The sequence below is a fragment of the Streptomyces shenzhenensis genome, assembly GCF_021462265.1.
Classification (GTDB): Bacteria; Actinomycetota; Actinomycetes; order Streptomycetales; family Streptomycetaceae; genus Streptomyces; species Streptomyces shenzhenensis.
Genome location: NZ_JAJONF010000005.1, coordinates 172,158 through 286,411, shown reverse-complemented (window position 1 = coordinate 286,411; position 114,254 = coordinate 172,158). Strand labels below are relative to the sequence as shown.

The window sequence follows — 114,254 nt, the reverse complement described above, 5'->3', positions numbered from 1 at the left end:
CGGCGCGGTGGGCGCCTGGGTGTCGCCGGTCGCCGGTCCGTAGACCTCCAGCTCGGACGCCTGCCCGGCGGGCCAGCCGTCGTTGGCGGTGAACAGCGCCCGCACGTACCGCGTCGTGGTCGTGTCGAAGGCGATGGTCGTCGACTGGTCGTCGGCGCTGTCGAAGGTGTACGCCTTCGGAGCCGTCAGGTCGGTGAAGTTCCGGTTGTCGGTGGAGCCCTGGATCTTGAGTGTCTGGCTGCGGCTCGGCCAGCCGCTGGGCAGCCGCAGCGTCACCTGGTTCACCTGGAGGGACGAGCCGAGGTCGACCTGGAGCCACTGCGGGAAGGAGTTGTTGGTGCTCTCCCAGTAGGTGCCCCGGTTGCCGTCACCGGCGTTGGCCGCGCCGTAGACGTCGGCGTGCCCGCTCTCGCTGAAGGGTCTGCCCAGGGCGAGGTTGGGGGTCGAGGCGGCGGTGGTGAGGACCTGCATCTCGGCGAGCTGGGCGGTGCGGGCGGCCGAGTTGGCGCTGAAGTCGGCGCGGACGTACCGGGCGAGGGTCGCGGGGACGGCGACCTTCACGGTGTTGTCGTTGCCGGGGCTGAAGACGTACTGCGCCGACGACTTGAGCGTGGCGAAGCTCTTGCCGTCGGCACTGCCCTGGAGCGCGAGGGTCTGTTTGCGGGTCTGCCAGTGCTCGGGCAGGCGCAGCACGACCTCACGGACGCGCTTGGTCCGTCCGAGGTCTGTCTGGACCCACTGGGCCGACTTGTTCGCGGCCTGCCAGTAGGTGTCGGTGTCACCGTCGGTGACGTTCGATGCCGCGTGGGCGGTGCGGGCACTGCCTGCCGTGGTCGCGGTGTCCGCGGCGGCGTTGGGGCCACCGGCCGCGTGGGCGCCGACGGCGGGCAGGCCCAGAACCATCACGGCGGAGGCGAGCACAGCGGTCGCCGCGCGGCGTCTCGGGGATCTCGGCTTGTGTCGAGGAGTCATGCGGGTCACTTCCTGCGGAGGCTCGCGCGCCGAGGGGGCGGCGAGGGCGGCTCGTTCCTGGCGGAGTGGTGCAGAAAGGTGCGGTGCGATGTGAAATGAAGACGGTGCGGCGATGCGCAGAATATTGCATTGTTTCATCGAAATATTGCAGAGCCCTGTGAGCCCGTCTACTGACAGGACAGCACAAGTTTCACCAGAAGAGCCCATGCCTCAGCGGCAGGTGTGCCGTTCACACCACTCGAAGGCCCCTCACGGGGCGCGCACGACTCGGACCCGCGCATGTCACACAGGCTGCGCTTGCGTCCCACACCGCAAGCGAGCGCAATATACGCAAATTCTTGCTCTTATCTGCGCACGCCTTGCGCATTCTGGTGCAGGAAAGGCGCCAGGTACGACGAACGCCCCCCTGGAATCCGCCTGGTGGGCTGGGGGGCGTTCGGTTTACTGCCGGTCGGATCGGGGTCAGCCGCGCGGGCGCTCGAAGGTCAGGAGCAGGCCCTCGACGGCTCCGGGGCCGATGCGGCCCTTGACGTCGGCGGAGGTGATGGCCTTGAGGGCCCAGCCGTCCTCGGCGTGCTTGTTGAGGACCTTCTCCAGCTTGTCGCTGTCCAGCGCGTCGCCGATCAGCGACTCCCGGAAGGTGACGACCTTGTACTCGTACGCGTAGGCACTGCTCATGACTGCGAGGTCCTCCTGCCGGCAAAGCCGGTTCGGGGTGGGATTGGCCAGGGTCAGACAATCATCCCCGCCGGCCGTGGCGCACCGCGGGCCTGGGTTTTCTCGTTCATGGGCGGTCCACCCGGAAGTGGTAGCAGCCGTATTCGACGGCGCGCACGTGTACTTGGGCGGTCTCGGGGTCGGCGAAGGCCTCGGCCAGCGCGTGGGCGAAGGCCGCCTGGGCGTCCTCGGGAAGCTCCAGCATGCGACCGCCCGTGATGTGCCCTCGGCTGTCGTAGCGGCGCAGGACGCGCAGGGCGCCGGGGCGGGCCCAAGGACAGCCGCCGAGGTTCCCGCCGGCCGGGCCGCCGCACTCCTCGGCGTGGATGAAGACGGGGCCCTGTTCGTCGTAGGCCCCGGGGTCGGCGCCGGTCCGCGCCGCCCAGCGGCGCAGCGGGGCGTAGGAGATCAGGGCGATCCGCTCTCCCGCGGTGCTGGACCGCAGGCAGCAGCGCAGTGGCGCGTCGCCTTCGTCGTCCGTGTACGGGCGCGGCGGATCTCCGGCGTCGTCGCGGACCCGGAGTTCCTTGAGGGCCGTGGAGGAGATGGGAAGGGGGGAGAAGGAAGCGGTCATGCCGTTCAGCGTGGCGTGGGGGCGGCCCGGGTCGCCGGCGGGAATCGGACGCGATCACCGCTGAGCCGTCGCGGTGAGGCGTCGTAGTGCGGCCTGGGCGGGTGGCCCCCAGGTGGGCTTGCCTCCGGGGCGGCCGTGCACGCCGGCGTCCGCGATGTGGAGGCAGGCCAAGGCGCGCAGCACCGCCCAGCCACGGGCTCGCCGCAGGGTCGCGGCGTCCGGGCCCGGCCGGTACTCCTCGTGGAAGAGAGCGGCGGCGCCGTCCGGCAAGAGGATCCAGGCGGCGGCGAGATCGAAGGCCGGGTCGCCGGCGAAGAGGTCGCCGAAGTCGATCACACCGCAGAAGGTGCCGTTCGCGGTGAGGATGTTGGCCGGGTGCAGGTCGCCGTGGAGCCAGAGGCGGGGGCCTGCCCAGTCCGGCGCGGCGGCGGCGTCTTCCCAGACCGCGCGGACGGCGTCCGGGTCGCGGATCAGCCCCAGCTCGGTGGCCGAGGCGAGCCCCTCAGCGAAGGATTCGGCGGTGCCGGCCAGCGGGCCGCCGCGCTGCCGGCCCGTCGGTGCCTCGTCGGGGGCGGGGCGGTGCAGAGCGGTCAGGAAGGCGGCCAGTGCGACGGCCGACTCGGCGGGGCGCGTCGCGGGGGCCCGGTCGGCCCGCTCGCCCGGGACCCAGGTGGTGACGAGCCAGGGCCGCGGGAAACGTCGGCAGGGCTCGCCGATGCGCTGCGGGACAGGGACCCGCAGGGGAAGACGCGGGGCGAGGAGGGGCAGCCAGGCGTGTTCCTTGCGCAGCAGGGCGTCCGCGGACCGGGTCGCCCAGGGCAGCCGGACGGCGAGGTCGTCGCCGAGCCGCCAGACCTGGTTGTCCCAGCCGAGCGCTCCGAGCTTCAGGGGACGGTCCGCCAGGTCGGGGTGCTGCTCGCGCAGCAGCTGCCGGATCAGGTCCTCGGTGATGTCCGTCTCGTCGGCTGTCATGAAGCTGAGCCCCTGTTCTTCGTGAGTGGATCGCGGCGGCGCGGGGCCGCGGCTGCGGCAGGTGCCGGGGGAAACGGCGTTCGGAGCCGGAACGTCGACTCGCCCGCACGCTTCGTCGTGGCAGTCTGTCCCGTCGTGCCGGGGCGCGGCGAAAGCCGGTCGTCAGGTCGGCCTTGGCGCGGGCGGCGGCCGGGGGTTCGGTGGGCCGGATCCGGGTCGGTTGCCCTGCCGATGCGAACGCGACCGCGTAGAGCCGAGCGAGGCCGAGACAGTCCAGGGCCCAGGCGGCCGGGAGCGGGCGGAAGGCCGGCGCCCTTCCGAGGCCGGCCGGCGATCATCATGTGCCGCCGTCGCCCCCTGCGGTCCTCCCGGACGCCGGCACGTACGGAGAACAGCGGGCTCGGCAGAAGCCCGGCGGCCGTGAGCCGGCCCGTCCGCGGGGCAGCCGCGTCCAGGGCCGGGACCGCGAGCAGGGGCAGCGCGAGCTGCGTGATCTGGTCGCCGAAGAGCGGGACGGTCCGGCCCTTACAAGGGGCTCCCGTCGACACCGAGGTCGGTTCGTGTTGTTTAGATCACTTTTACCCCTTCGATGAGCAGGGTATTTGTGTTACTCATGAGATGTGCGGTCGAGGGTTGTCGTGCCTGACCGCACGGACTCGGGAAGATCTGCCGGTACGCGCCCGGAGTCAGCGAGCTGTGTGAGCTTCATGAACCCCACACCCGCCTCTGCTTCGCCGTTCGACATGGTCAGCGGCGCCCTGGGTGATTACATCCCGAAGGGCGCAGCGCCGGCGGCGGTCACGGGTGCTCCCGGGGCGGAGGAGGCCGGGAGCGGGGAACAGATCCTCGGGGTGGTCAGTCTCGACCGGGACCTGAGGATCCGCGGCTCCAATCTGGACGCCGCTCCGTTCGCGGGGGTGAGTGCGACGCCGGGGGCCGCCTTCACTGATCTGCTGCCGCCCGGGGACGTGGCGACGGTCACGCAGCGGCTGCGGCGGGTCCTTGAGACACGCGAGGCGCATGTCGCCCGGGTCCAGCGCCTTCGGCGGGACGACGGGACGGAGCTGGTGGTCTCGATGAGCATCCTGCCGGCCGCGCCGCCGCAGGACGGTCTGACGGTGTCCCTGATCGCCATGGCCAAGCGACTGCACCTGTACGCCTCCGCCGCCGCGATCGGTACGTCCCTGGACATCGGGGAGACGGCGCAGTCCCTGGCCCAGTCCCTGCTGGCCTGGGGGGACGTGGCCGCCGTCAACCTGGACTACGCCGTGTGGACGGGCGAGGCGGTCACCGAGCAGGCGCAGGAGCGCATCCGGTTGCGGCGGGCGGCCCTGGTGCCGGACCGGGCCTGGCCAGAGGGCTATCTGACCCCCGGGGACAACCTTCCCCGGGAAGCGAGCCGCCTGCTGGCCGGTGCGGTGATGCGCGACGACGTTCCGCGGGCCGTCGTCCTTCCGGACCGGGAGGCGATCGAACGGGCACTCGGCGATCCCCGCCTGGTGCGCGCCTTGGTGCCGGGCAACCGGCCGGTGAGCGTCGCCTGCATCCCGCTGGTGGTGGAAGGTCCCGAAGGCGCGCCGAGGCCCATCGTGCTGGGGGTGACGGAGGTCTGGCGGCGGCCGGAGTACCTCTTCCGCGACGGCGAGCTGCTCGACCTGCAAGAACTCGTGGCCAAGACCGCCCGGCACGTCGACCTGGCCCGCCAGCATCAGCGTGAGCACGCCCAGGTCCTGGCACTGCAGCGGCGGCTGCTGCCGCGGGCCGGCAGCGACACCATCGAGATCGCCAGTGTCTACGAGCCCACCACCCCGGACAGTGCGGGCGTCGGCGGCGACTGGGTGAACAGCTTTCCGCTGCCGAGTGACCGTACCGCGCTGGTCGTCGGCGACGTCGTGGGGCACGGCCTGGGGGCCGCGGCGGCGATGGGCCAGCTGAGCATGGAGGCGCGGGCACTGCTGTCGGCGGGGATGGGCCCCGGGGAGGTGCTGGAGCGGCTGGACGAGACGGTCACCCTCCTGGACGACACGGACGCGGGCCTGGCGGCCGGATACAGCGCGCTGGGCTCGACGTGCTGCATCGCGGTCTACGACCCTGTCGACCACCGGGTGGTGATCTCCAACGCCGGCCATCTGCCCCCGCTCCTCGTCCGTCCCGACGGGTCCGCGGAGACCGTGGCGACGCAGCCGCACCCGGCCCTGGGCGCCGAGTTCGTCGTACGGGAGCCGTTCGAGGTGCAGGAGTTCACCGCGCCGCCCGGTTCGCTTCTCGTCCTCTACACCGACGGCCTGGTGGAGGATCCGGGGGCCTCCATCGACGACGGCATCGGCCGGCTGACGGAGGTCGTGCGCGAGGTGCATCCCTGGGACGATCTCCAACAGGCCGCGCGTCGCGTGGTCGCCAGGCTGGCCCCGAAGGAGCCGCTGCGCGACGACGTCACCCTGCTGCTCGCCCGGCTGGCCGGCCGCCGCAGCCGGTCCACCGCCACCTGGCAGCTGCCCGCCCGTGACGACACCGCCGCCCGCGCCCGCGCTCTGGCCGCTCCTCTCCTGCGCCGTTGGCACACCGGCGAGCAGGCCGGGGACAACGCACTGCTGGTGATCAGCGAACTGGTCACCAACGCCGTCCGGTTCGGCACCGGGCCCGTCACGGTACGGCTGGTGCGCACCGGGAGCCGCCTGACCTGCGAGGTCGGTGACACGGGCAACGGCCGGCCGCGCCTGCGCCGCGGCGACCCGCTCGACAGCGCCGGGCGAGGACTGTACGTCGTCCACAAGCTGACCACCCGCTGGGGAGTGCGGTGGACCCAGACCGGCAAGGCCGTCTGGGCGGAGCTGGAGGGGTAGCGCCGGTGCCGCGATGAGCGTGCCGGGCTTCGGCTACAACCACTCCCCCTCGACGGCCGTGGCCGTCAGGCCGGGGGCGGCCGCGTACAGCACCGTACGGCTGCCCGACTTCTGGCCCGCGTCGTGCGCGCGGCGCAGGATGTCGAGCACGGCGGCGCCGCCGCGGTTGCCCGTGGTGTAGCTGTCGCGGCTGTAGGCCAGCAGCCCCTCCGGCCAGCCGGCGGGCATCGTCTGCTCCATGTACTCCAGCACCCGTGTGCCGCCGGGGTGCGCGAGCAGCAGGTCGGGATGCCAGGGGTGCCCGTCGTCCTGGTGGCGCAGCCGCAGCCACTCCCACATCGCGGCCACCGTCTCCTGTACCGCGCGCGGTCCCCGGCGGTCCATGACGAAATGTGTGCCGTCGTCGCGGGTGTCCAGCCGGTGCAGGTCCATGGTGCCGGGCAGGGTGTGGTGCCAGGCCGCGTCCAGTCGCAGGACGGACTCCGGCCTGGGGCGGCCTGTGACCACCACGGCGACGGCGGTGTCCGCGAACAGCAGCCGGACGATGAGCGATTCCAGCGTGTCGTCGGCGGGCTGGTAGGTGGTGCTCAGCGCCTCCGATATCACGACCAGCACCACCCGGCCTGGGTCCGCGGCGACCAGCTCGGCCGCCAGCGCCAGCGATCGGGTGCCGGCGATGCACGCCCACTGGGTGGCCGGCAGCAGCAGTACGTCGCTGCGCAGCGAAAGGCGGTTGAACAGGGAGAGGTCCAGCCCCGGCAGGGCCGGGGTGGTGGAGTGACTGGTGATCAGGCAGTCGACGTCGGCGGTGTCCAGCCGGGCGTTTCGAAGGGCTTCGCGGGCCGCGTCTTCCCCGTACGTCTGCACGGCCGCCCAGGCGGGCGCGGTGCGCTCCTGGATGGTCTGCGGCGCCGGTATCGCCTCCAGGGCGGCGATCGCGCGTTTCACCTCGTGGTCGGTGAACCCGGTGCGGGCCAGGGCCGCACGGGCCGGGCCGGCGCCCAGAGTTCGCAGGCCCGTGCCGCTGCCGGGTGCGGCTGCCGTCTCCAGCGGCAGCATCCAGCCGCGGGAGTGGATGCCCGTACTGGCCGCGATGCCGTCGATCCGCGGCAGCCACGGCGCCTGTGGCTGCCGGCTTCTCACCTCCGCCAGGATCTCGCCGGTCTTCACGGCGTGTTCACCTTGCACGACGGCTGGGGGAGACAGATAGGCACCCATAGCGCGGATCTTTCGCAGAAAGCCGATAAATGATGTGAAGTGTCCGAAACCTGCCGGTTTTTACGGAGCGGGGTCAAGACGGTGTCATCGCAATGTACTTCGCATTCGCGCGTTCTTGGGCGTCTCATGTGCCCGCGGAACCATGCCGGTTCTGTTCGACGGTGCCGGGGCGGGGATTGCGGGAGCGCCCAGCCATTTCGTTACTTCCGCAAGTTACCCGGACCGGGGGGCAGTTGGGCTTCGCACCGGTCCAGTCGCCGGCCGAGACCGATGGCACCCATGAAGTGCGTCACAGTTCCGCTCCGTCACGGCCGGGCCAACGGGCGGGCGGCCCAGGGCTCCTGAGGTGTGCGACGGCGCACTTTTCGAAGCGGGCGCGCTACCCCGCGCTCCGCCCATGCTTCATCACCCGCTGTCGGAGATCCCGACGTCAGCCCGACGCGCCGCGGACCGCTCCCGCCCACCGCGGCCGCACCTCTGGCGGACAGCGCCCCCGCCGGAGACCATGGCGCCCTGATCACCCGACCGTGACGCACGAGACGGCGTCCTGGACGACCGGCGCAGACGGTTTCCCCGACCTCCCGGCCGCACGGTGTGCGGTCGCCCGAACCACTCTCCCCGCTCGCGGCCCGCCACGACCGGCCCCGGTCCCCACCGAGGAGTTGCCGAAATGTCCTTTGACATCCCTGATTTACCCTCGGAGCGGTCTTCGTACGAACGCCGGTCCCCGACCTGGTCGACCGGTCCGGAGCCGGACGGCACCCGTCCGGCGGGCCCTCGCTCCGGCGCCCACCGCACCTTGCGCCTGCTGCGGCGGGCGTATCGCTGGCACCGGCGGGTGGCGACCATCACCGCGCTCGGCTACTTCGCCGCCTTCCTCGCCCTGACCGTCAAAGCCCCTTCGCTGATGGCCCGCCCGGGCCCCGGCGGGCTGCCCACCGGGCTGCTTCTGGCGCTCGCCCAGATCCCCGTCACCTGGCTGGCGGTCCTCCTCTACGAAGCCGCCGCACACCGCTTCGTGGATCCCCTGGCGCGCCGCGCCCGCCGTCACCTGCGTGCGCCCGCGCCGGACCGGGAGCAGTCGCCGTGACCGGGTTCGGCGGCTCCGCCCAGTCCTGGTCCCTGGTCGCGTTCTGCGCGGTCGTCGCCCTCACCCTGCTGCTGTGCGTGCTCACCGGCCCGGAGGCCGACGACCTCGCCGAGTTCTACACCGGCTACCGGTCCCTGTCGCCGTTGCGCAACGGCCTGGCCGTCGCCGGCGACTACATCTCCGCCGCCACCGTCCTCACCATCGGAGGGATCATCGCCCTGTGCGGTTTCGACGGTATCGTCCTGGCCCTCAGCGCCCTGTTGTCCCTGCTGTTGCTGATGTTCCTGCTGGCCGAACCCCTCCACAACACCGGCCGTTACACCATGGGCGACGCGCTGGCCCGCCGCCACCCGGCCCGGTCGGTACGCGTCACCGCCTGCCTGGTCACCCTCGCCGCGCTCGTCCCGATGATGGTCGTCCAGCTCGCCGGGGTCGGTGAACTCCTGGCGTACGTCCTCGGGTTCAACGACGCCGGCATGAAGAACGGGTGCGTGGCCGGGGCGGGTGTCCTCATGATCAGTTATGCGGCGCTTGGCGGCATGCCCGGCACCGCCCTGGTCCAGATCATCAAGACCGTGGCGCTGCTCGGCTCCGGGCTGGTCGTGAGCGTGCTGATCCTGCGCGCGTTCGACTGGCAGCCGCAGGCGCTGTTCCACGCGGCGGCCCGGCAGAGCGGGGCCGACGACGCCTATCTGACCTGGGGGCTGCAGTACTCCAGCAGCCCGCATCCCGCCCTGGACATGGCCAGCACCCAGTGCGCCATCGTGCTGGGCGGCGCCTGCCTGCCCCACGTCACCATGCGGATGTACACGGCGGGCACGCCGCGCCAGGTCCGCCGTGCGATGTCCTGGGCGGTCTCCTCGGTGACCCTGTTCGTCCTGATGCTCACCCTGATCTGCACCGGAGCGACCGCGCTGGTCGGGCACGACCGCATCACCGCCGCCGACGCGCACGGCACGACCGCCTACCTGCTGGGCGCCCGCGCCGCGTTCGGAGCCGGCCTGTCCCGGCCGGAGAGCCTGCTCTTCGCCACCGTCACCACCGCTGTCTTTCTCACCCTCCTCGCCTCCGTCGCGAGCATGACGCTGGCCTGCGCCAACACCCTCGCCCACGACCTGACGGCGTCCCGGCCGGTTCCCTGGGCGCCGGCCCGGGAACTCGCCCTCGCCCGCTGCGGTGCGCTCGCCGTGGGCATCCCCACCATCCTTCTGGCCGTCCTCGCCCAGCACCGCAGCCTCCAGCCGCTGGCGACGGTCTCCTTCACCCTCGGCGCCTCCGCCATCGCCCCCGCGCTCCTCTACACCCTCTTCTGGCGCCGCTACACGCGCACGGCGCTGCTGGCCACCCTCATCGTGGGCACGCTGAGCGTGCTCGCCCTGGCCCCCGGCACCACCCTGGTCTCCGGGACACCGCTGTCCGCCTTTCCGGACGCCGACTTCGACTGGTTCCCCTACAACACGCCGGCGCTCGTCTCCGTGCCCGCGGGTTTTCTCGCCGGCTGGCTGACCACCGTCCTGGCCGGCCGGCGGGCCGCCGACCGCGAACGCAGCCGCTACGCGTCCCACGAGCACCACCTGCTGACCGGCCCGCCCCCGCGCCGCTCGCCCTAGACGATGCCCCGCACGGACCCTGTGCCGGCTCATTTCCCGGCTTGGTCTGAACCAAAATAAGGAAACAAATATTGACGCGGTCGAACAGCGTGCGTAGGTTCCGGGCCGAGCCGGTCAAGAGCCGTGCCGCCGCGCCCCGGTGCGGCCGGCGCCCACTCCAGCTTCGAAGGGACGTCCATGCGTGGTTCCTGGTCAGTATGGAATGTCATGAACTCACCAAGAACATGGCTACGGAGGTCCCGGGTGGTGGCCGTGTCGGCCTGCCTCGGTCTCGCTCTCGGGCTGCTGCTCGGGTTCCCGGCCGCCTCGCAGGCCGCCGGCTCGCTGCCGTGCGACATCTACGCGGCGGCCGGCACCCCGTGCGTGGCCGCGCACAGCGTCACCCGCGCGCTGCTCTCCTCGTACGACGGTCCGCTCTACCGGGTGACCCGCGTCGCGGACGGGGCGAGCGCCGACATCGGGCCGCTGACGCAGGGCGGGTACGCCGACGCGGCGGCCCAGGACACCTTCTGCGCGGGCGGCGGCGGCTGCCGGATCACGAAGATCTACGACCAGAGCGGCCGGCACAACGACCTCGTCCCCGGGCCGGCCGGCACCTCCGGGATGGGTGCCGACCGGGGCGCCGACGCGTCCGAGATCGCCGTCACCGCGGGCGGGCACAAGGTGTACGGGCTGTGGATCTCGCCCGGAGTGGGCTACCGCTACACCGGTGTGGCCTCGGGTGTCGCCGTCGGCGGTCAGCCCGAGGGGGCCTACATGGTGGCCAGCGGCACCCATGTCGGGTCCGCCTGCTGCTTCGACTACGGCAACGCCGAGAGCACGCCGGCCGACACCGGCAACGGGCACATGGACGCCGTGTCGATCGCTACCACCTGCTATTTCGCGCCGTGCACCGGGAGCGGCCCGTGGGTGGAGGCCGACCTGGAGAACGGCATGTTCCAGGGCGACAACGGCTCCAACACGGCGAACCGGGGCAACGGCAGCACCTTCGTCACCGCCGTGCTGAAGAACAACGGGCAGACCCGGTACGCGCTCAAGGGCGGTGACTCCCGGTCCGGCGGGCTGACCACCTGGTGGGACGGGGCGCTGCCGACCCGGGGCGGCTATCAGCCCATGCAGCAGGAGGGCGGCATCATCCTGGGCATCGGCGGCGACAACAGCAACTGGAACCGGGGCACCTTCTTCGAGGGCGTCATGGTCTCCGGCTACCCCACCGACGCCGCCGAGAACGCCGTCCAGGCGAACATCGTCTCCGTCGGCTACAGCGGCGAGACGGACGTGCCGAACGGTCCGCAGGGGACGGTCACCGGACCGGGCGGCAAGTGCGTGGACGTCGCCGCGGACGACACCGGCACCAACGGCGCCGCCGTACAGCTGTGGGACTGCCAGACGTACGCCGAGGACCAGCACTGGACGCACAACCCGGACGGCTCGCTGTCCACCCTCGGGCGATGCCTCGACATCGAGGGCAACGGCACGGCGAACGGCGCCAAGGTCGAGCTGTGGGACTGCAACGGGGTCGGCGGCCAGAAATGGGTCCAGCAGGCCGACGGCTCCCTCCTCAACCCCCAGTCCGGACGCTGCCTCGACTCCCCCAGCGGCGCCACCGCCAACGGCACCCGCCTGCAGATCTGGGACTGCAACGGTTCCGGCGCGCAGAAGTTCTCGGTGAACGGCGGCGGGCCGGTCAGGGGCCCGGGCGGCACATGTGTGGACGTGGCCGCCGACGACACCGGCACCGACGGCGCCGCCGTACAGCTGTGGGGCTGCCAGTCGTACGCGATCGACCAGCACTGGTACCACGGCTCGGACAACTCCCTTTCCACACTGGGGCGTTGTCTGGACATCGAGGGCAACGGCACGGCGAACGGCGCCAAGGTCGAGCTGTGGGACTGCAACGGGGTCGGCGGCCAGAAATGGGTCCAGCAGGCCGACGGCTCCCTCCTCAACCCCCAGTCCGGACGCTGCCTCGACTCCCCCAGCGGCGCCACCGCCAACGGCACCCGCCTGCAGATCTGGGACTGCAACGGTTCCGGCGCGCAGACCTTCGGCCTGACCTGAGCCGAACGCCGGACCCGGCGCGCCCTGCCGGCGGCGGGGCGCGCCGCGGCGGGTGCGCGGTTCGTGGACCAGCCGATGGCGGTGCGCAGGGCCGCGTGCCGTGGCGGCCAGGCGGGCGCCGGTGCGCGTGAGCCGGTCAGGGCCGTTGCGCGTGGCCGGTGGCGGCCTCGCACCGGGTCACTCGCCGTCGGGGGCGCGTGGGCCCTCCATGCGGGAGAGCCAGGTGGTGAGGAGGGTTTCGAGCGACTCGGCCTCGGCGGGTGTCAGCAGGTCCAGCAGGTTGCGTTCGTTGCGCATGTGGTCGGTGAAGGCCAGGTCGATGAGTTCGCGCCCGGGTGTGGTGAGGGCGACGATCCGGCCGCGCTGGTCGTCGTGGGAGCGGCGGCGGGTGACGAGTCCGGCCCGCTCCAGGCGGTCGATCCGCTTCGTCATCGCGCCGGTGGTCACCATGGTGTGGGCGGCGAGCTCGCCGGGCGCGCGCTCATAGGGCTCCCCCGCCCGGCGCAGGGCGCACAGGACGTCGAACTCCCCCTCGCTCAGGCCGTGGTGGCCGTACACGAGACAGAGCTCCTCGGTGAGCCGGCCGGCCAGGCGGTGCAGCCGGCCGATCACCCCCTGCGGCGTGACGTCGACGTCGGGGCGCTCGCGGCGCCAGTCGGCCTGGATCCGGGCCACGTGGTCGATGGGTTCACCGTGCTTCATGCACCCATGATAGCTTCCCAGGAAGCTATATTAGCTTCCATGGAAGCTAATATACGATGGGTGGCGATCACCGCGGTGGCGCCGGTGGCCTGGGGTGCCAACTACTACGTGACACACGAGTTCCTGCCGGCCGACCGCCCGCTCTACGGGGCCGCCCTGCGGGCGCTGCCGGCCGGCCTCGTCCTGCTGGCCCTGCGCAGGCGACGGCCGCACGGTGCCTGGTGGTGGCGGTCCGCGGTGCTCGGGCTGCTCAACATGAGCGTGTTCTTCGTCCTCGTCTACGCGGCCTCCCAGCTGCTTGCGACGAGCGTCGCCTCGACCGTCATGGCCGTGTCGCCGCTGACCATGATGCTCATGGCCTGGCCCCTGGTGTCCGAGCGGCCCCGGCCGGCCCAACTGGCCTGCGCGGTGCTCGGGCTGGGCGGGGTCTGCCTCATGCTGCTCACGGGGGTGCGGGGCACGAGTGTGCCGGGCGTCCTGGCGTCGGCCGCCGCCATGCTGGTGTCGGCCTTCGGGCACGTCCTGACCAAACGGTGGAACGAGGGTGCCGACGTGCTCGCCTCGACCGCCTGGCAGCTCACGGCGGGAGGCATCTTCCTGCTTCCGGTCGCCGCGCTGGTGGAGGGCCCGCCACCGGTGCTCGGCGCACCGGCGCTCCTCGCGTTCGGCTACGTGTCCCTCGTCGCCACCGCGCTGGCCTTCGCCGCCTGGTTCACCGGGCTGCGGCACCTGTCCGCGGGGACGGTCGGGCTGATAGGCCTGCTCAACCCGGTCACGGGCGTCCTGCTCGGCACCGCGGTCGCCGGAGAGGTGCTGACCGTTCAGCAGGTGTGCGGACTTGTCCTGGTCCTGGCCGGAGTCGTGCTGGGCCGGCCCAGGCGGGAGGGCGCGCGGACTCCCCCGGAGGAGAGCCGGCGCCCGTCCCGCCGCGGGTCACAGCGCGGTGGTCGTCTGCTCTCCTGACGCGCTGCCCGTGAGCCACTGGTCCCAGCCCAGGTTGAAGTCGGCGTAGCCGTTGTCGGCCGGGGCCTTGCCACGGGGAGAGCCGGTGATGGTGACGGGGTCGCCCTGCTTCACCTGGCCGTAGAACCACTTGGCGTCCGACAGCGACAGGTGGACGCAGCCGTGCGAACCGCGGGCACTGCCGCTGCCCGGGTTGGGGTCGCCGGTCGAGTAGTGCACGTAGGTGCCCGACTGGGTGAGGTGGATGTCCCAGGGCAGCGTCAGGTCGTAGAAGTTGGGGCTGCCCTTGTCGCAGCTGATGCCGACGCTGCAGGAGGTCATGTGGACCTTCTCCTGCTTGTCGATGACGGCCATCGTGCCGTCCCAGGTCGGGTACTGGGCGCTGCCCGCGTTGATCGACAGGGTGCGCACCGTCTGGCCGTTACGGGTGACCTTCATGGTGTGACCGGTCACCGAGACGTCGGCACGCACATCGTCGCCGATGGTGAAGGTGTGCGTGTATCCGTGCACGCCGTAGCGTCCGTTGCCGTTGCTGACGCCGTTCATGTCGGCGTCGACGCGCACCTTCGTGCCGGAGGGCCAGTAGGTCTTCGGCCGCCAGTCGGCACGGCGGTCGCCCATCCAGTGCCAGGCGCCGACCACCGGCTGCGAGGTGCTGACCTTCATGTGCTTCTCGACCGTGGCCCGGGCCTTCGCCGCCACCGGGTTCGTGAAAATGACCGAGATCGGCATGGCCACGCCGACCGTGGTGCCCGTCTGCGGGGTGATCGTGTCCAGCAGCATCGGCGGCCCCAAGGGCTTCGTGGGGCTGGGCGAGGCGCTCGCGCTCGGCTTCCCCGACGCCTTGGCGTCGCCCCCGCTCGCCTTGTCGCTGCCGCCGCCCCCGCAGGCGGTCACACCCACCAGCATTGCGACCGTACCGACTGCGATGCCTATGCCGCCCTTGCGCCGTCCCACGCCCTGCCCCACTCATCTCGCTCCGCGGCCTTCGACAGGCCCCACTGTCCGTCAGACAGCTACAGCACGGGTTTCCGTTCCCTCCGGGACGTAAAACTTGGATCAAGACACACTTCTCGGCAGCGGACGGGAACCGCCGGACTTGGCCGGCACCGCACGGTGAGCCCGGCGGCCCGGTCGAGGCAGCGGGGGCGGCGAGGCCGGCGGGGGCTCGATCCAGAACCGCGCGGCGGCGGCACGCCCTCAGTGTGTTTACCGGGATCGCGGGCCCGTTGGCCGCTTTCCGCTGACCGGGACGGCGGGCCCGGCAGGTGGGTGAGAGCAGGAACAGGGCCGACCCGACCCGCCCGCCGGCGGGTGGGGGTGGGTGACAGGGCCGGTCTGCGGTGACGGCGTTCGTCGTGGCGGGCGACGGCTGCCCAGACGCCTCGCCGGCAGACGTCTGGGTGCCTGGCGGCTAGTGCTGTGGCCGGGAAGGTTTGCCGGAAAGCTCGCGGCGTCCGGTGCGGTGCATCGCAAGGCGGAGCATCGCCCGCGTACTGGATGTACTCGGGTGATGCGACAACGCGGCGAGGTGCCGTGCCGGGCGTCGCGAGCCGGTGAACCTTTCCGGTCGCAGCACTAGGACTGGGCGGCCGGTTCCAGGGCCTCCACCGCGGCGGCGGCCGCGGACGAGTCCTGGCCGTAGAAGATGTCGATGTCGACCTCCTCGCCGCCCATCGTCAGCGTGTCCCAGGCGCCGCTGAGGACGAGCATGCGCAGGGTGGCGGGCTCCAGGGTGCGCAGGCGGTCCAGGATCGCCTCGTCGTCCGGCATGCCCGGCAGGCGGGGCTCCAGGCGGGCACGGATGGCCTGCATGCGCTCCAGCAGCGTCCGGGTGTCCGCCTCGCGGTCGGGCTCTTCGGGGATCCCGTCGATGCCGTGGCCGATGATGTCCTTGATCGCCCAGGTGGCACCCTGGTCGTCGGTGGTGACCATCGCCTTCCACGCCCGGCTCTTGTGCCGGTACTGCAGCATCGACATCGCCGCCTCGTGCCGGAGGAAGTCCGCGTCCCGGAACGACCGTCCGTTCCATGCCCCGTTGAGGGAACGCGCCAGCGAGATGGCGGAGGCGAGGCCGCTGTTGAGACCACGGCCCGGCCAGAAGTGGATCGCGTTGGCGGCGTCGCCGAGCAGGAACCCGTACGTGCCCGGCGAGGTGGTGGTGGGAGGCAGCAACTCGGCGGAGAACCGCGGGCGTTGCACCATGTCCAGGCGGAAGCTCGTGACCGCCGTCAGGTCGTCCGACTCGACGCCGAACAGCAGCAGTCCCTCGCGCACCCGGCGCCACAGGGCCGACCCCTTGACCAGGGCGGGCAGGAAGAGCGTGCCGTGCGTCGAGCACTGGAAGTCCCCGTACTCGTCACGGTCCATCAGGCACGGCCGGGAGGCGATGCACTCCTCGAAGACGCGGCGGACCGGGTCCAGGCCGATCACCTCGGCCGCCTCGGCGTCGGTCAGCCGCATGTTGAGGAAGCCCTCGCCGCGCAGCGAGTTGAGCAGGAAGCGGTTCTGGGCGACCGTCAGCAGGACCGCCATGGGGTCGGTCAGGCGGGACTTCACGCGCAGGCCGAGGACGACGTCCTGCAGGTGGCGGCCGTCGAGGGAGTAGATCGACTCGTCGGCCTTGCCGAACCGGGCGGCGAAGTGGTCCCGGGTCCGTGACCGGCCGCCGTCGCAGATGGCGAGGACGTGCTGGGTGGCGAGCTCGTCCTGCTGCTTCGCCGCGTCGAACCGGGCGGGTATCAGGCGTATCCGGTCCCGCTTCTCGTTCGCCAGCTCCAGCAGGCGGTCCTCGATGTAGGCGATGCGCATGTTGCGCGGGCTGTGGTCGCCGACCGAGTCCGGGCCGGAGGGCCACATCTCCGTGTAGTGCTCCGCGTCGAAGAGGCGCGCCTGTACCTCCTCGGGCCACGCGAGGTACTGGCGGCTCTGCACGGTCACGACCTGCTGGCGCCGTACGTTGCCCTCGTCCTGCCCCTTCCAGACGACGGTGCGGCCCCGCTTGCGCCATCTGCCGTCGTAGACGGTGATCTGTACCTGGGGGCCGAGGAAGTGCTCGAGGAGCAGGGCGAGGGACAGCCCGACGGGCCCGCCGCCGGCGACGGTGACCCGCAGGACGGGCCCCTTCCCACCGTCCTGCGCACCGTGCGTGACGGACCGGGGCAGGGAGAGCGCCATCAGCGTCTCCATGGCGTCGGCCACCTCGAAGCGGAACTCCTCGTCGCCCAGGGTGATCTCGTCGCCCGGCTGCAGCAGCCGGGACTCCACCTCTTCCCCGTTGACCAGAGTGCCGTTGCTGCTCTCCAGGTCGCGCAGTACGTAACCCTTGTCCTCGTCGAAGAGGATCTCCGCATGGAAACGGGAGACGCTCAGGCTCGAGATGACGACGGTGTTCTCCGAGTTGCGCCCAAAGGTGACGCGGGTGTCCAGGACCGGGATGCGCTCCCCCGCCAGCAGACCTTCGAGTCCGACCAGCACCGGTGCCACGGTACTTCCTTCCAGGAATGGTTGACCCCAACGCGCTGCGGCACCACCGGACGCCGCCGCGCACGTCCACGCCGGGCGGCAGTCAACCGGCGTAACCGCGACACGCTTGACATGTTGCCGAACCGTGGGATCGATCGGGTGTGACGGCGCCACGGTTCTCCTGACGGCGTCCGGCTTTTCCCACCAATCGCCCCCATCCGGGAGCCTATACTTGCGAATCCAAGTATTTCCAGTGGGCGCCACGCCGCGATCTCTCGTCGGCGCACGGAGAGTTCGCCGGTCCCGGCCGCGCCGGTGACGAAGCCTGCCGTCCTGGCAGAACCGGAACGCGGCGCGGGCCGGGCGGTCGCCGCCCGGCCCGCGTCTCCCGCTGGTCGCGCGCTCAGCCGGCCTGGCCGTCCGAGCGCTTGCGGTGCAGGCTGAAGCTCTCGAAGACCGACAGTTCGCCGTTCGGCTTGTTCACGTTGTAGTACGTCACGTGCATCCGGGTGGTGTCACCGGCGTGCCGGCCGGGGTCGACGGTGAAGGCGGCGAAGCCGTAGGGGTGTTCGACGTCCCGGACGCCCACCCACACCGCCTTCTCCTGTACGTAGGTGGAGGTGCGCTTGCCGTTCGGCCCGGCGGTCGCGGACACGGCGGTGATCACCTTGCCCGTGCCGTCCTTGAAGAACTTCTGGTTCGTGGTGCCCGAGACACCGCCGCCGCCGAGGACCATGTGCACGGTGCCCAGGTCGGCGTCGATGTCGTCGGTGGCCTGGGAGACCGGGTTCGGCGTCAGCGTCTCGCTGCCGCCCACGACGCCGCGAACGGCCAGCGAGCGCTCGTAGTTGTGCTCGTGACCGCACAGCACCAGGTCGACGCCGTACCGGTCGAACAGCGGGCCGTACTTCTCGCGCAGGCCCAGGTCCGCGCCGTTGGCGTCCGAGGAGCTGACCATGACCTGGTGCATGGCCACGACCACCCAGTCGATGTCCCGCGAGGAGCGCGCCGCCTTGAGTTCCTTCTCCAGGAAGGCGAGCTGACGGCCGCCCGAGTAGCCGCTGATGTAGACGTCGCCGCCGTCCTGCAGGCAGTTGTCGTCGTTCTGCAGCACGACGACCCGCACCGAACCGGCCGTGAACGCGTACCACAGGCCGGCGAGTTCGGCGTCGGTCTCGGTGGAGGGGAGGGAGAAGTACGCCTGGTAGGCACCGAGCCCGAGCGGGCCGTTGGCCTTCTCGATCTCGTGGTTGCCGGCCGCCGGCATCCAGGGACGGAAGCGCGCCGAACGGGCGTTGTTGGTGAAGAAGTTGTTCCAGGTGCGCACCCGGTCGACGTCCAGGTTGGCGTAGCAGAGGTCGCCGTTGAGAAGGTGGAACAGCGGGGCGACCTGTTCGATGCCGGTGACGATGTCCTTCGTCGCGGGCGTGGAGTTGGCGTCCAGGCCGACGGTGCCGTCGGCCGCCCATGTCAGGCATGGGGCCGGCACGGCCGGCACCTGCCCGTGCCTTTACCGGCCGCCGCCCCGCCCTTGACCTGCCGGGCCCCGGCCGACACCCCGGCGGCGGGGTGCCTGCCGGGGCCCGGCCGCCTTGTACCATGCGGGTCCGACCCTGGAGGACATGGATGCGCGCCGGTGACCACGCCGACTCCCTCGACCGGGCGACGAAGGAGTTCATCGCGGCGCGTCCGCAGCTCTTCGGTATCGCCTACCGCGTGATCGGCAGCGCGGTGGAGGCCGAGGACGTCGTCCAGGAGGCGTGGGTACGGTGGCAGAACACCGACCGTGCCGGTGTCCAGGAGCCGGCCGCCTTCCTGGCCACGGTGACCGTCCGGCTGGCGATCAACTTCACCCGGTCGGCCCGGGTGCGCCGGGAGTCGTACGTGGGCCCCTGGCTGCCCGAGCCGGTGGACACGAGCGCCGATCCGCAGCTGGGGGCCGAGCGCGCGGAGGCGCTCGACCTGGCGGTGCTCTTCCTGCTGGAGAAGCTGAACCCGGTGGAGCGGGCCGCGTACGTGCTGCGGGAGGCGTTCGACTACACGTACCGGCGGATCGCGGACATCGTGGAGACCAGCGAGGCCAATGCCCGTCAGCTGGTGAGCCGGGCCCGCAAGCGGCTGGCGGCGGAGCGCAGGGAGCCGGTCGGTTCCGCCGAGCACCGGCGCTTTCTCGAGGTGTTCCTCGCCGCGGCGCAGCAGGGTGATCTGGCGGTGCTGGAGGAGGTCCTGACCGAGGGCGTGGTCAGCTACTCCGACGGTGGCGGGGTGCGCGGGGCGTCGAGGATCCCGGTGTCCGGGCTGCCGCACGTCTCCCGGTACCTCGTCGCCTTCGCCCCGCGCTTCTGGCCGCGGGCCCAGGTGCGCTGGGTCGAGGCCAACGGCAGGCCGGCCGTCCTGGTGTCGGCCGCGGGCTCGGGAGACCCGGTGGCCCTGCTGTCCGCCGACGTGTCGGCGCGCGGCATCGAGCGCCTTCTGTGGGTGATGAACCCCGCCAAGCTGGCTCCCTACGTGGCGTCGCTGGAGGGGTGACGCGCCCGTTCCCCTGGTCTGCCGGACCGCGTGTCACACGCGAGGAGGCTGCCCGGTCTCTTCTGATGGAAGCACCAGAAGAGAACCAGAGAGGAATTCCGTCATGAAGGTCGTAGTGATCGGTGGCACCGGGCTCATCGGCTCGAAGGTGGTCCGAGGGCTCGGTGAGCACGGGCACGAAGCGGTCGCCGCCGCGCCGAGCACCGGCGTCGACACCCTCACCGGCGAGGGCCTGGCCGAGGCCCTGGCGGGCGCCTCGGTCGTGGTCGACGTGTCCAACTCCCCCTCGTTCGACGACCAGGCGGTCATGGACTTCTTCCGTGCCTCCACGGCCAATCTCCTCAAGGCGGAGGCCGAGGCCGGTGTGGGACACCATGTGGCGCTGTCCGTGGTGGGCACCGACCGGCTCCAGGGCAGTGGGTACTTCCGGGCCAAGCAGGCCCAGGAGGAGCTGATCAAGGCGTCGGGCGTGCCCTACTCCATCGTCCACGCGACCCAGTTCTTCGAGTTCGCGAAGGGGCTCGCCGACGGGGTCACCGAGGGTGACACGGTGCGCCTGCCCGCCGGCCGGATCCAGCCCATGGTCTCCGACGACGTGGCCGCGGCCGTGGGCCGCACGGCGGTCGGCGCCCCGGTGCACGGGGTGGTGGAGGTCGGTGGCCCGGAGGTGTTCGAGCTGGAGGAGTTCATCCGCATGGGCCTGGCCGCCCAGAACGACCCCCGCAAGATCGTCACGGACCCGCAGGCCACCTACTGGGGTGCCGAGCTCCAGCAGGACACCCTGCTGCCGGGCCCGGACGCGCACCTCGGCGAGGTCAGGTTCGCCGACTGGCTCGCCCGGCAGAAGTAGCGCCTGAACCGGGACCGGCGGCAGGACGGAGAAGGGGCCGGACGCGGACGCCGGCCCCTTCTCCGTGTTCCGTCGGCCTGCGGCTGTCTCGGCCTGCCGCAGGCGTCGGCCCACCGCTTCCTTCGGCCTACGACGCGCCGACCAGCACCACGGTGACGCACACCGCCATCGCCGCGGTGATCAGGAGCATCCCGGTCAGCGTCCCGCGCAGCCAGTGCCGGAAGCGGGCGCGGTGCCGCTGTTCCACCGCGCTGACGCTGGCGGCGATGTGCTCGGTCACCAGGTGGGCCACATACGTCTGTTCCTGGAGATACCAGCGCTCGATGTCCGACCTCTGCTCCCGGGTCAGCCCCGGCTCCCGTGCGACGAAGTCCGAGACGCGCCGGCGTGCCGCTCGTAGGTGGGCCTGCTGGTACAGAAAGTCCTGGATGTCGGTCAGGCCGCGGGCGGCCTCCTCGCTCGTGTCCATGGTGTGCTCCACAGGTGAGGCGGCGGCTGTCCGGCCAGTCGCTGTGGTGCTCGGGCGCGGTGTACGCGCATCAGCGCCGGGAGGGAGAGCAGCGCGCACGAACGTATCGAGCCGGGACTGGTCGGGGCCGGCGGTCTCGCGAACGCCGTGGTGAGAGCAGGAGCAAACGGTGTGAAAGACCAGCGTGGCAACTTCCGCACGCGGCCGCAAGGGGTGGGCACCGCATCGGCGGCGAACCCCGAGGCGGAGGGGTTTTCTCCGCTCAGGACGTCCGGGGGCTTCCAGCGGGAGAACGACGCCGGGAAGTTGATCCAGGCGGGCCGGGCGGCCGCCCGCGACACGCGGCGCTGCGGAGCATCCCGACGGCGCCCCCGACCATCGCGTGGGCGTTGACCTGGCCGGACCTGAAGCCCCCGCGCCCGCACGGGGTACGGCAACGGTTCCTGGTCGTTCCATGGGGCCGGACGCGGAGCCGGCGCGACGTGCACCGCCGGCTGGGCCAGTTCGGCACCAAGGGGGTCGGGCAGGTCCCGGTCGGAGCGCCGGGGCGGTCAGGCTGCCGGGGCGGTCAGGACGGCCTTGGCCGCCAGCCGGAGATTCCTGATCATCGGATTCGGGTCGCCCTTGCGGCTGACCAGGACGACCGGGCTGGGAGGAGCGCCCTCGATCGGGACGGTCACCAGGTCGGGACGCAGCGAGCTACGCCGATCGCCGACCGGTAGCACGGCGATCGCCCTGCCACTGGCGACGAGTTCGAGCTTGTCCTCGTAGCTCTCGATCGGCGGCACGCCGGCCCCGAGGATCCGGTAGGAAGTCCAGTCCGCGGTCTGGAACGCGCACGGCGCCGCTTCCTCGCCGGCCAGTTCTTCCACGGCCACCGAGGCGCGGCCGGCCAGGGAATGGCCGCGCGGGACCACGAGCATGCGGGGCTCCTCGTACAGCGGGGTGGTGAGCACGCCGTCGGCGGCGAGCGGCAGCGGAGCCCGCGCGATCAGGACGTCGACGCGCCTGTCGGACAGCGCCCCGACGTCGCGGCAGCTCAGGTACCGGGTGGCGATCTCGGCGTCCGGGTGACGGTGGCGCAGTTCGCGTACGGCGGCGGTGATCACCAGGTCTTCGACGTAGCCGATGGTGATTCGTTCGGTCCCGGCTTGAGCGCGCACGGCCAGCTCGGCCTGGCGGGCGGCCCGCAGCAGGGCTTGGGCCCGGGGGAGGAACACCTGGCCGGCCGGAGTGAGCCGGGTGCCCCGGGGTACGCGGTCCAGCAGTCGTACGCCGAGGTACTTCTCGAGCCGTTGGATCTGACGGCTCAGCGCCGGCTGGGCCACGTGCAGGTCGGCGGCGGCCCGGCCGAAGTTCTGGTGCGCCGCCACCACGGTGAAGTAGCGCACCAGCCGCAGGTCCAGGTCCTCTCCGGGGTCGTTCACCCTTCCAGCGTACGTGTCATGCCGTTTCGGAATGACCAGGTTGCCGAACCGGTCTTGGACGGTCATGCCGTGCTGGGCCTTGACTGAAGGAGCAACGTTTCCGCAGGAAGGCGACAGGCGTGATGAAGGCGATCCAGTTCCACGAGGCGGGCGGGCCGGAAGTTCTGCGGTACGAGGAGGTACCGGTTCCCGAGATCGGCCCGGGCGAGGTGCTCGTCCGGGTGCACGCGGCCGGCGTCAACCCGCCGGACTGGTACCTGCGTGAGGGGATGAAGGTCATGCCTGCCGAGATGAGGCCGGCGCTGGAGTTCCCCTTGATCCCCGGGACGGACATGTCGGGCGTGGTCCAGGCGGTCGCTCCGGACGTGCCGGGGTTCGCCGTCGGTGACGAGGTCTTCGGCATGCTGCGGTTCCCCGGGTTCGACGGCCGGACGTACGCCGAGTACGTGTCCGCACCGGCTTCGGACCTGGCACCCAAGCCGACCGGAATCGACCATGTGCAGGCGGCCGGGGCGCCGATGGCCGTGCTCACGGCCTGGCAGTACCTGGTTGATCTCGGCCACGACGTGCCGTCTCCTTTCACCGGCCAGGTGCACCAGCCGGTGCCCATCACGCCGGGGACGACCGTGCTGGTCAACGGGGCGGCCGGTGGGGTGGGCCACTTCGCGGTGCAGCTGGCGAAATGGAAGGGGGCACATGTGATCGCGGTGGCCTCGGGCCGGCACGAGCAGTTCCTGCGCAAGCTCGGCGCCGACGAGTTCATCGACTACACCAGGACGCGCGCCGCGGACGTGGTCAGCGGCGTCGACCTGGTGATCGACACCGTCGGCGGCCCGGACAGCTCACGCTTCCTGACGGTGCTCAAGCGCGGCGGCACCATGCTTCCGGTGTTCTTCGCCCAGTACGACCCGCAAGAGACGGCGCGTCTGGGTATCAGGGTCTCGAACATTCAGGTACGTTCCAACGGCCCCCAGCTCGCCGAGATCGGGCGCCTGTTCGACGAGGGCAAGCTCCAGGTCGGGGTGGACAGCACCTACCCGCTGTCCGAGGCGGGCAGCGCTCACACGCGAGCCGCGCAGGGCCACATCCAGGGCAAGATCGTGCTCACGGTGGCCTCGTGATCGCCGAGCTCACCCTGACGCTGGACAACGCCTTTTGGCGCGGGACTGGGCACTGTGTCCGGCTGATCATCGCGGATACCGACGGGGCCGACGGCGGACAGCACAGCCCTCTGCAGGGAGATGGTCAGCCGGCCGACGTCTTGCCGACCGGCCGCGGGGTCGGCTGAGACCACCGGGAGCGGCGCCGGACCTGCCCGCCCTCAGCTCGGACGGCGGGGTCAGGACCGAGGCCAGGTCTCTGGAAGATTGTGACCGCCGTCAGCCACGAGGACGGCACCGGTGACGAACGAAGCAGACTCGTGCGCCAGGAACGACACGCAGGCGGCGATCTCCTCCGGCGTCCCGCTGCGCCCGAGGGGACCTGCCGCCGCGGCCTTCGCCTCGAAGGCCAGTTGCGAGCCGGTCGCCACATAGCCGGGTGCCACGACGTTCACCGTGATGCCGCACCCCGCCACCTCCAGGGCGAGCGCCTGGGACAGCCCGACCAGGCCCGCCTTCGCCGCGGTGTAAGTGGCCTGCCCGGGCATCGCGTTGACCGTCCCGGTGGTGGAACCGATGGAGACGATGCGGCCGTATCCGGCCGTCCGCATCGGCGGCACGACCGCTCGGGACATCAGGAAGGCCGTCGTGAGATTACGGGCCAGCGCCGCGTTCCAGTCGGCCAGCGACAGAGCGGCCACCTCCTCCTCGGCGTCCCACCCCGAAGTCACCGACGTCATACCGGCGTTGTTCACCAGAACGTCCAGGCGGCCCCATCGTCGCAGCGCCGCCTGGACCAGGGTGTCCGCGCCTTCTTCGACGGTCAGGTCGGCCACCACACCGATGGCGTCCGCGCCGATCTCCGCCGCACGCTGGTGGATCCGCTCAGAGGTCGCGCCCAGCACCACCCGGCAGCCCTCTGCCGCCAGTCCCCTGGCAACAGCCATGCCGATTCCGTCGGGGGCGCCGGCGCCCGTGACAATCGCCACCCGATCACGAAAGCGAGTCATTGCTGCAACCCCTGTGCGCGCTTGCCCGACTGCCGGTACGTCCCTCGCGGCCGGGTCGGATCCGGGCGCGCGATCAAGACCCCACTCTGCCCTGGACTCACTGCCCGGGCAAGGGCAGAACGATGAAATTCGTGTTGTCGAAGAACATTGACCACTGATTCCGCGCCTCTACGGGTGCCCCTATGCCGAGATCGGCATTACGGCCTCGGGACTGGTGGGCTCGCATGTTGAGGTGTCGCGTATTCCTCGTCGAGGCCGTGCCTGGTGTCACCGTGTGTGGTCGCCGAAGGCGTATCGGCTCCAGAGTCCTCATCGACGATCAGGCGCTGGCAGAACGCGCGGCTGCTCGCGCGGAGCGGCATCTCCACCCGATGCTCCTGGCCCGCTCCCGCCACGCCTCCGCCCCCTACCCGGAGCGGTACGCCCACCCCGGCGTCGGCGCGGTCGCCCGGCACGTCGCCCAGCGCGACCCCGCCGCCCGGCGGAAGCGCTGACGCCTCAAGATCATCACATTGCCGGGCATGTCTGTGCCCGTCACAGCGTCATCCACCGGACGGGTGCAGGGCTCGACGCGCCGCGAGTCGCACTGACACAGATCGTCAACTGATTGATTCTCACGGGTCTGGCCGCTGTCCCGGTCCTGCGTAAGGGTTCCAAGAAGGCGGCAGTGCGGCATGTGCGCACTCGATCTGTTGCCGCGCCGATGTTCAGGCACGTCCACGAGAGAAGGAAGTACACCCCCTATGCGCGCCCTTGTGGTCGATCACAGTGACGCCGGACCCATCCGGTTCGCCGATGTCGATGAGCCCGTACCGTCCGCCGGTGAGGCGTTGGTGGAGATACGGCACATCGGTCTCAACTTCGGAGAGCTGAATTACGTGCACCAGTGGCCAGCCGGCGCTGTGCACGGTCACGACGCGGCCGGCGTCGTGGTGCGCGCCGCGTCCGACGGCTTGGGGCCGCCCGCAGGTACGCGCGTTGCCGTGGGGATGGCTCCCCACGCGTGGGCGGAGCGGGTGGCAGTCAGCCCCGCCTCGCTCGGCACCGTCCCCGAGGGCGTGGACCTGGCCGACGCCGCCGCGCTGGGGATCGCCGGAGTCACCGCATTCCGGGTGCTGCGCAAGCGTTCCCTGCTGGCGCGCAACGTTCTGGTCACCGGCGCCAGCGGGGGCGTGGGGCACTTCGCCGTCCAGCTGGCGGCGCTGGCGGGCGCCCGGGTGACGGCACTCGTCGGTTCGCCGGAGCGGGCCGCCGGACTCCGTGAACTCGGCGCCGACAGGGTCCTGACCGACCTGGCCGAGACCGGGAACCGGTTCGACCTCGTCCTGGACACGGTCGGCGGGCCGCTGGTGGCCCAGGCGTGGAGTTCCCTCGCCGAGGGCGGCACCCTCCACCTGGTCGGTTACTCCTCGGGGCAGGACACCACGTTCCCGTCAGGGGCCTTGTTCGGCTTCGGTGAGCCCCGCAGCATCGCCACCTACGGCGACAGGAGCGGCACTGCACGTGGTGTCCCGCGGCACTGTGTGGCTCCATGTCACGGGCGAGAAACCTCTTCGCTGTCCAGGCGTTTCCGGTCCGCCCTCGGACAGACGCCGGGTGCGTACGTGACGCAGTGGCGCATCGACCTGGCGTCCGTCCGGCTCCGCGATACCGATGAGTCGGTCGAGTCGATCTCCGGCGCGGTCGGATACGGCTCTCCGCACGCTTTCAGCCGTGCCTTCAGACGTGTCCGAGGCACGGCCCCGGGCGAGTATCGTTCTCTACTTCGCAAGTGATCCGGCCTCGGGACTGATGGGTTCGCATGTTGAGGTGTCGCGTATTCCTCGGTGAGGCCGGTCTTGACGTCACCGTGTGTGGTCGCCGGGGGGCGTATCGGGCCCAGGTGCCTCCGGCTTCGGTGACCAGTCGGGTGGCGGTCTTGTCGTGGTAACCGAGGGCCTTCGCGATGACGGGGGCCGGGGCCTGGAGGACGAGTTGTCGGATCGCGGAGGTCCTGCCGCGCTGCGGCGGGACGCCGATCTTCCGCAGGTGGACTTGGAGGCTGACCGGGTTCATCGGCTGGCCGGGCTGGCGGCCGGGGAAGAGCCACTGTGAGCTTCTGCTGCTGGCGTAGGGCAGGTGCCGGCAAGAGCGGATGTAGGCCCGCATGAGGTCAGCGACGGGCTCCGGCAGCGGGGACGGCGGATCTCCCAGCCGGACGGCGATGGTGGCCCCGTCGTCGAGGACGTCGTCGACCGTGAGGCGAACGATGCAGGCGACGGGTTGCGCGTAGAGGAGAACGAGCGCAGCGGCGACCCGGGTCCGCAGGGGCAGAGAGTCATCATTGAGGGCCCGCCGGAGAATGGCGAGTCGGCGATGCTGGTGCAGCGGCGCTTGGTCCTGGTTGACGACCTGGGGTGGCAGGGTGAGGCGGGGCATCCGGCTCGTCTTCATGCACCATCGCAGGAACGTCTGGGCCGGGCGCCGGGTGGCCGGCTTCTCCGTGTGCCAGGCGTCGAGGTCGGCCTGCTGGCAGTGTTCGACGGTGCGGCCTCGGACAGCGAGCCAGGTGAGGAAGGCACGGGTCTGGGTGATCTCCTGTTTCGCCTGGTTGGCCTGGGAGCATCCCAACTGTCCGTTCTCCGCCTTGCTCCGTAGGCGCCGCATCTGGTGCCAGAGGGCGAAGTGCTGAAGATGCCGCCGGTGTTCGGGGTCCTCGACGGTGGCGAGCCGTTCGGTCGGCCAACGCTGATAGAGCATGAGCTGCCGGTCGACGCGCGGAAGGACGCCGCTGTCCATCAGCAGGTCACGCAGGTGGACGACGGTTCGCCAGGGTGTTTCCTGGTGCAGCCCAGTCGTGGGTGAGCGGGACGGTGCCGGTGGCCAGGTCCCGCACGAGGCGGACGACGTTGGGGTTGCGGAGCCAGATCAGGCCAGCAGGTCCGGCAGATCGGACCGTCCGACCACTCGGCGGACTTCGCCGCCCGCCGGCCGCAGCGTGCGCAGGTCCGGACGTGCCACCGTTCGTACTCCTCCGGCGTCACTGCTCATCCCTCGGGTGTCAGGCGGACCCGTGTGGGCCGCCGGCGGCCAGATTGATCGGCGCCTCCTCGCCAGCGGCGCGTCGGGCTGGGAGGTTCTGGGCCGAGGTGGCGATCAGGTCGGCGGGCGTGCAGTCGAGGATGTCGCAGAGGGTGGCCAGCACTGGCAGGGACAGCCGTTCCGGGGTGCCGGAGACCAGGCGGTGACCTGGGAGGAGGACAGCGTGATGCCGCGTTCGTTCAGGTGCGGCACGAGTTCGGCGACGGTGAACATGCCACGGGCGGCCATCAGTTCGCGCAGGCGCCATCGGTAGCTGATCTGGCGTGGCATCAGGAGGTCCTTCCCGGCCGCAGAGCGGCCTCGATGGTGGCGTCCAGGACGCGACGCAGGGAGCGGGTGCGGAAGTCGGAGGAGACGCAGGTGTAGATCGCGTAGGTCGAAGCGTGGTCATGGCCGACCTGCTGCTGGACGAACAGCGGGTCGTGGCCGTCCTCGACCAGGTGGGTGATGCAGGACCTACGCAGCGAGTGGAACTCCAGCGCGGGGTCCAGGCCGACGGCGTCCCGGTAGGCGGCGAAGCGGGAGTCCAGCCGCTGGACACCGAGCCGAGGGCCTCGCTCGGACGGCCAGAGAGCCCGACTGGTCGAATGCCGCATCCCGGGCCGCACCTCGCTGATCCATTCATCGATCGTGCCGGGTGTCCAGTGCCAGACGGTCAGCACGCTGCGACGCTTGGGCGGCGAGTCCTTCTTGGCCTTGCCGTAGCGGACCAGCAGAGTGCCGTACTCGCCGAACTCCCGGCCCTCCGGATTGCGGCCGAAGTCGGTGAGATCCAGCATCCGGGTCTCGTTGCGACGCAGGCCGTAGGCGTACGCGGTCTTGAACAAGGCGGTGTCCCGGAAGGCCGGCAGCCAACCCATGCGGCCCTTGCCGCGAACCCGCAGGACCTCCTCGTCAGCGTGGTCGAAGAACGCTTCCAGCTCGGGTCTGGTGAATTCTCGGCGTTCCGGCTCGCCCTCGGCCTCGTCGGCGTGCGTCGCGGCGTTCCAGTCGTAGACCACCTGGACGGGGTGGGTGCCGAAGTACCGCAGGCACTCGTCGCTCCAGCCGTAGGCGGGGTTGGTCAGAAAGTCGCAGAACTGCCTTACCGAGCCCTGGTAGTTGCGCAGGGTGGAGCGGACGCAGCTGTGCACCGCCCGCAGATCGGCCGACCATTCGTCGACGTGCTGTGGCGTCCACTGCCGCGGCATCGCATCGGCGTGCCGAGTGAAGGCCCGGACCGTGCGTTCCTGGTCACCGACGTATCCCGGCGAGAGGTTCCGGGTGAGCTGCTGGTTGCGCCAGCCCTTGATCATCGCCTCGAAGACCTGCTCGTCCGGCCGCAGCAATGGCAAACCGTCGATCAGGTGCAGCCGAGCAGACCCTGGAACGAGACCGTCCCCACCCATCCGCCATCACTCTCCGTCTGTCGCATCTGACGCGAGAATTTCGCATCAGATGCGACTCGGGGGAGTCTTCGCAGTTCAATCGCTCGATGGAGTGAGATCCGCAGACGTCCGCCGACAAGACCGCTACCGTTCCGCCGAGGTCAATGCTCCCCGGTGGGCCGCTTCTGCGCGGGCCCTGGACTCGCCTCCAGGACGGGTGTCGCGTATTCGCTTCCGATGCAATTGGCGTCGGTAGGAACATCGGTACAGCCGTCGGCGCCGAGAACGATCACGGTTCGGTCGGTGCGAGTGCTGACCTTTTCTGACGGCCTCGCTACGGGGGTTTCGGACCCGAGGGCGCTGACGCGGTTCTCGTACCCGCGGCGGGCCTTGGCGCTGGGCCCGGGATTGCCGAGGGGGCGTCGAGGGGCCGGGAGTGACCGAAGGCAGTCCCGAACGAGATCAGCGAGGGGCTCGGGCAGGGGCGGGGGCGGGTCTCCGCGCCGGAGGTGGCCCTGCCGGCCGTCGTCCAGGACGTCACAAGCCGGGGTTCGCGGTGCAGCCGGCAACGGTCCGTTGCACGGGCGGGTTCCTCGACGATCCGCTCGGTGGGGAGCCGCCGGAGCTGGTGGAGTACCTGGCCGGGCAACCGGACATCGATGATCCGTCTACGCGGTGTCCGGGCCCTACGGCCCCCTGTTGCCGGTGGACCGTTTCACCCTCACCCTCACCCGCCAGCGGGGGGGCGGTCCTCCGGCTTGACTTCGAGCGCGCTCCAAATCCTAGTGTCGAACGCGTTCGTCAGCCCTCGAGGTACCGCCCGGTCCGCCGGGCAGGAGGAGTATCCGCGCATGATCACCCGAACCACGCTCGGCTCGCCCGGTCTCACCGTCAGCGCGATGGGCCTGGGGTGCATGGGGATGAGCGAGAGCTACGGCGCCGCCGACTGGGACGGCGGCCTGGCCACCATCGGCCGGGCCCTGGAGCTGGGCGTCACGTTCCTGGACACCGCCGACGCCTACGGCACCGGGCACAACGAGGTGCTGGTGGGCCGGGCCATCCACGGCCGCCGGGACCAGGTGCAGCTGGCCACCAAGTTCGGCATCGACCGCAGCGCCGGTGACCGGGCACGCCGCATCCGCGGTGCCCGGGAGTACGTGCTGCGCGCCTGCGACGCTTCGCTGCTGCGGCTGGGCGTCGAGGTGATCGACCTGTACTACGCCCACCGCCCGCCCCAGGACGTGGAGATCGAGGAGACCGTCGGGGCGATGGCCGAGCTGGTCGAGGCGGGCAAGGTCCGCCATCTGGGTCTGTCCGAGGTCGACGGCGAGCTGCTGCGCCGGGCGCACGCGGTGCACCCGATCACCGCGGTGCAGAGCGAGTACTCGTTGTGGACCCGCGACGTCGAGGCGGTCACCCCGGTGATGGCCGAGCTGGGGGTCGGGTTGGTGCCGTACTCGCCGCTGGGGCGGGGGTTCCTGACCGGCGCCCTGGACCGCTCCACGCTGGGCGAGAAGGACTTCCGGCGCACCAACCCCCGCTTCGCCGGCGAGGCGGGCGAGGCCAACGAGAGAATCGCGCAGACCGTGCGCGAGGTGGCCGACCGGCTGGATGCCACCCCGGCCCAGGTGGCGCTGGCGTGGGTGTACGCCCAGGCTGAGCGGCTCGGGGTGGCGGTGGCGACCATTCCGGGCACCCGCAGCCCGGCCCGGCTGGAGCAGAACGCGGCCGCGCTGGAGCTCACCCTGGACGCCGAGGCGCTGGCCGCGCTGGACCCGCTGAGCGACCAGGTGACGGGCGAGCGCTACCTCCCCGCGTTCACCGTGGAGATCCCTCGGTGACCTCGCCGATCACGACCAGCCGGGGTCGGGCCAGCGGTGCCCCGTGCGCCGTCGTGGATACGCAGGGCGAGGCGGTCGCGGTGAAGGGTGCCGTGCACCGTTTGCCGACATGGTGCGTGGTCAGCCGCATCCGCGGTGTGCAAAGCACCTGCGGCGTAGCATCCTGACAAGTCGACGGTAGGCGATGAGCAGGAGCAGTTACAGGGCCAGGCGTGGTCTTCGCACCGGAGCGATGCTGTGGCGGGTCGAGGCCGACCCCGGTGACTTGCGTGTCTTGCCCGACGGAGCCATGGACCTGATGTGGTCCGAAGACCGCTTCCTGTTCGCCGGTGCCGACACCACCGTGATGATCTCCTCGTCAGAGAGCGGCGGGGTGACCTGGGGCGGCCCCCGCGACGGTCAGGCTACCGGCCAGGGGGCGTCGGGCGGGTCGTCCGGGAGGAAGCGGCCGATGTGGCGCACCGTGCGCATCTGAGCGCGAGGCCACGCGGCCTCCTGATACAGCGTCAGGTAACCGGATTCCGCGGCGCGGTGGCCGCGGGGCCGTCGTTCCTCGCTCCGAAAACCGCGTCGGCGAGCAGATCGATGACCTGCTCGGGTTGCGTGCCTTCGGGATCGGCGAGCCAGGCGAGCGCCAGGCCGTCGAATGTCACGGCCACGAACTGGGCGAGGGCGGCGGCCCGTCGGGGCTCGACGTCCGCGAGCATCGGGGCGAGGGTGCGCGCCGCGAGTTCGCGGTAACTGCCGTACTGCTGCCGGGCCAGCTCACGCATCGACGGGTTGCGCAACGCGAGCGCGGTGAGCTCGTAGTAGCCGAGTTGGGTGCCCGGGTCGTCGCCGGACACCTCGGCCCACGCGGCCCGCAGACCCGCCCGCAGGTCCTCGACCGTCACGCCGCCGCCCGGCCGGTCGCTGGTGGCGACCGTCTTCTCGAGGCGCTCGACGATGGAACGGACCACGTCCTGGAGGAGTTCGTTCTTGTCGGCGAACCAGTAGTGGACGGCACCCTGCGGGACGCCGGCCTCCTCGGCGATCTTGCGGGTCGTGGCGCCTGCGACGCCCTCCCTGCCGATGACCCGGACGGCCGCCGCGACGAGTTCCTCGCTCGTGGCGCGTTGCGCGCGACGACGCCTGCTCGGCGACTCCGTGGATCCGGCGGGTTCGTCACTCATGGGCCTCAGTTTCGCACAAGCGTCTCGCTTTGGTCACGTGACCAACATATCTGGTCACGTGACCAAATCCCGCGTACGCTCACGGCCCACCAACCCAAACGAGAGCAGTAGGAGGAGGAACCGTGGGCACCGATCAACCAGACGACCGCTCCGGGAAGGCCGCACACGAGCCCCGAGCGGGTTCGGGCCGAGCGCGTCGCGTGCTGTCCACCCGCCGGGTGGTCTTCCTTGTCATCGCCGCGGCGGCCCCCATGGCGGCGATCGCGGGCAACGCGCCCCTCGCACTCGTGCGCGGCAACGGCATCTCGCTGCCCGCCGCGTACATCCTGGCGGCCGCGGTCCTGTTGTGCTTCGCGGCCGGTTACTCGGCGATGAGCAAGCGCGTCGTCAACGACGGCGCGTTCTACGTCTTCGTCGCCCGCGGACTCGGCAAGCCGGCCGGTACCGCGACCGCGTACGTCGCGGCGCTGGGCTACCTGTCGCTCTCCGTCGGGATGGCCGCGGTGTTCGGGTACTTCACCTCGCTGGTCTTCGCCCAGTCCGGAGTGGACGTCCCGTGGGGGGTGTTCACCGCGGCCGGGGTGGTCGTCGTAGCGGCGTTCGGGCACCGCAGCGCGGACGTCTCGGCACGGTTCCTCGGCTTCCTCATGGGCCTGGAGTTCGCGGTCCTCATCGTTCTCGACGTCCTCGTCGTCGGGCACAAGGGCATCGCCGCGTTCCCGGCCGAGTCGTTCTCGGCCGGCCAGCTGTTCGGCGGCTCGATCGGCATCGCGCTCATGTTCGCCTTCACGAGCTTCGTGGGCTTCGAGTCGGCGGCACTGTACGGCGAGGAGACCAGGGATCCGGCCCGCAGCATCCCGCGCGCGCTCTACATATCGGTGATCTCGATCGCCGTCTTCTACGTGCTCACCGCATGGGTCGTGATCGGCGGCGCCGGCGGCACCGCGGCGCCCGAGCGGGCCCGCAAGGACCTCGGGAACCTCGTCTTCACACTCGCCGAGCAGTACGGCGGCACCGCGCTGCTCGACGCCACGGCCGTGCTGCTGTGCACCAGTGTCCTCGCGTCCTGGATCGCGTTGCACAACGCCGCGAGCCGATACCTGTTCGCACTCGGCTGGGAGCAGGTCGCGCCACGTGCGCTCGGCCGCTACCACCCGGTGCACCGGAGCCCGCACATCGGCAGCGCCGTCGTCACCACGGTCACGGTCGCCGTCGTCGGCGCGCTGGGCCTGGCGGGCGCGAACCCCTACGAGACCATCGCCGCCGCGGTCGTCGGCATGGGCACGCTCTCGATCGTCCTCGTGCAGGCGTTCACGGCGCTGGCGGTCATGGTGTTCTTCCACGGCCGCGGCGACCGGCGGCTGTTCTCGGGGGTCGTCGCGCCCGTCGTCGGCACGCTCGGGCTGGGGACGGCGTTCGCCCTGGCCGCCACCAACTACGCCACCCTGACCGGCACGGACAACGTGCTCATCAACCTCGTACCGGTACTCATCGTTGCCACGGCCCTCACCGGTGTCCTCGCCGCGCTGCGGCTACGGACCCGCAGGCCGCTCGCCTACACCCAGCTGGCCGGCACCAGGAACCGTCACCGCCCGGACGCGCGCGCACCGCACGAGCGACCGGCGTACACCCGGCGCTACTGCGTGGTCGGCGCCGGACCGTCAGGGATGATCATGGCCCGTAACCTGCTGCGTGAGGGAGTCCCCTTCGACTGGTACGAGCGCAACCCGGACTTCGGCGGGATCTGGGACCCCGACCACGCAGGCAGCCCGATGTACGACAGCTGTCACTTCATCAGCTCCAAGTACACCAGCGGCTTCTACGGCGCGCCCATGCCGTCACATCTTCCGGACTACCCGGGCTGGCGGGAGATCCGCGACTACATCAGGGACTTCGGCCGGCAGTACGACCTCTACCGGCACGTCCGCTTCGGCACGGAGGTGACGTCCGCCGAGCCGATGGCCGGTGACCGGTGGCGGGTCACGTTGTCCGACGGCACGGTCCACGAGTACGACGGACTCGTCGTCTGTCCCGGCGTCACCTGGCACCCCAACGAGATCTCGCTGCCCGGCCGGGAGGTCTTCCGCGGCACGGTCCGGCACTCGGTCACCTTCCGGGACGGCCTGGAGTTCCGCGGCAAGCGGGTGCTCGTCGTCGGCGCCGGCAACTCCGGGGTGGACATCGCCTGCGACGCCGCCCGGCACGCGGACACGGCGTACCTGTCGGTCCGGCGCGGTTACCGGTTCGTGCCCAAGCACGTCGCCGGAGTGCCGACCGACGCCCTGCTCAGCGGGAAGCTCGACCCTCCGAAGGGCCTCGTGCTCTCCAGCGACGTCAATGCCCTGCTCGACACGCTCGTCGGCGACCTGACCCGCCTCGGGCTGCCGGCGCCGGACCACGACGCGCTGAGCAGCCACCCGATCATGAACACCCAGGTGCTGCACTATCTGGCGCACGGCGACCTCGTCGCGAGGCCCGACGTGGCACGGCTCACGGAGACCGGGGTGGTGTTCGCCGACGGCAGTGCGGCCGAGGTCGACGAGATCGTTCTCGCGACGGGCTACGAGTACCGGATGCCCTTCCTCGACCCCGGGCTGCTGGAGTGGAAGCACGGCCACCCGCAGCTGTACCTCAACGTCTTCTCGCGCGAACTGGATTCCCTGTACGTCCTCGGGTTCGTCGAGTTCGCGGACGCCGCCTACAAACGGTTCGAGGAGATGGCGCAGCTCATCATGATCGACATCAACGCCCGCGAGACGGGCGTCCGCAAGGACGAGCTGACCCAGCTCAAGCGCACCGACACCCCGGACCTGCGCGGTGGCGTCAAGTACCTCGACAGCCCGCGCCACACCAACTATGTCGAGCGCTCGACGTACATGGCCTACCTCGCACAGCTCCGCGACCGGTTCGGCTGGCACGACGTCGACGACCACACATTCGACGCCCTGCGCGCCGGCGCCCCCTCCGCCCTCTCCTCGACATCCGCGTCCGAACCGCCCAAGGAGCCCAGCCATGCCTGACCGTCTCTCCCTCGCCCTCGTCACCGGCGCCGCCGGCGGGATCGGCGAAGCGGTCTGCGGCCGGCTCGCCGCCCAGGGCCGCACCCCCCTGTGCGTCGAGCGCGACGGGACACTCGCGCAGAAGGCGGCCCTCGCCGCCGGAGCGGATGCCGTCCCCGTCGCCTGCGACCTGTCCGACCGGGACGCCGTCGCCGTGCTCAGCGCGCGGATCGAGGAGGAATGGGCCGACCGTCTGGACCTGGTCTTCCTCAACGCGGGCGTGATCGTCCCGGGAGACGTCGTCGACTCCACGGCGGCCGGGCTCCGGCTGCAGCTCGACGTCATGCTCGGATCCGTCATGGAAATCGCGGCGGCCGCGGCACGCGCCATGAAGGCGCGCGGCCGGGGGCACATCGTCGCCACGGTGTCGATGGGCGGCATCCTCTCGCTCCCCGGGTCGGCGGCGTACTCGGCGGCCAAAGCGGGGCTGCGTGCCTACCTCGCCGCGCTGAACGCCGAGTTGCGCGGCACCGGCGTCGCGGTCAGCGGCATCTACCCGAGCGCCGTCGACACCCCGATGCTGCTCCACGAGGCGACACACGACGGCAGCCTGCTCAACTTCCTGGGGAAGGTGAGCACGGCCGACGACGTCGCGGATGTCTTCGATCGTGCGCTGCGCAAGCGCCGGCTGGAGCACTTCCTGCCGTACGGCGATTCGATCACGTGCCGGATCCTCGAGTCGTTCCCGTGGATGGTGCCGCGGATACTCGGGCCGGCGGAAGCGATCGGACGGCGCGGACGCGCGAAGTACCTGGTCCGTAAGGGGATCCCGCAGGGCTGAGTCCGGCGACCCCGGCGGCAGCTCACCGGCTCGGCGACCCCGGCGGCAGCTCACCGGCTCGGCGCCGCCGGTGAGCTGCTGCCCGTCGGTCACGACGCCGGGCACCGACCGCCACTCGCCGGAGGGCTTCGAACAGACGGAGTCACCGTTTCACGCGAAAACGTCCGGGACGGCTCCCCCGCCCGGGGTGACGGCGGCCTGCGTGCTCGCCCTCGTGGCTGAAGCGGCCCGCGCACACGCAGGCCACGCCCCTTCACCGCCGTCCGCCAGCCCGAGCCGGCTGGCCCGGGCATGCGGGACGGTCTGCGGCAGCCCGTGTTCCAGGGCGCGGGCGGCCTCGTCGGCGCGGGCCGCGCTGCACGTCCGGAGCCGGGGCGCCCGTGGCAGGTCAGCGGTATGCGGACTGGCCGGTCAGGGCCTGGCCGATGACCAGGGTGTGGATCTCGCTGGTGCCCTCGTAGGTGAGGACGGACTCGAGGTTGTTGGCGTGGCGCAGCGGTGAGTACTCCAGGGAGATGCCGTTGGCGCCCAGGATCGTGCGGCACTCACGGGCGATGGCGATCGCCTCGCGGACGTTGTTGAGCTTGCCGACGCTGATCTGTTCGGCGCGGATGCGGCCCTGGTCCTTCAGACGGCCCAGGTGCAGGGCGAGGAGGGCGGCGCCGCCCAGGGAGACGCTCATGTCGGCAAGCTTCTTCTGGGTGAGCTGGAAGGCGCTGATCGGCCGGTCGAACTGGACGCGGGCGTCGGCGTACTCGATCGCGGACCGCAGCGAGTCACGGGCGGCTCCGACGGCTCCGAAGAGGATGCCGAAGCGGGCCTCGTTCAGGCAGGACAGCGGGCCGCGCAGACCCTGCGCGTGCGGCAGCCGCGCGGACTCGGGCAACCGTACGTCGTCGAAGTACAGCTCCGAGGTGACGGAGGCACGCAGGGACATCTTCTGCTTGATGTCCTGGGTGGTGAAGCCGGGCGTGCCGCGCGGCACGAGGAACCCGCGGACGCCGTCCTCGGTCTGCGCCCAGACGGTGGCCACGTCCGCGATGCCGCCGTTGGTGATCCACATCTTGGAACCGTTGAGGATCCAGTCGTCGCCGTCCCGGACCGCCTTCGTGCGCATCCCGGACGGGTTGCTGCCGAAGTCGGGCTCGGTCAGGCCGAAGCAGCCGATCGCCTCGCCGGCGGCGAGCCGGGGCAGCCATTCCTGCTTCTGTTCCTCCGAGCCCCACTTCCAGATGGAGAACATGGACAGCGAACCCTGGACGGAGACGAAGCTGCGGAAGCCCGAGTCGGCGGCCTCCAGTTCCAGACAGGCGAGGCCGTAGCTGACGGCGTTGGTGCCGGCGCAGCCGTAGCCTTCCAGGTGCATGCCGAGGACCCCCAGCTTGCCGAGTTCAGGGGCGAGTTCCCGGGCGAAGTGGGCGTTCTCGAACCACTCGCCGATGTGCGGGCGGACCCGGTCGGCGAGGAACCTGGCGACGGTGGCCTGGATCTCGCGCTCCTCCTCGGTGAGGACGGAGGAGATGTCGAGCAGGTCGAGGGGGTCCGTCATCGGCTTGCCGCCGCTCATGGTGTGCTCCAGGGGGTTGATGGTGATCGTTTGACGGGGCCGGTGACCGGTGTCAGGAATCCAGCCAGGCCGTGAGGTCCTCGGTGTGTTCGCCGAGTCGTGGCGGTCGGCGTTCGTAGCGCGGCGGTGTGCGGGACAGGCCGATCGGGTTGGCCACCAGCTGGAGTGGGGCGCCGTCCAGCCCGGGGACCGCGGCGCGCGGGCCCAGTCCGAGTGTTTCGGCGAGGTCGAAGGCCTGCGCGAGGTCGTTGACCGGGCCGCAGGGCACACCCAGCGGGGTGAGGCGGTCGAACCAGTCGGCCGCGGTCCTCCTGGCCAGCGGCTCGCGGATCCGCGCGGCGAGTTCGTCGACGTGTGCGACCCGGTCCGCGTTGGTGGCGAAGCGAGGATCGTCGATCAGGTCCGGTGCGTCCAGGCCCTGGCACAGGGCGGCGAACTGCCGGTCGTTGCCGACGGCGATGACCAGCGGGCGGTCCTTCGCGGGGAAGGTCTCGTACGGCGCGATCGACGGGTGGCGGTTGCCGAGGATGCCGGGCACCTGGCCGGCCAGGGTGTAGCCGCCTGCCTGGTTGACCATGCTGGACAGCAGGCAGGACAGGAGGTCGACCTGGACGTGCTGGCCGGCCCCGGAGGTCTCGCGGTGCCGCAACGCGGCCAGGACTCCGATCGCCGAGTGCAGTCCGGTCAGGACGTCCACCAGGGCCACGCCTGTTTTGACGGGTTCCCCGGGCGCCGGCCCGGTGACGCTCATCAGGCCGCCGACGGCCTGGATCAGCAGGTCGTAGCCGGGCAGCGCGGCTCCCGCCCCCGCCCCGAAGCCGGTGATCGAGCAGTAGACCAGCCCGGGATTGAGTTCGCGGGCCCGGTCGTAGCCGAGGCCGTACCTGTCCATGGTGCCGGGCCGGAAGTTCTCGAAGAGGACGTCGGCCCTGCGTACCAGTTCCGTCGCCCGGCGCAGATCACGCTCGTCGCGCAGGTCGAGGCCGAGGGAGCGCTTGTTCCGGTTGACGGACAGGTAGTAGGTGGCTTCGCCCTGGGCGTAGGGCGGTCCCCAGGCCCGGGTGTCGTCTCCGTTCACCGGGTGCTCGACCTTGATCACGTCGGCGCCGAGGTCGGCCAGCAGCATGGTGGCGTACGGGGCGGCCAGGACGCGTCCGAAGTCGGCCACCAGCACACCGGACAGGGGCCCCTCCCCCGTCATCGGGCCGCTCCCGACGCCCGTACGTACACCGTCCTGGTCCGGGTGAAGAACTCCCGCGCCGCGCGGCCCTGTTCCTTGGGGCCGTACCCGCTCTGCTTCGATCCTCCGAAGGGCACGTGCGGATCGGCGCCCGCCGTCTCGGAGTTGATGTGGAGCACGCCGACGTCGAGCCGCTCGGTGGCGGCGGTCACAGCGCGCAGGTCGTCGGTGAAGACGGCCGCGGAGAGCCCGAACTCGCTGTCCTCGGCGAGCGCGAGCGCCTCGTCCAGATCGCGGGCCCGGCGCACGGACAGCACGGGGCCGAACAGTTCCTCGCGCCACAGCGGGTCCTCCCCCGCGAGTTCGACCACGGTCGGCTGCAGGTACGCGCCCGCCATGCGGTCGTCGTCGTAGGTCCGCCCGCCGGTCAGGAGGTCCGTGCCGGGGCGGGCGACGCCGTCGGCCACCGCCTGGTGGATCTCGTCCCGGGCCTGGGGCGAGACCAGTGGCCCCATCTCCGTGCCCTCCGCGAGCGGGTCGCCGACACGCAGGGCCGAGACACGCTCGGTCAGCAGGGTGAGGAACTTGTCGGCGACCGGTTCCTGGACGACGAGCCGGGAGGTCGCGGTGCACTTCTGGCCGGCGGAGCGGAAGGCTCCGGCCAGTACCTCGCCGGCCGCCAGTTCCAGATCGGCGTCGGCCAGGACGACGGCCGCGTTCTTGCCGCCCATCTCGGTCTGGACGGGGCGGGCCAGCCTGCCGCACGCGGCGATCAGGCTCCGGCCGACGGAGGTCGAGCCGGTGAAGGTCACCGCGTCCACGCCGGGATGTCCGACGAGGCGACCGCCCAGGGCCCCGTTCCCGAGCAGCAGGGACAGGACGCCTTCCGGCAGCCCCGCCTCGACCAGCGCCTCGGCCAGCCGTACGGCCAGGAGCGGGACGAGGCCGGCCGGCTTCCACACCACGGTGTTGCCGTACCCGAGCGCGGGAGCGATCTTCCAGGCGGGTATCGCGACGGGGAAGTTGAAAGGGGTCACCACGGCGACGACGCCCACCGGCCGGTGCGTCACGTGGATCTGCTCGCCGGGGCGCGGTGAGGCGAACACCTCGCCGACGGGGCGCGACGCCTCGCTCGCGTAGTAGCGCAGGATCTCCGCGGCACGCCGTACTTCGCCGACGCCCTCGGCCCGGGTCTTGCCTTCCTCCCAGGACAGTTCGGTGCCCCAGTCCTCGGCGTGCGCGTCGAGGACGTCGGCGGCCCGGTCCAGGACCCGGCCGCGCGCGTGGGGCGGGGTGGCCGCCCATCGGGGGAAGGCGTCCCGGGCGGCGGTGACGGCCTGGTCCAGGTCGTGGTCCTGGGCGAGGCGCCCCACGGCCACGGTCTCGTGCGGGCGTGCCGGGCTGACGTCGAGGAACTCGTCGCCGTCACCGGACCGCCACTGCCCCGCGACCAGGTGGCGCAGGGTCCGCGGGGACCGGGAGAGTCCACCTGTCGTCGCGCTCGCGCCCGCACTCTGTGGCATGGGCCTTCCTTTCCTGCGGTCCGTACCCGCCGCCGTGGGCGGTCGGGGCTCGTGAGGTGGTCATTCTGGGCACCGGCGGCACGGCGGCGCACTCGACGAGATGTCCAGCACCGCAGGGGAACAGCGCGCCGATCCGTCCATGGCCGTGGGCCGGCGGTGGTGCTTGGCTCGGCGTTCCCATCCCTGCACACCCCGGAGGACGATTCATGTCCGGTGCTTCCCGGCCGGTCGGCGGTCCCGATCTCGCACAGGTCCGGCGGGTCGTGAGTGAGATCCCCGGCCCACGCTCCCGTGAACTGCTGGCCCGCCAGCGCCGGCTGGTGCCGGCCGGAGTCGGCGCGAGCCTGCCCGTGTTCGTCGACGCGGCCGGCGGCGGGGTGATCGTCGACGCGGACGGCAACTCCTTCATCGACTTCGGCAGCGGCATCGCGGTGACCACGGTGGGCAACTCCGCCCCGGCGGTGGCGGAGCGCGCGGCGGCGCAGTTGCGCCGGTTCACCCACACGTGCTTCCTGGTCAACCCGTACGCGTCCTATCTCGACGTGTGCGAGAAGCTGAACGAGCTGGCACCCGTCCCCGGCGAGAAGCGCACGATCCTGGTCAACTCCGGGGCGGAGGCCGTGGAGAACGCCGTCAAGATCGCCCGTGCCGCCACCGGCCGGCCCGGGATCGTCGTCTTCGACCACGCCTTCCACGGCCGCACGCTGCTCACCATGGGCCTCACCGCCAAGAACAGGCCCTACAAGCAGGGCTTCGGCCCCTTCCCGTCCGAGGTCCACCGGGCCCCGATGGCCTACCCGTACCGCTGGCCCACCGGCCCGGACCGGTGCGCCGAGGAGGCCGCGTACGCCCTCGCGGACCTGCTGGACAGGCAGGTGGGCACGGAGAACGTGGCCGCCGTGCTGGTGGAGCCGATCCAGGGCGAGGGCGGCTTCGTCGTTCCGGCCCCGGGGTTCCTGGACAGCGTCGCCGGCATCTGCCGGGCCCGGGGCATCCTGCTGATCGTCGACGAGATCCAGGCCGGCATCGCCCGCACCGGCCGGATGTTCGCCTGCGAGCACGAGGGGATCCTGCCCGATCTGATCACCACGGCCAAGGGGCTCGCGGGCGGACTGCCGCTGGGCGCGGTCACGGGTCGCGCCGAGCTGATGGACGCGGTACCGGCCGGCGGTCTGGGCGGGACCTTCAGCGGAAACCCGGTGGCCTGCGAGGCGGCGCTCGGTGTCTTCGAGGAGATCGAGACCCACGGTCTGCTGGAGCGTGCCCGGGAGATCGGCGACACCATGCTCGAAGCCCTCGCCGGACTCGGCGACCGGCACCCGGAGATCGGCGAGGTGCGCGGCCGGGGCGCGATGATCGCGATCGAACTCGTCGAGCCGACGGGCGACCGGGTGCCCGCCCCCGATCTCGCGGCCCGCGTCGCGAGGCGCTGCCACGAGAACGGGCTGCTCGTCCTGACCGCCGGCAGCTACGGCAACGTCCTGCGGTTCCTGCCGCCCCTGTCGATCCCCGACGCCCTGCTGCGGGAGGGACTGTCCGTGCTCGGGGACGCCGTCGCCGCGGAAGTCGCCCCGCCCGCCTGATGGCCCGTCAGTCGCGGCGGCCGATGTCGCCGGGCTCCTCCCAGGCGGACAGCGCCATCAGCAGTTCGGCGCGCACATGGGCCGAGTCGAGATCCGCACCCAGCACACCGCGCACGCGTTCCATGCGGCTGCGCAGAGTGTGCCGGTGCACGCCGAGCGCCGCGGCGGCCGCCTCCCATCCGCCGTTGTGCTCCAGGAAGGCGCGCAGGGACGCGAGAAGGTCGGTGCCGTGCGCGGTGTCGTGTGCGGCGAGAGGCGTGAGCCGCGTCTCGGCCAGCGTCGCGAGGACCCGTCTCGTCTCCGGCAGGGCGGCCAGCAGCCGGCCGGCCAGCGACTCGAAGGACACCACCTCCCCGCCGCCCCGCGTCCGGGCCACCGACGCGGCGTTGCGGGCTTCCGCCAAGGCCGCGGCCCCGTCGTCCAGATCGTGCGGGGCGCTCAGTCCGGCCGACAGCCGCGGCCGGAGCCGGGCCCGCGCGCCGTCCACGACCGTCTGCGCCGTGGCCGCGTGCCCGGCGGGCAGCAGTACCGCGGCACAACTGTCGTACACCCGGCCGAACAGGGGCAGTCCGCGCTCGGCGAGTTCCGTCCCGACGGCTTCGAGGGCCAGGCGGGGGCTGCCGCCGCGCAACGCCAGGACCCGGATGCCGTCGCGGACGGGAAATCCCCCCTCGGCCAGATACTCCCGGCCGGCAGCGGCGGAGACGGCCCCGTCCAGCAGCAGGCGCAGGAACAGGCCGTTGACATGGTTCTGCTCATCGCGCAGCCGCAGCGGCTTCTCCGCCTCCAGGGCGACCAGCGACGCCGCGTGCCCGAGCAGAAGATGGTCGACCGGTGTCAGGGTGCGGTCGGCCATCAGGAGCAGGCGGCCGTGCACCCGTGGCCCCACGCGGACCTGCTGCACGGCCGTCACTCCGTCCTGGTCGCAGTCGGCCGCGGCCGTCGCCCGCTCCGCCGCGGCCAGTGCTGTCCCCCGGCCGCCGTCCGCCGCTCCGGCACCGGGCGGATGGGCCGCGCGCGCCCGGCCCTCGTGGTCCAGCAGGACGACGGACGTGCGGGTGGAGACGGCCAGTTCCCGCACCACGGCCTGGGCCCCGCCGTGCAGTGCGGCCCGGGTCATCCGCGGCTGGATGCGCGAAGCCTGGGCGAGGCCCTCGTACTGCAGCTGGGCCAGGCGTTCCATCACCGCCTTGGTCACGGCCAGGAACGGCGTGGGCAGCGGCACCTCCAGCAGCGGCAGCCCGGCCTCCTCGGCCGCTTCGACGAGCGGTTCGGGCACCTGCTCGTGCGACAGACCGATCCCGAAGCCGATCGCCGTCGCTTGGGCCTTCGTGAGCCGGGCGACGTAGTCCTGGCAGGCCGCCGGATCCGGCGCCAGCCGGAGCCCGGTGGTGAGCACGAGCTCACCACCGTTCAACCACCGTGCGGGGTCGGTGAGTTCGATGCTGTGTGCCCAGACCACGTCCCGGTCCAGGCTGCCTCGGCCCGCCAGGACTCTCAGCCTCAGGTCCTGCTGTCGCGTCAGCCAGCGGAGCGGCACACCCACCGCACTCACCATCCATGACCTCCAAGAGTGGATGTATTTTCTCGGTGCTCCACGAGGACCGGGAAGCCGTAGGCGTTCGCCCTGGCGTCGAGGGCGTGCGGCCGCATCCGCCCGCGCGCCTCGCGCGGCCGGCCTCGGTCCGGACGCAGGCGCCCTGGTCGCCGCCGGCCCGGGCGCCTCGGATGTCGTAGACACGCCAGGGCGTCGCCGGCCGCGCAGGCGGTGGCGGCGAGAACGCCCGTAAGACGCGGCTTCCGCGTGGTCACCAACCCCCTTCCGCGCGGCGGTCGTAGCGCAGTTCGCTGTCTCCGAGCTCGAAGACGAGCAGCTTGGACTCGGTGAAGGTGTCGAGGAACCAGCCGGAGAGCTCACGGCCGACACCGCTCTTGCCGGTGCCGCCGAAGGGGGCCAGCTGGTCCCAGTAGTTGCTGGTCTCGTTGATGTTGACGGTGCCGTGCTGCAGGGTCTCCCCGACCCGCCAGGCGGTGGCGAGGTCCCGGGTCCACAGCGACGCGATCAGGCCGAGGTCGCTGGAGTTGGCGATCTCGACGGCCTCCTGCACCGAGGAGACCTTGATGACGGGGGCGACCGGACCGAAGGTCTCCTCCTGGGCGATGCGCATGTCGGGGGTGACGCCGGTGAGGATGGTCGCCGGGAAGAACAGGCCCTCCTCCTTGCCGAACTGGACGATGTCGGCGCCCCGGTCGCGGGCGTCCTGAACATGCTCGGCGATGCGCCGCAGGCCGGCCTCGTTGCGCACCGGTCCCATGTCGGTCTCCTCCGACGCCGGGTCTCCGATGCGCAGTCCGGCGGCGCGTGCGGTCAGCTTGGTGACGAACTCGTCGTGCACGGCCTCGTGGACCAGGAGCCGCTCCGCCGAGGTGCAGACCTGGCCCGCGAAGTAGAAGCAGCCGTTGACGGCCGCCTCCACGGCGGCGTCGATGTCCGCGTCGGGGAGGATGATGAAGGGCCCGTCGCCGCCGAGTTCGAGGAGGTGCGGACGCAGGGCCGCGGCACGTGCGATGCGCTCACCGGTGGCGGTGGAGCCGGTGAAGAACAGACCGTCCACGCCCGGGTGGTCGACGAGGGCCGCGCCGACGTCGCCGAACCCGTGCACGACGTTGATGACCCCGTCGGGCAGTCCCGCCTCGGTGAAGATCTCCGCCACCTGGTTGCAGCTGATCGGAGCGAACTCCGAGGGCTTCCAGACGGCGGTGTTGCCGGCGGCGACGATGTGCGCGAGCGCGATCGAGGAGATGTCGGTGGGGAAGTTGTACGGGGTGATCACGCCGACGACGCCGAGCGGGCGGTGGTTCATGACCAGCCGCTTGTTGTTCGTCTGCTCCTGGGTGGAGGGGAACGACAGCCCCCGGTGCCGCAGGACCTCCTCGCCGGCCTTCTGCCAGGCCGGCGCCGCGTACTCGATGACCTCCTCGCGGGCCTCGGCGACGGTCTTGCCGATCTCCAGGGTCAGCGTGCGGGCGACGTCCTCGGCCCGCTCGGCGAACAGCGCGTGCACCCGGCGCATGATCTTGACCCGCTCGATGAGGGGCGTGGCGGCCCACTGGGGCTGGGCCCGGCGGGCGGCGGCGACGGCACGTTCCACGTCGTCGGCGTCGCACCGGGTGACCTCGGCGAGGAGCTCACCGGACTGCGGCGAGTGCACGGGGAAGGTGCCGGCGCCGCCGTCCAGCCAGGATCCGTCGACGAGTGCCTTCGTGGGCAGGGTTGTGGGCATGCTGGTCTCCACCTTTGGATGTCACCGTCGCACGGGGCGCGGCGGACGTACGAGAAGCGGACTGCGGGGGTCGACGCGGCTCAGACGGAGGCGGGCGACGAGGACGACTCACGCGGGGCCGCCGTGGTCAGCGCGTCGCCGGCCGGGGCGTCGCCGCGTTCGTACGGCTTGGCCAGGGCCATGTACAGGGCGCCCACTCCCACCACGACGACGCCGCTGACCAGCACGATGTAGTTGTCGTACCAGGGCGTGCCGGGCGTGCGCGGCCAGCAGATGTTGACGAGCGCGACGACGCCGTAGACGAGAGCGCCGATCGTGACCGGCAGACCCCAGCGCTCCAGCCGGTACTCGCCGGACGGCCGCCAGCCGCGCAGCCGCGCCCGCAGCGAGGCGAGGACCACCATCTGGAAGGCCACGTAGATGCCGAGCGTGGAGAAGGAGATGATCTTCACCAGGGCGTCGGCGGAGTACGCGGAACCCACGATGAGCAGCCCGGGAAGGACCGCCGCGAGCAGCAGGGCGTACGGCGGCACGCGCAGCCGCTCCGAGAAGGCCGAAAGGAGCCGGCTGCCGGCGATCATCCGGTCGCGGGCGAAGGAGTAGGTCAGGCGGCTGGCGGCGGCCTGCAGGCTCATCGCGCAGGAGATGAAGGAGAGCAGGACGACCACCAGGACGACGCGGGCGCCGCCGCTGCCGAAGGCGTCGGTGAGCACGGTGGTCACGGGGTCGGCGTCCTTGCCGGAGATCACCGCGCCGAAGTCGCTGACGGAGAGGATGAGGGCGAGACACACCGCTGTCGCGGCGGCGCCGCCGATGTAGATGGTGCGCCGCATGGAGGTGGGGATGCGCCGGCCGGGGTTGGGTACCTCTTCGGCGACGTCACCGCAGGCCTCGAAGCCGTAGTACTGGAAGACGCCGATGAGCGACGCGGCGGCGAAGGCGTACAGGTACGAGTGGTCCCCCTGGGACCCGTAGCCGTGGAAGAGCACGCCCAGTCCGTGGTGGCGGTTGGCGATCAGCAGCCAGGCACCCACCACGACGGCCCCGATGATCTCGGCCACGAAGCCGAACACCGCGACGGCGGACAGCACCTTCGTACCGCCGAAGTTGATGACCGTGGCGAGCAGCAGGAGCGCGAGGGCGCACAGGATCGTCGTCGTGGTGCTGGAGGCGAAGCCGAACACCGCGGCCACGTACGGTCCGGCGCCGTAGGCGACCGCCGCGATGGTGGACAGCAGCGCCAGGAGGTAGATCCAGCCCGTCATCCACCCCCACTTGCGGCCCCACAGCCGGCGGGCCCACGGGTAGACCCCGCCCGCCACCGGGAACTGGGCGACGACCTCGCTGAAGACCAGCGCGACCAGCAGCTGGCCGACACCCGCGATCACGAACGCCCAGATCATCGGCGGTCCGCCCGCCATCAGGGAGGCCGCGAACAGGGTGTACACCCCGACGACGGGCGAGAGGTAGGTGAATCCGAGGGAGAAGTTGGCCCACAGGCTCATGTCGCGCTTGAACTCGGACTCGTAGCCGAGGGCGGCGAGGCGCTGGGCGTCGGCGTCTGAGGGGGGCGGCGGGGACGGCGGGGCGTCGTTCATCGACGGGCTCCTTGGTGGAAACACGCTGCTGCGAGGGGTGTCGGCGGGACCGGGCCGAGGGGAAGGCGGACGAGGGCCGGTGCTGTCCGGCGTCTCAAGTGCGCGAAAACCTACTACATTGAAGTTCAAAGGACAACGGTTTGACTGGTAGCCTGACGACGAGCTCTCGTGAACGGATGCGCAACCTTCGAGGAGGGGCCGTGGCGGCAGTGGAAGGCCGCTCGCCGGTGATGAGCGCCGCCTTCGCGCCCTTGAGCGACTCCGGACGGGCGGACATGGTGGTCCGCCGGATCTCCGAAGCGGTCACCATCGGGCTCATGGCGGACGGGGAACAGCTCCCCAGCGAGAGTGACCTCGCCTGCCAGCTCGGTGTCGCCAACGGCACCGTCCGCGAGGCCCTGGCCATTCTGCGCGAACAGGGACTCGTCGAGACCCGGCGCGGACGCAACGGCGGCAGCTTCATCAGGGACCCGGAAGAGGGCCTGGCCAGGATCCATCAGGCCCGGCTGAAGGAACTCGGCATCGCCGAACTGCGCGACCTCGGCGACGAGCAGTTCGCCGTCTCGGGGACCGCGGCGCGCTTCGCCGCCGAACGCGCACCCTCCGACCTGGCACGGAGCCTGGACCGGCTGATCACGGCCCTGCGGAAGGCCGAGTCTCCCGCCGAACGGCGCAAGGCCGACGCCCGCTTCCACATCGAGGTGGCCATCGCCGCGCAGTCCGTCCGGCTGACCCGGCTGGAGGTACGGCTGCAGGCCGAACTCGGACCCCTGCTGTGGCTGCCGGTGGGCGACGGCCCCGACGCGTCGGCCTTCGCCGACCAGCATCACGAGATCCTGGTGGCCATCGCGGCCGGGGACGCCACGGCCGCGCGCCGCCTCGCCGAGGAGCACACGGTCGCCGGCGCCCGTCATCTGGTACGAACACATCTGCGGTTGACCGATGCCTGATCCGGTGGCGCTCGCCGCGCCTCCCTCCTTCCCGGAGCACAGTGATGACCAGCACCCCATCCACCGGCATCGTCCAGTGCAGCAGATCCGTCCGCGAAGCGGTGGATGCCGTCTTCTCGGCGCTGGATGTCCTGGAGGACGAGGCGCGAACGCGCCTGAGCACCGGCGGCCGGCGCGGTAGGCACCCCGGGACGAACGATCTCGCCGCCCTGCGGCCGACGCTCAAGGCGCTGCTGCGTGAGCGGGGCGAGATGTTCAACGGCACCGGTGTGGTCATGGCACCCGACGCTCTCGACGACGCCGTCTTCCACCTCGAGTGGTGGCAGCGGACCGGGGAAGGGGACCCCCGCCCCTTGCGGCTCAACCTGGATCCGCGCAGTGAGAGCTTCTACGACTACACCGTCAAGCCGTGGTTCGTGATCCCGCGCGACGAGGGCCACGGCACGGTCATGGGACCGTACGTCGATCTGCACTGTGCCGGCCTCTACATCCTGACGTTCACCCGGCCGTTGATCGTGCACGGTGAGTTCTTCGGCGTCGTCGGGGCCGACGTCCCGGTGGCCGCCTTCGAGCAGCTCGTGGCCCCCTCGCTCAAGCACCTGGGCGGTGAAGCGGTGGTGATCACCGCCGAGGGCCGCGTCCTGGCCGCGAACACGCCCACGTGGGCCGTCGGGGAGATCGCCCGAGAGCTGCTGGTCCGTACGGCCGGCGTCGAAAGGGCCGCAGTGCGGGCCCCGGAAGTCGACTGGAGCGTGATCCGCGTACCGCCCTCCGCCGTCGAGTGAGGCCGCACGGCACGCGAGGTCAAGCTCATGACCGGTACAGGAGAAGCGGCAGGGACTCCAGCTGACCTGGTCCGGACATCCGGCGCCCTCGCATCGAGATCGCCCTGCCCGGCCCACGGCAGCGCCCGGACGTCCTTCCGCCGACGCCGCCCAGCCCGTCGAACCGGTCGAGCGGCAGACCCGGTCTGCCGGTCCCCATGACCGGTTCCCTTCACGGCCGGCCGTCCGGCTGCGCCCAGCGAAGGTCAGCGGCTCGCCCGCGCGGAGCACGACGGAATTCCGTGCCCGGCGGGCGGCACCCCGGGGCCGGTCAGCTGTCGTAGTCGACGGTCAACGACTCGGAGACCGGGTAGGACTGGCAGGTCAGCACGTAGCCGGCGTCCACCTCGGCGGGCTCCAGGGCGTAGTTGCGGCGCATGTCGGCCTCGCCGGCCGTGATGCGCGCCCGGCAGGTCCCGCACACGCCTCCCTTGCAGGCGAAGGGGAGGTCGGGGCGGAGGCGGGAGGCGGAGTCGAGGAGGGTGCGCTCACGCGGGAGCAGTGCGGTGGTGGAGCGGCCGTCCAGGGTGACGGTGACCTCGCTGACCGGGCCGGTCACCGCCGCCTCCTCGTGCCGGAGGGGTTCGATCGGCTCGTCGGCGAAGAAGAGCTCCTGGTGGATCCGCCCGGCGGGGACGCCCAGCTCCGCGAGCACCTTCTGCGCGTCGAGGACCATGCCGTGCGGGCCGCACAGCCACCAGTGGTCGGCGCCCGCGATGTCGACCAGGCCCGCGACGAGCGCGCCGAGGCGGTCGCCGTCGAGGCGGCCGGAGAGGAGTTCGGCCTCGCGGGGTTCGCGGGAGAGGACGTGGGCGAGGTGGAAGCGGGTGCGGTACTCGTCCTTCAGATCGGCCAGCTCGTCGGCGAACATCACGGTGTCGGTGCGGCGGTTGCCGTAGAACAGGGTCACCTTCGAGCGGTCGTCGGCGGCCAGGACCGACTCGGCGATGGACATCATGGGGGTGATGCCCGAGCCGGCCGCGACGAGCACATGGTGGCCGGGGACACCGAGGTCGGGGGTGAAGGCTCCGGTGGGGGCCATCACCTCGACGGTGTCGCCCGGCCGGACCTCGTGGACCAGCCAGGAGGAGAAGAATCCGCCGGGCACCTCGCGGACGCCGATGCGGGGCGGGGCACCGGCCGGCGAGCAGATCGAGTAGGAGCGCCGCTCGTCGCGTCCGTCGATCTGACGGCGGAGGGTGAGCGACTGACCGGGACCGAAGGCGAACTCCTGCGCCAGGTCCGCGGGGATGTCGAAGGTGACCGCCACGGCGTCCTCGCACAGCGGCCGGACCGCGGCGACCCGCAGGGGATGGAAGGCTGGGCGGCGCCGGCGTGCTGTCGTCGCGGGGGCACCGGCGGCCGGTGCCGTCAGCTCTGCCATCAGATCTCCTTGACGTACTCGAACGGCTCCTGGCAGCTGAGGCACCGCCACAGCGCCTTGCAGGAGGTGGCCGCGAACCGGGAGGTCTCCTCGGTGGCGGCCGATCCGCAGCGGGGACAGGGAACGGTGCGCCGGGTCGGCGACAGCTCCAGCGGAACGGGACCCGCGGCGCGCCGCGGCGCGGGACCGGGTGGCGCGATGCCGTGTTCGGCGAGCTTGCGGCGTCCTTCGGGGGTGATCCAGTCGCTCGTCCACGGCGGGTCGAGGACCGTGCGGATCCGCACGCGGCCGAAGCCGGCGTCCCGCAGCCGGGCGGCGACCCCCGCCCGCATCTCGGCCATGGCGGGGCAGCCCGAGTACGTGGGCGTGAGGTCCGCGACCACGGTCCCGTCCGGGTCGACGGTGACGTCCCGCAGCACACCGAGGTCGGCGAGGGTGAGCATGGGAAGTTCCGGGTCGGGCACCTGTTCGGCGATGTGCCGGGCCCGCCGGACGTCGGTCAGGACGGTCACCATGTCGCCTCCGGGTGGGCGCGGGCCACGCTCTGCAACTCGGCCAGCAGCGGGGCGAGATGGCCGGTGTGCTCGCCGTCCCGGCCCTGACCGGGCAGCGGCGGGACGCTCGGCATGGGAAGTCCGGCCGCTTCGAGGACCTGGTGGAGGTCCGCCAGCACCTTGTCGCGCGCGTCGTGGGCGGCGAACAGCTCCTCCCAGTAGGGGGCCTGCGCCTCCAGGGCCGCCAGCATCCGCGCATGCGACTCCTGCGTGCCGTCGCCCAGGCGTACGACCCACTCGGCGGCGTACTGCCGGTGGTAGGTGAGCTCCTTCACGCCCTTGGCGGCGATCGCCGCGAGCACCGGGTCGGGGGCGGAGGCCAGTTCGGTGAAGTGGGCGAGCCGCCAGCAGGCGAACACCAGCAGCCTGAGGACGGAGAAGGCGAAGTCGCCGTTGGGGAGTTCGACGAGGCGTACGTTGCGGAAGTCGGCGGCGTCCCGGAAGTAGGCGTAGGCGTCCTCCGTGCGGCCGGTGCCGTCGGTCTGGCCGCAGCGCGCGTACAGCAGGCGGGTCTGGCCGAGCAGGTCGAGCCCGATGTTGGCCAGCGCCATCTCCTCCTCCAGTTCCGGAGCGCGGGTGACCCATTCGGCGAGCCGCTGCGCCAGCACCAGGGCGTCGTCGCCGAGCGCCAGGCAGCGGGCGGCCAGTCCGGCGGCGTCGACGGTGTCGGGCACGGCGGTGTCGACGCCGTGCAGCGGGTCCTCGAAGCCGGTGCCGAACGCCCAGCGGGCGTCACCGTCGTCGTGGCCGTCGGCCAGGCTCAGGTAGACGTGGTCTTCGCTCATCGCCGGCTCCTAGATGTGCGGGACATCGTCGGGGATGTCGTAGAAGGTCGGGTGCCGGTAGACCTTGTCGGCGCTGGGGGCGAAGAAGGGGTCCTTCTCGTCCCGGGTGGAGGCGGCGATGTGCTCGGAGCGCACGGCCCAGATGCTGACACCCTCGTTGCGCCGGGTGTACAGGTCGCGGGCGTGGGTGAGGGCCATCTGGTCGTCGGCGGCGTGCAGGGAGCCGACGTGGACGTGGTTGAGGCCGCGCTTGCCCCGGACGAAGATCTCGTACAGGGGCCAGTTCCCGGAGTCGCTCATGCCACTGCCTCCTCGCGGGCTCGGGCGGCCTGCTTGGCGGCGTGGGCGCCGGCGGCCGCACGCACCCAGGCACCTTCCTCGTGCGCGGCGCGCCGGCGCTCGATGCGCTGCGCGTTGCACGGGCCGTTGCCGCTGATGACTTCCTTCAGCTCGGTGAAGTCGGGGGTGCCGAAGTCGTGGTGGCCGCGCTCCTCGTTCCAGCGCAGCTCGGGATCGGGCAGGGTCACGCCGAGCCTGGCCGCCTGCGGCACGGTCATGTCGACGAAGCGCCGGCGCAGTTCGTCGTTGCTGTGCCGCTTGATCTTCCAGGCCATCGACCGGGCGGAGTTGGGCGAGTCGTCGTCGGGCGGGCCGAACATCATCAGGGAGGGCCACCACCAGCGGTTCACCGCGTCCTGGACCATCTCACGCTGGGCGTCGGTGCCGCGCATCATGGTCATCAGCAGTTCGTAGCCCTGCCGCTGGTGGAAGGACTCCTCCTTGCAGATCCGCACCATGGCGCGGGCGTAGGGGCCGTACGAGCTGCGGCACAGCGGCACCTGGTTGCAGATGGCCGCGCCGTCGACGAACCAGCCGATGACGCCGACGTCCGCGTAGCTGAGCGTCGGGTAGTTGAAGATCGACGAGTACTTCTGGCGGCCTTCGATGAGGCGCTCGGTGAGGTCCGCGCGGTCGGCGCCCAGGGTCTCGGCGGCCGAGTACAGGTACAGGCCGTGGCCCGCCTCGTCCTGGACCTTGGCGAACAGGATCGCCTTGCGGCGCAGCGACGGCGCCTTCGTGATCCACTCGCCCTCCGGCTGCATGCCGATGATCTCCGAGTGCGCGTGCTGGGCGATCTGCCGGATCAGCGTGCTGCGGTAGCCCTCCGGCATCCAGTCGCGCGGCTCGATCCGCTGGTCATGCGAGATCGTCGCCTCGAAATGGGACTCCAGATCGGGTCCGGCGTCCCTTCCGGCCGCTTCAGTCATCTCCACCAACTCCCAACCGACCATTCGTTCGGTTCATCATAAGGTGCGCACTCCCCGGTCTGGCAAGGGCTGCGCCGATCAGCGCGGCGAGCGGCGCGGCCGGCGTGCGCCGAAGCGACCTGCCGCGGGCCGCCGCGGTCACCAGGTGTAAAAGCCCTGTCCCGTCTTGTGCCCGAGTTCGCCGCGGGCCACCTTGTCGCGCAGCAGCCGCGGCGGTGCGAAGCGGTCGCCCAGGGTCGCGTGCAGGTGCTCGGCGATGGCGAGCCGTACGTCGAGCCCCACCAGGTCGGTCAGGCGCAGCGGGCCCATGGGGTGCTTGTAGCCGAGCCGCATGGCGTCGTCGATGGCCTCGGGCGCGGCGACGCCCTCCTCGACCATGCGGATCGCCTCCAGTCCCAGCGCCAGCCCGAGCCGGCTGCTGGCGAAGCCGGGCGAGTCCTTGACGACGACGTCCTGCTTGCCGAGCGCCCTGGTCCACTCCAGGGCTGCCTCGACGGTGTGCGGGGCGGTGCCGGGGGCGACGACGATCTCGACGAGCGCGGAGGCGGGCACCGGGTTGAAGAAGTGCATCCCGAGGAATCGGTCCGGGCGCCGAAGGACGGCGGCGAGGTCGGTCACCGACAGGGAGCTGGTGTTGGTGGCCAGGACGGCGGCGCCGCCCACGGCGTCTTCGGCGGCCTTCAGGACACCGGCCTTGAGCGCCGCGTCCTCGGGCACGGCCTCCACGACCAGCTCGGCCTCCGCGGGCAGCGCCGCCATGGCGGGTACGGCGGTCACCCGGCCGGCCACCTGGTCCGCGGCCTCGGCCAGCCGGCCCCGGTCCGCGGCCCGGCGGAGGCTGCCCGTGATCCGCTCCAGCGCCGCGGCGGCGGCCTCCGCCCCGCTCTCCACGACGGTGACGGCCGAGCCCGCGGTGGCGAAGGACTGGGCGATCCCCGCGCCCATGCGGCCGCCGCCGATGACCGCGACGGTCCTGGGTGCCGACGTCATACGGGGCTCCTCTCCTGCTCCGGGTTCTTCGCCGCGTCCCCGGACGCGGTCTTCGATGCGTTCTTCGATGCGTTCTTCGATGCGTTCTTCGATGCGTCCTTGCATGCGTCCTTCGAGTCGGTCTTCGAGGTGTTCGTCGACGTGCTCTCAGACGCGCGCTTCTGCAGGAAACGTGTCATGCGGTCCTTCTTGTCCTGCCCCTCGAAGAGCACGGCCTGTGCCAGGTCGTCGGCGAGGGGGTGGGCGCCGGGCGAGTCGACGACCAGTTTCGTCAGCCGCAGGGCGGTGGCCGAGGAGCGGGTCATCCGGTCGAGCAGCGCGTGGGCCGCCGTCAGCAGTTCCCCGGCGGGCACGACGTCGATGACCAGGCCGGCGGCGAGCGCGGCCGGCGCGTCGAGGGTACGGCCGGCGAGCAGGATCTGCTTGGCGACCGACTCCCCGACCAGCTCGGGCAGCCGCCAGCAGGCGCCGGCCGCCGCGAGGATGCCGAGGCCGGGCTCGGGATTGCCGAAGACGGCACCGGGGCCGGCGATCCGCAGGTCGCAGGCGTACGCCAGCTCGGCCCCGCCGCCCAGGGCCCAGCCCTCGACGGCGGCCAGGGTGGGCATGGGCAGCCGCCGGACGCGGTCGAACAGGCGGCTGTTGATGCCCTTCAGCGCCTCGTCACGGCCGCGTTCCAGCAGTTCGGCGATGTCGGCGCCGCCCGCGAAGACCCCGCCGTGTCCGGTCAGGAGGAGCAGCCTGGGATCCCGCTCCAGCCGCTCGCAGACCTGGTGCAGTTCGCTGATCATCCGGCCGCTGATGGCGTTGCGGGCCTCGGGCCGGTGGAGGGTCACGACGAGCCGGTCGGCGCGCTCCTCGACCAGGAGGGTGTCGTACGACGTGCTCACACCCGCTCCACGAGGAGTGCGACGCCCTGGCCCACGCCGACACAGAGGGTGGCCAGGCCGCGGCGGCCGTTCTCGCGTTCGAGGCGGCCGAGCAGGGTGAGCAGGATGCGGGCGCCGGAGCAGCCGAGCGGATGGCCGAGGGCGATGGCGCCGCCGTCGGCGTTGACCTTGTCCTCGTCCAGCTTGAGGCGGCGGATCACCGCGAGCGCCTGGGCGGCGAACGCCTCGTTGAGCTCCACGGCGTCCAGGTCGGCGGCCTGCCAGCCCGCGCGGGCCAGGGCCTTCTGGGTGGCGGGGACCGGGCCGAGCCCCATGAGGTTGGGCTGCACGCCGGCGGAGGCCGAGGCGACGATCCGGGCCCGCGGGGTGAGGCCGTAGCGCTCGACCGCGTCGGCACTGGCGACCACCAGGGCGGCCGCGCCGTCGGACAGCGGTGAGGAGGAGCCCGCCGTGACGACGCCGTCCGCGCGGAAGACGGTGCGCAGGGAGCCCAGCTTCTCCAGGGTGGTCGAGGGGCGGGGGCCCTCGTCCCGGGTGACCGCGCCGTCGCGCACCGGTACCGGCACGATCTCGCGGTCGAAGCGGCCCGCCTCCTGGGCGGCCACGGCCCGCTGGTGGCTGCGCAGCGCGAAGGCGTCGGAGTCGGCACGGGTGATGCCGTCGAGGGCGGCGACCTCCTCCGCGGTCTCGCCCATGGACAGCGTGACCCTGACCGCCTCGGGTCCGGCGTCCCCGGACACGGCGCGGTCGGCGGCGGTGAAACGCGGGTTGGTGAACCGCCACCCCAGGGCGGTGTCGTGCACCTGTCCCGGCTTGGCCCACGGGGTGCCGGGCTTCTCCATCACCCAGGGCGCCCTGGTCATGGACTCGACTCCCCCGGCGACCACGAGGTCCGCCTCACCGGCGCGGATCGTCTGGGCCGCCGAGGCCACGGCCGTCAGGCCCGAGGCGCAGAGCCGGTTGACGGTGTAGCCGGGCACGGTGTGCGGCAGTCCGGCGAGCAGCACCGCCATCCGGGCCACGTCCCGGTTGTCCTCGCCCGCCTGGTTGGCGGCTCCGAGGACGACCTCGTCCACGGCTTCACGCGGGGCGCCGGAGCGCCGGACGGCCTCGCCCACGACGAGGGCGGCGAGGTCGTCGGGCCGTACGGCGGCCAGGGCGCCGCGGTGGCGGCCCTGCGGGGTACGGGCCCCGTCGATCAGATAGACGTCGGGCATCAGGCGGTCTCCTCGGCTTCGGGGTGGACGGGTCGCCCTCGCCGCGGGGCGGCGGCGCGGTCGCCGGCGAAGGCGGCGTCGGACAGGGGCCGCCGGGCACCTCCGCGGCCCGCTGTGCACCTCTTGACATGCAGGTGTGTTGCTGGATTACTTGACCTCGCCGCACGCTAACCGAATGTTCGGTCGGTTCACAAGGTGGTGGAGATGACCCCCCAGGTACCCGGTACCGCGCCTGGCCCCGTCGAGACGATGTTCGCCGCGGACGAGGCGTCCCGGCGGCTGGGGATCGAGTTGCTGGAGCACGGCGAGGGGACGGCTGTGCTGCGGATGACCGTGACCGCCGCACAGGTCAACGGACACCGCATCGCCCACGGCGGGCACGTGTTCCTGCTCGCCGACACCGCGTTCGCCTGCGCCTGCAACAGCCACGGGCCGGTGACGGTCGCCGCGGGCGCCGACATCGACTTCATCGCGCCCGCGTACGAGGGCGACGTGCTGGTCGCCACCGCTCGGGAGCGGGTCCGGTTCGGCCGCAGCGGTGTCTACGACGTGAGTGTCGTGCGCGGCGACGAGGTGATCGCGGAGTTCCGCGGCCGCAGTCGCACCCTGCGCACACAGAATGAGGAGCCGCGATGAGCAGCGAAGTGACCGCGCCCGACCCCAGGAGCACCCGCCGGGGAGAGCCGCTTCCCGAGACACTGCTGGACGAGGCCGAGCGGATGTCCCGCGAGGAGGTCCGGGCGCTTCAGCTCACCAGGCTGCGCACGACGTTGCGGCACGCGTACGACAACGTGAAGCTGTACCGCGAGAAGTTCGACGCGGCCGGTGTGCGTCCCGAGGACTGCCACACCCTCGCGGACCTCGCCCGGTTCCCCTTCACGACCAAGGCGGACCTGCGGGACACCTACCCCTTCGGCATGTTCGCCGTGCCGATGTCCGAGGTGCGGCGCGTGCACGCCTCCAGCGGCACCACCGGCCGCCCCACCGTCGTCGGCTACACCGAGAACGACCTGTCGATGTGGGCGGACGTCGTCGCCCGTTCCATCCGGGCGGCCGGCGGCCGCCCGGGACACAAGGTCCATATCTCCTACGGCTACGGCCTGTTCACCGGTGGCCTGGGCGCTCACTACGGCGCCGAACGCGCCGGCTGCACCGTGATCCCCGCCTCCGGCGGCATGACCGCCCGTCAGGTGCAGATCATCCAGGACTTCCGGCCCGAGATCATCATGGTCACCCCCTCCTACATGCTCACCCTGCTCGACGAGTTCGAGCGCCAGGGCGTCGACCCGCGCTCCACCTCCCTGAAGGTCGGCATCTTCGGCGCGGAGCCGTGGACGGAGGAGATGCGCCGCGAGATCGAGGAGCGCCTGGACATCCACGCGGTCGACATCTACGGGCTGTCCGAGGTCATCGGCCCCGGGGTGGCGCAGGAGTGCGTGGAGACCAAGGACGGCCTGCACGTCTGGGAGGACCACTTCTACCCTGAGGTCGTGGATCCGCTGACCGACGAGGTACTGGCCGGGGGCGAGAGCGGCGAGCTGGTCTTCACCTCGCTCACGAAGGAGGCGCTGCCCGTCATCCGCTACCGCACCCGGGACCTGACGCGGCTGCTGCCCGGTACGGCGCGTCCCGGCTTCCGCCGGATCGAGAAGATCACCGGCCGGTGCGACGACATGATCATCCTTCGCGGGGTCAATGTCTTCCCCAGCCAGGTGGAGGAGATCGTGCTGCGGACGCCCGGGGTGGCCCCGCACTTCCAGATCCAGATCAGCCGGCGCGGACGGATGGACCACATGACGGTCCGGGTGGAGGCACGCCACGACGCCGCGTCGGCCGACCGTGCGGCAGCCGCCAAGGCCATCACCCAGGGCATCAAGGACGGCGTCGGCGTCACCGTGGAGGTCGCCGTCGTCGACCCGGAGACACTGGAGCGCTCGCTCGGCAAACTCCGCCGCGTCAAGGACCTGCGGCAGGCCTGACTCCGTGGCGGACACCGGGCCGGGGTGCCTACTGTCGTCGTCATGCCCGAGCTCCAGTTGCTCAGCCTCGACCACTCCCCGGCACTGCTCGTCTTCGAGGAGGAGAACCGCGCCTATTTCGCGGCCTCCATCCCCGATCGCGGCGACGACTACTTCGCCCGGTTCGACGAACGGCTCCGGGCGCTGCTGGCCGAGCAGGAAGCCGGGATCTGCTATTTCCATGTGCTGGTCGACCCCGCGGGCGCGGTGCTGGGGCGGGTCAATCTGGTGGACGTCGCGGACGGCGCCGCCGACCTGGGGTACCGGATCGCGGAGCGGGCCGCCGGGCAGGGGCTGGCCACCTCGGCCGTGCGGGAGGTGTGCCGGCGTGCCGTCGACTCCTACGGACTGACCGCCCTGCGGGCCGCCGCCACCCTCGACAACGCCGCCTCCCGGGCCGTCCTGGCCCGGACCGGGTTCACCGTGACCGGTGAGACGCGGCTCTCGGGCCGACCGGGGCTGACGTATCTGCGCCGGCTCCGGCCCTGACCGAGGGTGCGGGCGGCTTGGTCGGGGCTTCGCGAGGGGCCGGGTGAGCGGTCGGCGACGGGCGGCGCGACGCCCTTCGGCCCGCACGGTCCTGCAGAGCCGATCCGACGCCGGCGCCGCCGGCCGCGGGTGGGCTCCGTGGCGGCGTCGCGGGCGGCGGGCAACGCCGGGATCCGGCCCGGCCCGAGAGCCCTGGGCGGGCACGGCTCGATGCGAGGCAACGGCACCGGGCGGGACGGCCGCGGCGCCGGTGGGCGCCGCGGCCGCCGTCGGGCCGGTCAGCCGGCCACCGGCCTGCCGCGGCCCCAGGCCCAGGCGAGGCGGTCGGCGCCGGACTGGTTGGTGGTGGCCAGCCAGGGGCGCGACGCGTCGCCGATCAGCTTCTGGATGGAGTAAGTGTCGTCGGTGCGCAGGCCCGGCCAGTACACCGAACCCATGCCGAGCTTGCGGAACATGTCGGTGTCGGCCTGGATGAAGTTGACGGAGTTGTCGTCGGGAGCGGGCTTGTCGTAGTCGAGGCCCGTGGTCATCGGAGCGCCGAACTCGTCGGCGACCGTACGGCCGGCGCAGTCCCCGAGCCGCTCCTTGAGGTCGGCCACCCACTGGTCGTAGCTGGCGTAGCTCTTCCAGAAGCCGTAGTGGTGCAGGGAGAGGTAGGTGCCCTTCAGGCGCGGGTCGGCGCAGACGGTGGTGACGTGGTCGTTGTAGCCGGCACCGCTGACGAAGACGCGGTCGTGCGGGACGGACGGGTAGGCCGCCAGCCACTTCGCCGCCAGGTCGGCCCATTCGGCGTCGGTGTAGCCGTGCGGTTCGTTCATCGGCTCGAAGTAGACGTGGGGGTCGTGCCGGTAGGCCTTCACCACGGTGTCCCACATGGGCCAGTAGGTGGCCTCGTCGTCGATGAAGCCGTCCTTGTTGGCGCCGGTGCCCTCCCAGTAGGAGACGATCACCTTGAAGCCCTGCGCCGAGGCCGCGTCGATGACCCCGCGGTACGACTTCCAGTACGAGCCGCCCACCGTGTACGGGTTGATGGGCAGCCGTACGGTGTTGGCCCCGAGGTTGGCGCGGAAGGCCGCGATCACGCGGGTGGCCTTGGCGTAGGTCCGGGCGTAGCTGTCGGAGAGCGACAGGCCGGAGAGGACCACGGGGTCGTCGGCGTAGTTGTCGCGCGGGTCGGCCCAGTTGACGCCCTTGAACTGGCTGGTGCCGTGGTCCGGCGCGGCGGCGGAGGCGGCCGCGGGGCCGCCGGTGAGGGTGGTGGCGCCGACCGCGGCGATCGCGACCGCCGCGAGGACGGCGCGGGTGCGGGGGGTGATACGGGTTCTGGCGGGGGTCTTGCGCATCGACGTGCCCTTTCGGAAGACGGCGGCTCGGCGCGGGGATCGGATCCCAGGGAACGTGTTCACGTAAACATCAGGCAGACGTGTTTACGTGAACATCCTCCGCGCGACGTGGTGGACGGGATCTCCGTCCGGGCTGGTCACCTGACGATGTTTACGTAAACTCGAAAGCGTCGGAATCGTGGCACCCGCTCCTGCGGCCGTCAAGATTCCCGGTCCCGACTTCCCGTGCATGAAGGAGACTTGAGGGGTGGGGCGATGGTCCTGAACGAGCCGGAGCAGCCGGCCGCACCGGCCGCGGGCGGTGCGGGGCGGGGCGGTTTGGGGGTGCCGGGCGGGCGCCGCAAGCAGCGGGTCTCCATGGCGGACGTCGCCGAACTCGCCGGTGTCTCCTCGCAGACGGTCTCGCGGGTCTCCAACGGGCATGCCGGGGTGGTCGCTTCCACCCGGGAACAGGTGCTGGCCGCGATGCGCGAGCTCGGCTACCGGCCCAACAGCGCGGCCCGCGCACTGCGTTACGGCCGGTTCAACACCATCGGGGTGATCCTGTTCAGCCTGTCGTCCACGGGCAGCAGCCGCACCGTGGAGGCGATCGCCACGCATGCCGCCGCCGAGGGTTACGCGATCACCCTCATCCCCATCGACGTGGCCACGCAGGACAACGTGCTGGGCGCCTTCACGCGGATGGGCGAACTGGCGGTGGACGCCGTCATCGTCATCATGGAGATCCATCTGCTCGACACCGCCACCGTGCAACTGCCCCCCGGTGCCCACGTGGTGGTCGTGGACTCGGACGCCGGGGACCGCTACGGCGTGGTCGACACCGACCAGGCCGACGGCACGCGCAGGGCTGTACGGCATCTGCTGGAGCTGGGCCATCGGACGGTGTGGCATGTGGCGGGTCCGGAGTCCTCGTACGCGGCCCAGCGCCGCGCCCAGGCCTGGCGGGCGGTGCTGGAGGAGGCGGGATGTCCGGCTCCCGCCCCCTTCCGCGGCGACTGGTCGGCCGAGTCCGGTTACGCGGCCGGTCTCGCGCTCGCCGAAGAGCCGGACTGTACGGCCGTGTTCGCGTCCAACGACCAGATGGCCCTGGGGCTGCTGCGCGCCCTCCACGAGCGGGGTCGGTCCGTCCCGGCCGACGTCAGCGTGGTCGGCTTCGACGACACGCCCGACGCCGCCTTCTTCATCCCGCCCCTGACCACCGTCCACCAGGACTTCGCCGAGGTCGGCCGCCGCTGTGTGGAGGGCGTCCTGCACCAGCTCCGCACCGGCGACGACTCCCGCCCCGGCACCGACCTCGTCCCGGCCCGCCTGGTGATCAGGGAGAGCACCGCCCCGCCGCGCACGACGTGACGGCGGTCAGGGCGTCGCGCAGGGCCGAGCCGGACGGCGGAGGGTCGTCCCAGCGGGCGGCGATGTGGCCGTCGGGGCGGACGAGAAGGGCGCCGCCGTGCGGGCTCAGGCCGTACCGGCCGGCGTGTTCGCCGGGCAGCGGTTCGACGCGCAGCGGCCAGGGCCCGGCGGCGCGGCGCGGCCAGCGGCCCGGGTCCGGGGTGAGCACGGTGAACCACTCGCCGAGCGTGTCGAGTGTGGAGCGGCCGGGGCTGAGCCAGTGATGGGGCATGCGGTGACCCGGCCGCGCGGTGGGCACGTACTCGGTGCCGAAGGCCTCGGGCCGGTCGTCGTCGCGGAGGACGGCGGCGGAGTCGTAGGCCGTGCCGAGCACCAGGCCGAGCTGTGCGAAGTACCGTTGCGACCAGGGCGGTTCGACCGGTGCCGCAGCGCCGCCGCGGAGTTGTTCCCGGCGCAGGTTCTGCGCCTGGAGCAGGAGCCGGGTGTTGGCGACCGCCTGGCGGAGGGTCTCGCGGGCGACCGGCTGCCGCTCGGTCCCGTACGTCTCCAACAGGTCAGTCCCGGCCCAGCCTTGGAGCACGCCGGCCAGTTTCCAGGACAGGTTGTGCGCGTCCGCGACGCCGGCGTTCATGCCCAGGCCGCCGATCGGCGGGACCGCGTGCGCGGCGTCCCCGGCCAGCAGGATCCGGCCCCGCCGGAAGCTCTCGGCGACGTACGCGGTCATCGACCAGTGCTGGACCCGCACCACGTCGGCCCGGACCCCGGCCGCGGAGCCGAGCGCGTGCGCGACGTGGCCGGGCCAGCCGGCCCGCCCGGTGCCCTCGGGTCTGGGGCCGAACCAGGCCCAGCCGCCCTCCGGATAGAGCGGCGCGAAAGTGCCGAAGGCCGTGAAGTAGACCCCGGCGGGCTGGTGCGCGCACCAGCGGGCCAGGTCGGCGTCGAAGACGACGGTGGTGTAGTCGCCGAGCGTTCCCGGGCCGGCGGTGCCGATGCCCAGCAGCTTCCGGACCGTGGAGTTCGCGCCGTCGGCGGCGATCACGTACCGGGCCCTGACCCGGGTCTCCGCGCCGCGCCCGGCGTCGACGAGTACGGCGAGGACACCGTCCGCGTCCGCTTCCAGGGCGACGAGTCCGGTCCCGAACCGCACCTCTCCCCCGGGGGCGGCGAGCAGGGTGGGCTCCAGCCGGTCCTGCGAGGTGACCACGCCGACGACCGGGCTCTCGGGGACCGGGGCACGCACCCCGACCATGACGGCGCCGGCGAAGTCGGGGTCGTACAGCGTGTCACGGAAGCGCACCCGGCCGTACTCGGGTGCGAAGGCGTCCGCCGTGATCTTCTCGGCGATCCCGAGCTGCCGGAAGATCTCCATGGACCGCACGTTGACCAGGCGGGAGCGGGGAAACGGGGAGAGCTCCCGGCGCTTGTCGACCAGCAGGGCCGGCACCCCCCAGCGGCCCAGCAGCGCCCGCGCGGTGAGTCCGACCGGCCCGCCGCCGACGATCAGCACCGGCACCTCGGCATCCGCTCCAGACATGGCTCCATGATCGTGCCCGGGCGTCCGGCCGGCGTCCCGGCCCGCGGGCGTCCACCCGAACGGGTCCCGCCCTCGGCGGCGGGGCCGCGGATGACGGGGACGGTACGGGGTACCCGGGCCGGGATCGTGGTGAAGGGCACCGCGCGCGCGTGGGAGTTCACCCGTGTCCCTGACGCATCCTGCCGAGCGCTCCCGTGACGGGCGCGGCTGGTTCGAGCGGCTGGCCGAGGCGGCCTCGAACGTGACCAGTTCGATTGCGTTCATGTGCTTCTGCGTGACCCTGGTCGCCGCCTTCGTCGCCGTGCACCTCGTGGGCCTCGGACTGACCTGGCAGCTGCTCGTCGGCGACCTCATGACCTCCGTGAACCTGCTGCTGCTCGCCCTGCTGAAGAACTCGGAGCGCCGGGCGGAGCACGCCGTCCACCGCAAGCTCGACAGCATCGCCGCGGCGCTGCTCGACCAGCACGACGGCAGGCACTCGGAGGAGGCGGCCGAGGAACTGCGCAAGGCGATCCGGATGGAGGAGGAGCTCTGATCCCGGCGAGGCCGGCGGGCGGGCCGCCGTGCCCGGCTCGGGTCCTCGTACCCTGGTCGATGTGCCTGCCGTCCACCTGCATCGTGTCGCCGTCCTCGTGCTGGAGGGAGCCAAGCCCCTCGACGTCGGTATCCCGGCGCAGGTGTTCACGACCCGGGCGAGCATGCCGTACGAGGTACGGGTGTGCGGCGCGGCGCCCGGTCTGGTCACCGGCGGGGACGGGCTGTCGTACCACGTGGCCGACGGCCTGGACGCGCTGGAGTGGGCGGAGATCGTGTTCGTGCCCGGCTACCGGTTCCCGGACCGGGACGACCCGCCGCAGGCGGTCGTCGACGCGCTGCTCGGCGCGCACCGGCGCGGCGCGCGGCTGGCCGCCATCTCGACGGGGGCCTTCGCGCTCGCCGCGACGGGCCTGCTCGACGGCCGGCGGGCCACCACGCACTGGCACTACACGCGGGCCCTCGCCGAGAAGCATCCGCTGGTCAAGGTCGACGAGAACGTGCTGTTCGTCGACGAGGGCAGCGTGCTGACGTCGGCCGGCGCGGCCTCGGGGATCGACCTGTGCCTGCACATCCTGCGCGGCGACCTCGGCGTGGCCGCCTCCAACCACGCGGCCCGGCGGCTGGTGGCGGCCCCCTACCGCAGCGGCGGCCAGGCACAGTACGTGCCGCGCAGCGTGCCCGAGCCGCTGGGTGAGCGGTTCGCCGCGACCCGGGAGTGGGCGCTGCACCGGCTCGGCGAGCCGCTCACCCTCGACACGCTCGCCCGGCACGCGGGGGTGTCGGCGCGTACGTTCTCGCGGCGGTTCGCGGAGGACACCGGGTACACGCCGATGCAGTGGGTGATGCGGGCCCGCGTCGACCTGGCCCGGGAGCTCCTCGAACGGTCGGAGCGGAGCGTCGAGCAGATCGCCGACGACGTCGGTCTCGGCACCGGGGCCAACCTGCGGCTGCACTTCCAGCGGATTCTCGGCACGACGCCGAGCGACTACCGGCGCACCTTCACCAAGGGCGAGTAGGACTGCACGGCCGCATGGCGGGATCCTTTTGAACCATGGCGATCTCGCCTCTGTCCCGGCTGGGCGCGGGGCGCGAAGGTGGTGGCGTAGCGAAGGGACACCACTTATGACTCGTATCGCCGTCAACGGATTCGGCCGCATCGGACGCAATGTGCTGCGGGCCCTGCTGGAGCGGGACAGCAGCCTGGAGATCGTGGCCGTCAACGACCTCACGGAGCCGGCCGCCCTTGCGCGGCTGCTCGCCTTCGACTCGACGGCCGGCCGTCTCGGGCGCCCGGTGAGCGTCGACGGGGACGTCCTCGTCGTCGACGGCCGCCGTATCAAGGTCCTCGCGGAGCGCGAGCCGGCGCAGCTGCCGTGGGCCGACCTCGGCGTGGACATCGTGCTGGAGTCGACCGGCCGCTTCACCTCGGCGAAGGCCGCCCGCGCCCACCTCGACGCGGGCGCGCGGAAGGTGCTGGTCAGCGCGCCGTCGGACGGGGCCGACGTGACGCTGGCGTACGGGGTGAACACCGACGCGTACGACGCGGAGCTGCACACGATCGTCTCCAACGCCTCGTGCACGACCAACGCGCTCGCCCCGCTGGCCGCGGTGCTGGACGACCTCGCCGGGATCGAGCACGGCTTCATGACGACCGTGCACGCGTACACGCAGGAGCAGAACCTCCAGGACGGCCCGCACCGCGACCCCCGGCGCGCCCGTGCAGCCGGTGTCAACATCGTGCCGACCACGACCGGCGCCGCCAAGGCGATCGGCCTGGTGCTGCCGAACCTCGAGGGCAAGCTGTCGGGCGACTCGATCCGGGTACCGGTGCCGGTGGGCTCGATCGTCGAGCTCAACACGACCGTGTCGCGGGACGTGACGCGCGACGAGGTGCTGGCCGCGTACCGCGCGGCGGCCGAGGGGCCGCTCGCGGGTGTCCTGGAATACTCGGACGACCCGCTGGTGTCGTCGGACATCACCGGCAACCCGGCCTCGTCCATCTTCGACTCGGCCCTCACCCGCGTCGACGGCCGCCACATCAAGGTGGTCGCCTGGTACGACAACGAGTGGGGCTTCTCGAACCGGGTGATCGACACCCTCGAACTGCTGGCGCGCTGACGGGCGTCGCCGCGGACTGACGGACCGAGCGGTCGGCCGCCGTACGGTGGCCGACCGCTTCGCGCCGTGGCTCAGCCGGTGGCTCCGGCGGGATGCGCCGCCGCCTCCGGTGCCGTCCGCGGGGCACGCGCCGGGCGGATTCCGATGAGCACCACCGCGATCGCCGCGGCCACCAGCGTCCCGACACCGCCGACGAGGGCACAGGTGTGCAGGGCGTCGGTGAAGCTCGCGCCGTAGGCGGCCTGGGACTGCCCGGTGCTCGCCGGGGTCGGCTCCGGCGCCTGACCGGCCGGTCACCCCCGCCGCCGGTGCCGCCGCCGAGGAGAAGGCGGCGGAGGGCGCGAGCCGTGAGCCCGTCCGGCGGGAGGTGCGGGCATGCCGGGTGGTGCGGGCCGGCATGCCCGCGGTCGTCAGGAGGGGAGGGTCCAGTTCTGGTTGGCGGCTCCCGTGCAGGACCAGATCTGCAGCCGGGTGCCGTTGGCCCAGCTGGGGCCGGTGGCGTCGAGGCACTTGCCCGACTGCGGATTGACCAGGGAGCCGTTCGAGCCCGCCTGCCAGACCTGTGAACCGGTGCCGTTGCAGTCGTACAGCTGCACCTTGGTGCCGTCGGTGGTGCCGGCCCCGGTCACGTCCATGCACTTGCCGAGGGCGCTGAGGGTTCCGGAACCGCCGACCGTCCAGTTCTGGGCGCCGGTGCCGTTGCAGTCGTAGAGCTGTACGGCGGTGCCGTTGTCGGCGGTGGCGCCCGCGACGTCCACGCACTTGCCGCCGTACCCGTGGATCGGGCCGGTGGCGCTCGTCGGCGGGGTCACCGGACCGGACTGCCCGGCCGCCCACTTGATCTCCTGGAGCAGGAGCTGGTTCTGCTGGGCGCTCGCGAACGTGGAGGAGAGGGTGGTGTCGGTCGAGTAGTCCATCGCGTTGTGGCCGAAGTTGTTGTAGACCATCTTGTAGTTGCGGTTGGACCAGACGATCGGGTAGTAGCCGCTGTACCAGGTCTGGTTGGGGTCGGTGCCGACCGGGAAGGTGGACGGGGCCATCGAGGCGAGGATGTCGATGGCCGGGTTCTGCCGCAGGTCGTTCTGCCAGCTGTACCACTCGCTCACCGAGGACGTGATGGTGGCCGGCAGGTTCGCGGTCGCCGGGTGGCTCGGGTCGTCGATCTGCAGGGTTTCCGCGGTCGGTCCCCAGGAGTTGCTCTTGAAGGTGCCGGTCCCGAGGAACGTGTTGTGGTACCAGGGCCAGTCGCTGGTGTCGTCGTTGTACGCCGAGACGTGGAAGCCGATGAAGCCGCCGCCGTTCGCCATGTAGGTCTGGAAGGCGGCCTGCTGGGAGGCGGTGTGGGGGTAGTCGTCGAGGAACATGACGACCTGGTAGCCGGCCAGGGTCGAGGCGTTGAGCCGGCTCCAGTCCGTGGTCGCGGTGTAGGTGAACCCGTTCGCCGCGCCGGCCTGCGGGAACCAGGAGTTGGCCTCGTGGTCGAAGCTGATGTGTGCCGCGTCGTACGTGCCGTCGTAGAAGGCGATCACGTTCACGGAGGTGGCGGCGCGGGCGTCGTGGGCGGGGCCGGCCTGGATGCCGAGCACGATCGCCACCAGGGCGAAGAGTCTCAACAGGGTGCGGGGCCAGGAGAGGTGCGGGTGGGGGGTCATGGGGGTGCCTTCCTCATACGTGGCCGTCGGATACATATGCGGTTGAGCCGCATTGAAGGCCCCGCCGCGCGTACATGTCAATGGTGCAGACCAAGTGCGGGGCGGCGAGTGGTCGCCGTGTGCCGGGCCGGTGTCCGAGCCGGCCGCCGTCGGCCAGGACGGCCAGGGGGCGCTCGGCAGCGAGCGGGGCACGTCGAGGCGGGCGGAGAAGTCGTCGGGACGGCGGCTGACACGTCGTTCGGGGACAGGACCGGATGCCTTCGGCACCGAGGGTGACGTGGCGGCCGTGCTCGCCGACCACGAGGTGGTCCCGTCCGCTGCTTCCACCGTGTCCCCGGGGGCCGCACAGCCGACGGAGGTCTCCCCCGGAGACCGGTGTCCGGCGCGGGCACCGGAGGGAACGGCTGGAGGGGCCGGGGCCGGTGAACGAGTACGCGGGTGGGACCGGGGCGGGGCGGGAGCGGCGGCGCGGGCTCAGCCGTCGTACGGCATCACCTTGACAACCTTGCCTGTCCTGTCCGTCTGGAGATATCCGCTCTGGCTGTACTTGTTGCCGAGGTAGACGGACATCCCGGCGGGGTCGCCGAAGGCGTTGCCCGGCAGGTCCACGACCAGATAGCGGGTGTCCGCGTCGGGCACCTTGAGCTGTCTGCGGGCCTCGGCCAGCAGGGCGGGGACCTTGTCCCACGCGAACCCGTCGAGGCGGATCGGCGTCCCGTCGCCGGGCAGGGTGCCCGAGATGATGTCCTTCTGCACGCCCTGCCCGGCGCGGTAGGTGTACATGTCGTAGGCGGTGTCGCTGCCCTTCACCATCAGCCAGGCGATGACGTAGTGCGGGTACACCGTGAGCCTGCCGAAGCGGTCCCGGCCGGTCTGCTTCTCGAAGGCCGCGACGGCGGTGCGGATGCCCTCGGGTGTCAGCAGGTCCGTGGTGGCGGCCTGCCGCGCGGCCTTGGGTGAGTCGGTACTCCCGCTCCCGGCCGAGGGCGATGTCGTGGTGCGCGCGGTGTTGGAGTCCGTGGACCCCGAGGCGTGGTCGCCCGTGCGCGGCAGCAACGTCCACGCGAGCACGCCGGCGACGGCCACCGCGGCCGTGGGCAGGAGGAGCAGCGTCCGGCGGCGGCGCGGGGCGGGCCCGGCGGACATGGGCGCCGTGGCCTTCGGCGAGACGCCCTGCGGCCGCGCGTCCCACGGCAAGGCGCCCTGCGGTGACGTGCCGTGCGGTGACGTGTCCTGCGGTGGCGCGGACGGGGGTTGCAGCGGGAAAGACGTGGGGGACCCGGTCTGCCGGGCGGCCCGGGCCAGCATCCCTTCCAGTGCGGCGGCGTCCGGGCGGGCCGCCGGGTCGCGGACGAGGACACGGGTGAGGACGTCCGTCAGGGGCCCGGCCTGGACCGGTGGCGGCACGTCCTCGGCGAGGACCGCGGCGAGCGTGGCGAGCGTCGTGCCCCGGCGCAGCGGGTGGCGGCCTTCGACGGCGACGTACAGCATCATCGCGAGCGACCACAGGTCCGCGGCCGGCCCGCCGTCCTTGCCGGAGACCCGTTCCGGCGCCATGAAGTCGGGGGTGCCGATGACCGAACCGGTCGCGGTGAGGGCGGTGGCCTCATGGACGGCGGCGATGCCGAAGTCGGTGAGCACCGGGCGGCCGTCGGGGCGCAGCAGGACGTTGGCCGGTTTCACGTCGCGGTGTTCGATGCCCGCCTCGTGGGCGGCACGGAGCGCCGCCAGCACCTCGCGGCCGATGCGCGCGGCCTCGACCGGGTTCATCGGGCCGACGGCGAGGCGGTCGGCGAGCGAGCCGCCGGTCACCAGCTCCATGACGATCCACGGGTAGGTCCCCGGGCCGCCGTCGACGATGTGATGGATCGTCACCACGTTCGGGTGATCGACCCGGGCCAGGGCGCGGGCCTCCCGCAGCACCCGTTCCCGCAGCAGCCGCGCGGCCTCGGGGTCCCACTCGGCGAGCCCGGGATCGGCCGGCCGTACCTCCTTCACGGCGACGCTGCGCCGCAGCACCAGGTCGGTGGCCCGCCACACCATGCCCATGCCGCCGCCACCGAGCCGTGCCACCAGCTCGAACCGCCCGTCGACCACCCGTCTGGCGGGGTCGTCTCTGCCCTCGTCGTTCATGCGCGGGAGCTTAGTTGGCCCCGCCGACAGGCTCACGCCCGCTCAGTAGGCGGACCCCGGGGTCCGCGTCGTGTAGGCGCACTCCGTGTAGACGTAGCCGTAGCGCAGTCCGGCCGTGTCGGAGCCCGGGGTGGCGGTGCTGTCGTGCTTCGGCTTGTGCACGAAGTACGTGGTGCCGGGCGGCAGGCTGATGGTGCGCTGCGGGTAGTGCTTGCCGCTGTCGCTGCACGGCTCCCAGCCGCTGATGAGCGAGTCGGCGAACGAGTACGCCTTGCAACTGCCGCACGCTTTCAGAGTGAAGCTGCCGGTGACCGGGCCCGTGTACAGGACGGTGATGTCGTCGGGGCTGTCGTTCTTGACGGTCACGGAGATGCCGCCGCCGGAGCCGGTGGTGGGCAGCTTCTTGCCGGCGGCCGGAAGGGTCTGGGCGACCTCGGCTCCGATGGCTATCTTCCGGGCCCGGCCGGCGTTCCTGTGGTGCGGGTTGTCGGTGACGAACTGCCGCATGGTCTGCTGCGCCTGCTCGAAGTCGCCGTCCCGGTACTGCTTGACGCCGCACTCGTACTCCCCGGCGTCACCGCTGCGGCCTGCGCGGCCGGCGACCGCGGTCAGGCCGTCGGCTGCGGCGTCCGTCCCGTTCGAGAGCCGGGTGATCTGGGTGTTCAGCGTGTGCAACCGCTCGACGGCGGTGCAGGGGTCGCTGCCGGAGACGGCCTTCGCGGCCTTCTTCTCGGCCGCGTCCACGGCGGGTACCACCTTGGCGGCCTGGCCGGAGTCGGGGAAGGTGCTCAGCAGGTCGCCGAACCGGGTGACCCAGCCGGTGTCGCCGGTGGCGAGGCCGTCCGCCCCGCACTCGTACAGCGAAGTGGCCAGCCGGTCGTCGGGCCAGTGGGCGAGCGTGCCGAGCTGGTCCTTGGGCATGGAGTCGGGCACCGTCCGCAGGTATGCGAGCGGTGCGACGGCCGAGCAGTAGTCGCGGTGGCTGTAGGCCTCCGCGACGGTCGAGTAGTAGGTCTTCAGGCGGTCGGGAACCTGGGCGGCGGCGCGTGAGCCGGCGTGGTGGACGGCGAGGTCGCGGTAGACGGCCAGGGCGTCCCGGTAGCCGGACTCGGCGGTGGCGAAGTCCTGCCGGCCGGCCGCGCCGACCTGTCGGTCCGCGCGGTCGAGACGGCCGAGGAGGGCGCGTTCGACGGCCTCCTTTCGCGCGCTGTCGTACCAGAGCGCGCCGCCCACCGGGACGGCGAGCAGGACGACGCCCAGCACGAGCGCGACGGGCCGCTGCCCCGGCCACACCAGGCGGGTGCGCAGGCCGGCGAACCAGCCGTGGACGGCGGCCGACAGAAGGAGCACGGCGTACGCCACGAGCGCGGCCGCGGGGACGCCGTCGGCGGCCGCGGGCAGGGCCACGAGCAGCAGGACGACGGTGGCCGCCAGACACACGGCCGCCGGGACGCGTCTTCGCAGGAGCAGGTAGCCCAGGCCGAGGCCGCTCAGGTTGAGCAGGGCGACGGCGGTGGCGCGCAGGGGGTCCGGCGGGGCGGGCGGCGGACTCGACGGCATGGGCGGCACGTAGGGGCCCGGATTCATGAAGGGGCCCGGATCCGGGAAACCGGGAGCCGGGAAGCGCTGGTGCGGGACGCCGTGGTTCTGCGGTCCCTGGTTCGGCAGTTCCTGATGCGGACCGTAGGCGTCCCCGGACATGGCGGCTCCCCCCATTGCTGCCGAATCCCTATGAATTGACAGTGTACGGCCATATGTGCGGGTTCGACAGGGCGCGCGGGCGTCCGGGCGGCCCCGGTCACACTCCGGGGATCTCCTGCTCAGCCCAGATGATCTTGCCGTCTCCGGTGTAGCGGGCGCCCCAGCGGTGGGCGAGCTGGGCCACCAGGAAGAGGCCGCGGCCGCCCTCGTCGGTGCTGCGGGCGTGCCGCAGCCGGGGTGCGGTGCTGCTGGCGTCGGCGACCTCGCAGGTCAGCCGGGCGTCGCGCAACAGCCTCAGCCGGATGGGCGGTTCGGCGTAGCGGATGGCGTTGGTGACCAGTTCGCTGACGATGAGTTCGGTGGTGGTCGCCAGCTCGTCGTAACCCCACGCCACCACCTGCCGGACCGCGTCGGCCCGGACCTCGGCGACGGCGGCCGGGGCGACGGGCACGTCCCAGGAGACGACGTGGCCGGCGCCCAGGGCGTGGGTGCGGGCCAGCAGCAGGGCGATGTCGTCGGGCTGGGGAACGGCGACCAGTTGCTGTACGGCCGCCGTGCACAGCGTGTCGAGGTCGGCGCCGAGGCCGGGGCCGGTCAGGGCGGAGCGGAGGCGGGCCATACCCAGCTCGACGTCCTGGTCGCAGCCTTCGATGAGGCCGTCCGTGTAGAGACCGAACAGGCTGCCCTCGGCGAGTTCGATCTCGGTGGCCTCGAAGGCCATGCCGCCGAGCCCGAGTGGCGGTCCGGCGGGGATCTCGGGGAAGTGGACGTGCCCGTCGGGTGACACGACGACCGGAGGCGGGTGTCCGGCCCGGGCCATCGCGCACCGCCGGGTCACCGGGTCGTAGACGGCGTACAGGCAGGTCGCCCCGACGAACGTGTCCGTGCTGCCCTCCACCACCGCGCCGGTGTTCTCCTCCTCCGCCAGCCGCAGGACGAGGTCGTCGAGGTGGGCGAGGAGTTCGTCGGGGGGCATGTCCATGTCCGCGAGGGTCTGCACGGCGGTGCGCAGCCGGCCCATGCTCGCCGCCGCGGCGAGGCCGTGGCCGACCACGTCGCCGACGACGAGAGCGACCCGGGCGCCGGACAGCGGGATCACGTCGAACCAGTCGCCGCCGACGCCGTCCGCCGCGTCCGCCGGCAGGTAGGAGGAGGCCACGTCCAGCGCCGTGCCACCGGTCAGGACCTGGGGCAGCAGGCTGCGCTGGAGGGTGACGGCCGCCGTGTGCTCCCTCGTGTAGCGGCGGGCGTTGTCGACGCAGACGGCGGCGCGGGTGACCAGTTCCTGGGCGAGCAGGACGTCATCGGGCTCGAAGGAGAGCGGGTTGGCGGAGCGGGCGAACGTGGTCAGGCCCAGGACTGTGTTGCGCGCCCGCATCGGGACCGAGATCAGGGTGTGCAGCCCGAACTCCCGGATGCGGGCGGTCCGCGCGGGCTGTGCGGTGATCCACAGGTGGTCCTCCGGGGTGAGTTCGGGGATGAGGACCGGCTCTCCCCTGATGAGCAGGTCGACGCCGTGCGGAGGGGGCAGGAAGTCGACCCGGTCGCCGATCTTCGCCACGGCCTCGGGGCCGCCTTCGCGGACGGTCTTCAGCGCGGCGCGCCGCATCACCGGCCGGGCGGGCGCCGGGCCCGCGTCGGTCAGCCAGGTGCCGTGCCCCTCGGTGCTGAGGACGGGCTCCAGGAGGTCGACGACGACGAAGTCGGCGAACCGGGGGACGGCGAAGTCGGCGAGTTCCTGGGCCGTGCGCAGCACGTCGAGGGTGGTGCCGATGCGGGTGCCGGCCTCGTTGACCAGCGACAGCAGCTGCCGGGCGGTCCAGCGTTCGGTGACGTCGGAGACCATGTAGCAGACGCCGGTCACGGAGTCGTCGGCGTCGACGAGCGGGAAGAACGACGTCGAGTAGGCGCGCTGGCGGTGCGGATCGGACCAGCTCCAGCCGAGGTACTCGTAGTCGGTGACCGGCTCGCGGGTCGCCAGCACCTTGCGCATCAGGGTCTCGAGGGTGTTCGCCTGCAGGCCGGGCAGCAGTTCGCTCAGCCGGCGGCCCAGGCGCAGCTCGCGCGGCACCCCGCCGAACTGCTCCAGGGTGTCGTTGATCCAGACGTACCGCAGTTCCGGGTCCATCACGGCCATGCCGATCGGTGACCGGGTCAGGAACCCGTCGAGGACGGACTGGCCCACCGTCCACTGCGGGCGCTGCTGCCGCGCCGAGAGCAGGAAGCACTCCTCGCCGCCGATGCGGAAGGAGGCGGAGACCCGCAGGTCGACGACGACACTGCGGCCGTCCTGGTGCCGTACCGGGACCAGGCCGCTCCAGCCCATGCCGGACCGGCAGCGCTCGGCGACTCCGGCGGCCCGGGCCGGGTCGAGACGCATGGCGAGCAGCCGCGCCGCGGGGCGGCCCAGCACCGCGGCGGCCGGATGGCCGAGCAGGGTCTGGGCGCCACGGGTCCAGCCGATCACGTCACCCTTGGCCGACAGCACCGCCACAGCGTCGCTGGAGGCGTCCAGGAGGTCGTGCGGTCCCACGGTCGTCGGCACGTCGAAGTCTTCTCGCGGAGAATCCATTGGCTACATCCTGTATGTACCCCCATGTTCCTGCTTGTCCGCCCGATGCGCACGGCCCGGCGCTGTGCCGGGACGGGTGGCCGGCCACGGTGCGTGCGGCGGGGCGCCGGCCTGGGCACCCGCCCTGGAGTTGGGGCGAGCCGCGGGCCGGGGGCAGCATGGAAGGGCCGCGGCAGCGGCAATGGAAGGGCCGCGGCAGCAGCATCGGCATCGGCCCGGGGAGGTGGTTGTGGGGATGGGTGCAGGTTCCCTGCGGTCCGGTGACGCCGACGGCGCCGGCGGTGAGGAGTACGGCTCCGGCGGTCCGCGTCCGACCGGTCTGCTGGACGTGCTGAGCGTGGCCGCGATAGCGCTGGACACGCAGGGCCGGATCGTGTTCTGGACCCCGCAGGCCGAGGAATTGTTCGGCTACACGTCCGAGGAGGCCCTCTGCAAGAACGCGGCGCGGCTGCTCGTTCAGCCGGAGCATCTCAAGGCCGCGGTGAACGTCTTCATGGAGGTGCTGGAGACGGGACACAGCTGGGCGGGCACCTTCCCGGTCCGGCACAAGGACGGCGGCAGCCGGCTGATGGAGTTCCGCACCATGCGGCTGCTGGACGACCTCGGCGACACCTACGCCCTGGGGATCGTCGCCGACCACGCCCTCCTCCAGCGGCTGGAGACCGACCTGGCGCTGTGCGAGCGGCTGATCAGCCAGTCCCCGATCGGGCTGGCCCTGCTCGACCCCGATCTGCGCTATCTCCTGGTGAACCCGGCGCTGGAGCGGATCGACGGCGTTCCCGCCGAGGAGCACAGCGGCCGCCATCTGCGCGAGACGCTGCCGCTGCCCGACATCGACACCGTGGAGTCGGCACTGCGCCAGGTGCTCACCACGGGCACGCCGCTGCTCGACCAGTACCACGTCGGCCGTCCGCCGGCCGATCCGGAGCACGAGCACGCCTGGTCGCTGTCGTTCTACCGCCTGGAGGATCCCGGCGGCCGGGTCCTGGGTGCCGCGATCTCGGCCGTCGACGTGACGGAACGGCACCGCGCGGCCGCCGAGGCCGACCGGGCCAGACGCCGCCTCGCCCTGATCGCCGACGCCTCGGCCCGGGTGGGCACCTCGCTGGAGGTGGAGCGCACGGCGCACGAGCTGGCCGAGATCGCCACTCCGGTGCTCGCCGACGTGGTCGCGGTGGACGTGCTGGACTCGGCGCTCGCCCTGCGCCGCGCACGCCGTCCTGACAACGGGCCGGAGCTGTTCCGCGCCCTCGCTCTCAAGGCGGCCCAGCCCACCGTCGCGCTGCGGGCCGCCGACCCGCCCGGCGACCTCGCCGCCTATGACGGCGACCGGCTGGTCACGCTGTGCGTGCACACCGCCCGCCCGGTGCTGGTCCCGCACGTCGGCAAGCACGATCTGCCGCGCATCGCGCGCAGCCCGGAGGGCGGTGCCCTGCTGGCGGAGGCGGGCGTGCACTCGTATCTGGTGGTGCCGCTGATCGCGCACGGTGAGGTGCTCGGCGCCTTCGACCTCAAGCGGACCCGCAATCCGCTCCCCTTCGACGAGGACGACGTCGTCCTCGCCACCGAGCTGGCCTCCCGGGCGGCCGTGGCCATCGACAACGCCCGCTGGTTCCAGAGCGTCCGCAACACCTCGCTCACCCTCCAGCGCAGTCTCCTGCCCGACCACCCGCCCCGGCACACCGGCCTCGAACTGGCCTCCCGCTACGAACCGGCCCAGGCGACGAGCGAGGTGGGCGGCGACTGGTACGACGTGATCCCGCTGTCCCAGGACCGGACCGCGCTGGTCGTGGGCGACGTGATGGGCAACGGCATCGACGCGGCCGCCACCATGGGCCGGCTGCGCACGGCCACCTGCGCGTACGCGGACCTGGAGCTGCCCCCGGCCGCGGTGCTGCGGCACCTGGACCGGATCACCTGCGAACTGGAGCACTACATCGTGACCTGCCTGTACGCGGTGTACGACCCGCGCACCAGGCGCTGCGAGGTATCCAACGCGGGCCACATGCCGCCCGCGCTGGTGCACTCGGGCCGGCCGCCGGCCCTGCTGGAGCTGCCGACGGCCGCCCCCCTCGGCGTCGGCGGCATTCCCTTCGAGACCACGACCGTCGCCCTGGAAGCCGGTGACCTCCTGGTGCTGTACACCGACGGCCTGGTCGAGACCCGCCGCCACCCCATCGACGAACGCCTCGACGTCCTCCTCGGCTTCCTCGACGAGCCCGACCGGCCGCTGGAGGAGACCTGCGACCTGCTCCTGCACGGCCTGCGCCACCCGGACGACCACGACGACGTGGCCCTGCTGATGGCCCGGGCACTGTGAAAGCACCCCGAGGACAGCGCCCCAAAGGGGCGCGGGGAACTGCGCGACCAGCCAGAACGGCGCCGCAGACACACGACGGCCCCTCGCGCACGGCGCCCCCTACGCCCTGCGGCACTCCGTCCGGCAGAAGCACGACGCACCGATCGGCACGTCCGCGACAGCGACCGCCAGCTTCAGCTGCTGGGCCACGATCCGCGCCTCGCCGTCCCTGCCGAGCCGCCGGAGGCATTCGTGGAAGCCGTGCAGGGCCCAGACGTTGCCCGGGTGCTGCAACGCCCGGGGCAGGGTGTCGTCGAGGCCGAGGTCGGCGCGGTAGACCGCCTCGGCCTCGGCGGTCCGGCCGCGTTCGAGGAGCAGGGCGCCATAGGCGTGCCGGGTGGGCTGCATCCAGCCCCAGGGTTCGTCGTACGGGAGATGGTCGTCCAGGTCGACCGAGCGCCGCAGTTCGGTGAAGGCCGTGTCGAAGTCGCCTTTGCGGTAGGCGAGTTCGCCGTCGAGCATGGCGGAGGCGATGGCCAGGATGTCGGCACAGGTGTTGTTGAAGAGCATGCGGGTGGCCGGGACCGCGGCGGCCGCGTCCCGGAAGCGGGCCCGGTCGGTCTCGGCTTCGGGGATCCGGCCCGTGGCCGCGTGTGCGACCCCGCGCGCGTAGTGCAGCATCGCGGTGGTCACGCAGTACAGCCGGGGGTCGGCGGGCAGCGGCAGGCGCAGGATGTCGTCCCAGCGGCCGAAGCGGACCAGCACGTGCACCCGCATCGCCAGGAAGCCTTCCAGCCAGTCGGCCATCGGCGGGCTCTGCACCCGCAGCAGTTCCTCCGGTACGGCGGCTTCGAGCCGTTCGGCGGTGGCGAGGGCGTCCCCGAGGCGGCCCAGGAACATCGCGCCGTAGATCCCGAAGTGCAGGTTGTGGCAGCGGTAGAGGGTGTAGAAGTTCATCGCGCCGGCGCGGGCGTGGTACTTCTCGTCGGCGGCGACGGCCGCGGCGTTGTCGGAGACGACGCGCCGGTAGTCGCCGCACAGGACTTCCAGGTGCGAGGGCATGTGCTGGAGGTGCCCGGCGTCGGGCACCAGGTCGCGCAGCCGGCCGGCGGCCGGCAGGGCGGTCTCGGGCGTGGGCGACATCTCCATCAGGTGGATGTAGAGGTGCAGCAGCCCGGGGTGCCTGGTGCCGGCCTCCGCTCCGAGGCCCCGCTCCAGGACGGCCTTCACCTCCTCGGTGCGGGCCCCGTCGGCCGGCCGGCCCCTGCGGATGTCCCAGAGCCGCCAGGGGGTGAGGTTCATCAGGGCGTCGGCGTAGAGAGCCGCGACGTCGAGGTCGTCGGGCGCCAGTGCGCAGGCGGTGCGCAGGCGGTCGGCGTAGGCGGTGTTCCAGACGGAGCAGGCCGCCGTGTCCGGGGCCGCGGCCTGCGGGTAGCGGGCGCGCAGCGCCTCGATCAGGGCGCGTTCGACGGGAGTCGCATGCGCGGCCTTGACGTGGGCGCGTTCCACGGCGGCGTGCGTCCGCGCCACCGTGCGCGTCAGGTCCTCGCTGTCGAAGAACTCCCAGGGCTTGTTGTAGTTGGGGCCGAGGGCGTAGGCGACGCCCCAGTCGGCCATGGCGCAGTCCGGGTCCGCCGCGCCGGCCGCCTCGAAACAGCGCACGGCCTCCTCGTGGTTGAAGGCGTAGGTCCAGTTCAGCCCGCGGTCGAACCAGGTCTGTGCTTCGGGGGACGACGTCGTCACGCGCCGGCTGTGACTGCCCAGGTCGTAGTAGTCCACGGTGGCGAACCTATCGACGCCATGCGGGCGGTTGATCCCTTTTCATCCGAAGTCATGAGAGCGGCGCGGCGGTTGACGGTCCGCCGCGCCGCTCGTGCCGCCGCTTTCTCAGGGCGCGACCGCGCGTCCGGTCTGCGGGGAGATCCGCCCGGAGCACAGCCCCTTGGTCGCCAGGGTCTGTGCGATGCGCGGGACGGCGGCCAGGGTGTTGGCCGGCCACTCGTGCATCAGGATGATCTGGCCGTTGGTGAGCCTGGAGACGGCCTGGACGATGGCGTCGGTGCTGGCGCCGTTCCAGTCCTGCGAGTCGACGTCCCAGATGATCTCGGTGAGTCCGTACTTGGCCTCGACCGTCCGCACGGTCGCGTTGGTCTCGCCGTACGGCGGCCGGAACAGGACCGGGGTCCCGCCGCCGGCGGCGGCGATGGCCGACTGGGTGCGGGAGATCTCCGAGTCGATCTGCGCCTGGGTCTCCTGGGTCAGGTGGGGGTGGGTGTAGCTGTGGTCGCCGACCCACATGCCCGCGTTGACCTCGGCCCTGACCTGCGCCGGATAGGCCGCCGCGTACTGGCCCTCGTTGAACATGGTGGCTCGCAGCCCGTTGGCGTTGAGGGCGCTGAGCAGGCCCGGGGTGTGGGCGGTTGACGGCCCGTCGTCGAAGGTGAGGCCGACGTAGCCGGCGCAGGTGGCGGAGTGGGCCGGGGCGGCGCCGGCGGCGAGGGTGCCCGCGGCGGCCAGGGCGACGGCGGCGGCGGTCGCCACCAGGGGGCGTAACGAGCGTTCCGCTACGGCACCCATCACGCCACCGTGATGTTCGAGTTGCCGCTGCTCTGGTAGCCCTCGGTCGCGAGGATCTGGTAGTAGCTGAAGCTGCCGAGGGGCATGCCGGCCCTGGCCCAGGCGTCGAAGTGGTTGCCGGTGGTGATGGTGCCACCGGTCCGCTTGGCCTGGCGGACGCTCCAGTACTGGTTGAAGGTCTTGGTGCCTTCGACGGAAGGGGCGTTGTACCGCGTCGTCAGGTAGATGTCGTAGGTGCCGCCGTCGCTGGTGACGCTGCCCTTGTAGGTTCCGGTGGGCCGGTAGTTGCCCCAGTTGTCGACGATGTAGTACTCGACGAGGGGGTTCGAGGTCCAGCCGTAGAGGGACAGGTAGCCGTTGCCGGAGGGGTTGAAGCTTCCGGAGTAGGTCACGTTCCGGCGGGCGCCGGTGCTCCAGCCCTTGCCGCAGACGAAGTTGCCGGTGTTGCTCCAGTTGGTGCTGTAGTTGCCGCCGGAGCCCAGGGTCATGGAGACCGTGCCCTGTGCGTCGGTCCAGAACGAGTAGTAGTAGCCGTTGTTGGTGCCCGTCTGGTTGGTGGTGACGACCGTGGCGGCCCGGGCGGTGCCGGGCAGGGCCAGCCCGGCGGCTGCGCCCAGCAGCAGGGCTCCGGCACTCCTGCGGCTCAGGGAGTGGTCGAGCGGGTTCATGGGATGCCTCCTCGTGTGGCCTGTGCGGGTGTGGCTTGGTGGGGAGTGTTGGTCTGCCCATGACACCTGTCAACAGTTTCGGTAATTATTTCGAAACCTTCGGTTCGGATCATCGATCACATCCGCAGTTCAGAGACGCCTAGAGCGAGTCGTAGATCGGCACCGTGACAGGCAAGCCGTGACGAGATCAACTGACCCAGTCCACAAATCCCGAATGTTTCGACACTTGGCGCGAATGCTGCTGTCGATGAGAGGAACATGCCGCTGGGTGGAGCAATCCCCGGCGCGCCGGGCGGAGGCCCGGAAGGCTGGCCGTCTTGTCGAGATTCGTAGGCCAGGAGTCCCGGGTGAGACACGACAGTGGCGACCCTTCACTGCCCGCACCCCCCGCGTGGATGCGCTGGCTACCGGTCCTGTACGTCGCCGGCGTGCTGCTGATCGAACCGGTCACCCCGGTGCAGTGGCCGGTGAGTTTCGTACTGATCGCCCTGCCCCTGGTGACCGCCTTCGCGCACCCGCCCGCCGCCGTCGCCGTCGCCACCGCCCTCGCCATCGGCCTCGAACTTCTCCTGGCCGGAACTCCCTGCTGTGCGGGGCGCTCCGTCGGCTACGTCTGGGAGCGGCACTACGTGGCCGCCTACGTGTGTACGGCCCTGGTGGGCGCCCTGGGCGCGATCCTGGCGGCGCACCGGATCCGCCGGGAACGCACCCTGGCGGATGTCCGGTTCGTGGCCGAGATCGCGCAGCGCGTCCTGCTCAGGCCGGTTCCGCACCGGATCGGGAACCTGCTGCTGGAGAGCTTCTACCTGTCCGCCGCCGCCGAGGCACGGATCGGCGGTGACCTCTTCGAGGCCGTTCCCACCCCGTACGGGGTACGGCTGCTCATCGGGGACGTACGCGGCAAGGGGCTGCTCGCGGTGGAGACCGCGGCGGCGATGCTGGGCGCGTTCCGCGAGGCGGCGCACGACGAGCCCGACCTGCGTGCCCTGGTCGAGCGGGTGGACATCAGCATGGCCCGCCGCGCCGACCGGCTGGGCGGGACCGAACTCGGCGAGCGGTTCGTCACGGCCGTGTTCGCCGAGATCCCCGAGGACGAGAGGATCGTCCGCGTCCTCAACTGCGGCCATCCGCCGCCGCTGCTCATCCGCCCCGGCGAGGTGCACGAGCTGGACGAGGGACAGCCGGGGCCGCCGCTGAACCTCGGCATGCTCGTCGGGGACCCCTACCGCGTCGACACCTACCCGTTCGGCCCCGGCGACCAGCTGCTGCTGTACACGGACGGGATCACGGAGACCCGGAACCCGGCCGGCTCCTTCTACCCGCTGCTCCAGCGGCTGCGGTCCTGGGGGCCCATGCCGCCCCCGGAGCTGCTGGAACGGCTCCATCAGGACCTGCTGGACTACAGCCACGACCAGCTCCAGGACGACACGGCCGCCCTCACCGCCTTCCTGCTGCCCGAGGGTACGGCCGAGACGGCGGGCGGCGGCCAGGACTCCCGTTCGCCGTGAGCCCGGTTCGCGGGGCCGGTCAGCGGAAGCCGGCACCCTGGCCCAGGGGGAGTTCGCCGGAGTAGTTGATCGTGCCGGTGGCGGAGCGCAGGTACGGCTTCCGGGCGTCGGAACCGGACTCGCGGCCGCCGCCGGTGTCCTTCCCGCCGCCGAAGGCACCGCCCGTCCCGGCTCCGGAGATGCCGACGTTCACGTCGGCGACACCGCGGTCGGACCCGGCGGCGGGCAGGAAGACCTCGGCCTCCCGCCGGCCGCGGGTGAAGAGGCTGGACGGCAGCGCCTGCGCTGACATGACGCGGCCCTTCGGCCGGCGACGGTGCGGCGGTCCCCTCTTCGACGGTAGCCGGCCGGGCGGCCGTCGCACCGATGCCGGGGCTGCCCGCGGACACCGGGAAAAGCGCAGGCAGGCGGGCTACGGAAAACCCACTGGACCGGCCCTCACAGCCGATCCCTAACATATGACGTCAAGACAACCATGCGACCGGCTCGTTGGATGCGTGCCGGTCGAGGTCGCCGATGCCAGGGTCCGCTCCCCGGGCTGCGGTGATCTTCCTACCCAGGAGGACCTTCCGCATGTTCCGACGAATTGGCAGTGCCGTCGTCCGACATCCCGTCTGGACGATCGTGGCATGGCTGATCGCGGCGGTGGCGATCGTCGCCACCGCTCCGAGCCTGCCCTCGAACAGCGACGAGAGCAGCTTCCTGCCCAAGAGTTACGAGTCCATCAAAGCAGCGGAACTCCAGGCGAAGGCGTTCCCCAGCGCCTTCACCCCGTCCGCGATCGCGCTGTACCAGCGCACCGACGGCGGCACGCTCACCGCCGAGGACAAGAAGGACGTCGCCCGGATCACCACCGCACTGGGCGCCAGGCACATCGACCAGGTCCAGAAGGTCGTCCCCGGCCAGCCGTCGAAGGACGGCAGGTACGACCTGACGCTGGTGCAGATGGACAGCAAGAAAGCCGGCCAGCCCGTGCAGGCCGACGCGGCCAAGGTGTTGCGCGACGACGTCAAGCAACTGGCCAAGGGCACCAACCTGGAGGTCAAGCTGGGCGGTTCGGCCGCCCAGGCCCTCGACCAGCAGGACTCGTCCAAGCGCGGTCAGGCGCTGATCGGCATCGGCACCTTCGTGATCATCCTGGTCACCCTGCTGATCATCTTCCGGGCGCCGATCCTCGCCTTCCTGCCCCTGGTGGTGATCGGCGTGGTGTCCGCCATCGCCAACGGCCTGATCGCGTACGCCACCAAACTGTTCGGCCTGCAGGCCAACAGTTCCGTGTCCTCGATCCTGATCGTCGTGCTGTTCGGCGTGGGCACGGACTACTTCCTGTTCCTGATGTTCCGGTACCGCGAACGCCTGCGCGCGGGTGACGAACCCAAGGCGGCCATGGTCAACGCGGTCGGCCGGGTCGGTGAGGCCATCGCCTCGGCGGCCGGCGCGGTGATCATCGCCTTCCTCGCGCTGGTGCTGTCCACCCTGGGCTTCCTGAAGCAGATGGGCCCGGCACTGGCCATCGCGGTCTCGGCCACCCTGGTCGCGGGACTCACGCTGATCCCGGCCGTCGTCTCGCTCATCGGACCGAAGGTGTTCTGGCCGTCCAAGTCCTGGCAGCAGGAGCCGGCGAACGCCCGTTTCGCGGCCCTGGGCCGTGCCGTGCGGCGCCGCCCCGGGCTGACCGCGGCGGCCTCCGGCCTGGTCCTGGTCGTGCTGTCGCTGGGCACGCTGGGCTACCACGCCACGTTCGACCTGGCCTCGGGCTCGATGCCCAAGACCAAGGAGTCCATGGTCGTCCAGGACCAGATGCAGAAGGCGTACTCGGCCGGTGCCGCCGCGCCCACCGACGTCTACCTCTCCAGCACCGACGGAAAGCCGCTGGACACCTCCGCCTTCCGCGCGTACGCGTCGAAGCTCGGCGCCGTGGACGGCGTCGCGAGCGCCCGGATGGCCCAGGTGAACAAGGCCGGCACCACGGCGGACTTCACCGTCACCCTCAAGTACGAGGCGTCCACGGACCGGGCGATAGCCACGGTGGGCCGGATACGGGACGTCGCGCACGCCGGCGCTCCACAGGGGACCGAGGCGCTCGTCGGCGGTATGTCCTCGATCTACAAGGACATCGACTCCGCGGTCAACCACGACTACCGGACGGTGTTCCCCGTCGCCGCCCTGCTGATCATGGTGATCCTGGGGCTGCTGCTGCGCAGCGTGGTCGCTCCCTGGTACCTGATCGCCTCGGTGGGCCTCGGCTTCGGCGCCACGCTGGGCGCCACGGTCTGGATCTTCCAGGACGCGCAGAACAAGCCCGGTCTGATGTTCATGCTGCCGGTGATCATGTATCTCTTCGTGGTCGCCATCGGCACGGACTACAACATCCTCATGATCGCCCGGCTCCGTGAGGAGGCCCGCGAGGGCCGGGAGCCGCGCGAGGCAGCCGGCATGGCACTGCGGCACGCGGGCCCCACGGTGGCCGCGGCCGGCTTCATCCTGGCGGCGACCTTCGCCACGATGATGCTGGCGGGCAACTCGCTGCTCACGGAGATGGGTTTCGCGGTCTCCTTCGGCATCGCGGTGGCCGCCTTCGTCATGGCGATGTTCTTCACCCCGAGCCTCACCGCGCTCATCGGCCACGCGGCCTGGTGGCCGGGCCACGCCGACCGGGCGGAACCGGCGGCGGGCACGGAGCACGGGGGCGGCACGCCGGTCACCGGGGAGGACCGGAACACACCCGCCGGGCGTCACGGCTAGCGGCGCGTTTCCGGTCGCCGCGCAGGAGGACGGGACCGGGGGAATCCGCAGTGCTGACCCCCGGTCCCGTCCCCTGACGAGGCGATGCATGACCGCACTGACCGTCGACGCCGAGTGACTCAGCGCCTTCACCTGGCCGGTGCGCGCCGGCCAGGCGAAGGCGTGTCGGGTGTCTGGTCGTCGCCGGTGCTACGCCGCGAGAGCGTGCCCGGGGTGCAGGACGACCTTGGTGTAGCCCTCGATCCGCTGGTCGAACTTCTCGTAGGCGCCCGGCGCCTCCTCCAGCGGCAGTTCGTGGGAGACCACGAAGCTGGGCTTGGCTCGCCCCGCGATGATCAGGTCACGCAACTGGCGGTTGTACTGCTTGACGTTGCACTGACCGGTGCCCATCCGCTGCCCCTTCTCGAACATCCTGCCGATGGACACGAGCAGCTGGCCGTGCTTGGCGTGCTCGTCGGGTCCGCCCGGGTCGGAGGGGACGTACAGGCCCGGCACGCCGAGCATGCCGGTCGGCCGTACCGTCTCGACGAGGCTGTTCAGGACGACGGCGGGTTCCTCGTGGCTCGCGTCGTGCGCCTGGGCCTGGTAGCCGACGGCGTCGACGCCCTTGTCCGTCCCCTCGCCTCCGGTCTGCTCCTTGATCTGTTCGGCCGGGTCGCCCTTGGTGAAGTCGATCGCGATCGCGCCGATCTGCTCGGCCTTGGCGAGCCGCTCGGGCACGCGGTCGACCGAGAACACCTTGGACGCGCCGCGCAGCAGCGCGGAGTACGCGGCCATCAGCCCTACCGGTCCGGCTCCGAAGACGGCGACGCTCTCACCAGGTGTCACCTGGGCCAGCTCACAGCCGTGATAGCCGGTCGGGAAGATGTCGGCGAGCAGCACGAAATCGGTCTCGAACTCGTTGCCCGGCGGCAGCTTCAGGCAGTTGAAGTCGGCGAACGGCACCCGCAGGAGTTCTGCCTGGCCGCCCTTGTAGGGGCCCATGGCCACATAGCCGTAGGCTCCGCCGGCGAAGCCCGGATTCACCGTGAGGCAGAAACCAGTCTTCCCGGCCAGGCAGTTCTTGCAGAAGCCGCAGGCGACGTTGAACGGCATGACGACCCTGTCGCCCTCGGACAGCGAGGTCACGCCGGAGCCGATCTCCTCGACGATGCCGAGGTTCTCGTGCCCGAAGACGATGCCCGCCTCGGCTGCCGTGCGCCCTTCGTACATGTGCAGGTCGGACCCGCAGATGGCGGACGATGTGACCCGTACCAGCACGTCGTTCGGGTGCTGGATCCGTGGATCGTCGACGTCCCTGACGGTGACGCTGAACGGCTTCTCGTAGACAACGGCTTTCACCAGGCTCACCTCCGCGTCGAACGCCGGGCGACTGACGGACCGTGCCGACCGAGACTTTGGCCAGGAGAAACACGTCGAGGCAGGGCCCCTCGTCCATGCCGTAACCCTGGGCGCTCTTGTTTCACCATCGGATACTTCCAGAAAACGCCTCTCGCGCAGGCGCTGCAAGCCGGGCCGCGCCCCGACGCCCGGCCCGGCAGGAACGCGGTGCGCCGACGGCCCGTGCCGGACAGCGTGGCGACGCCGGTGCGGGCACACACCGCCATCGTGTGCTCGCCGCCCGTCGAGGCGGCGCCCGTCCTGGTCGGCTCCTGTGCGGTCGGGGCGATCTCCCGTGCCGTGGCGCGGCATCCCACGGCGGACGGACGGCCGCCGGCTGCCGGGTGTTCACCGGGCGAAGGAGCGCAGCTGCGGCGCCTGGCCCGACGGGCCTGCCGCCTTCCGGCCGCGCAGCCGGCGGTCGAAGAAGGATGCGAGGCAGGCCCGTTCGGCGGGGATCGCGCGGGCCGGGGCGATGGTGCCGATGTTCTCCACGACCGTCGTGCGGGGCAGGCCGAGCCGGCGGGCGAGCTGCGGGATCATCGCCTCCTCGTCGGTGAACGTGGCGTGTTCGGCGCCGCGCAGGGACAGCCCTTCGCGCGGGCCGCGGCTGTGCCGCCACAGCGAGTTCCAGGACGGGACCGTGCTCAGGTCGTTGCCGTCCTTGCCGATCAACAGGAAGGGGCGGTCGAGCCCGTCGGCGGCGACGGTGGAGAGGTGGCCCGGGTCGCCGTCGTCCTGGACGTAGGCGACCACGCCGTCCAGGTTGGCTCCGGCCGCGATGCGCCGGTCGTCGTGCATCGTCTGGAGCGCGGTGAAACCGCCCCCCGAATGACCGAACATGCCGATGCGGTCCAGGTCCGGCGCGCCGCGCAGTCCCCGGGGCAGCGCACGGGGCAGTTCGTCGAGCAGGAAGCGGGTGTCGGCCACCCGTACGTCGATCGTCTTCTTCAGGAGGGCCGCGATGCGTTTCTTGTCCGGGTAGGCCTTGTCGTACTCCGCGGGAAGCACGGTGCGTTCGACGCGGCCGCCGGGGAACTGGACGGCCGTGGCGTCGTAGGTGTGGTCGAGCATCACCACGACGTAGCCGCGGGAAGCGAGGTCGTCGCAGAGGGTGGTGCCGAGGGAACGCGGGTCGCCGGTGCCGGGTGAGTAGCAGACGACCGGGCACGGGCCGCGGTCCCGGTCGGCCGGGGCGCCTTGGTGCGCGTGGGTGCGGGTGGCCGCCCAGTCGACCTTGTCGGCGGGCACGTCGGCGAGGTTGTTGACGGCGGCGAAACCGGCGGCCTCCCCGGGCAGCATCTGCGGCGCCCTCGGGTGGCCGCCGGTGTCCCGCGCCGGATAGCGGACGCTGATCATCAGCTCCCGGTACGGCTGTGCGGTGATCCAGGGATCGGCGCGTGAGGTGTCGACCAGGCGCAGGGAGACCGTCCCCACCGGACACGGGCCGCTGGGCGCGGGCAGGGTCAGCCGCACCGGCCCCGCCGTGCGCGGTGCGGCCGAAGCGGTGCGCGCGGAGAGGGCGGGCAGGGTGGCGGCGGCGACGGCCGACAGCAGGGCGGTGCGGCGGGTGAGCAAGGCATGGCCTCCTTGGGTGCGCGGGCGGCGCGGAGCACGCGTGTTCAGTGGCTCCTCCCAGCTTTGTGGACGGGGCCCGGCGGCCACCATCCGGCAACCCGGTTGGCACGCCGTGGGGTTAGCCCTACGCCCGGCCCCGCGCCGGTAGCCGGCGGGCCGACAGTTCAGCGCCGGGGACGGCACGGGCCGGGTGAGGTGCCGGGCGAAGAAGCGGGCCGCGCTGTCCGCCTCGGACCTGGTGTGTGCCTTGTGCCTGCCCGCGTTGACGTGCAGCGTCTTCTGCCGGGAGGCGAAGGTGTCGAACAGCGCAGGACCGGCTTCGCGCGCGGAATGTGTTCGTCGTCCCGCTGGAGACGGAAATTCGTCCAAGCCTCGCCGGTCTTTGTCCATGGACGGGGCCACCGTCGGCGATGAGGGTCGGTTCATGGGCGGATTCGGGGTCGGAGAACGGCAGGTGCCGGTGGACGGGCGCGCGGACGGGCCGCGGCGGGCACCGGGCGGGCTGGTGGCGCTGGCCCTCGGCGGTTTCGGGATCGGGCTCACCGAGTTCCTGATCGCCGGGCTGCTGCCCCAGGTGGCGTCGGGTTTCGCGGTGTCCGAGGCGGCCGCGGGCCGGCTGATCTCCGGGTACGCGCTGAGTGTCGCCGTCGGCGCGGTCGCTCTCACCGCGGCGACGGCGCGGCTGCCCCGCAAGCAGGTCCTGGTCGGTCTGGTGGCGTTGTTCGTCGTCGGCAACCTGCTGTCCGCGATCGCGCCGACCTACTCCGTGATGCTGCTCGGGCGGATCGTCGCCGCCCTGTGCCACGGCTCGTTCTTCGGCATCGGCTCCCTGGTCGCGCGTGGTCTGGTCGAGCCGGAGCGGAAGTCCCGCGCGGTGGCGGTGATGTTCGCCGGGCTGACGCTCGCGAACGTACTCGGTGTGCCGTTCGGTGCGCTGGTGGGCGAGCGCTGGGGCTGGCGGGCGGCCTTCTGGGCGGTCACCGCGATCGGCGTGCTGGCGCTGGCCGCCATCGTCCTCCTCGTCCCCGGCCGGGCGGGGACGGTGCGAGGCGGCGCGCCCAGCGGCCTGCGGGACCAGCTCCGTGCGTTCCGGTCCTCGCAGGTCTGGCTCACGCTGGCGGCGACCGCGCTCGGCTACGGCGGGATGTTCGGGGCGTTCAGCTACATCGCCTACACCTTCACCGAGGTCAGCGGGTTCTCCCCGGCGGATGTCGCCTGGCTGCTGATGGTGTACGGCGTCGGTCTGGTCGTGGGCAACCTGATCGGCGGCCGGGCGGCGGACCGGGACCGGGACCGCGCCCTGATCCTCGCGCTGCTCGGACTGACCGTCACCCTGGCGCTGTTCGGCCTGCTGGCCGGCAGTGCCGTGGCGTCGGCGGTGCTGGTGTTCCTGATGGGGGTGACCGGGTTCGCCACCGTACCCGGCATGATCACCCGGGTGACCGACGCCGCCCGGGGAGCCGCGCTGGCGGCGAGTGCCAACGTGTCCGCGTCCAATGCCGGCAACGCCCTCGGTGCCTGGCTCGGCGGCCTGGCCATCACCGCGGGGCTCGGCTACACGGCACCGCTCTACACCGGTGCCGCGCTCACGCTGGCCGCCCTGATCGTCATGCTCGTGGCCGGGCGGACCCCGCCGTCCGCGGCTGCCTCCGCCCCGGCCGGCTCGAAATCAGGCTGACCCGCGTCCCGAGCCCCGGTCCGGACCGCGCGGCCACCGATGGCCGAGCACGGGATCAGCGCCCTGCGCGACCACACGATCACCCGGTCCGCGTACGGCCGGGGAGGTGCCACCGCCCATGCCCGGTGGCCGGTGTCCGCACGTTCTCCACGACGGCGTTCCCGGCGTCCTCCCCACCCGCGGGAGCTCCGGGTTGCTCCGGGCGCGCACCGGTGTCGCGGGCGGCCGGGTTCGGCGCTCCGCGCCGGGTACTCGTCTCCCGCCGCCACAGAGCCGACGGCGGGAGACGAGGAGACGAGCGATGACGACATCGACCCACCACCGAACCCGCCCCGACGTGGGCGGTCTCCGGATGGACCTGCTCGGCGTCTATCTCAACGACCACCTGGCCGGGGCCACGGCCGGTGCCGGCCGTGCCCGGTTCATGGCCCGGTCGCATCGCGACACCCCGGCGGCCGGCCCCCTGGGGCTGCTCGCGGACGAGATCGCCGAGGACCGCGCAAGCCTGCTCGGCCTCATGCGGCGCCTGGGCGTGCCGGAGCGCCGGTACAAGACCGTCGCCGCGGGCACGGCCGAGCGACTCGGACGCCTCAAGGGCAACGGTCGCCTCCTGCGGCCTTCGCCGCTGACACTGGTGATCGAACTCGAGTTCCTCCGGCTCGGGGTCAAGGGCAAGGAACTCGGCTGGCGAACCCTGCGGTCGCTGGCCGAGGCGGACGACCGCCTCGACGAGCAGGTACTCGACCAGCTGATCGAACGGGCCCACCGGCAGACGATCACGCTGGAGGGCCTGCGCGTCGACGCGGCCCGGAACGTGCTGCTCACCGGCTGACGCGCCATCGCCCGGCGGCCGGGATGTTGCCCGCTCGCCGGGTGGGGTACCCGGCCGCCGTGCGAAAGCGAACCGAACACCACGCGAAGGACGAAGGGCCCCGGACCGCCGAGGACGAGCTGCTGGAGCAGGTCGGGAAGCGCGCCGGCCGGGAGGACGCCGGCCGGGGCACGCCACAGCGGGCCGGGGCCGGCGATCCGATCACCCCGAGCATCGGGGCCAACGAGAAGACCCTCCGGGGGCGCACGCCCGCGCCCCGGGACTGAGCCACCTGCGACGAGGAGGAACAGATGAGCACGGTCAAGGAAGCCGTGGACGTCGGCGTCCCGATCCACACGGCCTACAACCAATGGACCCAGTTCGCGGACTTCCCGAACTTCATGGAGGGTGTCGACGAAGTCAGGCAGCTCGACGACCGGCACAACCACTGGACCACCAGCATCGGCGGGGTGCGGCGCGAGTTCGACACCGAGATCGTCGACCAGCTGCCGGACGACCGGATCACCTGGCGGACCGTCGAGGGCGACACCCGGCAGCGCGGGTCCGTCCGCTTCGAACCCCTGGACCCCACCCACACCAGGGTGGAGCTCACGATGGACGTGGAGCCCTCCGGGATGGCCGAGAAGGGCGCGGACGCGCTCGGCATGATCGACCGCCGGGTCAAGGGCGACCTGCGTCGCTTCAAGGACTTCATCGAGCACCGCGGCACCGAGAGCGGCGCCTGGCGTGGCCGGATCCGGCCCGGTGATCCCGGCGGCCTCCACTGAGAGCGGCCGGCCGACGGCGGTCGTACCCCCGGAACCCCGGGCCCGCGCGGTGGGCCCGGGGTTCCGCCCCGTCCAGGGCGCTCCGGTGCTTCCCGTGCGCTCCATGCGCTCCATGCGCTCCATGCGCTCCATGCGCTCCATGCGCTCCGGCGCGCTGTGCGCAGAACCACGTCGCCCAACCCCCTGGGCCGTATCTCCGCGAGCCCGCCTCGGGATACCGTTTTGTCGGTTCCCGGTCCGGTCCGCCGGCCGGTTTCCCGGTCGGCTCCCCCGACCGGTTTCGGGCAGATTCTTCGGATGGCTGGGCAGTGCTCGCAGATCTCTCTCCGCTCATCGCGGCGACCGCTCGCTGGCTCGCGGGCGCCTTTCCCGCCCATGGCGGTGCCTTCGCCGCCGCGCGGTGCGAGGCACAGGTGCGGCAGGCCGTGACGGTCGCGGCCTGGCTGCGCTATCCGACGGCGCTGGACGCGGGTCTGGTCGCGATGACGGGTCCGGGAGGTTCGGCGCGGCTCGACTGGGTGACCGGCGGGGACAGCGCCCCCGACCCGGACGGCGGCTGGCGCACCTGGGTGGACGAGGTGGTGGCGAGCTGGGCCGCCGGGCTGCTCTGCGACCCCGGTCTGGCGAGCGCCGCGGTCGACGCACTCGCGGCGGGGGAACACCTGGCGTCGGGTCCGGTCGACTTCCGACGGCTGCTCGTCCCGGACGAGGACGACCGGCGGGCGGCGTCGCTGCTGCGGCATCCGGACCTGCTCGCGCCCGTGGCCGTACTGCATCGCGCGCAACTGCTGCAGCGCCTGGACCGGCCCGGCCGCCCCGTGTCGGCCTGAGGCCCGCTTCTCAGGCGGTCTCCACGAGGAGGCCGGGCAATGGTGGCCCGCCCAGGCTGGGCGGCGGCGGGGTTCGGGTCAGTCAGGCTTGCCGCGGCCCGTCAGCGCGTCGCGGAGCCGGTCGACCAGACCCGCACCGGGCGCCAGAATCTTGTTGGCCGGAGGCTTGTCCGGGGCGGCGGGGTGCGGGCGGGTCGGTGCCGTCTTCTTCGCCTGACGGACCTTGTCGCCCAGATCGTCGAGGGCGTCCGGCGGGCACGCGGCGCGCAGCCTCGGGAAGAGGTTCTGCTCCTCGTCCTCCACATGCATGCGGATCTCGCTCATCAGGGAGGCCATGAGCGCGTCGAACCGGGCGTCGTCCGGTTCGCAGCTCTCCAGGTCCTTCATGATCCGCTCGGCCTTGGCGTGGTCCTCGAGTTCCTTGTCGGCCAGGGCGCCGCCGCCCGCGACGTGTTTGCGCACCGCCGGGTACAGATAGGCCTCCTCGGCCACCGAGTGCCGTACCAGTTCCATCGTGGCCTGGTCGGCGTACATCTTGCGGTTCTTGTCACCGGACGGCAGTGCCTCGATCTTGCCGAAGATCTCCTCCACCTCCCGGTGGTCGGTCATCAGCTCGTCGATGACGTTTCCCCCATGTCCCATGCCCTTCACCTCCGCTCGTGGCACGGCGGTCCGCATCCGGATCCGCCGCGGCCCGAGTGCCCGTCACCGGATACCTCACACCGCGCCGCGCCGGGTGCCGCACCAGACCCTGGCTCGTCCACCGGCCGCACGCGCTGAGGCGGCTCACTTCGCGCCGCTGCCGCCGCTGCCGAAGGATCCGCTGGAGCCGGGCTGCCAGCGCGGGCGGGTCTGGTCGCCGCTGGGCCTGCTGGGCGCGTTGCCGAGCTGGTGCGGGGCCAGACGCGCACCGCCGTCCCCGGCCCGGGGCACCTCGTTCGGCTCACGCATGCTCCGCTCCTCGCGCACGGGTCCGGAGTCGGGCAGCTTCGGCTGCTCCGAGCGCCGGGGTGGTGCCGGCTCCCGTCGCCGCACCCCGATCCCGAGGCGTACGGCGCCCATCAGCGCGACCGTGAGGAGCACGCCGCAGACGACGATGATGATCACCCCTGCCGCCGAGCCGGCGGCGGCCAGTTGCTCAAGTGCTGTGTACATCAGCGCCGGGTACCCGCCGGCCGGCATCGAATGCCCGGCGGCGAGGCGTGGCGGACTCGGTGTTCGCCGGGTCACCGGTAGCGTCACCCCGGAACCGGCCTGTCCCATCCGCCCGCTATGCCGGTTCCGGTACCGCGGGCGGCAGTCGTGCCCGCGCGGGCCGGCGGTTTCCGGGTACGGCGGGCAGGACACCCGCGAGGCGCTTCCGCGCTCGAAACGGCCGAGGAGGACCATGAGCGAACTCTCGCAGCGAGCCGGCGAAACGCCCGCGCCTCCCGTGCAGCCGGTGCCACTGGGACGCCGGCTGCTGGGCTGGGCGTCCACGACCGACCACAAGGTGATCGGCCGGCTGTACATGGTGACGTCGTTCTGCTTCTTCCTGTTCGCCGGGCTGCTGGCCCTGGGCATGCGCGCCGAACTGGCCCGTCCCGGGCTGCAGTTCCTCAGCAACCAGACCTACGACGAGTTCGTCACGATCCACGGCACGATCATGATGCTGCTGTTCGCGACGCCGATGTTCGCCGGTTTCTCGAACGCGATCATGCCGCTCCAGATCGGCGCTCCGGACCTGGCCTTCCCGCGGCTCAACGCGCTCTCCTACTGGATGTACCTGTTCGGCGGGCTGATCGTGGTCTCCGGGTTCCTGGTACCCGGCGGTGCGGCGGCGTTCGGCTGGTTCGCCTACGCGCCGCTGAACAGTTCCTACTTCTCCCCCGGCGCGGGCGGTGACCTGTGGGTGATGGGGCTGGTGGTCTCCGGCGTGTCGACGACGCTGACCGCGGTGAACTTCCTCGCCACCATCCTGTGCCTGCGCGCCCCGGGCATGACCATGTTCCGGATGCCGATGTTCACCTGGAACGTGCTGTTCACCTCGATCCTCGTGCTGCCCGCGTTCCCCGTCCTGACGGCCGCGCTGCTCGCCCTGGAATCCGACCGGAAGTTCGGCTCGCACGTCTTCGACGCGCACAACGGCGGGGCGCTGCTGTGGCAGCACCTGTTCTGGTTCTTCGGGCATCCCGAGGTGTACATCGTGGCGCTGCCGTTCTTCGGCATCATCTCGGAGATCATCCCGGTGTTCTCGCGCAAGCCGCTGTTCGGCTATCTGCCGATGATCGGGGCCACGACCTCCATCACCATGCTGTCCGCGGTCGTCTGGGCGCACCACATGTTCGCGACCGGGGCGGTGCTGCTGCCGTTCTTCTCCATCATGTCGTTCCTGATCGCCGTCCCGACCGGGATCAAGTTCTTCGCGTGGATCGGGACGATGCGCGGGGGCTCGCTGTCGTTCGAGACCCCGATGCTGTGGTCGATGGGGTTCCTGGTGACGTTCCTGCTCGGCGGGCTGAGCGGGGTGCTCATCGCGTCGCCCCCGCTCGACTTCCACGTCACCGACTCCTACTTCATCGTGGCGCATCTGCACTACGTGCTCTTCGGCACGGTGGTCTTCGCGATGTTCGCCGGCTTCTACTTCTGGTGGCCCAAGTTCACCGGGAAGATGCTCGACGAGCGCCTCGGCAAAGTGCACTTCTGGCTGCTCTTCCCCGGCTTCCAGCTGACGTTCCTGGTGCAGCACTGGCTCGGTGCCGAGGGCATGCCCCGCCGGTACGCCGACTATCTGCCGGCCGACGGGTTCACCCTCCTCAACACACTCTCGTCGGCGGGCGCGTTGCTGCTGGGCGTCTCGACGCTGCCGTTCCTCTACAACGTCTGGCGTACGGCCCACAAGGGACGGCAGGTCGAGGAGGACGACCCGTGGGGGTTCGGGCGCGGCCTGGAGTGGGCGACGAGCTGCCCGCCGCCGCGGCACAACTTCGTGGCGCTGCCCCGGGTGCGGTCGGAGTCGCCCGCGTTCGACCTGCACCATCCGGAGATCACGCGGCTGGCGGAGAGGGCGGGGCAGCGATGAAGGCCGAGGCGCTGCTCTTCGGCGGGGTGGCCGTCTTCTTCGGGGCCACCGCCGCGCTCTACGGGGTGTGGTCGCGGGCCGACCCGGCCGGGACGGCGGCGCTGATCGTGGCGTTCGCGATGGCCGCGCTGGTGTCGTTCTTCTGCGCGGTCAGCTACCTGCGGCACGGCCCGCGCCCGCAGGACCGTACGCAGGCGGAGGTGGCGGACTCCGCCGGGCCGGTCGAGTTCTTCCCGCCGCACAGCCCCTGGCCGATCGTCACCGCGCTCGGGTTCGCGCTCGCGGCGACCGGGGTGGTGTTCGGGCTGTGGCTGTTCCTCATCGGCTTCGGTGTTCTGGCTCGGGGTGTTGCCGGGCTGGTGTTCCAGTACGTGAACCGGGGGGCTGATCAGGGCTGAGCGGCCGGCGTGGGGCGCCCGGCCGGAACGACGTCACCGGCCGGTGGTCGCTCTCGTAGCCGCCGGCGATGGTCTGCCGGACCTCACCGGTCTCCTCGCCCTCGGTCAGCCGCTCCTGTTCCGCGTGCAGCAGGGCCCGGCACAGCGCGCGGGTGACGAAGAACGCGGCGACGGGGCCGACGACCAGGCCGATGCGCAGGATCCAGGTCAGGGCGTTCACCGAGATCCGGAAGGTCTGCGCCACCACGTCGTTGCCGCCGGCCAGCACCAGCAACCCGTAGCAGGTCACCCCGGCCACGCCGAGGCCGGTGCGCACGGGCCGTTCCCGGGGGCGCTCGCTGAAGTGCTGTTCCTGCCGGCCCTCCCCGGTCAGCCGCTGCTCGACGAACGGGTAGGCGTACAGGACGGCGAAGAGCAGCGCGGGCAGGACCACGGCCGGCAGCAGGACGTTCCACATCAGGGTGTGCCCGGCGAAGTTCGTCTCCCAGGGCGGGACGAGGCGCAGCGAGCCTTCCAGGAAACCGACGTACCAGTCCGGCTGGGAACCGGTCGACGCCTGGTCGGGGCGGTAGGGGCCGTACTTCCACACCGGGTTGATCTGCGCGACCCCGGCGAGCGCCACCAGCAGTCCGAAGACGGTGAGGGACAGGCCGATGGAGGAGGCCGAGAACTGCGGGTAGAGCGGCTTTCCGACCACGTTGGTGTTCTTGCGGCCCGGTCCGCGCCACTGCGTGTGCTTCAGGTGGAAGACCAGGATCAGGTGGACCGTGACCAGGGCGACCAGCGCGCCCGGCAGCAGCAGGATGTGCAGGCTGTACAGCCGGGGGATGATGTCGTGGCCGGGGAACTGGGAGCCGAACGCGAACATGGCCACGTACGTCCCCACCACGGGGATGGAGAGCATGATGCCCTGGGCGATCCGCAGTCCGGTGCCGGACAGGAGGTCGTCGGGGAGCGAGTAGCCGGCGAAGCCCTCGGCCAGGGCGAGCGCGAAGAGCGTGACGCCGATGACCCAGTTCATCTCCCTGGGCCTGCGGAAGGCGCCGGTGAAGAAGATCCGCAGCAGGTGCGCGCCGATCGCGGCGACGAAGACCAGCGCGGCCCAGTGGTGGGCCTGGCGCATCAGCAGCCCGCCCCGGACGTCGAAGCTGATGTCCAGGGTGGAGTCGAAGGCCCCGGACACGGGCCGGCCGCGCAGGGGGACGTACGACCCCTGGTAGACGACGTCCCGCATCTCGGGTTTGAAGAAGAAGGTCAGCCACACACCTGTGAGAAGCAGGACGATCAGGCTGTAGAGGGCGATCTCGCCCAGGAAGAACGACCAGTGGTCGGGGAAGGCCTTGCGCAGCAGCCGGCCGGCCCCGTCGTGGACGGGCAGCCGGGCGTCCACCGCGTCCGCGAACCGCTCCCCCGCCGCGCCGTGTCCGGAACTCACCGATCGCCCTCCTCGCCTCTCGCCATCCCTTGCCCGTCAGGCGCGGGGCGAGTACCCGGCCGACGCGGAACACTCGCGCGGCTGGGCTGTGGCACCCGATCGGCGCAAGGCACGGACGCCTCGGGTGGCCTCGGGTCTCGCCTCAGGGGCCCGGCGTCACGGCGTGCCGAGCGAGTAGACGTGGAAGGCACGTCCGATGACCGGCTGGGCGACGTTGCGCACCCGGACTCCCCCGCCGGTCATGCCGTGTTCCGTGCCGGCGTGTGCGTGTCCGTGGACCGCCAGGTCGGCGCCCGTGGTGTCGATGGCCTCGGCGAGGAGGTAGCTGCCGAGGAAGGGGTAGATCTCCGGGGGTTCGCCGGCCAGGGTGTCCGGGACGGGGGCGAAGTGGGTCAGGGCGATCCGCGCGTCGCAATCGCGCCGGCGCAGCTCTTCGAGGGCGGCGCGCAGGCCGTCGGCGCGGCGGCGTGAGTACCGTACGAACTCCTTCATCACGGGTTCGCCGAACTCGCCGGCGCACCGGCCGACGAAGCCGCCCCCGAACCCCTTGGTGCCGGCCACGCCGATCCGCAGGCCCCGGTGGCTCACGACGGTCGCCTCGCCCTCCAGGACGTGCGCCCCGGCGTCCCGCAGGATGGCCGTGACCTCGTCGGGGCAGTCGTCGTGGTGGTCGTGGTTGCCGAGGACGGCGACGACCGGGACACCCAGGTCCTTGATCTCCCTGGCGACGACCCGCGCCTCCTCGGGTGTGCCGTGCCGGGTGAGGTCACCGGCGAGCAGGAGGATGTCGGCGCAGGCCGGGAGGGTCTCGAAGGCCGGGCGGAGGGTCCCCTGGCTGTCGGGGCCCATGTGGATGTCGCCGACGGCCGCGACCCGGGTCATTCGAGCACCTCCGGGTGGTCGGGCGGGGCGGTCTCGGCGACGACGATGTCGCAGTGGACCGGCACGCCGGCCAGTTCGTCGTGGACGGCACGGCGGACGGCCTCGCGGCAGCCGGCGGACGGGACCGTGCCGGTCAGCAGGACCGTCTCGCCCCGGATCTCGGCCCGTACCCCCAGCTCGCCGCACGGCCCGGCGGCTAGGTGCTCGGCGACGTGCGCCACACGGTATTCGAGGTTCATCACCGCTCCTGCGGGGGGTCGATGACGTTCAGCCGCTCCAGGAGGAAGAGGAAGGCCGCGGGCATCGGCTCGTCGCCGCACCGGCGCCGCACCTCTCCCCAGTCGACCTTCTCGCGCAGTGAGCGGGCCACCGGAAGGACGGCCCCGAAGTCGCAGTGGTGCTCCGAGAAGGCCGTGTTCAGGTTCACCAGCAGGTCGGTCGCCGACAGGACCGGCATGTGCACGGAGTCGACCGGGAGTTCCTGGGCGCGGGACAGCAGGTCCGCGGTGACCGGCTGGTGGGCGAGTTCGAAGATGATGTCGACGTCCTGGTCGAAGCAGGAGGTCTTCAGCAGCCAGTCCTCCGGCGGGACGCGTACCGTCAGACCGGCTGAGCGCAGGGAGCCCGCCACCGCCTCGGCGTCCTCGGGCAGCACACAGAAGTCGGCGTCGTGCCGGAGTCTGCCGCCACCGCCATGGGCGTAGACGGCGACGCTGCCGGCCAGCGCGAACTTGTGTCCGGCCCGCTTGAGGATGGCACCGACCTGCTTGGCCGCCTCCAGGATGGCCTGGGTGCGGTCGGGCGGGAGCTGGTCCGGCCCGGACGGTTCCGGCTCCGGGCCGGCCACCCGGAGCTCGGGGGCGCGCGCCGCGCTCTGTCCGTCTCTCCTCGCCGGCTCCCTTTCCGCTCTCATCACCGGCTCCCTTCGGCGGAGAAGGCCGCCCCACGCGGCACGGTGGGCCCGGTCGATGCGGTCGATGCGGTCGGCTGGGCAGACCCGGTCGCCACGGCCGTCGCGCCATGGGCGAGGGCGGCGCCGCCCCTCGCCGAGAGCATCAGGGGGTTGGCCCGGGCCGGCAGGCCCCTCAGCACCGGCGCCCCGGCCTCGGTCGTCATCAGGGCGTGGACCGCGGACTCCTTGGTGCCACTGGTGTGCTCGATCCGGGTGCGCTTGTGCATCCGCCAGTCGGCGAGGCCGGGCAGTGGCAGGGCGCCGTACCGGGGAAAACGTCTGCTCGCGTCCTCCACCGCGGTCAAGTGGAGCGGAACGCGCAGGCCGGCGGAGCGCCGTCGGTTCCGCCAGGCCTTCCGGGGCAGCACGCGCAGTGCCATGGACACCTCCGTCGGGTCGGTCTGTGGGGCCCGCCTCTCCGGTACCCCTCCTCATCCGGGCGACACGCCGTGCACAACCCGGTGGCCACCGGGTACTCGGCTGCGGTCCCCAGTCACACACGCGGATCAGGAGAGACGATGGCGGGCTTCGGATACTTCCTCTCGTGCGAGGAGCACAGCCCCGTGGAGCTGGTCGAGCAGGCGCGGATGGCCGAGCAGGCCGGCTTCGAGTCGCTGTGGATCTCGGACCACTACCACCCCTGGCACGACGGGCAGGGCCAGAGCCCGTTCGTGTGGTCGGTGATCGGCGCGCTGTCGCAGGCGGTGTCGCTGCCCGTGGAGACGGCGGTGACCTGCCCGCTGGTGCGCACCCACCCCGCCGTGATCGCCCAGGCGGCCGCCACCGCCGCGGTGCAGCTGGACGGCCGGTTCCGGCTGGGGGTGGGCACCGGTGAGGCGCTGAACGAGCACATCCTGGGTACGGCCTGGCCCGAGGCGCCGGTGCGGCTGGAGATGCTGGAGGAGGCCCTCCAGATCATCCGGCGGCTGTTCAGCGGGGAGCGGGTCAGTCACCGCGGCAGGCACTACACCGTGGAGAACGCCCGCCTGTACACGGTGCCGGACGAGCCGGTGCCGATCGACGTGTCGGCGTTCGGCCCGCAGGCCGCCGAGGTCGCCGCCCGCATCGGGGACGGGCTGATCACGATGATGCCGGAGGAGTCCGTGGTGGAGCGGTTCCGGCGCGGGGGCGGCGCCACCAAGCCGGTGTACGGCGGGATGAAGGTGTGCTGGGGCACCGACCGGCAGGAGGCGGTGCGTACCGCGCACCGGCTGTGGGCCAACGAACAACTGCCGGGCGAGCTCCCGCAGATCCTGCCGACCCCGCGCCACTTCGAGCAGGCCATGGAACTGGTCACCGAGGAGCAGGTGGCCGGCTCCGTGCCGTGCGGCGACGATCCGGACGATCACGTCAAGGCCGTGTCCGCGTTCGTCGACGCGGGCTTCGACACCGTCTACGTCAACCAGATCGGCCCGGACCAGCAGGGCTTCTTCGACTTCTACCGCGCCAAGGTCCTGCCGCGGCTGCGGGACTGACACGCGAGGTGGTGGACGCCGTGCCCGAGCCCAGGAAGACCGGCGGCAGCGCGCTCGTCGTGATCGACATGATCAACACGTACGACCACGAGGACGCGGAGCTGCTGCTGCCCGCCGCCGCGCGTACCGTGCCGGTCCTGGCGGATCTGATCGGCCGGGCCCGCAGGGCGGGCGTACCGGTGATCTACGCGAACGACAACTTCGGGCTCTGGCGCTCCCACCACGGCGAACTGGTCGAGTCCGCGCTGTCCCGCCCGCACGCCGACCTGGTCGAGCCGATCCGGCCCGACGACGACTCCCTGTTCGTCGTCAAGGCCCGGCACTCGATCTTCTACGACACCCCCCTGTCGTATCTGCTGTGGCAGCTGGGTGTCGGCACGGTGGTGCTGACCGGTCAGGTCACCGAGCAGTGCGTCCTGTACTCCGCTCTGGACGCGCACATCCGTCACCTGGAGGTCACGGTGCCCAGGGACGCCGTCGCCTCGATCCACCCGCACCTGGCGGCCGCCGCGCTGGAAATGATGGAGCGCAACATGGGTGCCCGGATTGTCCGGGCGAGAGACCTCGACTTCCGGGGTACCCGGTGGCCCGTACCGGACGAAGCCGCGCACCAGGTCGGAGGTCGGACATGAGCACACCAGTCCCCGCAGAGTCACTCGACGGCCTGGTCACGGCCCTGCGCACCGGGACCGACGCCGAGGTCCGGTTCGATCCCGGCAGCCGGGGCGCCTACTCCACGGACGGCTCGAACTACCGCCAGGTCCCGCTCGGCGTGGTCGTCCCGCGGAGCGTGGCGGCCGGTGCCCGCGCGGTGGAGCTGTGCTCCCGCTTCGACGTGCCGGTGCTGTCCCGCGGCGGCGGCACCAGCCTCGCCGGACAGACGACGAACGCGGCCGTGGTCATTGACTGGAGCAAGCACTGCGACGCCCTGGTCTCCGTCGGCCCCGAGGCCCGCACCTGCGTGGTGGAGCCCGGCATCGTCCTGGACGAACTCAACCGGCGGCTGGCCGACCACCACCTCCAGTTCGGCCCGAAACCGTCGACGCACAGCCACTGCGCGCTGGGCGGCATGATCGGCAACAACTCGTGCGGGGCGTCCGCGCAGGCGTACGGGAAGACGGTCGACAGTGTGCGCCGTCTCGAAGTGCTGACGTACGACGGTGTGCGGATGTGGGTGGGGCCCACCTCGCAGGCGGAGCGGGCGCGGATCGCCGCCGAGGGCGGCCGGCGGGCCGAGCTGTACGACGGGCTGGACCGGATCGTCACCGAGTACCTGGCGGACATCCGGCACGGCTACCCGAAGATCCCGCGCCGGGTCTCCGGCTACAACCTGGACTCGCTGCTTCCGGAGAACGGCCTCGACGTGGCCAAGGCGCTGGTGGGCAGCGAGGGAACCCTGGTGACCGTCCTGCACGCCGAACTCGACCTGGTCCCGGTGCCGCCGTACGAGTCGCTGCTGGTGCTCGGGTACGACGACATCTGCCGGGCCGCCGACGACGTGCCCCGGCTGCTGGAGCACTGCTCGCCGGGTCAGCTGGAGGCGCTGGACGGGCGGATGGCCGAGCTGATGCGGGAGGAGCACGCCTACCTGGACTCGCTGCGCGCCCTGCCGCAGGCGGACAGCTGGCTTCTGGTGCAGTTCACCGGGGACAGCCAGGAGGACGTCGACGAACAGGCGCACGCCCTGGTGAAGGCGATCGGCCGGTCCGAGAAGGAGGCCTCGGTCGCGTTCTCCGACGACCCGCGGCGCGAGCAGGAGATGCTCAAAGCCCGGGAGGCGGGGCTCGGGGTGACCGCGCGGCCGCCGGACGACCGGGAGACCTGGGAGGGCTGGGAGGACTCGGCGGTGTCGCCCGAGCGGCTGGGCGACTATCTGCGGGACCTGAAAGGGCTGTTCGCGGAGTTCGACTACGACCATCCCTCCCTGTACGGGCACTTCGGGCAGGGGTGTGTGCACACCCGGATCCCGTTCGGGATGAAGACGGCGGACGGGGTGGCGGACTTCCGGCGTTTCGTGGAGCGGGCCGCCGACCTGGTGGCCTCCTACGGCGGTTCGCTGTCGGGCGAGCACGGCGACGGGCAGGCCCGGGGCGAGCTGCTGACGCGGATGTTCGGGGACCGCCTGGTCGGTGCCTTCGGGGAGTTGAAGGCACTGTTCGATCCGGGCAACCGGATGAACCCGGGCAAGGTCGTCGACCCGAACCCGGTGGACGGGCAGTTGCGGCTCGGGTCCGAGTGGCGGCCGGCCACGCCACGGACCCACTTCGGTTATCCGGAGGACGACCACTCCTTCACCCGTGCGGTCATGCGCTGCGTCGGCATCGGCAACTGCCGTGGCCTGCACGGCGACGTGATGTGTCCCTCGTACCGGGCCACCCGTGAGGAGGAGCACTCGACGCGCGGGCGGGCGCGGCTGCTGTTCGAGATGCTCGACGGGCATCCCGACTCGGCGGTCAAGGACGGCTGGCGGTCGGCCGAGGTCCGGGACGCCCTGGATCTCTGCCTGGCCTGCAAGGGCTGCAAGTCGGACTGCCCCACGGGGGTGGACATGGCCACCTACAAGGCCGAGTTCATGGCCCACCACTACGCGGGCCGGCCGCGCCCGGCCGCCCACTACTCGATGGGCTGGCTGCCGCTTTGGGCGCAACTGGCGGAGCACGCACCCGGGTTGGCGAACAGCGCGTTGCAGGCGCCGGTCCTGGGGCGGATGGGAAAGGCGCTCGCCGGGGTGGACGGCGCCCGGCGGCCCCCGGCGTTCGCCGAGCGGTCCTTCGTCCGGTGGTGGCAGGCCCTCGACACCGGGCAGCCGGACCCGGCGGACCCGGCGACGGTGGTCCTGTGGCCGGACACCTTCAGCAACCACTTCCACCCGGCGGTCGCGATGTCGGCCGTACAGGTCCTGGAGGACGCGGGCTTCAGGGTCACCGTGCCCGAAACACCCGTGTGCTGCGGCCTGACCTGGATCTCGACGGGTCAACTGGCCACCGCCAAGAGGGTGCTGCGACGGACCCTGCGGACCCTGCGGCCCTGGCTGGACGCGGGCACCCCGATCATCGGCCTCGAGCCCTCCTGCACCGCCGTGTTCAGGTCCGACGCGCCCGAGCTGCTGCCCGGCGACCAGGACGTGCAGCGGCTGGCACACCGGACGCGGACCTTCGCCGAACAGCTCGTCAACCACGCTCCCGCGGGCTGGCAGCCGCCGTTCCTCGCCCGGCAGGCGACCGTGCAGACCCACTGCCACCAGCACGCGATCATGAAGTTCGACGCCGACCGGGAACTGATGCGCCGTGCCAGGCTCGACGCGGACGTCCTCGACGAGGGCTGCTGCGGGCTGGCCGGGAACTTCGGCTTCGAGCGCGGGCACCACGAGGTCTCCATGGCCGTGGGCGAGCTGGGGGTGCTGCCCGCCGTCCGCGCCGCCGCCCCGGACAGCCTGGTGCTGGCCGACGGCTTCAGCTGCCGCACCCAGATCGAGCAGGGCGGCACCGGTCGGCGGGCCCTGCACCTGGCGGAGGCCCTGGCCCTCGCACTGGACGGCCCGCTGCCCAGCGACCGGCCCGAGCGGCTGGCCCGGCGCCCCGCCGAACCCTCCGGCGCGGCCCGCTGGGCGGCCACCGCCGTCGCCGGGACCCTCACCGGGGCGGCCGCCCTGCGCGCCGTACGGCAGCTGCGCCGCCCGTAACCGCACGTCACCTCAAGGAAAGGTTCCGAACATGTCGACGAAGGTCTCCGACTACATCCTCCAGCGGCTGCGCGAGTGGGACGTCGACCATGTCTTCGCCTACCCGGGCGACGGCATCAACGGCCTCCTCGCGGCCTGGGGACGGGCGGAGAACAACCCCCGGTTCATCCAGTCCCGCCACGAGGAGATGTCCGCGTTCGAGGCCGTCGGCTACGCCAAGTTCTCCGGCCGGGTCGGCGTCTGCGCCGCCACCTCCGGGCCCGGCGCCATCCATCTCCTCAACGGCCTGTACGACGCCAAGCTGGACCATGTGCCGGTGGTGGCGATCGTCGGGCAGACCAACCGCAGTGCCATGGGCGGCTCGTACCAGCAGGAGGTCGACCTGCTGACCCTGTACAAGGACGTGGCCTCGGACTTCTGCGAGATGGTCACCGTCCCCGAGCAGCTTCCGAACGTGCTCGACCGGGCGATGCGCACCGCCATGGCACGCCGCTCGGTGACCGCCCTGATCATCCCGGCCGACGTCCAGGAACTGGACTACTCGCCGCCCGAGCACGCCTTCAAGATGGTGCCGTCCAGTCTCGGCATGCCGCACTACGCGCCGGTCCCGGACGACGGCGACCTGCAACGGGCCGCCGACGTGCTCAACTCCGGCGGCAAGACCGCGATCCTGATCGGTCAGGGCGCGCGCGGCGCGCGTGTGGAGGTCAAGGAGGTCGCCGACCGGCTCGGTGCCGGCGTCGCGAAGGCGCTGCTGGGCAAGGACGCCCTCGACGACGACCTGCCGTACGTCACCGGCGCGATCGGGCTGCTCGGCACCCGGCCGTCGTACGAGATGATGCGGGACTGCGACACCCTGCTCGTGATCGGATCGTCCTTCCCCTACACGCAGTTCCTGCCGGCGTTCGGCAAGGCGCGGGCGGTGCAGGTGGACATCGATCCGCACATGGTGGGGCTGCGCTACCCCTTCGAGGTCAACCTGGTCGGCGACGCGGCCCGGACGCTGCGCCGGCTGCTGCCGCTCCTCGAGCAGATGGAGGACCCGTCCTGGCGGACGAAGATCGAGAACAACGTCAGGGACTGGTGGGAGGTGATGGAGCGGCGGGCCGGCGTCGAGGCCGATCCGATCAACCCCGAGTACGTCACCCACGCCCTCAACGGGCTGCTCCCGGACGACGTCATCCTCTCCTCCGACTCCGGCTCCGCCGCCAACTGGTACGCCCGGCACCTGAAGCTGCGCGGCGCGATGCGGGGTTCGCTGTCGGGGACGCTGGCCACCATGGGGCCGGGCGTGCCCTACGCCATCGGCGCCAAGTTCGCGCACGGGAACCGGCCCGCGATCGCCCTCGTCGGCGACGGGGCGATGCAGATGAACGGCATGGCCGAGCTCATCACCATCGCCAAGTACTGGCGCGACTGGGAGGACCCTCGGCTGATCGTCGCCGTCTTCAACAACCGGGACCTTAACCAGGTGACCTGGGAGATGCGCGCGATGGAGGGCGCCCCGCAGTTCCTTCCCTCGCAGTCCCTCCCGGACGTCGGGTACGCGGACTTCGCCCGCTCCCTCGGCCTGACCGGCATGCGGATCGACGAGCCGGGCGGGGTGGCGGGCGCCTGGGAGGCCGCGCTCTCCGCCGACCGGCCGTGTGTGCTCGACTTCGTGACCGACCCCGCCGTACCGCCGATCCCGCCGCACGCCACCCTCGACCAGATCGAGGCCGCGGCGGCCTCCGTCCTCAAGGGCGACAGCGACCGGGTGGCGATGGTCCGGCAGGGCTTCAAGGCCAAGGTGCAGGAGTTCCTGCCGCACCGGCACGAAGCGGGGCGGCGGTGAGCGACCTGCCGGCCGTCGAGCGGGTGGACAGCGCCGCCTACACCGTTCCGACGGACGCGCCCGAGGCGGACGGGACCGCGGCCTGGGACAGCACCACGCTCGTCCTGGTCACCGTCCGCTGCGGGGAGGCCACCGGGCTCGGGTACACGTACGCCCCGCCCGCGGCCGCGGGGGTCGTCGACGGCCTGCTGGCCGGCGTCGTCACCGGCCTGTCCGCCCTCGACGTACCGCGCGCCAACGAGGCCATGCAGCGCGCGGTCCGCAACGCCGGTCTGCCGGGCATCGCCGCCGAGGCGGTCTCCGCCGTGGACATCGCCCTGTGGGACGCCAAGGCGCGGCTGCTCGGGCTCCCGCTGGTGGATCTGCTCGGCGCCGCCCGCGACGAGGTGCCCGTGTACGGGAGCGGCGGCTTCACCACGTACGACGAGCAGCGCCAGGACCGGCAGCTGCGCGGCTGGGTGGCGGAGGAGGGCATTCCCCGCGTGAAGATCAAGATCGCGGAGTCCTGGGGGAGTCGCGAGGCGCGCGACCTTCGACGGGTGGCCCGGGCCCGCGAGAGCATCGGTGATTCGGCCGAGTTGTACGTGGACGCCAACGGCGGCTACGGCGCCAAGCAGGCGGTGCGGGTGGCGGCGGGGCTGGACGCGGCGGGCGTGACCTGGTTCGAGGAGCCGGTCTCCTCCGACCAGTTGGCGGCGCTCGCCCTGGTCCGGAGCCGGGTCGCGGCGGACGTGACCGCGGGCGAGTACGGCTACACGCTCCCCTATTTCCGGCAGATGCTCGACGCCGGGGCCGTGGACTGCCTGCAGGCGGACGTCACCCGGTGCGGCGGGATCACCGTGTGGCTGCGTGTCGCGGCGCTGGCCCTCGCCCACGGCCTGGAGATCTCGGGGCACTGCGCGCCGTACGCCCATGCGCACGTGGCGGCCTCGGTGCCGAACCTGCGGCATCTGGAGTGGTTCCACGACCATGTCCGCATCGAGCGGATGCTCTTCGACGGCGGGCCGGCCCGGCACGCGGGCTCCCTGTCCGTGGGCGGTGCCGGTGAGCCGGGCCTCGGCCTGCGCCTGGACGCCGCGCGGGCCCGCCCCTTCCGGGTCGGCTGACCGGTCCTCCGTGTCGGCCGACGAACTCCGAGGACCTGAGGAACGGACCATGTCGCAAGTCGTCGTCATCACCGGAGCCAGCGCCGGCATCGGCCGCGCCGTCGCGCGTCTGTACGCCGAGCGCGGGGCGCGCATCGCCCTGATCGCGCGGGGCGAGGCGGGGCTCGAAGCCGCGGCGAGGGAGGTCGCCGAACGCGGCGGCCGGCCGCTGGTGCAGCAGGCCGACACCGCGGACCCCGGCCAGGTGGAGGCTGCCGCCGACGCCGCCGAACGGCTCCTCGGGCCCATCGACGTCTGGATCAACTGCGCCTTCACCAGCGTGTTCGCGCCCTTCACCGAGATCACTCCGGAGGAGTACCGGCGGGTCACCGAGGTGACGTATCTCGGGTTCGTGAACGGCACCCGGACCGCTCTCGCCCGGATGCTGCCGCGCGACCGGGGCACCGTCGTGCAGGTCGGCTCGGCGCTCGGCGAGCGGGCGATCCCGCTCCAGTCGGCCTACTGCGCGGCCAAGCACGCCATCAACGGCTTCACCTCGTCGGTCCGCCTCGAACTGCTGCACCAGGGCAGCAACGTGCACATCACCGTCGTGCAGATGCCGGCGGTCAACACCCCGCAGTTCTCCTGGGTGCGCTCCCGGCTCCCCCGGCATCCGCAGCCGGTGCCGCCGATCTACCAGCCCGAGGTGGCGGCGCGCGGTGTCGTTCACGCCGCCGACCATCCCGGCCGCAAGCAGCGCTACATCGGCGCCAGCACGGCGGCGACCGTGTGGGCCAACCGGCTCGCCCCGGCCCTCCTCGACCGCTACCTGGCACGCACCGGCTTCAGCTCCCAGCAGACGGAGGCGCCCGCACCCGCCGGCCGGGGCAACCTGTACGCGCCGGCCGACGCCGTGCCCGGCAGCGACCACGGCGCCCACGGCGAGTTCGACGAACGGTCGCACGCCCACTCGGTGCAGGCGGCACTGGCCCGGCACCCGGCGGTGACCGCCGCGACCACGACCGCCCTGACCGTCGCGGCGGTCGGCGGGGTACGCCGGCTGCTGGGCACCAGGGGCGGGTAGCGCGGCCCCGCTGTTTCCGGGAGATTTCCGGCGGCTATGAGTGCCGGGACGCTGGTCACGACTTGGGGCCAAACGCTTGTGCGCTTGTGCGGCGCCGTGGACCATGGCCGGATCGCGCCCCTCCCGAGCACGCTGGAGCTCCCGGTGACCGCTGGCCCCCTCACTTCCGAACCGGTCGACGCACCGGTCGCCGCCCAGGCGGAACGGCAGAAGCTGCGCAAGCACTTCGGCCGCTTCGACATCCTGTTCTTCCTGCTGTGCACCATCGTCGGGGTGGACACCATCGGCGCCGTGGCCTCGTCCGGTGCCGAGGCGTTCACGTGGCTGATCGTGCTCGCCGTGGTGTTCCTCGTGCCCTCCGCGCTGCTGATCGCCGAGCTCGGGGCCGCCTTCCCCGACGAGGGCGGCCCCTACATCTGGACCAGCCGGGCCTTCGGGCGCCTGGCCGGCGCCGTCAACAACTTCCTTTACTGGATCACCAACCCGGTGTGGCTGGGCGGGACCCTCGCCGTCTCCGCCGTCACGGCGTACACCACCTTCTTCAACGGCGGGAAGGACCTGAGCACCCCCGCGTTCTACTTCTTCACCCTCCTCTTCGTCTGGTTGGGTGTACTCGCGGCGATCCTCTCCTTCGACATCGGCAAGTGGATCCCGACCCTCGGCGCCTGGAGCCGGTTCCTGCTGCTCGGCCTGTTCACCGTGACGGTCGTCGCCTACGGGATCCAGCACGGGCTGCACGGCTTCGGCATCGGCGACTTCTCGCCGACCTACGCGGGATTCGTCGGCCTGGTGCCGGTCCTGATGTTCAACTACGTCGGTTTCGAGCTGCCCAACACGGCCGGCGACGAGATGACGAACCCCCAGAAGGACGTCCCCTACGGCATCTTCCGCGGTGCCGTCCTCTCCGTGCTCCTCTACGCGCTGCCGATCCTCGGCATCCTGCTCGTCCTGCCGGTCAGGGCGGTCACCGGCCTCGGTGGTTTCGTCGACGCGATCCGGCAGGTCTTCACGGTGTACGGCGGCAACGTCGGCGCCGACGGCACCACCACGCTCAGCGGGTTCGGCACCGTGCTCGGCGACCTGGCCGGGATCATGTTCATCCTCACGGTGCTGTCCTCCGGCGTCACCTGGATCATGGGCTCGGACCGCGCCCTGGCCGTCTCCGGCTACGACGGCGCGGCGCCCCGTTTCCTCGGCGTCATCTCCAGCCGGTTCGGCACCCCGGTCCGGGTGAACGTCCTCAGCGGCCTGGTCTCCACCGGCGTCCTGGTCCTGGCCCACCAGCTGACCCACGGCAGCGCGGCCAAGCTCTTCGGCGCGGTCCTCGGCCTCGCCGTGTCGACCACCCTCGTCAGCTACCTGGGCATCTTCCCGGCGCTGCCGTTCCTACGCCGCAAGTACCCGGACACGCCCCGCCCGTACCGGGCTCCCCTCCCTTGGACCATCAGCGTGGTCCTGACCCTGCTCATCGTCTTCGCCGGCGTGCAGCTGGTCGCGCCCGGCGCCGGCGACCACTGGTTCGGCGCCGGCTACGCGCCGGACGGCTGGACCCGTGCCGAGCGCGGGAAGTACCTGCTGACGGAGCTGGTCCCGCTCGTCGGATTCATGCTCCTCGGTGTCCTGTTCTGGGCGCTGGGCCGGCCGACCCGGGCGGCGGCCGGCGGGAAGTAGGGCCGGCCGGACTCGCCCCGCCCGCCGACGGGGTCACCGCCGCGGGCGTCAACCCGGCCGGGCCCGGCGCCCCCTGGGCTGCCTGTTCAGGCAACGGCCGGGCCGGGACAGCGTCTCGGCTTGCGACGACGCGGCCTCGGCGCGTAAGAAAGCGAGGACCGGGACGCCCGGCCCGGCACCCACCTCGCACGGAGCGGCAGCATGACAGTCACCACCACGAAGGACGAGAGCGACGGTGGCTCCCCGAGGCCTGCTTCGGCCTGGGCGCCGCTGGCGCTGCCGGTGTTCCGGGCCCTGTGGATCGCGCAGTTCGTGTCGAACGTCGGCACCTGGATGCAGACGGTGGGCGTCCAGTGGCTGCTGCTCGCACACGGGGCCACCCTGGTCACGCTCGTGCAGACCGCGTCCAGCCTGCCGGTCGTGCTGCTGGCGCTGCCTTCGGGGGTGCTGGCCGACCGGTTCGACCGGCGCGGGCTGCTCGTCGTCGCCCAGGTCGCCATGGGCGCGGTGGCGGCGGTCCTCACCGTGCTCGCCTTCGCCGACGTGCTCGCTCCCGGTGCGCTGCTCGCCCTGACCTTCCTGCTGGGCTGCGGCAGCGCCCTGATGAGCCCGGCCTGGCAGGCGATCCAGCCCGAACTCGTCGGCCGGGCCCAGCTCGGCCAGGCCTCCGCGCTGGGCGCGGTCAACATGAACCTGGCCCGCGCCATCGGACCGGCCGTCGGCGGTGTGCTGGTCGCGGCGGCGGGCGCGGGGTGGACGTTCGCCTTCAACGCGGTGTCCTATCTGGGCATCGCGGTCGTGCTGCTGCTGTGGAAGCGTCCCGCCGGCGCGTCCGTGCCGGCCACCGAGGGCGAGGGGTTCTTCACGGCCCTGTACGCGGCCCGCCGTTACATATGGAACGCCCCCGGCGTCCGCCGAGTGCTGCTGCGCACCGCGCTGTTCATCCCCGGTGCCGCCGCCGTGTGGTCGCTGCTGCCGCTGATCGCCGGTGACTCGCTCGGCCTGGGTTCCGGCGGATACGGTCTGCTGCTGGCCGCCGTGGGGATCGGGGCGGTGGGCGGCGCGTTCCTGCTGCCCCGCCTGCAGAAGCTGCTCGGCGCCAACGGCGTCCTGGCCGCCGGCGCCGTCGCCTTCGGGGTGGTCCTGGCCGTCCTGGCCACGATCCACGTCACCTGGGTGGTCGCGGTCGCGCTGCTGCCCGCCGGGGTGGCCTGGATCGCGGTCCTGTCCACGCTCAACGCCGCCACCCAGACCCGGTTGCCCGGCTGGGTGCGGGCCCGTGGGCTCGCCGTCTACCTGCTGGTCTTCCAGGGCGGCCAGGCCCTCGCCGCCCCGCTGTGGGGCGCGCTGGCCCAGGGGGCGGGGATGACCACCGCGCTGCTCGTCGCGGCGGGGCTGCTGCTGCTCACCGCCGTCACCGTCCCGCTGTGGCCGCTGTACGACGCCGCCCGGATCGACCCGACCCCCTCCGACCACTGGCCGGCCCCGCCCCTGGTCTACGAGCCGGGTCCGGCCGACGGCCCGGTCCTCGTCTCGATCGTCTACCACGTCTCCCCCGACGACCGGGCGGCCTTCGCCGGGGCCATGGAGAACGTCGCCCGCTCCCGGCGCCGTACCGGAGCGCTCACCTGGGGCCTGTACGAGGACGGCGCCGAACCCGGCCGGTTCATCGAGAACTACCTCGTCGGATCCTGGGCGGAGCACCTCGCCCAGCACCACACCCGCCAGACCGTGACCGACCAGCGCTTCGAGGAGCAGGCCCGCTCCTTCCTGCTGCCCGGCACCACGCCCGAGGCCACGCACGCCTTCGACGCCGCCCTCGCCGCGGCCGACGGCCACCGGCCCCCCGGGCCGCCGGCCGCGGACGCCTCCCCCGCGTCGGAAACCCGGCAGGACGGATAACCGAAGATCGTCGCGCGTACGCTCGTGCACATGGTTCAGCATCGAATGGTCGACGTGAACGGGATCCGCCTGCACATCGCCGAGGAGGGCCGCGGCCCGCTGGTCGTGCTGCTGCACGGTTTCCCCGAGTCCTGGCACTCCTGGCAGCACCAGTTCGGCCCGCTGGCCGCGGCCGGCTTCCATGTGGTCGCCCCCGACCAGCGCGGGTACGGCAGCAGCGATCATCCCGAGGACGTCGAGGCGTACAGCATCTTCCACCTGGTCGGCGACGTCGTCGGGCTGATCCGCGAGCTGGGCGCGGAGCAGGCGTTCGTGGTGGGGCACGACTGGGGCGCGCCGGTGGCCTGGCACACCGCGCTGTTCCGCCCCGATCTGGTGCGCGGGGTGGCCGGGCTGAGCGTGCCGCCGCCGTTCCGCGGTGCGCAACCGCCGCTCGAGACGATGGACAGGAGGTTCGGCGGCCGCTTCTACTGGAACTACTTCAACCGCCCGGGCGTCGCCGACGCCGAGTTCGCCCGTGACCCGCGCACCACGCTGCGGAAGTTCTTCACCATGGCGTCCGGGGAAGGCGTCGGGACCGGTGAGGTCCGGCAGCCGCTGGTCGACCCCGAGCGCGGCTGGCTCGCGGGCGTGCCGGACCCGCAGACGCTGCCGCGGTGGTTCACCGAGGCGGACCTCGACGCCCTCACCGAGAGTTACTCCCGCGGCTTCACCGGTGCCCTCAACTGGTACCGCAATCTCGACCGCAACTGGGAACTGACCGCCCCCTGGCAGGGCGCCGTCGTCACCCCGCCCGCGCTGTACGTCTACGGCGACCGTGACGTGGTCCCGGCGTTCCCCGGCACGCCCGAACTCATCGAACGGCTCCCCGCGCTGATGCCCAGCCTGGTGCGCGAGCCCCTGAAGCTGGCGGGCTGCGGGCACTGGACCCAGCAGGAGCGGCCGGACGAGGTGAACGCGGCGCTGCTCGACTTCCTCAAGGCCCTTTCCTGAGTTGTCGCATGTCCCTTCCGCGGTCCCCTTCGCGGTCGGGTTCCGCTGTCCGTGCCGCCTCTGCGGTCATCCGGTGAGCACGGGGGAGCAGAGCCTGACCGCGGGCGGGATCCGGGGGCCGGAGCCGCGCCGGGACCACCGCACCCCGCGGCGCCTGGTGCGGCGGTTCCGGCGCAGTGCCGGTGTGGCCACGGGTCCGGCCGCGCGGAGGCGCGTCTGGCGAACTCCGCTGCCGGACCGAGTGGTACCGGCCGCGATCAGCCCTTGTGCCACTTCTGGTTGGGGGTGCCGGAGCACGTCCACAACTGGAGTTTGGTGCCGTTGCCCGTGCTGTTGTCGGTGGCGTCGACGCATTTGTCGGCCTGGGCGCTGACCAGGTCGCCCTGCGCGCTGAGGTAGAACAACTGGGCGCGGTTGCCGCTGCACTTGGCGACCTGGATCGCGGTGCCGTTGGCGGTGTTGCCCCAGGCCAGGTCCATGCACAGCCCGAGCGAGCGGATGGTGCCGTCCGACTGGAAGACCCACTTCTGCTTCGCGGCGCCCGAGCAGTCCAGGAGCTCCAGCCGGGTGCCGTCCCCGCCCGCGTTGGTGACGTCGATGCAGCGGCCGGACGCGGTGCCGATGAGCGCCACGCCGGGAACGGTGGTGGTCGTCGTACCGCTGCCGCCCGACGAGGACGTGCCGGACGAGGACGTCCCGGACGAGGACGTGCCGGACGAGGTCTTCCCGGAGGAGGACCCGGAGCCGCCGGACTTCGAACCGGAGGACGTCGAGCCCGAGTTCGAGTTCGATCCGGAGCCGACGGAACCGCCGCCGGACTGCTGGCCGGCCGAGCCGATGCCCGTGCCGCCGACGGAACCGGAACCTGCGGAGCCGGTCTTGCCTGGCTTGTGAGCGGAGGGGGCGTGCGAGGGCTTCGAGGAGGACGGGGACGGGGATCCGGAGGCGCTGGACAGCGTTGTCGGCTCCCCCGCCGCCACGGCGGCGGCCGGTGTGGTGTCCGGATCGGGGAAGAGGTCCACGCGGCTCAGCAGCGGCACGGCCGCGGCGACGACGACGGTCAGTCCGGCCGCGGCGGCGACGGTCGCCCACACCCGCACGCCCGGCACGAGTCCGCGCCGGGGCACGGCGGGGCGCCGGGCGAAGGTGTCACTGAAACGTCCCGTCGTCGTACCTGACCGTTCCGCCGGGGGCCGGGGTTTGCGAAGGGGCGGCACGTCGTCTCCTGAAGGTCTCGTGAAGGTCCCGGAACGCCCGGAACTTGCCGGGCACATGAACAGTAACCAAGGCGTGGCACCGATCCGCGCGGCCGCCCACGAAGATCCCGTCGAACGTCATCTTCCGTCCACCTATGCGGAGTTTCCTGTGACCAATCTGTTGAAGTCCGCGGGGGCGCTCGCTTCGAGAACTGAAGTCATTCGCGCTAGCGTTCGTGCCTGAAGCGATTCAGAAGCGACACAGAGCAACACGGCAAGACGGCAAGACGGCAAGACGGCACATCAGCAAGACAGCACAACAGCAGAACCGACACCGGAAGGCGGAGGCCGTGAGCCTCATCGACCATGACCGCGCCGACTGCGCGGACCGGACGCTCGGCCTCCTTCTCGCGGAGCGCGACAGCCTGCGCCGCTTCGTGACCGGCATGATGGGGCGCGACCCCCACGGCGCGGAGGACGTCGTCCAGGAAACCCTGTTGCGGGCCTGGCAGTCGGCCGGGCGGCTGGACTGGCGGGACCGGCCCATCCGGATGTGGCTGTTCCGGGTGGCCCGCAACCTCGTGGTCGACGGCCGGCGCCGGGACCGGACCGTCCCGGTGGGGATCACGGCGACGGACTTCGGCAGCGCCGCTCCGGCCGTGCCCGACCACGCCGAACAGGTCGGTGACCGCCGGGTGCTGGTCTCCGCCCTGCGCACCCTCGCTCCCGCGCACCGGGAGGCCGTGGCCCGCGTCCATCTGCTGGGCCAGCCCGGCGACGACGTGGCCCGCCAGCTCGGGCTGCCCCCGGGAACCGTCAAGTCCCGCACACATCACGGAATCCGCGCGCTGCGCGCCACCCTCGAATCCCACGGCTGCCGCCCGGCCGGGACCGAGCATCACCGGGGAGAGACGCGATGACCTCCGACACCATCACGACCCTGCTCGGCCTCGTCGGCGTCCTGGTCCTGGTCCTCGCCGTCACGCACTGGCTGGTCCGGCGCGGCGGCGGCTGGAAGGCCCTGCGACGGCGGCTCGGGCGGGAGATCAGCCTGACCGCGAAGGCGTTCACGGGCCCGGTCCGCACGGAGCTGCGCTACCGGCGCGGTCTGCGCCTGCTGGTCCGGCTGCTGCGCGACCCGGCCGTCTGGGCCGACGCCGAGCGGGCCACGGCGCTGGCCGCGGCCGTCCGTCCCGGGGTCCGGCCCTACGGCGTGCTGGCCGGCCCGGAGTGGATGGCCGTGCTGGTCGCGGCGGACGGCGACGCCCTGCGCGAGCCGCCGGAGCCCTGGGCGGCGGACGAGAGCGACCCGCGGCTGTGGTGGATCGACCGTGCCGATCTGAGGGACGACGGCCCGGAGTCCGCCGTACCGCTGCTGGTGTGCGTGGGGCACGACATGGGGAACGCCGTGCTGCTCGACGTGCGTTCCGGTCCGGCCGCGCTGTCCGTGTACGGGCCGCCGCGCGCCGCCCGTTCGGCCCGCGCCGTGCTCCAGGCCCTGGCCGCGCAGCTGGACGCCCGGCTGCCGCAGGGCCGGGTCGCCATCGCCGCCGGGGTGCACCCGCGGCATCCGGGGATGCCGGCCGCGGCGGCCGTCGGGCAGCCCGGCATCGAGATCGCGGTCTGCGCCGACCCCTTGGAGCGGCCGCTGCCGTCCGGTGTCCGCCTGCTGAGCCTGGGCGTGGCCCGGGGCCGTACCCGGTTGCTGGAGATCGCCCCGGACGCGGTGCTCACGGTGCACGGCGCGCCCGCCGCCGCCCGCGTCGACGTGCTGCCGCTGTCCCGGGCCGTGGCCCGGACGCTGGCCGCGCTGCCGCCGTGCCCGGACCTCCCGCACGCGGAAGCCGTGGGTCCGGCGGGCGCCGTGTCCCCGGCCGACCCCGATCTGCTGCCGGACGAGCCGGACCTCGGCACCGGTGGGGCGGCGGCGCCCGTCGCCGGCCCGACCGGGGTCTCGGCGACCCGGCCGGCCCCCGCGCCCGAGCCCGCCGCCACGCCGGTGTCCGCTCCGGCCGCGGCCGTCGACAGCGACGACGACTTCGCGGAACCGAGCACCTCGCAAACGGCCGGGGTCTCCGCGAGCTCGCCACCGGCGCCGTGACGCCGTAACCGCCGTACCCGTCCCCCCATCCCGTACGAACGAATGCCCGGCTGGGAGCCGTGAACCTCACCATCACCACCGTGGACGCCACGGACGGACAGCGCCGCGACCACCAGGTCCGCCTGCCCTCGAACGCCACCGTCGGCGATCTCGCCGCCGCTCTGACCCAGGACGAGGCCGCCGCCCCCGGCGGCGCGGACTGGGCGGCGGCCGGCGCGCCGACGGCCCGGAACCTCTACGCCGGCGGCCACCGGCTCGATCCCGGCACACCGGTCTCCGGCAGCGGGATCCGCGACGGCGGGCTGGTCGGGCTCGGCGGCCCGGCCCGGCCGGCCGACCTGGTCCGGATCCACGACGACGGCGACCTGGACGGAGTCCTCGCCGAGGTGCACCTCGTCTCCGGGCCCGGTGCCGGGCGCACCTGGCGGCTCGGCCCCGGCAGTCACGAGATCGGCACCGACCCGCTGTGCGCCCTGCGGCTGGACGCCGCCGACGGGGTGCCGCAGAGCGGGCTGTGGGTGACGGTCGGCGCGGACGGCACGGCGGCCTGGCACCGCATCGACGACGATCCCGACGCCACCGTGCGGGCCCGGCTCGCCTCGCCGCCGCCCGACGACGCGATCACCCAGCTGCGCCGGCCGCGCCCGCAGCCGCCGCGCGAACGCCCGTCGGGTCCGGGTCCGGTGCCCTGGCCGGCCGGCGAGGACCTGACGGTGGGTCCGGT

At 72.0% G+C, this 114,254-nt stretch carries 97 protein-coding genes and 2 pseudogenes (2 of these 99 cut by a window edge); 47 read left to right on the top strand and 52 right to left on the bottom strand.

Translation table 11 applies throughout. From position 1 onward, the window contains the following. The 4 genes from LQ326_RS09685 to LQ326_RS09670 form a co-directional block, all read right to left on the bottom strand. On the bottom strand, positions 1-972 hold the 5' end (the start) of the coding sequence (locus LQ326_RS09685; RefSeq protein ID WP_234534665.1) for a galactose-binding domain-containing protein. It extends 3,300 nt beyond the left edge of the window; only the first 972 of its 4,272 coding nucleotides appear in the window; it begins with the start codon at positions 970-972; its stop codon lies beyond the left edge, outside the window. Positions 973-1,434: 462 nt separating this feature from the next. Then, entirely contained in the window at positions 1,435-1,650 is a 216-nt protein-coding gene (locus LQ326_RS09680; protein ID WP_089106991.1) for a DUF4177 domain-containing protein, read from the bottom strand. A gap of 106 nt (positions 1,651-1,756) precedes the next feature. After that, on the bottom strand, positions 1,757-2,263 hold the full coding sequence (locus tag LQ326_RS09675; protein ID WP_234534662.1) for a DUF1203 domain-containing protein: 507 nt from the start codon (positions 2,261-2,263) through the stop codon (positions 1,757-1,759). Between the two features lie 54 nt (positions 2,264-2,317). Then, positions 2,318-3,235 (bottom strand): aminoglycoside phosphotransferase family protein, encoded by a 918-nt coding sequence (locus tag LQ326_RS09670; RefSeq protein ID WP_234534660.1) that lies wholly within the window; start codon positions 3,233-3,235, stop codon positions 2,318-2,320. A 707-nt stretch (positions 3,236-3,942) separates the two neighbouring features. Here LQ326_RS09670 and LQ326_RS09665 point away from each other — a divergent pair. Beyond that, positions 3,943-6,078, top strand: a complete 2,136-nt coding sequence (locus tag LQ326_RS09665) for a SpoIIE family protein phosphatase (protein ID WP_234534658.1) — start codon at positions 3,943-3,945, stop codon at positions 6,076-6,078. 33 nt (positions 6,079-6,111) lie between these two features. On the opposite strand, the gene LQ326_RS09660 is transcribed toward LQ326_RS09665, so the two are convergent. Further along, the gene (locus LQ326_RS09660; RefSeq protein ID WP_234534655.1) at positions 6,112-7,296 is read right to left on the bottom strand and encodes a beta-ketoacyl-[acyl-carrier-protein] synthase family protein; all 1,185 of its coding nucleotides are present in this window, start codon (positions 7,294-7,296) and stop codon (positions 6,112-6,114) included. Between the two features lie 670 nt (positions 7,297-7,966). Here LQ326_RS09660 and LQ326_RS09655 point away from each other — a divergent pair. From LQ326_RS09655 to LQ326_RS09645, 3 genes are all read left to right on the top strand, one after another. After that, a complete protein-coding gene (locus LQ326_RS09655) occupies positions 7,967-8,386 on the top strand; it encodes a DUF485 domain-containing protein (RefSeq protein WP_234534653.1) in 420 nt (139 codons plus the stop codon). Beyond that, positions 8,383-9,996 carry a sodium/solute symporter gene (locus tag LQ326_RS09650; RefSeq protein ID WP_234534651.1) on the top strand — a complete coding sequence of 538 codons (1,614 nt, stop codon included), beginning with the start codon at positions 8,383-8,385 and terminating at the stop codon, positions 9,994-9,996. Before LQ326_RS09655 ends, LQ326_RS09650 begins: the two co-directional genes overlap by 4 nt. Positions 9,997-10,203: 207 nt before the next feature. Next, the gene (locus LQ326_RS09645) at positions 10,204-12,057 is read left to right on the top strand and encodes an arabinofuranosidase catalytic domain-containing protein (RefSeq protein WP_234534649.1); all 1,854 of its coding nucleotides are present in this window, start codon (positions 10,204-10,206) and stop codon (positions 12,055-12,057) included. A gap of 177 nt (positions 12,058-12,234) precedes the next feature. On the opposite strand, the gene LQ326_RS09640 is transcribed toward LQ326_RS09645, so the two are convergent. Beyond that, on the bottom strand, positions 12,235-12,759 hold the full coding sequence (locus LQ326_RS09640; protein WP_234534647.1) for a MarR family winged helix-turn-helix transcriptional regulator: 525 nt from the start codon (positions 12,757-12,759) through the stop codon (positions 12,235-12,237). A gap of 39 nt (positions 12,760-12,798) precedes the next feature. Here LQ326_RS09640 and LQ326_RS09635 point away from each other — a divergent pair, with 39 nt between their 5' ends. After that, entirely contained in the window at positions 12,799-13,722 is a 924-nt protein-coding gene (locus tag LQ326_RS09635) for an EamA family transporter (protein WP_234534645.1), read from the top strand. On the opposite strand, the gene LQ326_RS09630 is transcribed toward LQ326_RS09635, so the two are convergent. The 3 genes from LQ326_RS09630 to LQ326_RS09620 form a co-directional block, all read right to left on the bottom strand. Continuing rightward, on the bottom strand, positions 13,693-14,631 hold the full coding sequence (locus tag LQ326_RS09630) for a L,D-transpeptidase (protein WP_234534881.1): 939 nt from the start codon (positions 14,629-14,631) through the stop codon (positions 13,693-13,695). The two genes, LQ326_RS09635 and LQ326_RS09630, sit on opposite strands and share 30 nt — an antisense overlap. 669 nt (positions 14,632-15,300) lie before the next feature. Beyond that, entirely contained in the window at positions 15,301-17,208 is a 1,908-nt protein-coding gene (locus LQ326_RS09625) for an FHA domain-containing protein (protein WP_234534643.1), read from the bottom strand. A gap of 382 nt (positions 17,209-17,590) precedes the next feature. After that, positions 17,591-18,676, bottom strand: coding sequence for a metallophosphoesterase (locus LQ326_RS09620; protein ID WP_234534641.1), 1,086 nt, complete (start codon positions 18,674-18,676; stop codon positions 17,591-17,593). 137 nt (positions 18,677-18,813) lie between these two features. On the opposite strand from LQ326_RS09620, the gene LQ326_RS09615 reads away from it, so the two are divergent. Both LQ326_RS09615 and LQ326_RS09610 read left to right on the top strand, forming a co-directional pair. Then, positions 18,814-19,716, top strand: coding sequence for an RNA polymerase sigma-70 factor (locus LQ326_RS09615; RefSeq protein ID WP_234534639.1), 903 nt, complete (start codon positions 18,814-18,816; stop codon positions 19,714-19,716). 103 nt (positions 19,717-19,819) lie between these two features. Further along, entirely contained in the window at positions 19,820-20,566 is a 747-nt protein-coding gene (locus LQ326_RS09610) for an SDR family oxidoreductase (RefSeq protein ID WP_181803759.1), read from the top strand. A 127-nt stretch (positions 20,567-20,693) separates the two neighbouring features. Here LQ326_RS09610 and LQ326_RS09605 read toward each other — a convergent pair whose 3' ends face one another. Next, positions 20,694-21,035 (bottom strand): hypothetical protein, encoded by a 342-nt coding sequence (locus LQ326_RS09605; protein ID WP_234534636.1) that lies wholly within the window; start codon positions 21,033-21,035, stop codon positions 20,694-20,696. A 551-nt stretch (positions 21,036-21,586) separates the two neighbouring features. After that, entirely contained in the window at positions 21,587-22,462 is an 876-nt protein-coding gene (locus tag LQ326_RS09600; RefSeq protein WP_234534634.1) for a LysR family transcriptional regulator, read from the bottom strand. A gap of 122 nt (positions 22,463-22,584) precedes the next feature. On the opposite strand from LQ326_RS09600, the gene LQ326_RS09595 reads away from it, so the two are divergent. Beyond that, on the top strand, positions 22,585-23,583 hold the full coding sequence (locus LQ326_RS09595; RefSeq protein ID WP_234534878.1) for an NADP-dependent oxidoreductase: 999 nt from the start codon (positions 22,585-22,587) through the stop codon (positions 23,581-23,583). Next, positions 23,580-23,750, top strand: coding sequence for a hypothetical protein (locus LQ326_RS09590; protein WP_234534632.1), 171 nt, complete (start codon positions 23,580-23,582; stop codon positions 23,748-23,750). Before LQ326_RS09595 ends, LQ326_RS09590 begins: the two co-directional genes overlap by 4 nt. A 51-nt stretch (positions 23,751-23,801) precedes the next feature. Here the strand turns inward: LQ326_RS09590 and LQ326_RS09585 are convergent, their stop codons facing one another. Beyond that, complete coding sequence (locus tag LQ326_RS09585; protein ID WP_268206837.1) at positions 23,802-24,572, bottom strand: SDR family NAD(P)-dependent oxidoreductase; 771 nt, start codon at positions 24,570-24,572, stop codon at positions 23,802-23,804. A 272-nt stretch (positions 24,573-24,844) separates the two neighbouring features. Between LQ326_RS09585 and LQ326_RS09580 the strand changes: the two genes are divergently transcribed. Then, positions 24,845-25,066 carry a hypothetical protein gene (locus LQ326_RS09580; RefSeq protein ID WP_234534627.1) on the top strand — a complete coding sequence of 74 codons (222 nt, stop codon included), beginning with the start codon at positions 24,845-24,847 and terminating at the stop codon, positions 25,064-25,066. Positions 25,067-25,315: 249 nt separating this feature from the next. Continuing rightward, positions 25,316-26,347: a helix-turn-helix domain-containing protein gene (locus LQ326_RS09575; protein WP_234534626.1), complete on the top strand. Its 1,032-nt coding sequence runs from the start codon at positions 25,316-25,318 to the stop codon at positions 26,345-26,347. Here LQ326_RS09575 and LQ326_RS09570 read toward each other — a convergent pair. The 4 genes from LQ326_RS09570 to LQ326_RS09560 form a co-directional block, all read right to left on the bottom strand. Further along, positions 26,292-27,350 (bottom strand): site-specific integrase, encoded by a 1,059-nt coding sequence (locus tag LQ326_RS09570; protein ID WP_234534624.1) that lies wholly within the window; start codon positions 27,348-27,350, stop codon positions 26,292-26,294. The genes LQ326_RS09575 and LQ326_RS09570 overlap by 56 nt on opposite strands. A 262-nt stretch (positions 27,351-27,612) precedes the next feature. Then, positions 27,613-27,756 carry a helix-turn-helix domain-containing protein gene (locus tag LQ326_RS48620; protein ID WP_372496791.1) on the bottom strand — a complete coding sequence of 48 codons (144 nt, stop codon included), beginning with the start codon at positions 27,754-27,756 and terminating at the stop codon, positions 27,613-27,615. Beyond that, positions 27,708-27,923: a hypothetical protein gene (locus LQ326_RS48615; protein WP_372496797.1), complete on the bottom strand. Its 216-nt coding sequence runs from the start codon at positions 27,921-27,923 to the stop codon at positions 27,708-27,710. The genes LQ326_RS48620 and LQ326_RS48615 overlap by 49 nt, the downstream gene beginning before the upstream one ends. Beyond that, positions 27,923-28,981: a tyrosine-type recombinase/integrase gene (locus LQ326_RS09560; protein WP_234534621.1), complete on the bottom strand. Its 1,059-nt coding sequence runs from the start codon at positions 28,979-28,981 to the stop codon at positions 27,923-27,925. The genes LQ326_RS48615 and LQ326_RS09560 overlap by 1 nt, the downstream gene beginning before the upstream one ends. An 890-nt stretch (positions 28,982-29,871) precedes the next feature. On the opposite strand from LQ326_RS09560, the gene LQ326_RS09555 reads away from it, so the two are divergent. Then, entirely contained in the window at positions 29,872-30,861 is a 990-nt protein-coding gene (locus LQ326_RS09555; RefSeq protein WP_234534619.1) for an aldo/keto reductase, read from the top strand. A 265-nt stretch (positions 30,862-31,126) separates the two neighbouring features. Further along, positions 31,127-31,336: a hypothetical protein gene (locus LQ326_RS09550; protein WP_234534617.1), complete on the top strand. Its 210-nt coding sequence runs from the start codon at positions 31,127-31,129 to the stop codon at positions 31,334-31,336. Between the two features lie 31 nt (positions 31,337-31,367). On the opposite strand, the gene LQ326_RS09545 is transcribed toward LQ326_RS09550, so the two are convergent. After that, positions 31,368-32,033, bottom strand: coding sequence for a TetR/AcrR family transcriptional regulator (locus tag LQ326_RS09545; protein ID WP_234534614.1), 666 nt, complete (start codon positions 32,031-32,033; stop codon positions 31,368-31,370). A 200-nt stretch (positions 32,034-32,233) separates the two neighbouring features. Here LQ326_RS09545 and LQ326_RS09540 point away from each other — a divergent pair, with 200 nt between their 5' ends. Further along, positions 32,234-35,053 carry an amino acid permease gene (locus tag LQ326_RS09540; protein WP_234534612.1) on the top strand — a complete coding sequence of 940 codons (2,820 nt, stop codon included), beginning with the start codon at positions 32,234-32,236 and terminating at the stop codon, positions 35,051-35,053. Next, the gene (locus LQ326_RS09535; protein WP_234534610.1) at positions 35,046-35,873 is read left to right on the top strand and encodes an SDR family NAD(P)-dependent oxidoreductase; all 828 of its coding nucleotides are present in this window, start codon (positions 35,046-35,048) and stop codon (positions 35,871-35,873) included. Before LQ326_RS09540 ends, LQ326_RS09535 begins: the two co-directional genes overlap by 8 nt. Before the next feature lie 150 nt (positions 35,874-36,023). Here the strand turns inward: LQ326_RS09535 and LQ326_RS09530 are convergent, their stop codons facing one another. Genes LQ326_RS09530 through LQ326_RS09515 form a run of 4 tightly spaced genes read right to left on the bottom strand, consistent with a single transcriptional unit; the run spans position 36,024 to position 40,143 of the window. Further along, positions 36,024-36,260 (bottom strand): glycerate kinase, encoded by a 237-nt coding sequence (locus LQ326_RS09530; protein ID WP_372496795.1) that lies wholly within the window; start codon positions 36,258-36,260, stop codon positions 36,024-36,026. A gap of 1 nt (position 36,261) precedes the next feature. Beyond that, positions 36,262-37,440, bottom strand: coding sequence for an acyl-CoA dehydrogenase family protein (locus tag LQ326_RS09525; RefSeq protein WP_234534608.1), 1,179 nt, complete (start codon positions 37,438-37,440; stop codon positions 36,262-36,264). Positions 37,441-37,492: 52 nt separating this feature from the next. After that, positions 37,493-38,641 (bottom strand): CaiB/BaiF CoA transferase family protein, encoded by a 1,149-nt coding sequence (locus tag LQ326_RS09520; protein WP_234534606.1) that lies wholly within the window; start codon positions 38,639-38,641, stop codon positions 37,493-37,495. Then, a complete protein-coding gene (locus tag LQ326_RS09515) occupies positions 38,638-40,143 on the bottom strand; it encodes an aldehyde dehydrogenase family protein (RefSeq protein WP_234534605.1) in 1,506 nt (501 codons plus the stop codon). The genes LQ326_RS09520 and LQ326_RS09515 overlap by 4 nt, the downstream gene beginning before the upstream one ends. A 206-nt stretch (positions 40,144-40,349) precedes the next feature. Between LQ326_RS09515 and gabT the strand changes: the two genes are divergently transcribed. Further along, on the top strand, positions 40,350-41,726 hold the full coding sequence (gene gabT / locus LQ326_RS09510; RefSeq protein ID WP_234534603.1) for a 4-aminobutyrate--2-oxoglutarate transaminase: 1,377 nt from the start codon (positions 40,350-40,352) through the stop codon (positions 41,724-41,726). A 7-nt stretch (positions 41,727-41,733) separates the two neighbouring features. Here the strand turns inward: gabT and LQ326_RS09505 are convergent, their stop codons facing one another. The 3 genes from LQ326_RS09505 to LQ326_RS09495 all read right to left on the bottom strand — a co-directional run bounded on the left by LQ326_RS09505 (position 41,734) and on the right by LQ326_RS09495 (position 46,608). Then, positions 41,734-43,284: a PucR family transcriptional regulator gene (locus LQ326_RS09505; protein WP_234534600.1), complete on the bottom strand. Its 1,551-nt coding sequence runs from the start codon at positions 43,282-43,284 to the stop codon at positions 41,734-41,736. Between the two features lie 250 nt (positions 43,285-43,534). Next, a complete protein-coding gene (locus LQ326_RS09500; RefSeq protein WP_234534599.1) occupies positions 43,535-45,010 on the bottom strand; it encodes an aldehyde dehydrogenase family protein in 1,476 nt (491 codons plus the stop codon). Positions 45,011-45,090: 80 nt separating this feature from the next. Beyond that, positions 45,091-46,608 (bottom strand): APC family permease, encoded by a 1,518-nt coding sequence (locus LQ326_RS09495; protein WP_234534598.1) that lies wholly within the window; start codon positions 46,606-46,608, stop codon positions 45,091-45,093. Between the two features lie 200 nt (positions 46,609-46,808). Between LQ326_RS09495 and LQ326_RS09490 the strand changes: the two genes are divergently transcribed. Next, a complete protein-coding gene (locus LQ326_RS09490; RefSeq protein ID WP_234534596.1) occupies positions 46,809-47,558 on the top strand; it encodes a FadR/GntR family transcriptional regulator in 750 nt (249 codons plus the stop codon). 44 nt (positions 47,559-47,602) lie between these two features. After that, a complete protein-coding gene (locus LQ326_RS09485; RefSeq protein ID WP_234534594.1) occupies positions 47,603-48,343 on the top strand; it encodes a PDC sensor domain-containing protein in 741 nt (246 codons plus the stop codon). 310 nt (positions 48,344-48,653) lie between these two features. Here the strand turns inward: LQ326_RS09485 and paaE are convergent, their stop codons facing one another. The 8 genes from paaE to LQ326_RS09445 form a co-directional block, all read right to left on the bottom strand. Beyond that, positions 48,654-49,766, bottom strand: coding sequence for a 1,2-phenylacetyl-CoA epoxidase subunit PaaE (gene paaE / locus LQ326_RS09480; RefSeq protein WP_234534592.1), 1,113 nt, complete (start codon positions 49,764-49,766; stop codon positions 48,654-48,656). Further along, positions 49,766-50,281 (bottom strand): 1,2-phenylacetyl-CoA epoxidase subunit PaaD, encoded by a 516-nt coding sequence (gene paaD / locus LQ326_RS09475; protein ID WP_234534590.1) that lies wholly within the window; start codon positions 50,279-50,281, stop codon positions 49,766-49,768. Before paaD ends, paaE begins: the two co-directional genes overlap by 1 nt. Next, positions 50,275-51,105 carry a 1,2-phenylacetyl-CoA epoxidase subunit PaaC gene (gene paaC, locus LQ326_RS09470; RefSeq protein WP_234534588.1) on the bottom strand — a complete coding sequence of 277 codons (831 nt, stop codon included), beginning with the start codon at positions 51,103-51,105 and terminating at the stop codon, positions 50,275-50,277. The genes paaD and paaC overlap by 7 nt, the downstream gene beginning before the upstream one ends. Before the next feature lie 9 nt (positions 51,106-51,114). Continuing rightward, positions 51,115-51,405: a 1,2-phenylacetyl-CoA epoxidase subunit PaaB gene (gene paaB / locus LQ326_RS09465; protein ID WP_234534585.1), complete on the bottom strand. Its 291-nt coding sequence runs from the start codon at positions 51,403-51,405 to the stop codon at positions 51,115-51,117. Continuing rightward, positions 51,402-52,373 (bottom strand): 1,2-phenylacetyl-CoA epoxidase subunit PaaA, encoded by a 972-nt coding sequence (gene paaA / locus LQ326_RS09460; protein ID WP_234534583.1) that lies wholly within the window; start codon positions 52,371-52,373, stop codon positions 51,402-51,404. Before paaA ends, paaB begins: the two co-directional genes overlap by 4 nt. A 138-nt stretch (positions 52,374-52,511) precedes the next feature. Beyond that, the gene (locus LQ326_RS09455; RefSeq protein ID WP_234534580.1) at positions 52,512-53,363 is read right to left on the bottom strand and encodes a 3-hydroxyacyl-CoA dehydrogenase family protein; all 852 of its coding nucleotides are present in this window, start codon (positions 53,361-53,363) and stop codon (positions 52,512-52,514) included. Continuing rightward, positions 53,360-54,253: an enoyl-CoA hydratase/isomerase family protein gene (locus tag LQ326_RS09450; RefSeq protein WP_234534578.1), complete on the bottom strand. Its 894-nt coding sequence runs from the start codon at positions 54,251-54,253 to the stop codon at positions 53,360-53,362. Before LQ326_RS09450 ends, LQ326_RS09455 begins: the two co-directional genes overlap by 4 nt. Continuing rightward, entirely contained in the window at positions 54,250-55,470 is a 1,221-nt protein-coding gene (locus LQ326_RS09445; protein ID WP_234534576.1) for a thiolase family protein, read from the bottom strand. The genes LQ326_RS09450 and LQ326_RS09445 overlap by 4 nt, the downstream gene beginning before the upstream one ends. A 204-nt stretch (positions 55,471-55,674) precedes the next feature. Between LQ326_RS09445 and paaI the strand changes: the two genes are divergently transcribed. Genes paaI through LQ326_RS09430 form a run of 3 tightly spaced genes read left to right on the top strand, consistent with a single transcriptional unit; the run spans position 55,675 to position 57,977 of the window. Next, positions 55,675-56,106 carry a hydroxyphenylacetyl-CoA thioesterase PaaI gene (gene paaI / locus LQ326_RS09440; protein ID WP_234534574.1) on the top strand — a complete coding sequence of 144 codons (432 nt, stop codon included), beginning with the start codon at positions 55,675-55,677 and terminating at the stop codon, positions 56,104-56,106. Continuing rightward, positions 56,103-57,449: a phenylacetate--CoA ligase PaaK gene (gene paaK / locus LQ326_RS09435; RefSeq protein WP_234534572.1), complete on the top strand. Its 1,347-nt coding sequence runs from the start codon at positions 56,103-56,105 to the stop codon at positions 57,447-57,449. Before paaI ends, paaK begins: the two co-directional genes overlap by 4 nt. Before the next feature lie 42 nt (positions 57,450-57,491). Continuing rightward, a complete protein-coding gene (locus tag LQ326_RS09430; protein ID WP_234534570.1) occupies positions 57,492-57,977 on the top strand; it encodes a GNAT family N-acetyltransferase in 486 nt (161 codons plus the stop codon). A 278-nt stretch (positions 57,978-58,255) separates the two neighbouring features. Here the strand turns inward: LQ326_RS09430 and LQ326_RS09425 are convergent, their stop codons facing one another. Next, entirely contained in the window at positions 58,256-59,320 is a 1,065-nt protein-coding gene (locus LQ326_RS09425) for a glycoside hydrolase family 5 protein (protein WP_234534568.1), read from the bottom strand. A gap of 255 nt (positions 59,321-59,575) precedes the next feature. Here LQ326_RS09425 and LQ326_RS09420 point away from each other — a divergent pair, with 255 nt between their 5' ends. Further along, entirely contained in the window at positions 59,576-60,670 is a 1,095-nt protein-coding gene (locus tag LQ326_RS09420) for a LacI family DNA-binding transcriptional regulator (RefSeq protein WP_372496789.1), read from the top strand. Here LQ326_RS09420 and LQ326_RS09415 read toward each other — a convergent pair. After that, positions 60,636-62,204 (bottom strand): FAD-dependent monooxygenase, encoded by a 1,569-nt coding sequence (locus LQ326_RS09415; protein WP_234534566.1) that lies wholly within the window; start codon positions 62,202-62,204, stop codon positions 60,636-60,638. The genes LQ326_RS09420 and LQ326_RS09415 overlap by 35 nt on opposite strands. A gap of 163 nt (positions 62,205-62,367) precedes the next feature. Between LQ326_RS09415 and LQ326_RS09410 the strand changes: the two genes are divergently transcribed. The 3 genes from LQ326_RS09410 to gap all read left to right on the top strand — a co-directional run bounded on the left by LQ326_RS09410 (position 62,368) and on the right by gap (position 64,859). Beyond that, entirely contained in the window at positions 62,368-62,739 is a 372-nt protein-coding gene (locus tag LQ326_RS09410) for a low affinity iron permease family protein (protein WP_234534564.1), read from the top strand. 61 nt (positions 62,740-62,800) lie between these two features. Continuing rightward, positions 62,801-63,757 carry a GlxA family transcriptional regulator gene (locus tag LQ326_RS09405; protein WP_234534562.1) on the top strand — a complete coding sequence of 319 codons (957 nt, stop codon included), beginning with the start codon at positions 62,801-62,803 and terminating at the stop codon, positions 63,755-63,757. Between the two features lie 106 nt (positions 63,758-63,863). After that, the gene (gap, locus tag LQ326_RS09400) at positions 63,864-64,859 is read left to right on the top strand and encodes a type I glyceraldehyde-3-phosphate dehydrogenase (RefSeq protein ID WP_234534560.1); all 996 of its coding nucleotides are present in this window, start codon (positions 63,864-63,866) and stop codon (positions 64,857-64,859) included. A 410-nt stretch (positions 64,860-65,269) separates the two neighbouring features. Here gap and LQ326_RS09395 read toward each other — a convergent pair whose 3' ends face one another. From LQ326_RS09395 to LQ326_RS09380, 4 genes are all read right to left on the bottom strand, one after another. Next, positions 65,270-66,511 carry a ThuA domain-containing protein gene (locus LQ326_RS09395; protein ID WP_234534558.1) on the bottom strand — a complete coding sequence of 414 codons (1,242 nt, stop codon included), beginning with the start codon at positions 66,509-66,511 and terminating at the stop codon, positions 65,270-65,272. Between the two features lie 474 nt (positions 66,512-66,985). Next, positions 66,986-68,644 (bottom strand): serine/threonine-protein kinase, encoded by a 1,659-nt coding sequence (locus LQ326_RS09390; protein ID WP_234534556.1) that lies wholly within the window; start codon positions 68,642-68,644, stop codon positions 66,986-66,988. A gap of 42 nt (positions 68,645-68,686) precedes the next feature. Then, positions 68,687-70,231, bottom strand: a complete 1,545-nt coding sequence (locus LQ326_RS09385; protein WP_234534873.1) for a hypothetical protein — start codon at positions 70,229-70,231, stop codon at positions 68,687-68,689. Between the two features lie 211 nt (positions 70,232-70,442). Continuing rightward, positions 70,443-72,917 carry a SpoIIE family protein phosphatase gene (locus LQ326_RS09380; protein WP_234534554.1) on the bottom strand — a complete coding sequence of 825 codons (2,475 nt, stop codon included), beginning with the start codon at positions 72,915-72,917 and terminating at the stop codon, positions 70,443-70,445. 235 nt (positions 72,918-73,152) lie between these two features. Here LQ326_RS09380 and LQ326_RS09375 point away from each other — a divergent pair, with 235 nt between their 5' ends. Continuing rightward, positions 73,153-75,237 carry a SpoIIE family protein phosphatase gene (locus tag LQ326_RS09375; protein WP_234534552.1) on the top strand — a complete coding sequence of 695 codons (2,085 nt, stop codon included), beginning with the start codon at positions 73,153-73,155 and terminating at the stop codon, positions 75,235-75,237. 99 nt (positions 75,238-75,336) lie between these two features. On the opposite strand, the gene LQ326_RS09370 is transcribed toward LQ326_RS09375, so the two are convergent. The 3 genes and pseudogenes from LQ326_RS09370 to LQ326_RS09360 all read right to left on the bottom strand — a co-directional run bounded on the left by LQ326_RS09370 (position 75,337) and on the right by LQ326_RS09360 (position 78,461). Next, positions 75,337-76,995 carry a tetratricopeptide repeat protein gene (locus tag LQ326_RS09370; RefSeq protein WP_234534550.1) on the bottom strand — a complete coding sequence of 553 codons (1,659 nt, stop codon included), beginning with the start codon at positions 76,993-76,995 and terminating at the stop codon, positions 75,337-75,339. 111 nt (positions 76,996-77,106) lie between these two features. Continuing rightward, positions 77,107-77,793, bottom strand: a pseudogene (locus LQ326_RS09365) (polysaccharide deacetylase family protein); the annotation flags it as partial. Further along, the gene (locus tag LQ326_RS09360) at positions 77,793-78,461 is read right to left on the bottom strand and encodes a glycoside hydrolase family 11 protein (RefSeq protein WP_234534548.1); all 669 of its coding nucleotides are present in this window, start codon (positions 78,459-78,461) and stop codon (positions 77,793-77,795) included. The pseudogene LQ326_RS09365 and the gene LQ326_RS09360, both read right to left, overlap by 1 nt. A gap of 347 nt (positions 78,462-78,808) precedes the next feature. Here LQ326_RS09360 and LQ326_RS09355 point away from each other — a divergent pair, with 347 nt between their 5' ends. Further along, on the top strand, positions 78,809-79,969 hold the full coding sequence (locus LQ326_RS09355) for a PP2C family protein-serine/threonine phosphatase (protein WP_234534545.1): 1,161 nt from the start codon (positions 78,809-78,811) through the stop codon (positions 79,967-79,969). A gap of 19 nt (positions 79,970-79,988) precedes the next feature. Here the strand turns inward: LQ326_RS09355 and LQ326_RS09350 are convergent. Next, a pseudogene (locus LQ326_RS09350) lies at positions 79,989-80,252 on the bottom strand (aldehyde dehydrogenase family protein); the annotation flags it as partial. Positions 80,253-80,542: 290 nt separating this feature from the next. Here LQ326_RS09350 and LQ326_RS09345 point away from each other — a divergent pair. Next, on the top strand, positions 80,543-82,714 hold the full coding sequence (locus tag LQ326_RS09345) for an MMPL family transporter (RefSeq protein WP_234534544.1): 2,172 nt from the start codon (positions 80,543-80,545) through the stop codon (positions 82,712-82,714). Positions 82,715-82,903: 189 nt separating this feature from the next. On the opposite strand, the gene LQ326_RS09340 is transcribed toward LQ326_RS09345, so the two are convergent. Both LQ326_RS09340 and LQ326_RS09335 read right to left on the bottom strand, forming a co-directional pair. Beyond that, positions 82,904-84,055: a glutathione-independent formaldehyde dehydrogenase gene (locus LQ326_RS09340; protein ID WP_234534542.1), complete on the bottom strand. Its 1,152-nt coding sequence runs from the start codon at positions 84,053-84,055 to the stop codon at positions 82,904-82,906. A gap of 387 nt (positions 84,056-84,442) precedes the next feature. Next, positions 84,443-85,672, bottom strand: coding sequence for an alpha/beta hydrolase family protein (locus LQ326_RS09335; protein ID WP_234534540.1), 1,230 nt, complete (start codon positions 85,670-85,672; stop codon positions 84,443-84,445). Positions 85,673-86,096: 424 nt separating this feature from the next. Between LQ326_RS09335 and LQ326_RS09330 the strand changes: the two genes are divergently transcribed. The 5 genes from LQ326_RS09330 (at position 86,097) to LQ326_RS09310 (ending at position 89,779) form a co-directional block, all read left to right on the top strand. Next, entirely contained in the window at positions 86,097-87,350 is a 1,254-nt protein-coding gene (locus tag LQ326_RS09330) for an MFS transporter (RefSeq protein WP_234534538.1), read from the top strand. Between the two features lie 301 nt (positions 87,351-87,651). After that, complete coding sequence (locus LQ326_RS09325; RefSeq protein WP_234534536.1) at positions 87,652-88,182, top strand: hypothetical protein; 531 nt, start codon at positions 87,652-87,654, stop codon at positions 88,180-88,182. Positions 88,183-88,241: 59 nt separating this feature from the next. After that, positions 88,242-88,448 carry a hypothetical protein gene (locus tag LQ326_RS09320; RefSeq protein ID WP_234534535.1) on the top strand — a complete coding sequence of 69 codons (207 nt, stop codon included), beginning with the start codon at positions 88,242-88,244 and terminating at the stop codon, positions 88,446-88,448. A 24-nt stretch (positions 88,449-88,472) separates the two neighbouring features. Then, positions 88,473-88,949, top strand: a complete 477-nt coding sequence (locus LQ326_RS09315) for an SRPBCC family protein (protein WP_234534533.1) — start codon at positions 88,473-88,475, stop codon at positions 88,947-88,949. A gap of 308 nt (positions 88,950-89,257) precedes the next feature. Next, complete coding sequence (locus tag LQ326_RS09310) at positions 89,258-89,779, top strand: hypothetical protein (protein ID WP_234534531.1); 522 nt, start codon at positions 89,258-89,260, stop codon at positions 89,777-89,779. A gap of 78 nt (positions 89,780-89,857) precedes the next feature. Here the strand turns inward: LQ326_RS09310 and LQ326_RS09305 are convergent, their stop codons facing one another. After that, entirely contained in the window at positions 89,858-90,421 is a 564-nt protein-coding gene (locus LQ326_RS09305; protein ID WP_234534530.1) for a hemerythrin domain-containing protein, read from the bottom strand. Between the two features lie 144 nt (positions 90,422-90,565). Beyond that, positions 90,566-90,934: a DUF6479 family protein gene (locus LQ326_RS09300; RefSeq protein WP_234534528.1), complete on the bottom strand. Its 369-nt coding sequence runs from the start codon at positions 90,932-90,934 to the stop codon at positions 90,566-90,568. Positions 90,935-91,166: 232 nt separating this feature from the next. Here LQ326_RS09300 and ctaD point away from each other — a divergent pair, with 232 nt between their 5' ends. Together ctaD and LQ326_RS09290 are read left to right on the top strand one after the other, a co-directional pair. After that, entirely contained in the window at positions 91,167-92,840 is a 1,674-nt protein-coding gene (ctaD, locus tag LQ326_RS09295) for an aa3-type cytochrome oxidase subunit I (RefSeq protein ID WP_234534526.1), read from the top strand. Next, positions 92,837-93,238, top strand: a complete 402-nt coding sequence (locus tag LQ326_RS09290) for a cytochrome c oxidase subunit 4 (protein WP_234534524.1) — start codon at positions 92,837-92,839, stop codon at positions 93,236-93,238. The genes ctaD and LQ326_RS09290 overlap by 4 nt, the downstream gene beginning before the upstream one ends. Here LQ326_RS09290 and qcrB read toward each other — a convergent pair. The 5 genes from qcrB to LQ326_RS09265 all read right to left on the bottom strand — a co-directional run bounded on the left by qcrB (position 93,159) and on the right by LQ326_RS09265 (position 96,887). Next, positions 93,159-94,673 (bottom strand): cytochrome bc1 complex cytochrome b subunit, encoded by a 1,515-nt coding sequence (gene qcrB / locus LQ326_RS09285; RefSeq protein WP_234534522.1) that lies wholly within the window; start codon positions 94,671-94,673, stop codon positions 93,159-93,161. The genes LQ326_RS09290 and qcrB overlap by 80 nt on opposite strands. 156 nt (positions 94,674-94,829) lie before the next feature. Then, the gene (locus LQ326_RS09280; RefSeq protein WP_234534520.1) at positions 94,830-95,555 is read right to left on the bottom strand and encodes a metallophosphoesterase family protein; all 726 of its coding nucleotides are present in this window, start codon (positions 95,553-95,555) and stop codon (positions 94,830-94,832) included. Then, positions 95,552-95,794, bottom strand: a complete 243-nt coding sequence (locus LQ326_RS09275) for a BON domain-containing protein (RefSeq protein ID WP_234534518.1) — start codon at positions 95,792-95,794, stop codon at positions 95,552-95,554. The genes LQ326_RS09280 and LQ326_RS09275 overlap by 4 nt, the downstream gene beginning before the upstream one ends. Next, positions 95,794-96,468, bottom strand: coding sequence for a nucleotidyltransferase family protein (locus LQ326_RS09270; protein ID WP_234534517.1), 675 nt, complete (start codon positions 96,466-96,468; stop codon positions 95,794-95,796). Before LQ326_RS09270 ends, LQ326_RS09275 begins: the two co-directional genes overlap by 1 nt. Next, positions 96,468-96,887 (bottom strand): hypothetical protein, encoded by a 420-nt coding sequence (locus LQ326_RS09265; protein ID WP_308401877.1) that lies wholly within the window; start codon positions 96,885-96,887, stop codon positions 96,468-96,470. The genes LQ326_RS09270 and LQ326_RS09265 overlap by 1 nt, the downstream gene beginning before the upstream one ends. Before the next feature lie 138 nt (positions 96,888-97,025). On the opposite strand from LQ326_RS09265, the gene LQ326_RS09260 reads away from it, so the two are divergent. The 9 genes from LQ326_RS09260 to LQ326_RS09220 all read left to right on the top strand — a co-directional run bounded on the left by LQ326_RS09260 (position 97,026) and on the right by LQ326_RS09220 (position 110,233). After that, on the top strand, positions 97,026-97,982 hold the full coding sequence (locus tag LQ326_RS09260; RefSeq protein ID WP_234534515.1) for a TIGR03557 family F420-dependent LLM class oxidoreductase: 957 nt from the start codon (positions 97,026-97,028) through the stop codon (positions 97,980-97,982). Positions 97,983-98,050: 68 nt separating this feature from the next. Continuing rightward, complete coding sequence (locus tag LQ326_RS09255; protein ID WP_234534871.1) at positions 98,051-98,614, top strand: cysteine hydrolase family protein; 564 nt, start codon at positions 98,051-98,053, stop codon at positions 98,612-98,614. Beyond that, entirely contained in the window at positions 98,611-101,664 is a 3,054-nt protein-coding gene (locus LQ326_RS09250; protein ID WP_234534513.1) for an FAD-binding and (Fe-S)-binding domain-containing protein, read from the top strand. Before LQ326_RS09255 ends, LQ326_RS09250 begins: the two co-directional genes overlap by 4 nt. Before the next feature lie 31 nt (positions 101,665-101,695). After that, positions 101,696-103,498, top strand: coding sequence for a thiamine pyrophosphate-requiring protein (locus LQ326_RS09245; protein WP_234534511.1), 1,803 nt, complete (start codon positions 101,696-101,698; stop codon positions 103,496-103,498). Beyond that, complete coding sequence (locus tag LQ326_RS09240; protein ID WP_234534510.1) at positions 103,495-104,604, top strand: enolase C-terminal domain-like protein; 1,110 nt, start codon at positions 103,495-103,497, stop codon at positions 104,602-104,604. The genes LQ326_RS09245 and LQ326_RS09240 overlap by 4 nt, the downstream gene beginning before the upstream one ends. Positions 104,605-104,653: 49 nt before the next feature. Beyond that, a complete protein-coding gene (locus tag LQ326_RS09235; RefSeq protein ID WP_234534508.1) occupies positions 104,654-105,667 on the top strand; it encodes an SDR family oxidoreductase in 1,014 nt (337 codons plus the stop codon). A gap of 144 nt (positions 105,668-105,811) precedes the next feature. Beyond that, positions 105,812-107,338: an APC family permease gene (locus tag LQ326_RS09230; protein WP_234534506.1), complete on the top strand. Its 1,527-nt coding sequence runs from the start codon at positions 105,812-105,814 to the stop codon at positions 107,336-107,338. Between the two features lie 201 nt (positions 107,339-107,539). Then, positions 107,540-109,240 (top strand): MFS transporter, encoded by a 1,701-nt coding sequence (locus tag LQ326_RS09225; RefSeq protein ID WP_234534505.1) that lies wholly within the window; start codon positions 107,540-107,542, stop codon positions 109,238-109,240. A gap of 30 nt (positions 109,241-109,270) precedes the next feature. Next, positions 109,271-110,233: an alpha/beta fold hydrolase gene (locus tag LQ326_RS09220; protein WP_234534503.1), complete on the top strand. Its 963-nt coding sequence runs from the start codon at positions 109,271-109,273 to the stop codon at positions 110,231-110,233. Positions 110,234-110,490: 257 nt separating this feature from the next. On the opposite strand, the gene LQ326_RS09215 is transcribed toward LQ326_RS09220, so the two are convergent. Then, positions 110,491-111,450, bottom strand: a complete 960-nt coding sequence (locus tag LQ326_RS09215; RefSeq protein ID WP_234534501.1) for an RICIN domain-containing protein — start codon at positions 111,448-111,450, stop codon at positions 110,491-110,493. A 329-nt stretch (positions 111,451-111,779) separates the two neighbouring features. Here LQ326_RS09215 and LQ326_RS09210 point away from each other — a divergent pair, with 329 nt between their 5' ends. The 3 genes in view from LQ326_RS09210 to LQ326_RS09200 are tightly spaced (at most 59 nt apart) and all read left to right on the top strand, a layout consistent with a single transcriptional unit that may run on beyond the window. Further along, on the top strand, positions 111,780-112,349 hold the full coding sequence (locus LQ326_RS09210; RefSeq protein ID WP_234534500.1) for a sigma-70 family RNA polymerase sigma factor: 570 nt from the start codon (positions 111,780-111,782) through the stop codon (positions 112,347-112,349). Further along, entirely contained in the window at positions 112,346-113,530 is a 1,185-nt protein-coding gene (locus LQ326_RS09205) for a serine/threonine-protein kinase (RefSeq protein ID WP_234534498.1), read from the top strand. Before LQ326_RS09210 ends, LQ326_RS09205 begins: the two co-directional genes overlap by 4 nt. A 59-nt stretch (positions 113,531-113,589) precedes the next feature. Continuing rightward, positions 113,590-114,254 carry the 5' end (the start) of an FtsK/SpoIIIE domain-containing protein gene (locus tag LQ326_RS09200; protein ID WP_234534496.1) on the top strand. The gene runs 3,877 nt beyond the window's last position, so 665 of the gene's 4,542 nt are visible here — the first part of the coding sequence; the start codon lies at positions 113,590-113,592; its stop codon lies beyond the right edge, outside the window.

Bases quoted from the DNA above. Each gene is read 5' to 3' on its own strand.
- LQ326_RS09290 (WP_234534524.1), top strand. From the start codon at position 92,837: ATGAAGGCCGAGGCGCTGCTCTTCGGCGGGGTGGCCGTCTTCTTCGGG.
- LQ326_RS09385 (WP_234534873.1), bottom strand. From the start codon at position 70,231: ATGAATCCGGGCCCCTACGTGCCGCCCATGCCGTCGAGTCCGCCGCCC.
- LQ326_RS09485 (WP_234534594.1), top strand. From the start codon at position 47,603: ATGACCAGCACCCCATCCACCGGCATCGTCCAGTGCAGCAGATCCGTC.
- LQ326_RS09655 (WP_234534653.1), top strand. From the start codon at position 7,967: ATGTCCTTTGACATCCCTGATTTACCCTCGGAGCGGTCTTCGTACGAA.
- LQ326_RS09255 (WP_234534871.1), top strand. From the start codon at position 98,051: ATGATCAACACGTACGACCACGAGGACGCGGAGCTGCTGCTGCCCGCC.
- LQ326_RS09415 (WP_234534566.1), bottom strand. From the start codon at position 62,204: ATGTCTGGAGCGGATGCCGAGGTGCCGGTGCTGATCGTCGGCGGCGGG.
- LQ326_RS09595 (WP_234534878.1), top strand. From the start codon at position 22,585: ATGAAGGCGATCCAGTTCCACGAGGCGGGCGGGCCGGAAGTTCTGCGG.
- LQ326_RS09585 (WP_268206837.1), bottom strand. From the start codon at position 24,572: ATGACTCGCTTTCGTGATCGGGTGGCGATTGTCACGGGCGCCGGCGCC.
- LQ326_RS09675 (WP_234534662.1), bottom strand. From the start codon at position 2,263: ATGACCGCTTCCTTCTCCCCCCTTCCCATCTCCTCCACGGCCCTCAAG.
- LQ326_RS09445 (WP_234534576.1), bottom strand. From the start codon at position 55,470: ATGCCCGACGTCTATCTGATCGACGGGGCCCGTACCCCGCAGGGCCGC.
- LQ326_RS09575 (WP_234534626.1), top strand. From the start codon at position 25,316: ATGCGCGCCCTTGTGGTCGATCACAGTGACGCCGGACCCATCCGGTTC.
- LQ326_RS09610 (WP_181803759.1), top strand. From the start codon at position 19,820: ATGAAGGTCGTAGTGATCGGTGGCACCGGGCTCATCGGCTCGAAGGTG.
- LQ326_RS09515 (WP_234534605.1), bottom strand. From the start codon at position 40,143: ATGCCACAGAGTGCGGGCGCGAGCGCGACGACAGGTGGACTCTCCCGG.
- paaB (WP_234534585.1), bottom strand. From the start codon at position 51,405: ATGAGCGACTCCGGGAACTGGCCCCTGTACGAGATCTTCGTCCGGGGC.
- LQ326_RS09270 (WP_234534517.1), bottom strand. From the start codon at position 96,468: ATGAGAGCGGAAAGGGAGCCGGCGAGGAGAGACGGACAGAGCGCGGCG.
- LQ326_RS09430 (WP_234534570.1), top strand. From the start codon at position 57,492: ATGCCCGAGCTCCAGTTGCTCAGCCTCGACCACTCCCCGGCACTGCTC.
- LQ326_RS09235 (WP_234534508.1), top strand. From the start codon at position 104,654: ATGTCGCAAGTCGTCGTCATCACCGGAGCCAGCGCCGGCATCGGCCGC.
- paaA (WP_234534583.1), bottom strand. From the start codon at position 52,373: ATGACTGAAGCGGCCGGAAGGGACGCCGGACCCGATCTGGAGTCCCAT.
- paaC (WP_234534588.1), bottom strand. From the start codon at position 51,105: ATGAGCGAAGACCACGTCTACCTGAGCCTGGCCGACGGCCACGACGAC.
- LQ326_RS09570 (WP_234534624.1), bottom strand. From the start codon at position 27,350: ATGGACAGCGGCGTCCTTCCGCGCGTCGACCGGCAGCTCATGCTCTAT.
- LQ326_RS09225 (WP_234534505.1), top strand. From the start codon at position 107,540: ATGACAGTCACCACCACGAAGGACGAGAGCGACGGTGGCTCCCCGAGG.
- LQ326_RS09630 (WP_234534881.1), bottom strand. From the start codon at position 14,631: ATGCTGGTGGGTGTGACCGCCTGCGGGGGCGGCGGCAGCGACAAGGCG.
- LQ326_RS09455 (WP_234534580.1), bottom strand. From the start codon at position 53,363: ATGACGTCGGCACCCAGGACCGTCGCGGTCATCGGCGGCGGCCGCATG.
- LQ326_RS09260 (WP_234534515.1), top strand. From the start codon at position 97,026: ATGGCGGGCTTCGGATACTTCCTCTCGTGCGAGGAGCACAGCCCCGTG.
- LQ326_RS09395 (WP_234534558.1), bottom strand. From the start codon at position 66,511: ATGACCCCCCACCCGCACCTCTCCTGGCCCCGCACCCTGTTGAGACTC.
- LQ326_RS09315 (WP_234534533.1), top strand. From the start codon at position 88,473: ATGAGCACGGTCAAGGAAGCCGTGGACGTCGGCGTCCCGATCCACACG.
- LQ326_RS09280 (WP_234534520.1), bottom strand. From the start codon at position 95,555: ATGACCCGGGTCGCGGCCGTCGGCGACATCCACATGGGCCCCGACAGC.
- LQ326_RS09615 (WP_234534639.1), top strand. From the start codon at position 18,814: ATGCGCGCCGGTGACCACGCCGACTCCCTCGACCGGGCGACGAAGGAG.
- ctaD (WP_234534526.1), top strand. From the start codon at position 91,167: ATGAGCGAACTCTCGCAGCGAGCCGGCGAAACGCCCGCGCCTCCCGTG.
- LQ326_RS09520 (WP_234534606.1), bottom strand. From the start codon at position 38,641: ATGACGGGGGAGGGGCCCCTGTCCGGTGTGCTGGTGGCCGACTTCGGA.
- LQ326_RS09330 (WP_234534538.1), top strand. From the start codon at position 86,097: ATGGGCGGATTCGGGGTCGGAGAACGGCAGGTGCCGGTGGACGGGCGC.
- LQ326_RS09680 (WP_089106991.1), bottom strand. From the start codon at position 1,650: ATGAGCAGTGCCTACGCGTACGAGTACAAGGTCGTCACCTTCCGGGAG.
- LQ326_RS09305 (WP_234534530.1), bottom strand. From the start codon at position 90,421: ATGGGACATGGGGGAAACGTCATCGACGAGCTGATGACCGACCACCGG.
- LQ326_RS09205 (WP_234534498.1), top strand. From the start codon at position 112,346: ATGACCTCCGACACCATCACGACCCTGCTCGGCCTCGTCGGCGTCCTG.
- LQ326_RS09660 (WP_234534655.1), bottom strand. From the start codon at position 7,296: ATGGGTGCCTATCTGTCTCCCCCAGCCGTCGTGCAAGGTGAACACGCC.
- gap (WP_234534560.1), top strand. From the start codon at position 63,864: ATGACTCGTATCGCCGTCAACGGATTCGGCCGCATCGGACGCAATGTG.
- LQ326_RS09670 (WP_234534660.1), bottom strand. From the start codon at position 3,235: ATGACAGCCGACGAGACGGACATCACCGAGGACCTGATCCGGCAGCTG.
- LQ326_RS09425 (WP_234534568.1), bottom strand. From the start codon at position 59,320: ATGCGCAAGACCCCCGCCAGAACCCGTATCACCCCCCGCACCCGCGCC.
- paaE (WP_234534592.1), bottom strand. From the start codon at position 49,766: ATGGCAGAGCTGACGGCACCGGCCGCCGGTGCCCCCGCGACGACAGCA.
- LQ326_RS09635 (WP_234534645.1), top strand. From the start codon at position 12,799: ATGGAAGCTAATATACGATGGGTGGCGATCACCGCGGTGGCGCCGGTG.
- paaK (WP_234534572.1), top strand. From the start codon at position 56,103: ATGAGCAGCGAAGTGACCGCGCCCGACCCCAGGAGCACCCGCCGGGGA.
- gabT (WP_234534603.1), top strand. From the start codon at position 40,350: ATGTCCGGTGCTTCCCGGCCGGTCGGCGGTCCCGATCTCGCACAGGTC.
- LQ326_RS09265 (WP_308401877.1), bottom strand. From the start codon at position 96,887: ATGGCACTGCGCGTGCTGCCCCGGAAGGCCTGGCGGAACCGACGGCGC.
- LQ326_RS09665 (WP_234534658.1), top strand. From the start codon at position 3,943: ATGAACCCCACACCCGCCTCTGCTTCGCCGTTCGACATGGTCAGCGGC.
- LQ326_RS09605 (WP_234534636.1), bottom strand. From the start codon at position 21,035: ATGGACACGAGCGAGGAGGCCGCCCGCGGCCTGACCGACATCCAGGAC.
- LQ326_RS09420 (WP_372496789.1), top strand. From the start codon at position 59,576: ATGGTCCTGAACGAGCCGGAGCAGCCGGCCGCACCGGCCGCGGGCGGT.
- LQ326_RS09360 (WP_234534548.1), bottom strand. From the start codon at position 78,461: ATGAACCCGCTCGACCACTCCCTGAGCCGCAGGAGTGCCGGAGCCCTG.
- LQ326_RS09275 (WP_234534518.1), bottom strand. From the start codon at position 95,794: ATGAACCTCGAATACCGTGTGGCGCACGTCGCCGAGCACCTAGCCGCC.
- LQ326_RS09300 (WP_234534528.1), bottom strand. From the start codon at position 90,934: ATGTACACAGCACTTGAGCAACTGGCCGCCGCCGGCTCGGCGGCAGGG.
- LQ326_RS09505 (WP_234534600.1), bottom strand. From the start codon at position 43,284: ATGGTGAGTGCGGTGGGTGTGCCGCTCCGCTGGCTGACGCGACAGCAG.
- LQ326_RS09380 (WP_234534554.1), bottom strand. From the start codon at position 72,917: ATGGATTCTCCGCGAGAAGACTTCGACGTGCCGACGACCGTGGGACCG.
- LQ326_RS09390 (WP_234534556.1), bottom strand. From the start codon at position 68,644: ATGAACGACGAGGGCAGAGACGACCCCGCCAGACGGGTGGTCGACGGG.
- paaD (WP_234534590.1), bottom strand. From the start codon at position 50,281: ATGGTGACCGTCCTGACCGACGTCCGGCGGGCCCGGCACATCGCCGAA.
- LQ326_RS09555 (WP_234534619.1), top strand. From the start codon at position 29,872: ATGATCACCCGAACCACGCTCGGCTCGCCCGGTCTCACCGTCAGCGCG.
- LQ326_RS09375 (WP_234534552.1), top strand. From the start codon at position 73,153: ATGGGTGCAGGTTCCCTGCGGTCCGGTGACGCCGACGGCGCCGGCGGT.
- LQ326_RS48615 (WP_372496797.1), bottom strand. From the start codon at position 27,923: ATGCCACGCCAGATCAGCTACCGATGGCGCCTGCGCGAACTGATGGCC.
- LQ326_RS09495 (WP_234534598.1), bottom strand. From the start codon at position 46,608: ATGAACGACGCCCCGCCGTCCCCGCCGCCCCCCTCAGACGCCGACGCC.
- LQ326_RS09640 (WP_234534647.1), bottom strand. From the start codon at position 12,759: ATGAAGCACGGTGAACCCATCGACCACGTGGCCCGGATCCAGGCCGAC.
- LQ326_RS09250 (WP_234534513.1), top strand. From the start codon at position 98,611: ATGAGCACACCAGTCCCCGCAGAGTCACTCGACGGCCTGGTCACGGCC.
- LQ326_RS09325 (WP_234534536.1), top strand. From the start codon at position 87,652: ATGACGACATCGACCCACCACCGAACCCGCCCCGACGTGGGCGGTCTC.
- LQ326_RS09220 (WP_234534503.1), top strand. From the start codon at position 109,271: ATGGTTCAGCATCGAATGGTCGACGTGAACGGGATCCGCCTGCACATC.
- LQ326_RS09525 (WP_234534608.1), bottom strand. From the start codon at position 37,440: ATGAGCGGCGGCAAGCCGATGACGGACCCCCTCGACCTGCTCGACATC.
- LQ326_RS09345 (WP_234534544.1), top strand. From the start codon at position 80,543: ATGTTCCGACGAATTGGCAGTGCCGTCGTCCGACATCCCGTCTGGACG.
- LQ326_RS09500 (WP_234534599.1), bottom strand. From the start codon at position 45,010: ATGCCCACAACCCTGCCCACGAAGGCACTCGTCGACGGATCCTGGCTG.
- paaI (WP_234534574.1), top strand. From the start codon at position 55,675: ATGACCCCCCAGGTACCCGGTACCGCGCCTGGCCCCGTCGAGACGATG.
- LQ326_RS09535 (WP_234534610.1), top strand. From the start codon at position 35,046: ATGCCTGACCGTCTCTCCCTCGCCCTCGTCACCGGCGCCGCCGGCGGG.
- LQ326_RS09645 (WP_234534649.1), top strand. From the start codon at position 10,204: ATGAACTCACCAAGAACATGGCTACGGAGGTCCCGGGTGGTGGCCGTG.
- LQ326_RS09245 (WP_234534511.1), top strand. From the start codon at position 101,696: ATGTCGACGAAGGTCTCCGACTACATCCTCCAGCGGCTGCGCGAGTGG.
- LQ326_RS09545 (WP_234534614.1), bottom strand. From the start codon at position 32,033: ATGAGTGACGAACCCGCCGGATCCACGGAGTCGCCGAGCAGGCGTCGT.